87 protein-coding genes, 2 tRNA genes and 1 pseudogene (1 of these 90 only partly in view) are annotated in these 94,250 nt (G+C 60.1%); 48 read left to right on the top strand and 42 right to left on the bottom strand.

What is annotated here, in order from left to right; all coding sequences use genetic code 11:
- On the top strand, positions 1 to 132 hold the 3' portion of the coding sequence (locus FJV83_RS31410; RefSeq protein WP_095775246.1) for an ABC transporter permease. It extends 1,050 nt beyond the left edge of the window; 132 of the gene's 1,182 nt are visible here — the last part of the coding sequence; its start codon lies beyond the left edge, outside the window; the stop codon is at positions 130 to 132.
- A gap of 210 nt (positions 133 to 342) precedes the next feature.
- Positions 343 to 822, top strand: coding sequence for a class I SAM-dependent methyltransferase (locus FJV83_RS31415; RefSeq protein ID WP_095789774.1), 480 nt, complete (start codon positions 343 to 345; stop codon positions 820 to 822).
- Positions 823 to 868: 46 nt separating this feature from the next.
- Here FJV83_RS31415 and FJV83_RS31420 read toward each other — a convergent pair whose 3' ends face one another.
- Positions 869 to 2,284 (bottom strand): adenylate/guanylate cyclase domain-containing protein, encoded by a 1,416-nt coding sequence (locus tag FJV83_RS31420; protein WP_095775248.1) that lies wholly within the window; start codon positions 2,282 to 2,284, stop codon positions 869 to 871.
- Between the two features lie 204 nt (positions 2,285 to 2,488).
- Between FJV83_RS31420 and FJV83_RS31425 the strand changes: the two genes are divergently transcribed.
- The 3 genes from FJV83_RS31425 to FJV83_RS31435 all read left to right on the top strand — a co-directional run bounded on the left by FJV83_RS31425 (position 2,489) and on the right by FJV83_RS31435 (position 5,394).
- On the top strand, positions 2,489 to 3,313 hold the full coding sequence (locus tag FJV83_RS31425) for a hypothetical protein (protein ID WP_095789773.1): 825 nt from the start codon (positions 2,489 to 2,491) through the stop codon (positions 3,311 to 3,313).
- Positions 3,314 to 3,386: 73 nt separating this feature from the next.
- Positions 3,387 to 3,911: a GNAT family N-acetyltransferase gene (locus tag FJV83_RS31430; protein WP_095775249.1), complete on the top strand. Its 525-nt coding sequence runs from the start codon at positions 3,387 to 3,389 to the stop codon at positions 3,909 to 3,911.
- 97 nt (positions 3,912 to 4,008) lie between these two features.
- Positions 4,009 to 5,394: a hypothetical protein gene (locus FJV83_RS31435; RefSeq protein ID WP_142886982.1), complete on the top strand. Its 1,386-nt coding sequence runs from the start codon at positions 4,009 to 4,011 to the stop codon at positions 5,392 to 5,394.
- A 12-nt stretch (positions 5,395 to 5,406) separates the two neighbouring features.
- Here the strand turns inward: FJV83_RS31435 and FJV83_RS31440 are convergent, their stop codons facing one another.
- Positions 5,407 to 7,170, bottom strand: a complete 1,764-nt coding sequence (locus FJV83_RS31440) for an adenylate/guanylate cyclase domain-containing protein (protein WP_142886983.1) — start codon at positions 7,168 to 7,170, stop codon at positions 5,407 to 5,409.
- 233 nt (positions 7,171 to 7,403) lie between these two features.
- On the opposite strand from FJV83_RS31440, the gene FJV83_RS31445 reads away from it, so the two are divergent.
- Together FJV83_RS31445 and FJV83_RS31450 are read left to right on the top strand one after the other, a co-directional pair.
- Positions 7,404 to 10,700 (top strand): adenylate/guanylate cyclase domain-containing protein, encoded by a 3,297-nt coding sequence (locus FJV83_RS31445; protein ID WP_142886984.1) that lies wholly within the window; start codon positions 7,404 to 7,406, stop codon positions 10,698 to 10,700.
- 17 nt (positions 10,701 to 10,717) lie between these two features.
- A complete protein-coding gene (locus FJV83_RS31450) occupies positions 10,718 to 11,398 on the top strand; it encodes a redoxin domain-containing protein (RefSeq protein ID WP_095775253.1) in 681 nt (226 codons plus the stop codon).
- A 307-nt stretch (positions 11,399 to 11,705) separates the two neighbouring features.
- Here the strand turns inward: FJV83_RS31450 and FJV83_RS31455 are convergent, their stop codons facing one another.
- Entirely contained in the window at positions 11,706 to 13,931 is a 2,226-nt protein-coding gene (locus tag FJV83_RS31455) for an SAM-dependent methyltransferase (protein ID WP_246691943.1), read from the bottom strand.
- 408 nt (positions 13,932 to 14,339) lie between these two features.
- Between FJV83_RS31455 and FJV83_RS31460 the strand changes: the two genes are divergently transcribed.
- Positions 14,340 to 16,625, top strand: coding sequence for a mechanosensitive ion channel family protein (locus FJV83_RS31460; protein ID WP_246691944.1), 2,286 nt, complete (start codon positions 14,340 to 14,342; stop codon positions 16,623 to 16,625).
- 195 nt (positions 16,626 to 16,820) lie between these two features.
- Here FJV83_RS31460 and FJV83_RS31465 read toward each other — a convergent pair whose 3' ends face one another.
- Positions 16,821 to 17,231, bottom strand: coding sequence for a hypothetical protein (locus FJV83_RS31465; RefSeq protein ID WP_142886985.1), 411 nt, complete (start codon positions 17,229 to 17,231; stop codon positions 16,821 to 16,823).
- A gap of 33 nt (positions 17,232 to 17,264) precedes the next feature.
- Positions 17,265 to 17,633, bottom strand: coding sequence for a hypothetical protein (locus FJV83_RS31470; protein WP_142886986.1), 369 nt, complete (start codon positions 17,631 to 17,633; stop codon positions 17,265 to 17,267).
- Positions 17,634 to 17,942: 309 nt separating this feature from the next.
- Between FJV83_RS31470 and FJV83_RS31475 the strand changes: the two genes are divergently transcribed.
- The 4 genes from FJV83_RS31475 (at position 17,943) to FJV83_RS31490 (ending at position 21,395) form a co-directional block, all read left to right on the top strand.
- Complete coding sequence (locus tag FJV83_RS31475) at positions 17,943 to 19,136, top strand: site-specific integrase (protein WP_142886987.1); 1,194 nt, start codon at positions 17,943 to 17,945, stop codon at positions 19,134 to 19,136.
- Between the two features lie 420 nt (positions 19,137 to 19,556).
- Positions 19,557 to 19,838 carry a hypothetical protein gene (locus tag FJV83_RS31480; protein WP_142886988.1) on the top strand — a complete coding sequence of 94 codons (282 nt, stop codon included), beginning with the start codon at positions 19,557 to 19,559 and terminating at the stop codon, positions 19,836 to 19,838.
- A gap of 10 nt (positions 19,839 to 19,848) precedes the next feature.
- Entirely contained in the window at positions 19,849 to 20,247 is a 399-nt protein-coding gene (locus FJV83_RS31485; RefSeq protein WP_142886989.1) for a hypothetical protein, read from the top strand.
- Positions 20,248 to 20,354: 107 nt separating this feature from the next.
- Entirely contained in the window at positions 20,355 to 21,395 is a 1,041-nt protein-coding gene (locus FJV83_RS31490; protein WP_142886990.1) for a hypothetical protein, read from the top strand.
- Positions 21,396 to 22,046: 651 nt separating this feature from the next.
- Here FJV83_RS31490 and FJV83_RS31495 read toward each other — a convergent pair.
- The gene (locus tag FJV83_RS31495) at positions 22,047 to 22,730 is read right to left on the bottom strand and encodes a hypothetical protein (protein WP_142886991.1); all 684 of its coding nucleotides are present in this window, start codon (positions 22,728 to 22,730) and stop codon (positions 22,047 to 22,049) included.
- A gap of 546 nt (positions 22,731 to 23,276) precedes the next feature.
- The gene (locus tag FJV83_RS31500; RefSeq protein WP_142886992.1) at positions 23,277 to 25,274 is read right to left on the bottom strand and encodes an RES domain-containing protein; all 1,998 of its coding nucleotides are present in this window, start codon (positions 25,272 to 25,274) and stop codon (positions 23,277 to 23,279) included.
- Positions 25,275 to 25,563: 289 nt separating this feature from the next.
- Between FJV83_RS31500 and FJV83_RS31505 the strand changes: the two genes are divergently transcribed.
- The 3 genes from FJV83_RS31505 to FJV83_RS31525 all read left to right on the top strand — a co-directional run bounded on the left by FJV83_RS31505 (position 25,564) and on the right by FJV83_RS31525 (position 30,360).
- Entirely contained in the window at positions 25,564 to 25,758 is a 195-nt protein-coding gene (locus FJV83_RS31505; protein ID WP_142886993.1) for a hypothetical protein, read from the top strand.
- Positions 25,759 to 26,342: 584 nt separating this feature from the next.
- On the top strand, positions 26,343 to 27,146 hold the full coding sequence (locus tag FJV83_RS31510) for a competence protein CoiA family protein (RefSeq protein ID WP_281408859.1): 804 nt from the start codon (positions 26,343 to 26,345) through the stop codon (positions 27,144 to 27,146).
- Positions 27,147 to 28,626: 1,480 nt separating this feature from the next.
- Positions 28,627 to 30,360 (top strand): hypothetical protein, encoded by a 1,734-nt coding sequence (locus FJV83_RS31525; protein ID WP_142886997.1) that lies wholly within the window; start codon positions 28,627 to 28,629, stop codon positions 30,358 to 30,360.
- Positions 30,361 to 30,843: 483 nt separating this feature from the next.
- Here the strand turns inward: FJV83_RS31525 and FJV83_RS31530 are convergent, their stop codons facing one another.
- Positions 30,844 to 31,065 (bottom strand): helix-turn-helix transcriptional regulator, encoded by a 222-nt coding sequence (locus FJV83_RS31530; RefSeq protein ID WP_142887011.1) that lies wholly within the window; start codon positions 31,063 to 31,065, stop codon positions 30,844 to 30,846.
- An 87-nt stretch (positions 31,066 to 31,152) separates the two neighbouring features.
- Here FJV83_RS31530 and FJV83_RS31535 point away from each other — a divergent pair, with 87 nt between their 5' ends.
- The 3 genes from FJV83_RS31535 to FJV83_RS31545 all read left to right on the top strand — a co-directional run bounded on the left by FJV83_RS31535 (position 31,153) and on the right by FJV83_RS31545 (position 33,646).
- Positions 31,153 to 31,752, top strand: coding sequence for an SHOCT domain-containing protein (locus FJV83_RS31535; protein WP_142886998.1), 600 nt, complete (start codon positions 31,153 to 31,155; stop codon positions 31,750 to 31,752).
- A gap of 253 nt (positions 31,753 to 32,005) precedes the next feature.
- Complete coding sequence (locus FJV83_RS31540) at positions 32,006 to 32,866, top strand: ATP-dependent DNA ligase (RefSeq protein WP_142886999.1); 861 nt, start codon at positions 32,006 to 32,008, stop codon at positions 32,864 to 32,866.
- A gap of 84 nt (positions 32,867 to 32,950) precedes the next feature.
- Positions 32,951 to 33,646 (top strand): hypothetical protein, encoded by a 696-nt coding sequence (locus FJV83_RS31545; RefSeq protein WP_142887000.1) that lies wholly within the window; start codon positions 32,951 to 32,953, stop codon positions 33,644 to 33,646.
- Between the two features lie 29 nt (positions 33,647 to 33,675).
- On the opposite strand, the gene FJV83_RS31550 is transcribed toward FJV83_RS31545, so the two are convergent.
- The gene (locus FJV83_RS31550; RefSeq protein WP_142887001.1) at positions 33,676 to 33,969 is read right to left on the bottom strand and encodes a hypothetical protein; all 294 of its coding nucleotides are present in this window, start codon (positions 33,967 to 33,969) and stop codon (positions 33,676 to 33,678) included.
- A 322-nt stretch (positions 33,970 to 34,291) separates the two neighbouring features.
- Here FJV83_RS31550 and FJV83_RS31555 point away from each other — a divergent pair, with 322 nt between their 5' ends.
- From FJV83_RS31555 to FJV83_RS31565, 3 genes are all read left to right on the top strand, one after another.
- Positions 34,292 to 34,753: a hypothetical protein gene (locus tag FJV83_RS31555; protein ID WP_185973462.1), complete on the top strand. Its 462-nt coding sequence runs from the start codon at positions 34,292 to 34,294 to the stop codon at positions 34,751 to 34,753.
- 87 nt (positions 34,754 to 34,840) lie between these two features.
- Positions 34,841 to 36,004 (top strand): hypothetical protein, encoded by a 1,164-nt coding sequence (locus FJV83_RS31560; protein ID WP_142887002.1) that lies wholly within the window; start codon positions 34,841 to 34,843, stop codon positions 36,002 to 36,004.
- Positions 36,001 to 36,498, top strand: coding sequence for a hypothetical protein (locus FJV83_RS31565; protein ID WP_142887003.1), 498 nt, complete (start codon positions 36,001 to 36,003; stop codon positions 36,496 to 36,498). Before FJV83_RS31560 ends, FJV83_RS31565 begins: the two co-directional genes overlap by 4 nt.
- Before the next feature lie 298 nt (positions 36,499 to 36,796).
- On the opposite strand, the gene FJV83_RS31570 is transcribed toward FJV83_RS31565, so the two are convergent.
- Entirely contained in the window at positions 36,797 to 37,447 is a 651-nt protein-coding gene (locus FJV83_RS31570) for a hypothetical protein (protein WP_142887004.1), read from the bottom strand.
- A 92-nt stretch (positions 37,448 to 37,539) separates the two neighbouring features.
- Between FJV83_RS31570 and FJV83_RS31575 the strand changes: the two genes are divergently transcribed.
- The 3 genes from FJV83_RS31575 (at position 37,540) to FJV83_RS31585 (ending at position 39,895) form a co-directional block, all read left to right on the top strand.
- Entirely contained in the window at positions 37,540 to 37,917 is a 378-nt protein-coding gene (locus FJV83_RS31575) for a hypothetical protein (protein WP_142887005.1), read from the top strand.
- Positions 37,918 to 38,027: 110 nt separating this feature from the next.
- Positions 38,028 to 38,789: a thermonuclease family protein gene (locus FJV83_RS31580; protein WP_142887006.1), complete on the top strand. Its 762-nt coding sequence runs from the start codon at positions 38,028 to 38,030 to the stop codon at positions 38,787 to 38,789.
- Positions 38,768 to 39,895 (top strand): DUF3578 domain-containing protein, encoded by a 1,128-nt coding sequence (locus FJV83_RS31585; protein WP_185973463.1) that lies wholly within the window; start codon positions 38,768 to 38,770, stop codon positions 39,893 to 39,895. The genes FJV83_RS31580 and FJV83_RS31585 overlap by 22 nt, the downstream gene beginning before the upstream one ends.
- Positions 39,896 to 40,267: 372 nt before the next feature.
- Here the strand turns inward: FJV83_RS31585 and FJV83_RS31590 are convergent.
- Together FJV83_RS31590 and FJV83_RS31595 are read right to left on the bottom strand one after the other, a co-directional pair.
- Positions 40,268 to 40,343: transfer RNA gene (locus FJV83_RS31590), tRNA-Phe, on the bottom strand.
- A gap of 316 nt (positions 40,344 to 40,659) precedes the next feature.
- Complete coding sequence (locus tag FJV83_RS31595; protein ID WP_142887007.1) at positions 40,660 to 41,532, bottom strand: helix-turn-helix domain-containing protein; 873 nt, start codon at positions 41,530 to 41,532, stop codon at positions 40,660 to 40,662.
- 104 nt (positions 41,533 to 41,636) lie between these two features.
- Here FJV83_RS31595 and FJV83_RS31600 point away from each other — a divergent pair, with 104 nt between their 5' ends.
- From FJV83_RS31600 to FJV83_RS31620, 5 genes are all read left to right on the top strand, one after another.
- A complete protein-coding gene (locus FJV83_RS31600) occupies positions 41,637 to 42,908 on the top strand; it encodes an ABC transporter substrate-binding protein (RefSeq protein ID WP_095793813.1) in 1,272 nt (423 codons plus the stop codon).
- A gap of 94 nt (positions 42,909 to 43,002) precedes the next feature.
- Positions 43,003 to 43,863 (top strand): sugar ABC transporter permease, encoded by an 861-nt coding sequence (locus FJV83_RS31605; RefSeq protein WP_142887008.1) that lies wholly within the window; start codon positions 43,003 to 43,005, stop codon positions 43,861 to 43,863.
- A complete protein-coding gene (locus FJV83_RS31610; protein WP_019860421.1) occupies positions 43,860 to 44,696 on the top strand; it encodes a carbohydrate ABC transporter permease in 837 nt (278 codons plus the stop codon). The genes FJV83_RS31605 and FJV83_RS31610 overlap by 4 nt, the downstream gene beginning before the upstream one ends.
- An 8-nt stretch (positions 44,697 to 44,704) precedes the next feature.
- A complete protein-coding gene (gene ugpC, locus FJV83_RS31615) occupies positions 44,705 to 45,784 on the top strand; it encodes a sn-glycerol-3-phosphate ABC transporter ATP-binding protein UgpC (RefSeq protein WP_095775273.1) in 1,080 nt (359 codons plus the stop codon).
- A gap of 36 nt (positions 45,785 to 45,820) precedes the next feature.
- Positions 45,821 to 47,848 (top strand): aldo/keto reductase, encoded by a 2,028-nt coding sequence (locus FJV83_RS31620; protein ID WP_142887009.1) that lies wholly within the window; start codon positions 45,821 to 45,823, stop codon positions 47,846 to 47,848.
- Positions 47,849 to 47,870: 22 nt separating this feature from the next.
- Here FJV83_RS31620 and FJV83_RS31625 read toward each other — a convergent pair whose 3' ends face one another.
- Positions 47,871 to 48,779: an AraC family transcriptional regulator gene (locus FJV83_RS31625; protein WP_246691945.1), complete on the bottom strand. Its 909-nt coding sequence runs from the start codon at positions 48,777 to 48,779 to the stop codon at positions 47,871 to 47,873.
- A gap of 214 nt (positions 48,780 to 48,993) precedes the next feature.
- Here FJV83_RS31625 and FJV83_RS31630 point away from each other — a divergent pair, with 214 nt between their 5' ends.
- The 6 genes from FJV83_RS31630 (at position 48,994) to FJV83_RS31655 (ending at position 57,974) form a co-directional block, all read left to right on the top strand.
- On the top strand, positions 48,994 to 50,460 hold the full coding sequence (locus FJV83_RS31630) for an alpha-glucosidase/alpha-galactosidase (RefSeq protein ID WP_095793809.1): 1,467 nt from the start codon (positions 48,994 to 48,996) through the stop codon (positions 50,458 to 50,460).
- A 100-nt stretch (positions 50,461 to 50,560) separates the two neighbouring features.
- The gene (locus FJV83_RS31635) at positions 50,561 to 52,642 is read left to right on the top strand and encodes an ABC transporter substrate-binding protein (RefSeq protein ID WP_095775323.1); all 2,082 of its coding nucleotides are present in this window, start codon (positions 50,561 to 50,563) and stop codon (positions 52,640 to 52,642) included.
- Between the two features lie 116 nt (positions 52,643 to 52,758).
- The gene (locus FJV83_RS31640; protein ID WP_095775276.1) at positions 52,759 to 53,766 is read left to right on the top strand and encodes an ABC transporter permease; all 1,008 of its coding nucleotides are present in this window, start codon (positions 52,759 to 52,761) and stop codon (positions 53,764 to 53,766) included.
- Positions 53,767 to 54,906 (top strand): ABC transporter permease, encoded by a 1,140-nt coding sequence (locus FJV83_RS31645; RefSeq protein ID WP_095775277.1) that lies wholly within the window; start codon positions 53,767 to 53,769, stop codon positions 54,904 to 54,906.
- A 10-nt stretch (positions 54,907 to 54,916) separates the two neighbouring features.
- Positions 54,917 to 56,584, top strand: a complete 1,668-nt coding sequence (locus FJV83_RS31650; protein ID WP_142887315.1) for an ABC transporter ATP-binding protein — start codon at positions 54,917 to 54,919, stop codon at positions 56,582 to 56,584.
- A 19-nt stretch (positions 56,585 to 56,603) separates the two neighbouring features.
- Positions 56,604 to 57,974: an alpha-glucosidase/alpha-galactosidase gene (locus FJV83_RS31655; RefSeq protein ID WP_142887316.1), complete on the top strand. Its 1,371-nt coding sequence runs from the start codon at positions 56,604 to 56,606 to the stop codon at positions 57,972 to 57,974.
- Positions 57,975 to 57,989: 15 nt separating this feature from the next.
- Here FJV83_RS31655 and yacG read toward each other — a convergent pair whose 3' ends face one another.
- From yacG to FJV83_RS31700, 9 genes are all read right to left on the bottom strand, one after another.
- Positions 57,990 to 58,187 (bottom strand): DNA gyrase inhibitor YacG, encoded by a 198-nt coding sequence (yacG, locus tag FJV83_RS31660; protein WP_095775280.1) that lies wholly within the window; start codon positions 58,185 to 58,187, stop codon positions 57,990 to 57,992.
- On the bottom strand, positions 58,184 to 58,810 hold the full coding sequence (locus FJV83_RS31665) for a Maf-like protein (protein ID WP_095775281.1): 627 nt from the start codon (positions 58,808 to 58,810) through the stop codon (positions 58,184 to 58,186). The genes yacG and FJV83_RS31665 overlap by 4 nt, the downstream gene beginning before the upstream one ends.
- A gap of 23 nt (positions 58,811 to 58,833) precedes the next feature.
- Positions 58,834 to 59,052 (bottom strand): translation initiation factor IF-1, encoded by a 219-nt coding sequence (gene infA, locus FJV83_RS31670; protein ID WP_006200926.1) that lies wholly within the window; start codon positions 59,050 to 59,052, stop codon positions 58,834 to 58,836.
- A gap of 196 nt (positions 59,053 to 59,248) precedes the next feature.
- Entirely contained in the window at positions 59,249 to 59,719 is a 471-nt protein-coding gene (locus tag FJV83_RS31675; RefSeq protein ID WP_095793806.1) for a low molecular weight phosphatase family protein, read from the bottom strand.
- Positions 59,707 to 60,192 (bottom strand): UPF0262 family protein, encoded by a 486-nt coding sequence (locus tag FJV83_RS31680; RefSeq protein ID WP_023776484.1) that lies wholly within the window; start codon positions 60,190 to 60,192, stop codon positions 59,707 to 59,709. The genes FJV83_RS31675 and FJV83_RS31680 overlap by 13 nt, the downstream gene beginning before the upstream one ends.
- Positions 60,193 to 60,198: 6 nt before the next feature.
- Complete coding sequence (gene hisD, locus FJV83_RS31685) at positions 60,199 to 61,491, bottom strand: histidinol dehydrogenase (protein ID WP_142887317.1); 1,293 nt, start codon at positions 61,489 to 61,491, stop codon at positions 60,199 to 60,201.
- Between the two features lie 7 nt (positions 61,492 to 61,498).
- The gene (locus tag FJV83_RS31690; protein WP_095775284.1) at positions 61,499 to 61,930 is read right to left on the bottom strand and encodes a DUF2948 family protein; all 432 of its coding nucleotides are present in this window, start codon (positions 61,928 to 61,930) and stop codon (positions 61,499 to 61,501) included.
- A gap of 168 nt (positions 61,931 to 62,098) precedes the next feature.
- A complete protein-coding gene (murA, locus tag FJV83_RS31695; RefSeq protein WP_010914066.1) occupies positions 62,099 to 63,391 on the bottom strand; it encodes a UDP-N-acetylglucosamine 1-carboxyvinyltransferase in 1,293 nt (430 codons plus the stop codon).
- Between the two features lie 128 nt (positions 63,392 to 63,519).
- The gene (locus FJV83_RS31700) at positions 63,520 to 63,696 is read right to left on the bottom strand and encodes a hypothetical protein (RefSeq protein ID WP_095793804.1); all 177 of its coding nucleotides are present in this window, start codon (positions 63,694 to 63,696) and stop codon (positions 63,520 to 63,522) included.
- A 163-nt stretch (positions 63,697 to 63,859) separates the two neighbouring features.
- Between FJV83_RS31700 and FJV83_RS31705 the strand changes: the two genes are divergently transcribed.
- A tRNA-Thr gene (locus tag FJV83_RS31705) sits at positions 63,860 to 63,934 on the top strand.
- 90 nt (positions 63,935 to 64,024) lie between these two features.
- Here FJV83_RS31705 and FJV83_RS31710 read toward each other — a convergent pair.
- From FJV83_RS31710 to FJV83_RS31740, 7 genes and pseudogenes are all read right to left on the bottom strand, one after another.
- The gene (locus tag FJV83_RS31710; RefSeq protein ID WP_095775286.1) at positions 64,025 to 65,470 is read right to left on the bottom strand and encodes an adenylate/guanylate cyclase domain-containing protein; all 1,446 of its coding nucleotides are present in this window, start codon (positions 65,468 to 65,470) and stop codon (positions 64,025 to 64,027) included.
- Between the two features lie 148 nt (positions 65,471 to 65,618).
- Positions 65,619 to 65,918, bottom strand: a complete 300-nt coding sequence (locus FJV83_RS31715) for an antibiotic biosynthesis monooxygenase (RefSeq protein WP_095775287.1) — start codon at positions 65,916 to 65,918, stop codon at positions 65,619 to 65,621.
- A 44-nt stretch (positions 65,919 to 65,962) separates the two neighbouring features.
- Entirely contained in the window at positions 65,963 to 67,039 is a 1,077-nt protein-coding gene (locus FJV83_RS31720; protein WP_142887318.1) for a class I SAM-dependent methyltransferase, read from the bottom strand.
- A 260-nt stretch (positions 67,040 to 67,299) separates the two neighbouring features.
- On the bottom strand, positions 67,300 to 67,821 hold the full coding sequence (locus FJV83_RS31725) for a GNAT family N-acetyltransferase (RefSeq protein WP_142887319.1): 522 nt from the start codon (positions 67,819 to 67,821) through the stop codon (positions 67,300 to 67,302).
- 121 nt (positions 67,822 to 67,942) lie between these two features.
- On the bottom strand, positions 67,943 to 68,245 hold the full coding sequence (locus tag FJV83_RS31730; RefSeq protein ID WP_246691946.1) for a hypothetical protein: 303 nt from the start codon (positions 68,243 to 68,245) through the stop codon (positions 67,943 to 67,945).
- Positions 68,242 to 68,742: a DoxX family protein gene (locus tag FJV83_RS31735; protein WP_142887320.1), complete on the bottom strand. Its 501-nt coding sequence runs from the start codon at positions 68,740 to 68,742 to the stop codon at positions 68,242 to 68,244. Before FJV83_RS31735 ends, FJV83_RS31730 begins: the two co-directional genes overlap by 4 nt.
- 220 nt (positions 68,743 to 68,962) lie before the next feature.
- Positions 68,963 to 69,489 (bottom strand): annotated as a pseudogene (locus tag FJV83_RS31740) (carboxymuconolactone decarboxylase family protein).
- Between the two features lie 118 nt (positions 69,490 to 69,607).
- Here FJV83_RS31740 and FJV83_RS31745 point away from each other — a divergent pair.
- Complete coding sequence (locus tag FJV83_RS31745) at positions 69,608 to 70,522, top strand: LysR family transcriptional regulator (protein ID WP_095793843.1); 915 nt, start codon at positions 69,608 to 69,610, stop codon at positions 70,520 to 70,522.
- Between the two features lie 117 nt (positions 70,523 to 70,639).
- Here the strand turns inward: FJV83_RS31745 and FJV83_RS31750 are convergent, their stop codons facing one another.
- The 5 genes from FJV83_RS31750 to FJV83_RS31770 all read right to left on the bottom strand — a co-directional run bounded on the left by FJV83_RS31750 (position 70,640) and on the right by FJV83_RS31770 (position 74,312).
- Positions 70,640 to 71,116 carry a DoxX family protein gene (locus FJV83_RS31750; RefSeq protein ID WP_095775291.1) on the bottom strand — a complete coding sequence of 159 codons (477 nt, stop codon included), beginning with the start codon at positions 71,114 to 71,116 and terminating at the stop codon, positions 70,640 to 70,642.
- 11 nt (positions 71,117 to 71,127) lie between these two features.
- Positions 71,128 to 71,913, bottom strand: coding sequence for a DNA-binding domain-containing protein (locus tag FJV83_RS31755; protein ID WP_095793798.1), 786 nt, complete (start codon positions 71,911 to 71,913; stop codon positions 71,128 to 71,130).
- Entirely contained in the window at positions 71,900 to 72,928 is a 1,029-nt protein-coding gene (locus tag FJV83_RS31760) for a DUF692 domain-containing protein (RefSeq protein WP_095775293.1), read from the bottom strand. The genes FJV83_RS31755 and FJV83_RS31760 overlap by 14 nt, the downstream gene beginning before the upstream one ends.
- 42 nt (positions 72,929 to 72,970) lie before the next feature.
- Positions 72,971 to 73,240 carry a DUF2282 domain-containing protein gene (locus tag FJV83_RS31765; RefSeq protein WP_095775294.1) on the bottom strand — a complete coding sequence of 90 codons (270 nt, stop codon included), beginning with the start codon at positions 73,238 to 73,240 and terminating at the stop codon, positions 72,971 to 72,973.
- Between the two features lie 229 nt (positions 73,241 to 73,469).
- Positions 73,470 to 74,312: a hypothetical protein gene (locus FJV83_RS31770; protein WP_142887321.1), complete on the bottom strand. Its 843-nt coding sequence runs from the start codon at positions 74,310 to 74,312 to the stop codon at positions 73,470 to 73,472.
- Positions 74,313 to 74,691: 379 nt separating this feature from the next.
- Between FJV83_RS31770 and FJV83_RS31775 the strand changes: the two genes are divergently transcribed.
- The 4 genes from FJV83_RS31775 to FJV83_RS31790 all read left to right on the top strand — a co-directional run bounded on the left by FJV83_RS31775 (position 74,692) and on the right by FJV83_RS31790 (position 78,083).
- On the top strand, positions 74,692 to 75,606 hold the full coding sequence (locus FJV83_RS31775) for a LysR family transcriptional regulator (protein WP_095789754.1): 915 nt from the start codon (positions 74,692 to 74,694) through the stop codon (positions 75,604 to 75,606).
- A 195-nt stretch (positions 75,607 to 75,801) separates the two neighbouring features.
- Positions 75,802 to 76,284: a cupin gene (locus FJV83_RS31780; RefSeq protein ID WP_095775297.1), complete on the top strand. Its 483-nt coding sequence runs from the start codon at positions 75,802 to 75,804 to the stop codon at positions 76,282 to 76,284.
- Positions 76,285 to 76,377: 93 nt separating this feature from the next.
- On the top strand, positions 76,378 to 77,577 hold the full coding sequence (locus FJV83_RS31785) for an MFS transporter (protein WP_142887322.1): 1,200 nt from the start codon (positions 76,378 to 76,380) through the stop codon (positions 77,575 to 77,577).
- A 41-nt stretch (positions 77,578 to 77,618) separates the two neighbouring features.
- Positions 77,619 to 78,083 carry a DUF302 domain-containing protein gene (locus FJV83_RS31790; RefSeq protein ID WP_095793794.1) on the top strand — a complete coding sequence of 155 codons (465 nt, stop codon included), beginning with the start codon at positions 77,619 to 77,621 and terminating at the stop codon, positions 78,081 to 78,083.
- Between the two features lie 61 nt (positions 78,084 to 78,144).
- On the opposite strand, the gene FJV83_RS31795 is transcribed toward FJV83_RS31790, so the two are convergent.
- Entirely contained in the window at positions 78,145 to 79,056 is a 912-nt protein-coding gene (locus tag FJV83_RS31795; protein WP_095775300.1) for a LysR family transcriptional regulator, read from the bottom strand.
- A gap of 274 nt (positions 79,057 to 79,330) precedes the next feature.
- On the opposite strand from FJV83_RS31795, the gene FJV83_RS31800 reads away from it, so the two are divergent.
- The 5 genes from FJV83_RS31800 to FJV83_RS31820 are packed head-to-tail and all read left to right on the top strand — an operon-like array spanning position 79,331 to position 83,720.
- A complete protein-coding gene (locus tag FJV83_RS31800; protein WP_142887323.1) occupies positions 79,331 to 80,113 on the top strand; it encodes a 3-hydroxybutyrate dehydrogenase in 783 nt (260 codons plus the stop codon).
- A gap of 23 nt (positions 80,114 to 80,136) precedes the next feature.
- Positions 80,137 to 81,294 carry a patatin-like phospholipase family protein gene (locus FJV83_RS31805; protein WP_095789750.1) on the top strand — a complete coding sequence of 386 codons (1,158 nt, stop codon included), beginning with the start codon at positions 80,137 to 80,139 and terminating at the stop codon, positions 81,292 to 81,294.
- 42 nt (positions 81,295 to 81,336) lie between these two features.
- Complete coding sequence (locus FJV83_RS31810; RefSeq protein WP_142887324.1) at positions 81,337 to 82,731, top strand: NAD(P)/FAD-dependent oxidoreductase; 1,395 nt, start codon at positions 81,337 to 81,339, stop codon at positions 82,729 to 82,731.
- Positions 82,732 to 82,750: 19 nt separating this feature from the next.
- Entirely contained in the window at positions 82,751 to 82,987 is a 237-nt protein-coding gene (locus tag FJV83_RS31815) for a hypothetical protein (RefSeq protein ID WP_142877456.1), read from the top strand.
- 28 nt (positions 82,988 to 83,015) lie between these two features.
- Positions 83,016 to 83,720 carry a peroxiredoxin-like family protein gene (locus FJV83_RS31820; RefSeq protein ID WP_095775304.1) on the top strand — a complete coding sequence of 235 codons (705 nt, stop codon included), beginning with the start codon at positions 83,016 to 83,018 and terminating at the stop codon, positions 83,718 to 83,720.
- On the opposite strand, the gene FJV83_RS31825 is transcribed toward FJV83_RS31820, so the two are convergent.
- Together FJV83_RS31825 and FJV83_RS31830 are read right to left on the bottom strand one after the other, a co-directional pair.
- Positions 83,704 to 84,609 carry a LysR family transcriptional regulator gene (locus tag FJV83_RS31825; protein ID WP_095775305.1) on the bottom strand — a complete coding sequence of 302 codons (906 nt, stop codon included), beginning with the start codon at positions 84,607 to 84,609 and terminating at the stop codon, positions 83,704 to 83,706. The two genes, FJV83_RS31820 and FJV83_RS31825, sit on opposite strands and share 17 nt — an antisense overlap.
- Before the next feature lie 146 nt (positions 84,610 to 84,755).
- Positions 84,756 to 85,646 (bottom strand): LysR family transcriptional regulator, encoded by an 891-nt coding sequence (locus FJV83_RS31830; protein WP_095775306.1) that lies wholly within the window; start codon positions 85,644 to 85,646, stop codon positions 84,756 to 84,758.
- A gap of 110 nt (positions 85,647 to 85,756) precedes the next feature.
- On the opposite strand from FJV83_RS31830, the gene FJV83_RS31835 reads away from it, so the two are divergent.
- On the top strand, positions 85,757 to 86,422 hold the full coding sequence (locus FJV83_RS31835; RefSeq protein WP_095775307.1) for a peroxiredoxin-like family protein: 666 nt from the start codon (positions 85,757 to 85,759) through the stop codon (positions 86,420 to 86,422).
- A gap of 18 nt (positions 86,423 to 86,440) precedes the next feature.
- Positions 86,441 to 87,673 carry an MFS transporter gene (locus FJV83_RS31840; protein ID WP_095789803.1) on the top strand — a complete coding sequence of 411 codons (1,233 nt, stop codon included), beginning with the start codon at positions 86,441 to 86,443 and terminating at the stop codon, positions 87,671 to 87,673.
- A 184-nt stretch (positions 87,674 to 87,857) separates the two neighbouring features.
- On the opposite strand, the gene FJV83_RS31845 is transcribed toward FJV83_RS31840, so the two are convergent.
- From FJV83_RS31845 to FJV83_RS31865, 5 genes are all read right to left on the bottom strand, one after another.
- On the bottom strand, positions 87,858 to 88,610 hold the full coding sequence (locus FJV83_RS31845) for a GGDEF domain-containing protein (RefSeq protein WP_245318310.1): 753 nt from the start codon (positions 88,608 to 88,610) through the stop codon (positions 87,858 to 87,860).
- A gap of 161 nt (positions 88,611 to 88,771) precedes the next feature.
- Positions 88,772 to 89,494 (bottom strand): thermonuclease family protein, encoded by a 723-nt coding sequence (locus FJV83_RS31850; RefSeq protein WP_246691947.1) that lies wholly within the window; start codon positions 89,492 to 89,494, stop codon positions 88,772 to 88,774.
- A gap of 18 nt (positions 89,495 to 89,512) precedes the next feature.
- Entirely contained in the window at positions 89,513 to 90,712 is a 1,200-nt protein-coding gene (locus FJV83_RS31855; protein WP_142887325.1) for an ABC transporter substrate-binding protein, read from the bottom strand.
- A gap of 328 nt (positions 90,713 to 91,040) precedes the next feature.
- Positions 91,041 to 91,409 (bottom strand): hypothetical protein, encoded by a 369-nt coding sequence (locus tag FJV83_RS31860; RefSeq protein ID WP_245318312.1) that lies wholly within the window; start codon positions 91,407 to 91,409, stop codon positions 91,041 to 91,043.
- Between the two features lie 27 nt (positions 91,410 to 91,436).
- A partial coding sequence (locus tag FJV83_RS31865) for a type I secretion C-terminal target domain-containing protein (RefSeq protein WP_142887468.1) occupies positions 91,437 to 94,250 on the bottom strand: 2,814 nt, incomplete at its 5' end.

Raw genomic sequence — 94,250 nt, forward strand, 5'->3', positions numbered from 1 at the left:
GAGGCACGCAGCGTCAGCGTGATCGCATTCTATCCATGGCTGCTTTTGCCGATGCTCCCCGTCATTCTCGTCATCTTGGCGTTCAACTTCCTCGGCGACGGCTTGCGGGACGCCGCAGACCCCTACAAGTGACATCGCTACTCCGCCGCGCGCCGGCCGCCGGCTCCACCCGGTATGATCCTTGTCGGCTGCCTGCTCGGTTGTTGCGGTGTCCATCGTTCGCCTCTATATGCGGCGAGACTCGATCGGGGCTTGACACGTCGCCCCAGGGTTTCACCCGCGACCCGTTCTGGTCGCGGGCATCGCGGATCTCTTTAGCTGGTTGAGGACACACAAACGCACATGAGTCGCCTTGAGAATTTCATCAGCAGGATGACCGCACAGCGCGACATTCTCGACCAAGTCTGCGTCGAGGTGGCGAAGATGGAGGGGCTCGTGCTCGAGCTGGGCCTCGGCAATGGCCGGACGTTCCATCATCTGCGCGAGCGCCTACCCGGACGCCGGATCGTGGTGTTCGACCGCGAAGTGGGCGCACACGCCAGCTCAATTCCCGAAGCTGAAAACCTCGTGCTCGGTGAGATACGCGAGACAGCGAAGAGGTTCATCGGCATCGATGCCGCTCTTGTTCATGCCGACATCGGCACCGGCTATGACGATCGCGATGCAGTGACCAATACCTGGCTTCCCGATCTGATTGCGCGAATGCTTCGCGTCGGCGGCTTCGCGGTCAGCGGCACACCGCTCGATCACCCGCAGCTGCAACGCCTCCCGCCGCCAACCTCGGAGCCCGCTGATCGTTATTTTCTCTCCAGGCGCGTGTGAGGGCGGAGACGAGTCTTCAGGGACCAAGTCTTCAAGGACCAAGTCTTCAAGGAATCGTATATACTGCTATTTCCCGCTCAATGCCGCGCAGCGAGACTTCGTGAGGCACGGGCGTCAGCGCGTTCCTGCGCAACAGATCGGCGGTGAGATCGTCGTCGACCACAGCACGAGTGGCGAAGATCGCCTGTGCGTTGGCAAGGTTCTGGACCCGCGAAGCAATGTTGACCGTCTGGCCGAAATAGTCCTGTCGCTCGTTCATGGACACCGCGATGCAGGGGCCGGCATGGACCCCGATCTTGAGCAGCAGATCCTCGCGCCCGCTCTTGTCATTGAGCGCACGCATGGCATCGCGCATCCTGAGGGCCGCAGCTATCGCGCGATCAGGCGTCGCGAAGGTCGCCATCACCGCATCGCCGATCGTCTTCACCACCGCGCCTGCCTCCGCCGCGACGATCTCGTGCAGCACCTGGAAATGCGCGCGTACGAGATCGAAGGCCGAAAGGTCGCCCACCCGCTCGTAAAGCGCGGTCGATCCGCGCAGGTCGGTGAACAGGAAGGTCAGGCTGGTGATCTTCAGGCGCTGGTTGATGTCGAGCGTATCCGCGCGATAGAGATCGCGGAACGTCTGGTTGGTGAGCAGGCGCTTGGCGGTGAGGAAGGGCCGGCGTTTGCCGAGGAGATCATGCAATTGCTGGCCAGCGATGAAGACCGTCGGCAGCACGCGGGTGTCGGTCCTGTTTTCCAGCAAAATGCGCAACGGGCCGGGTTGCATCTCCAGCGTCTGGTTCTGGACATGGTCGCGGTCAAAGACCAAGGAGAGGCTTCGGCGCTCCTTTGTTGGTTCGCCCTTGACGTCGATGAACTGCGCTGAGTGGGTGACCGGCTCGAACACGATGATGAATTGGGACGGAAGCTGTATGGGCAGAACCGCCTTTTCACCGGGCGCAAGCTCGATATCCTCCAGCGAGAACGCTTCAATCTTTTTCGCGAAATCCTCATCCGGCAGATCGACGCCGGACGCCCAGTAGATCTGGCGGAAATATTCCACCAACGGCAGTTCGTGTGGATTGTGGGCGGCAATCCTGCGCATGCGGGGACTGACGGTGAATGTCACCTCGACCATCTCGTCGAGGGTCGGCGAATAGCCCTCGGCGCACAGCGCGCAGGTGTATTCTTCCTTCTGCATGGTTTTCAGCGTTGCATTGGTGTCGAGCACGCCGCCACAGCCGGGACACAGAACATTCCAGGAAATGTCAAAGATGCCCACCCGCGCCGCATGGAGAAACGCGCCTATGGTGCGTTCCTCGTCGAGGCCATGCTTGCTGGCGAAGGCTGGCGCGTTGATGCGGCAAAGTTCGCGGTCCTTGCCCTCCGCGATTGTTCGCTTGATCGCGTCGATTGCCTGTGGATCGACATCGGTCGATTGCCGCAGAAGCGAGAACAGGTCCTGAGCTTCGTTCATCGTGCAGGCTCCGGAAAATGCACCCCCGCGGCGTGTTGACCGGACCGCTCTTTGATCCGGGTGTTCTATTTTACTTCGAAACGGACCGTATGGCCATTCGAGTAGATAAGCCGGGTGACAATTCATTTCCATTCGGCCGATTTTCAACAGCCACAAGCGGCACTATGATGGGTCATGGGGCATTCATCTTTGGGACCGTCTCCCATGCCGACATCCGACAACCCGCCATTTCCCGCGGCTCTGCGCCTTTTCTCCGCAGGGGTTATCATCGTCCTGATCGTCGGCGCAGGCCTGTTTTTCGCGCCGGCCCTGGTCAAGCCGCGCTGGCCCTGGCCAGTCACGCCATTCAGTGCCCGCTTCCTCGGCGGCTTCTACACCGCCGAAATGGCGGTGATGGTGGCGCTCTTGTTCTGGAACCGCTGGTCGCCCGGCAGGCTGGTGCTCGTCATGGCCTTCATATTCACCGTCATCGTGTCGGCGGTTTCGTTGATCAATCTCGGCTATTTCAACTTCGATCGGAAAGCGACCTGGCTCTGGTTCCTGGTCTATCTTGCCTCGGCCACGGTATCCGGGCTGTTCCTGTGGCAGGCCAGGGCCCGTCCTTCAGCGAAAGGCGTGACTTTGAATCCCGCATGGCGCGGCTACATGTTGGCGGAAACGACGATCCTTGGACTCTATGGCGTCGGCATGCTGCTGTTTCCCCTGATGGTCAGCCGCACCTGGCCATGGTCGGTCGATCCCTTCCACGCCCAGGTCTACAGCGCCATCTTCCTCGCTGGCGCTGGCGGCGTATATCTCGTCTGGAAAAGCGCGCCGCGCGAAGAACTGCTGGTGCTCGGCCTGGCGCAGTTTCTGGTCGGCCTGCTTGCCATCCTTGGCCTCGTCATCACCGACGCCGCCGTGCACCGGATCGGCTGGACGGCGACCGGGACATTGTGCTGGCTCGCCCTTTTCGGTTGGATCGGCGTCAGCGGCGCCTTCAAACTCTACGGCGCCTTCCGGTATTTCAGCGCGCAATCGGCATCATAGGTTGTAGAGACGGCTGGATTTTCAGGTGCAGTCCGGTGCATCGTGCCGAGCCTCTTGCCTTCACCGGAACGCCATGACCAGCACCACCTCGCCATCCCCCGAGAAGATCCAGCCGCAAATCCGGTCCGTCCGGCCAAGCGATGCGGAGGCGCTTTGCGCCATCTTCAACATGCCGGGCTTCCGCGAGGGCACGCTCAGGATGCCCTTCGAGAGGGTGGAGCAGGTGGAACGGCGCATCGCCAAGTCCGGCCAGGAAACCACCTGGATCGTTGCGGAATTGGACGACAGGGTTGTCGGCCATGGCAGCCTGGTCGTGCAGGGTTCGCCGCGCCGTTCGCATATCGGCGAGATCAATATCGGCCTTGACGATGCCTTTGTCGGCAAGGGGATTGGCTCGGCCATTCTTGGCGCGTTGCTTGACGTGGCCGACAATTGGCGCGCCTTGAAGCGGGTCGAATTGACCGTCTATGCCGACAACGAACCGGCCATCCGTCTTTACGCAAGCCACGGCTTTGAGGTCGAAGGCCGGCATGTGAAGGCCGGTTTTACCAACGGGCGGTACCACGACCTCCTGAGCATGGCCCGGCTGCGGTTCTAAGATCCGCTGTCTGGCCTCAACCGTTCAGCCAGTCCAACAATTCGTGCCGAGTCTGGTCTCCCTTGGCGTTTGCACCGCAAGCGGCTAGACGGGACCAATGACTGCCGTCCTTGACCCTACCTCTGCGCCTCCGGCGGACATTCTGGCTGTGCTGTCGCTGCTTTGCCCGGAAGTTGTGCGTGACATTGAGCAGAACTGGAATGCACCGGTTTCCGAATACGCCCGCCATCTGTGGCGGCCCTTGCCAAGGCCTGCATCAAGCCCGGCGATCGCTGCCCGCTCAATCCTGCGCGACGTCCTGCAGCAGCGCCTCGGGGTGATCATGCAGCCTGAAGAGATCGGCAAGGCCCTCGAAGAGTTCGAGCACAGACCGGTGATTCAGTCAGGCCTGCACTGCCTGCTTCTGATGGACCGGATCACCTTCGACGCCCACCTGCTTGCCTGGCTCGGCGCGGTCGAAAACGGGCTGTCCGTCTTCTTCAGCTTCATGGGAACGACGATGACCATGGAGACAGTTGGCCGGGAGGGGCCGGGATGGCTCGATGTCGGCGAGGACAAGGTCAACCTGTTCGGCATGGGGCGCCACAAGCTGTGCCGCAAAAGCGCCTGCGCGGCCGGTCCCGTCACCCTCAACACGAGCGCGCTCGAAGCGGTGGGCAATGAGACGGACGCCAGTCGTTGGCTGGGCACACTGCTCGCCAGCCAGGACAAGGTGTTTGCAACCGCCGCCGATGCGCTCACAGAGCTCAACGAAGACCTAGTCGCCAGTTGGGATCGTTCCGGCATGGCCCTGCCGGTTTTCATCGATGATCGGCTCGCCGCGGCTGCCATGGCTCGGCATCTGGAATATGACGGCAGCCTCCTGTCCAGACTGCTCATTGAGCCCGCAAGGCGCCAGCGTCTCGACCGTGCCTTGCAAGAGGCCGCATCGACCCCATTTGGCAGATTCCTGCCCAATGCCACGGCTTATTTCTGGGGCATCCGCGAGGAGCGCGTGCGCAAGCTCGTCCTCGAGAACGGGCACCTGATCGAGCCTGACAGGCCGCATGGTCTTTCCATCCCGTTCGAGCGGCCGCATCTCAGGCAGGCGCTGCTGGACGGCGTTCTGCTGCCGAACTTGTTCCTGATGTTCCTCGTCCTCGCCATATTGCCGCGCGTGCGGGTTGTGGGTGGCCTGAGACAGATTGGTTATGTAGCGCTTTTCCACTCGATCCTACTGGCTGCGCTAGATGAAAACGCGCCGGAAGAGCGCGATCTGGCTGCGGAGCTGCAGGTTCGGGAAAATGCCTGGGGCATGCGGGTCATCGATGAAAAGATCTCGGTCCGCGAGCAGCTTGCCGGCCTGCCGGAAGGGGCGCTTTTCCCGGAACTGCTCCGGCAATACCGATTGCGGACATTTGCCGAGACGACCGACGACCTGAAACTGGTTCGCGAAAACGCTCGATGGCGCAAGATCGGCCAGGCTGGGATCAAGGCGACCTGACATGGCCTCCTGTCATTGCACGACACCGGCCTTGCGGAGCCCGTCCACCACGAGTTCGAAATCGGCAGGGTTCTTGTAGGGCAAGACCTTGCGACGGTATTCCAGCGAATAGTCGGGGTTGAGGCGAAGCACTTCCTGCCATGCCGCGCGGGCCTCGGCGAAACGGCTGAGATGGCCGTAGCAGGCGGCCAGAAGCGCGCGAGAGACGTCGGTGACAGCGTTGCGAGCCAGCCGTTGCAGCAAGAGGTCAACGGCCTCTTCGTACCTTCCCAGTTGGAACGCCGCCAAAGCCTGGAAATGCAGAAGCACATCTGGAAAGTATGGATTCAAGGTCTTCGCCCGGGCGAAACTCTCGACGGCCTCCTCGGGTCTGCCCGAATAGTACAGCGCCTCGCCGAGGATGACGTGCCCTTCCGCGAAGTTCGGATTGAGGACGATCGCGCGCTCGGCCTCGTCGATGGCCCCATCGTGCTGTCGTGTGTACAGCTTGGCTATAGCCAGCGCCCAGTGCGCCCAGGGATCGCTGCCATCCAGCGTTACCGCTCGCGTTGCGACCTCTTCCGCCTGCGCCATCGATTCCGGCGGCGAGGCACTCCACCTATTGAGGTAGTCGAGTCCGTGCGTGAGTGCGAGGAAAGCGTGGGCAGAGGCAAAGTTCGGGTCCAGGTCGATGGCACGTTGCAAGACGTCGCGGGCTGCGACGTTGGTCTCCTTCGTCAGCCGGTGCCACAGCTCCCGGCCCCGCAGGAAACAGTCATACGCCTCTGCGTTGCGCGGATGCTCGGGCGCCAGCCGCTGACGGTCACCCTCGGTCAGATTGAGCGCCAGCGCACCGACGATCTGCTGCGTCACGTCGTCCTGCACGGCGAATATGTCGGTCAGCTCGCGATCGAACCGCTCCGCCCAAAGATGGCCGCCCGAGGTTGCATCGATGAGCTGCGCGGTGATGCGCACCCTGTTCCCCGACTTGCGTACGCTGCCCTCAAGCACATGCCGCACGCCGAGTTTCGCGCCCACCTCCTGCACATGGACGTTCTGGCCCTTGAAGGTGAACGACGAATTGCGCGCGATGACAAAGAGCTGCGACAGTTTGGACAGCGCCGTGATGATGTCTTCGGAGATGCCGTCGGCGAAGTAGTCCTGTTCGGCGTCACCGCTCATGTTGGCGAACGGCAGGACAGCGATCGACAGCTTCGGCGGCGCTGCCGTCGCCGGCCGGCCCGTCGCGGTTTCCGGGGTCGCCTTAGTCCCGGCGCCGACTTGCAGCGAATAGACCCGGATGGGCTCGGCGATGTTCTTGAGCTGCGTGCTGCCGAGATCGCTGACCGAGAGGTCCAGCCTCGCCTTGACCTGGCGATAGGCATCCTCGGACAGGCAGATGGCGCCGGGCGCCGCGACGCCCTCCAAACGCGAGGCGATGTTGACGCCGTCGCCCATCAGGTCGCCGTCGCTCTCTTCGACCACATCCCCCAGATGGATGCCGATCCTGAACTCGATGCGGCGGTCCTGCGGCACGCCGGCATTGCGCTCGACCATACCGTTCTGAACCTCAACGGCGCAGCGCACGGCATCCACCACACTACGGAACTCAACCAGCGCCCCATCCCCGGTGCGCTTGATCACCCGCCCGTTGTGCACGGCGATGATCGGATCGATCAGGTCGCTGCGCAGGGCCCGCAACCTCGCCAAGGTACGATCCTCGTCCGCGCTCGCGAGCCGGCTGTAGCCGACGACGTCCGCGGCCAGGATTGCGGCCAGCTTGCGATTCTCGCTCATCGGTCCGTCTCCTCGTCCCCACAATAGCAGGAAGACAGAGGGGAAGAGGGAACTTTCGCAAAGGACGCAGCCGCCCGAATCGGCAGCGCCCTGCCACGGAGCCACACGGATCGCTCGATGCCGATTTGCGCTGCCGCTTGCCGGTCGACGGCTAACGGTTCATCCTTGTGAATACCTTGGCCGTGACGTGCGTAGCGCGATCACGCCGTCACGGTAGCTAGTGAGGTCTTTCGATGGACTGCTCGGGCTGCGGTTTCGAGGTTGAGAGCGGATACGCTTTCTGTCCGAGGTGCGGCAGGCGCCAACCCGTGCCATGCGCAAGTTGCGGCTACCTCTGCGCACCTGATTTCGAGTTCTGTCCGAAATGTGGGGCAAGCGTCGGTGTGCCCGCAAAAGCGGTCGAACGGCCTGCTCCCACACCAAGCCGGACCGTTGTGCCGCCTTCTCGAATTCCGTCGCTGCTTCCGAACATCGAAGGCGATGGGCTGCAACCCGTCTCAGAGGCCGATCGTCGGACGGTAACGGTCCTGTTCGCCGACCTTTGCGGCTTCACGACACTCAGCGAGCAGCTCGACCCCGAGGTGATGCAAGCGCTGCAGAACGAACTGTTCAAGGAATTGACGGCAGCCGTGCGAAACTTTGGTGGTTTCGTCGACAAATTCATCGGCGACGCACTGCTTGCCTTGTTCGGGGCGCCAGTCGCGCATGAGGACGATCCGGAGCGTGCGCTTCGCGCCGCTCTCGACATGATCGCCCGGACGGCGCGGCTCGGCGAAAGCGCGCCCAACTCCGGCTCGCCGCTGTTGCTCCACATCGGCATAAACACCGGTCCGGTCGTCACCGGCGGATTGGGCATCGGCACCGCCAAATCCTATTCGGTTACCGGTGACACCGTGAATACGGCGCAACGCCTGCAATCGCTGGCCGCACCGGGTGAGGTGCTGGTAGGCGAGCTCACTCACAAGCTGACCCGGCATGCCTTCTCCTACGAACCGCTGGGTGATGTCGTGCTTCGCGGCAAGGCCGGCAGTGTGCTCGTCCATCGGCTGGATGCACCGCTTGCGGCGCCGCGTGCGGCGCGTGGGCTCGAGGCGCTCGGCCTCAGCGCGCCGATGATAGGTCGTGACGCTGAGCTGCATAGAATGCTGGCGAGCCTTGACCAGGCGTGCAGCGGCTCGGCCCAACTTGTCCGCCTCGTTGGAGAAGCCGGTATCGGGAAATCGCGGCTGGTGAAGGAGTTCGTCGCCCGCGTCGGCGACGAGGATCGTTTTCGCAACGTCGCCGTGCGGCAGGCCACGTGCTCACCGCTGGGCGAACGATCATTTGGCGCCTTGGGCGCGGTGGTGCGCAGTGCCGCCGGGATGATGCAGAACGACAATGGGGACGAAATGCGGGGGAAGCTCGCAGGCTTGCTGGCCGATCTCGGCCTGCAGGGCGAGGAGGCGAAGCGGCTGATGCCCTTGCTCTACCATGTGCTTGGTCTTGGCGACCCCGATGCCACCTTGCAGCATGTCGAGCCCGAGCAGCTGCGGCGGCAAATTCTCTACGCAGTCCGCACAATCATCGAACGGCGGCTTGCGTTGTCGCCGCTGTTGATTGTCGTCGAAGACCTGCACTGGGCCGACGCCGTGTCGCTCGAGGCACTGCGTTTCGTGATGGACAGGTTGGAGCGCACGCGGTTGATGTTGCTGGTCACGCATCGTCCGGAGCCGGACCACGGCCAGCTCGACTCAAGTCGGGTCAGTCACACAGCACTCAGGCTTTCACCGCTTAGCCGCGATGACGGACGCAGCCTGTTAGCGGCGCTTTTCGGCGAGAGCTGGGTAAACTCCGCAGGAGGGCTTCTTGACCAGATCCTCGAGCGCGCGGGCGGCAACCCCCTTTTTATAGAGGAGATCGTTCGCGGCCTTATCGATCGCGGTGTACTGGTGCGCGAGGGCCAGCGATGGCGGACTGTGGCAGGCGAGGTCGCAACCGGCATCCCCGCCACGATCCAGGCAATGTTGCTCGCCCGCGTCGACCGGCTGCCCCAAGAGGTACGCCGGTTGGCCCAGGAAGCCGCGGTGATCGGCCCGCGCTTCGATGCCACACTTCTGAAAACCGTGACAGCCGATCCTGGCCGGCTGGAAGCCGGCTGCGAACTGCTTTGCGATGCCGAAATCATCGAGGAAGTTGCCGGATCAGGCTCGGTCTCGTCGCAAAGCTACCGCTTTACGCAAACATTGCTGCAGGACGTGATCTACCAGAATCTGCTCTTGCAGCGCCGGACCGACATCCACGGGCGGGTCGGTGCTGCCTTGGAGAAACTGTGCGGCGACAAGCCGGAACGGCTCGAGGATTTGACCGTGCTCGGTCATCATTTCGCACAGAGCGCCGAGCGGGAGAAGGGCGCGCACTACCTGCAGGCGGCGGGCGATCACGCTCGCATGATCTACGCCAACGACGACGCCCTTCGTTTCTACGAGCGGGCACTGACTGCGTTGGGCGCGACCGGGCAGACACCGCTCAAACTGGCAATTGCAGAGCGCATTGCCGATTTGAGCGGTCCGGCAGGCCGCCGCGAGATCGCGCACCGCCATTACGAGACGGTGTTGCAGGCATATCGCGAGTCAGCCGATCGTGTCGCTTCGGCGCGCGTTTTGCGCAAGATCGGTCGCCTGTTCTGGGACGTCGGCAAGCGCGACAACGCAGAATCCCGCTATGCTGAAGCGGCAGCGCTCCTCGATGGAGCGGATGCCCCGATCGAGCAGGCGCATCTCTGGCAAGAACGTGGCCGGCAGGCGTTCCGTAGCGGAGATCACGCTCTCGCGGCAAAATGGGCGGACGCGGCGCTGGATTGCGTCGGCGCTCTGACGACGGAGCGTGCCTCCGAGGCAGGGTGCGATGCCACCCTTGTGACCGCCGAGGCACTCAATACCAAGGCTGTCGCGCTGGCTCGCCTTGGACGAGACCGTGAAGCCGTGCGGCAGGTTGAGCGTAGCATTGAATTGGCCGAAGCCGCCGGTCTACTGGGCGCGGCCTGCCGCGGCTACACCAATCTCGGCGTGCTTTACACGACCATCGATCCGGCAAAGGCGATCGAGGTCTGTCGGCGCGGTCTTGAAGTGGCGCGCCATATTGGTGATCTGGGTTTCCAGGCGCGCCTCCTCGCCAATCTGGCGGTCGCTTGTTGTACTTTCACGGATCGCTGTCCGACGGAGGGCATCCCTGCCGCAGAGAAGGCCATCGAGATCGACCGGGCGCTCGACCAGCGCGAGCACCTGCCGGTGCCGTTGATCGTGCTTGGGCAGATCCACCAGTGCAATGGCCGTCCGGAACTGGCGGTTGGCTTGTTCGAGGAAGCACTGGACGTAGCCCGCGAAACGGGCGAGCCCCAGTTGCTGTTTCCGTGCTATGATGGTCTCGCAACGCTCAATCTCGACCTCGACAATCTGGCCGAGGCCGAACGTTACTTTTCCCTGGCGCAGGGAACATGCGCCCAGCACGGGCTGGATCCGGAAACGCTTGTGGTGCTGCCTTTTCTCGACTAGCCGGGTGGGAGGTTGAAATGTCCGCGCCTATTGACTTGTTACCGCTTCAACCGGGCGACCGCGCGCCGAACTTGGTACTCGACGCCATTACCCAGGAAGGCAAGATCGCGCTTGACGACTTTCGTGGACAAAAGCCGGTGCTGGTCGGGCTGTTTCGAGGTCTGCATTGTGCGTTTTGCAGGCGCCATATCGCCGCCCAGGCGCGGCTCGATCCGGAGTTGCGCGAAAGGGGCGTGGGGAGCCTGACGGTGGTCAACACGCCGATCGAACGGGCGCGTCTCTATTTCCGCTACCACCCGATGCCGAATCTGCTTGCGGCCTCGGACCCTGAACGCGCTTCACATCGTGCTTTTGGACTGCCCAATCTCGAATTCACCGAAAACGAGACGAACTGGCCGTACAAGGTCTCGATGGCAGCGGCAAAGGACATGCGGGTCGACATGCCAGGCGAGTTGCCCGGTCCTTTGGATCCCTTTGCCGCCAGCGAAATCCTCAACAACAAGGACCACTACGAACTGACCGAAGCCGACGAGCAGATGATGGCGACCGGACACGGACAACTGATAGGTCAGTTCCTGCTGGACCGGCAGGGGATCGTCCGCTGGAGCTTCACGGAGGTTCCAGAGGGTGGGCGATACATGTTTGGGGCGCCAAACCCGCAGGAGCTGATGTCAGCCGTGTCCCAAGTCGCCCAATAGACTAGCGAAGGCGGTACCGGCGGGACATTGAGCAAAAAGCGGAACCAATTTGTCACAAATCTAGACCGGCCTCGACGAGCCAGAATGTAAGGTTCTGGCAATGCTCTGCATCGCCTCTGACTGGCGATGTTCTTTGTGGATCATTGGGGCGCGCTGCGACAGCAGTCCTTCCAACCGCTAGAATGCCATCGTCAACGCAATAATCTCGTCGAGAGCACGATAGACTTGGCGCGCACGCTGCGGAGCGTCTCGTCGATTGTGTCTTGCCTATTGTGAGCGGGAGCAATGACACTGATACGTTCACCGTTTATTCGAGCACGGCCTCGACAGTGGCGACAAAGTCATCGAGCGAGCGATCCCCTCGAATCTCGATACGCGGAAGGTCGATGGGATCGCAATCGAGGTCCGCCGGCCCGTGTCTGGCGCCGAAGCCGATCCGATAACCGCACTCCCTGGCCAGCCGGCCAAGCCGTCCGTCGGTGACAGAGAAGGGTGCCGTGAACGCCGTGGTTGGACGACCGGTCCACCGTTCGATGAACATACGAGAGCGCAGGAGCTCGGCGGCCAGGTCAGAACTCGACAGACCATCGATCGCGCGATGCGTCGCCATGTGGCTTCCGAAGAACGCGCCTTCGGCGGCGAGGCGTCGCACCGTCCCCGCTCCCATAAGTTGCGTCGGCGGACCGTTGTGGGCGTCCCACTGTGCACTTTCCCCCACAAGGTCCGTCACCAGGAACACTTCCGCGGTCAGGTCGTTCGCGCGCAAGGTCGGCCAGGCATGGTCGGCAAAATTCTGGAAGCCGTCATCGAAGGTGATAAGAACTGGGCGGCCAACGAATGGTTGGCGCTTGGCGATGCACACTTCCAACTGATCTGAACTAATCGCGTGAAAGCCATTGGCGCGCAGCCATGCCATCTGGCTGGCGAATGCGGCGGGCGTGAGCCGGAAACGGGCGAGCGCGGCCGGACCATCATCGGAGACGCTATGATACATGAGGACAGGGATACGCTGCCGCCGTTCGTTGCGCGCGACGTCGCGGCGCAAGGCCCGCGCCCCACCCCAGATGATATTTCGCGCGACCCCGATTTCGATAGGCGCGCGGATTGGCACATGATCGATCATCGGTTTCGCTACCAAATCGCCCTGCGACAGGCGAAGGAAGCGGTCTATGCGGTAGAGCTCCGTCTGGATCGATTGCTCGAGCACGAGGCCTTCGGTCGCTGCCAGCGTCTCCGAGATCGCCTGGGCACCGAATGTGTTCCAGTCGAAGCCCGTCCTTTCAACATTGTCACGTAACACGAATGCGTGTGCGCTGATGAAACTGCCGCCAGGGGCCAATGCCTCAGCGAATTTTTTAGTGATACGCTGCAACTCGGCGAGATCATCCAGGTAGTAGAGCACTTCCGAACAGAAGATCAGATCCATCTCACCCGGCAGGGCGTCCGCAGCGAAGTCCAGCACACCGAACTCAATGTTAGGCTGATCACTGCATCGCGCACGGGCCCGCTCGATGGCTATGGCGGAGATGTCGGTTGCGGTCAAATGGCCAACACGCGGCGCCAGCTGCCGCGTGAAGTGGCCCTCCGCGCAGGCCAGCTCAAGCGCCCGTCCGATGGGGCCGGCAGGCAGGATTTCGAGCTGCCGCTGATATTTTTCCTGCTCATAGAGCGAGCCGTAGTTCCACGGATCCTCGGTCGCGAAATAGCTGTTCCAGAACGCCGCGCGATCATTCCTGTCCGCGGACCGTGCTCGGCGCGGCGCTGCAGGAGGTTGTGCTGGTTCGGCGCTCGACCGAACCAGCTCCCGCGCTGCAGCGGCCAATAGGGCGAGTTTGCCGAAGTGACTTTCCGGATCGGTCCGGCGTTCGGCTGTGGACAGCAACGCCTCGGGTGCAAGCGTGTTTGACGTGTCGGCACCGACGCCCTCTTGCGGCACAGTTGGTCGTACTGCAAGCCTTGCCGTACCGTCTGTAAGCCGCTCAGCGGGCACGACATTCTGAATCAACTGAATCCAATGATCTCTTGTCACTGTCCCGAGCACGCCAAACTGCACGACAGCCTCGATCTGGCCGTCCATCATCAGATAGGCATAAATTCGATCGATGCCTTCCGGGAGTTCGATCGCGGTCGGATTGCGAGCGTCGACGCGAATTCCGAGTGTCCGCGCCAGCCTGCGCCGCGCGGCAAGATCGTCGACGTCGAGAAGCATTTGCTCAAGCTGATACTGGGCGCGGCGACCCGCTGCGGGATCGCCCCAGACCTTGCCGAGTTCGACGATCAACTCGGTGACGGCGCCGCCGAACTTGTCCCATCTGGCAGCCAATTGCGCCGGCGCCGACAGGCTTCCGACCATAAGCCCATCGAAGACCACCCTGACGGCCTCGCGCATCCATTTCCGCCCTGCCGGCAGCGCGCGCAGGGACTGCAGGTTGATCGGGCGCGAGCCGCTGCCACAATCTGACGCGGCGTTCCACAACGCAGTCCACGCGAGAGCTTCAGTAGCAGTACCGCCGTTTGCGTTGTCCTGGACCATCGAGCTTTCGTCTTCTTCGGCAAGAGTCGGCGAATGTCAAAAACGGACGACGGCATCGGATGGCAGCGCTGCTCTGTCAAGGTCGGGGCGAATTAGAGGCAAGGCTAAAAGGTCTGGAGACAGGCTGAATGGCAAGCGATTATGCTCTCGTTGTATGGGCCTAGGATCCCGATGCCGGGCGTTCTGCGCCCAGAATCACCAATGCCCAGTTCATGGAACGGCCGGAGGCCGAGGTCGGAATGCCCTGCCCCTGCGGCTAGTAGACACCGCCAAGTACCCGGCGCAAGGGTCTAGCTCAGACCGATGATGTCTTGCACCACAACATCGGCTTGTTCAAGGTAGAAGCAACGGCGGACATAGATGTCGTTGCTTGCCGATTGACCGGAAGGGTACAGCACGATGCCACGCATGATTCGACGATTGGAAGCCAGGAACCTGGCGCGCCCGGCACCACGTCTCGAAGATCTGGCGGCGATGTTTGTCCTGATTGCCAGGCCGCTGGTCTTCGGGATCGCCCTCCTATTGGCTGGCCCGACACAGGCGCAGTCACCGCCAACCGTCCCGCCTGAAAGGGTCAAACAGTTATTCGAGCTTCTCGACGATCCGTCAGTGAAGGCCTGGGTGGCCGAACAGCGAAATCAGGCCCCCGGGTCAACGGCAGCGCCCGCCGCGGCAGGAGCTTCGCCGGCCGATACATCGTCCGACGCGGTGGCCGCGCCGGGCCAGATGAATACGATGGCATCCTCTACGCTCGATCGGATCAAGCATCATATCGAGCGGATCGTGCGAACTCTACCCTCGCTGCCAGGCCAGTTCGCACGCGTTCGGGAAGCGACCATGGAGGATATGTCCAGCAGGGGGCCAGCCGGCGTATTTTTGCTGATTGCGATTTTCATCGCCGCCGGCCTGGCGCTGACCTGGGCCACGTACAAACTCACCCGCCCATTTCGTCTTTGGATTATCGCCCAATCGAAGGATACGCCCATCGGGCGGGCCAAGAAGATTGGTGGTCGCACGCTTTATTCCAGCCTGCTGATCGTCTCGTTCGCGGTGGGCAGCGCCGGCGCGTTCATATTGTTCGACTGGCCAATGCTTATCCGCCAGATTGTGCTGACATTTCTGATGGCTGCCGTCGTTACATGGGGTGTGCGCACGTACGTGATAGCCCTGCTTGTCCCTTCCTTCATGCATGTCGAGAACGCCGTCGAGGTTCGTGCCTTGCCGATCGCCAACGAGACCGCCGACCATTGGTCCTATTGGCTATCGCGGATCGTCGGCGTCTTCGCCTTCTTCGCCGCCGCCTTTAACCTCTTGCCGGGTCTCGGCATCGATCAGGACGGAATGATGGTCCTGTCTCTGGGCGCCGATTTCATCCTGCTGCTGCTCTTTCTGCGCGCCGTCTGGCGTCGGCCAAGAACACGGCGGGACGGCGGGCACGGTCACACGGCAGCGACATGGCTGTTGACTGCTTATTTCATCGTTCTGTTCCTGGAGCGCATAGCCGGCCTTTATATACTCTTCTGGTTTACCTTCACCGCATTCGTCTTGCCGTTGGCAATCGTGCTGACGCAGCGCGGGGTCAATTTCGTCCTGCGGCCAGGATCCGAAGATGCCGGCCGGCCGACGATTCCGGCGGTGACGATCGCTGTCATCGATCGCGGGATCCGGATGATTTTGATCCTGGCGGCGGCTTACCTTCTCGCGCGTGTCTGGGGTCTGGACATGCAGTCCATGCAGGACAGCGATCCGACGACCACGCTGATATTGCGCGGCCTGATCAACGTCGTGGTCATTGCGCTTGCCGCCGATTTCGGGTGGTCGATCATCAAAGCCTTGATCGAGCGAAAGCTGGGCATTGAAACACCGCATGCGGTGATCGGCGACGAGGACGTCCCGACCCTCGATCCGCAGCAGGCACGGCTGCGCACGCTGTTGCCGATCATCCAAAACATTCTGCTTGCAGTGATCGTCGTGATGGCCGTGCTGATGATGCTCGCCTCAATCGGTATCCAGATCGGCCCGCTGATCGCCGGCGCCGGCGTCGTTGGCGTCGCTGTCGGATTTGGGGCACAAACCATCGTCAAGGACGTGATCTCAGGGGTGTTTTATCTGCTCGACGATGCGTTTCGTGTCGGCGAGTACATTTCATCGGGCAGCTACAGGGGTACGGTGGAGAGCTTTTCGCTGCGCTCGGTGAAGCTGCGCCACCATCGTGGCCCGCTGTTCACAATACCTTTCGGTGAACTCGGGGCGGTGCAGAACCAGAGCCGCGACTGGGTCACCGACAAGTTCAACATCACCGTTGGCTATGATACCGATGTCGAGTTCGCCCGCAAGCTGATCAAGCGGATAGGCCTCGAACTGGCGGAAGATCCAGAATTCAAACACTGGGTGATCGAACCGATCAAGATGCAGGGCGTACAGGAGTTCGGCGAGTACGGCATCGTATTAAGGGTCAAGGTCACAACCAGACCGGGAGGCGCCTTCAGTATGAAAGGCAGATTCTTTTTACGCCTCCGCCAAGCCTTCAAGGAGCAGGGCATCGAACTCCCATTCCCCACCGTCCACGTCCAAGGGCTGCAGAACCCACACGAGGCAGAGAATGCGCCATTGGAGATGACACCCGAGCTGCGAATGGCCGTCGCGCAATCGCACATCAATCGGCGCAGAAAGAAAGGCAGTACAACGGAGTAGGAAGGCTGTGACACCTGCCGGTCACGACGCGGCTTTTCGCGCATCGGCCGTAAGGGGATACTCTCTTTATGTTCAATCGATTGAGACGAAGAAAGTGCCGTCACCGACCTCACTGGAGGACAGCCATGGAGCAGTATATCGGTCCCGACGCATCCACGAACGGCGATCTGCCGGCCTATCGGTCACACCACGCTGTTATTGCTGTGGCGGAGAGATAGGGTTGCCCGTGTTCGGGTCTATTCTGTTCTTTACGAATCGGAGCACGATTATATACAGTACGGTGTTTCCGATAAGGAGGCTGGCGCGTATATAAAACCCTGCGGCTATGGCGCGGAGCAGCGCGTCTTCCGGCGTAACAATCTGCGCAACCGCCGTTTCCTGGGTATTAAGGATCCAAAGAAGAGCTAGAAGAAGTAAATTGCTAATGAGCGTAAGTCGTATGAGGCGAAAATTATACTTTGAGACGAGGCGAAGGACCTCTTTGTACTGAGTTAAGGTATAGTATACAGCAAATGCCAAGCCAAACATCAGTATTACCACCTGATTCCCGGCATCCCAGTAATTTTTCGCGTAGGCAAGCGCCATGTCGCTAGACGCTGCTGTCATCTCCAACTCCCTTCGACATTCCCCACTGAAACGCTACCGCCATGTCCCAGTGCTGGCGGTGTTACCGCTGCCGTCAACAAAAATATATCTATTGACGTCAATCTTTGAGATTGTGAAGCATTTTCTAAATACAAGTAAAGTTCGACAATACTTGTCGCCCTCTATGCCCCATGATCTCCCTACAGTTCCGGTAAGTTTCAGATAAGTTCCAGAGAGGATGACGACTCCATACTTTTCCCAATAGGCTTCGCCTTTGTAGTTGGATGATTGAAACGTCATCCTATGGCCGACCAGAAGCTGCCTAATCTCCGCGCCAGTTAGGTTCTTTGCCCCAGCCGATGATGCGTTGGGCGATGCTAAGGCAATGACCAGCAATACAAAGAAGAATTTTGTTCTGAACATTCACCATTCCCCTTGCTCATTATGAGAGCTGAGGCGCGAATAATGTTACTAATTCGATGCAAATCATAGCGATTTTTTTAAAACCGCTAAGTGCCTTATCTTAGGTAGGAAAAAATGGTGCCCAGAGGCGGCATTTTCTTACGACCTCAGCGTGTATCATGGAGTATCAATATCCCCTCTAATGCAGACACTTAGCCGATTCCATGTCTCACACCGTCGCAAATGAATGCAACCTATCATAGATAGAAAGGTGGATCTTGCGGTGGTTTGTGATAGGTGACATTTGGGAATTTTGGAGAGGTGGATGCGATGCGTGCCCTCAACAGACTAAGCGCCATTGCCGTCAAAAAGCTGGCGCCAGGGAAATACGCCGACGGAGGTGGTTTGTGGCTGCTTAGACGCGATGACGGCGGAGGCCAATGGTTCCTGCGCTACACCATACACAGCAGGCGGCGGGAAATGGGCCTTGGCTCAATCGCGGAAGTCAGCCTCAAGGAAGCCCGCGATGGTGCCGAGAAATGGCGGGCGGTGGCGCGATCTGGAAAAGATCCCATCAAGGTACGCGACCGAGAGAAGCGGGAAGCCGCACGCAACCTGCACCTTTTGGCCGACATCGCCAAGGATGCCTTTGAGTCGCGCAAGGCGGAACTGAAAGGGGATGGCAAGGCTGGCCGGTGGTTCACTCCTCTGGAACTGCATGTGCTGCCCAAACTTGGAAAGGTGCCGGTCGGGGAAATAGATCAGCGAGATATTCGCGACACCCTAGCACCCATTTGGCATGCCAAGGCCGATACCGCTCGCAAGGCCATCAACAGGTTGAACATATGCCTTAAGCATGCAGCCGCCCTTGGTCTGGAGGTGGACCTACAGGCCACAGACAAGGCAAGGGCCTTGTTGGGAAAGCAGCGGCATAAGGCAGAGAATATCCCCGCCATGCCTTGGTCGCACCTACCGGCGTTTTACGCCACGCTTAAAGATGACAACCTTACGCATTTGGCCCTGCGCTTGCTAATCCTCACGGGCGTGAGGTCAGCGCCTATCCGGTATATTCACGAGGATCAGATTGAAGGTGACGTGTGGACGATACCGGCTGAGGCAATGAAAGGGCGGCGGGACGCCACTACGGAATTCAGGGTGCCTTTGTCGGCGGAAGCGCTTGCCGTGATTGAGATGGCGCAAGCATTTGAGCGTGACGGCTACCTTTTTGCCAACCCGAAGAAGGGCGTCATTAGTGATATGGCCATGAGTCAACACATGAAACGTGCCAGGCTGGAATACAGGCCGCACGGGTTCAGATCAACATTGCGGGATTGGCTGGCGGAAACGACCGACGCACGGCATGAGGTAGCCGAAACCATGCTTGGCCATACAATCGGCTCAAGCGTTGAAAGGTCCTACCGGCGCACCGACTACCTGGATCAACGGCGTGATTTGCTGGAGCGCTGGGCTGTCCATGTCACAAGCCATGTTGGGAAAAACTACCGTGTTAGGGTGAGACTTTAGCTGCCCGACTCACGCCGGAAGGCGTTCTTCTCCACAGACCGTTCTTTCGCGGCTCCTCGGACGGCAAACTCCCTGGAAGTGCCTTGCCGCAGCTTTCAAAGCTTGTCCGCGCCCAAACGAGGGCCTTTGTGTCGGTCTGCAACAATCTGTTACAAAGACCCACTATCGCGCTAACCCTCTGAAAAGGCTCTGGCTTTTCCTCAGCTACAAAAACGTTAGTCTGCGTAGCTCTCTACAGCGCCAATTCGATCACAACTATAAAACCATACTTCTCACGTCGCGACTCGTACGTTATATAAGGTACATAGACAATAACTTTGTCGATCGTGAAGATCCAATGGTAATTAACAGATTTTCTTAGAATACAACGAGTAAACACCATACACATGGTGGTTTGAGAAACCGAATGAGGTTGCGTTGATGACGGCCCATGTCACGAAATTTCTCAGTGTGAAAGAAGTAGCAGCTGTGATGCACGTGTCGGTCGCCACCATCTGGCGTTATGCGCAGCGCGGCACGTTGCCCGATCCAATCAGGATAGATGGCTGCACGTGGTGGATCGAGGCGGAAGTACTGGCCGTGATCGACAAGAGAATGGCCAGCCGTCAGAAGCACGTAAACGCGTCGGTGGCGCCCGAACCGGCATCAAACACCAAGAAGAAGCGCTTTCGTGTGCAGCTTGAAAGAACCAGTTTGAGGTAAGGCACCAACCATGAGGGAAAACAAGAGACGCGGCTTCCCGCTTCGGAATTTCTATCCGGTCGAGGAGGCTTGGGAAAATCTCAGGAAGATATGTCACGCGGTAAACGCGAGAGACAAGGTTGTTGGGATAACAGGCTTTGAGGGCTTTCCATATGTATTTCTTGAAAGCACCAATGGGTTTCTTGAATTTACCGCCAACGCGACAGTTCCCGACGACGGCGTGATCGTGAGCATGGAACAAGCGGAGGATTTCTGGTTTGGGATGGTCGCATCAGTTATTTGCAACGACAAGCGGTTTGTAATCCACGGAAGGCGAGGCCCGCTGGTAATCTTGTCTCGCTCAAGAATGCGTACATCCTACTACATGGCATTCGACGAGTGGACTCGGGAACAAAGCGCCGCAGCATGATCGCCATGAACCGTAAGATAGTGTCGACGGACCAGACTTGGTGCATTGGCAGCTTGTCCCCGGGGGAGCGGCATGCAGCTTGAAAGAAGCGGTTTGAGCGAAGCGCCATGGCGGTCTTGACCATACCTGGAATTGGGACTTGCCAGCCCACATTCGACGCAATCAGCATTTGCACCGACATACCCAAGGCTCAGCTGCGGCAACTCTTACCGATTGAGGAACTGGAGCGGTGTAGCCACGCGTTCAAACTTGAGAAGCGGCGCGGGAAACGAGGCAGCCGGCTTAAGATCGTTTGCCTGTCCGACAAGGAGGCGCTGAAACTCCTGCAAAAATACGAAGATGCCCTTGGGTCCTATCGGGCGACCAAGGTCGAAGCGGCCTTTGACATAGACACTAGTTCGGAGAAATCCGCCCTTGTCGGACGAGACTCCCTACTCTGTCGGCTTGGCAAGGTAAATCATGAGCGCGGGTACATCACCTTCGTCAGCGAGAGGAAAAAGGGGCGGCCGCTAACGGACAAAGAACTAGAGAAACGGGGGCTTTTCAGGCACCCCACGATCTACTTTGAGCACGATAAATCGGCCCACAACCTGAAAATCTACATTCGTCGAAGGAAGCTGGCACAGGGGCAGTTTGGACCGCCCATTGTTCGCCTAGAATGGACATCGAAGCGCAGCCGTGCTGTCAGGGCTCATTTTGGTGGCGACCAACTTTCCGATCTGATCAACGCCAACTTGGAAAGCTACCTTCACCGATTCCTGGTTCTGGAGCAGATCGACAACGTCAAACTCGGCAAGCTGCTTGCACCGAAGACAGTCGTGCGGCCATCGAAGCGTACTTCGACCAACGCCCGCGCGAACACCCCTCCTGTAGCCGCGCTTTTCCGCGAAATGGACTACCGAGCAGGCCGAGTGGCCCACCTTGCAATCAAGGTGCTGGAACAGCGTGGGGGGCGACAGATAAAAGCACGTCGTGATGTACCCGAAGAAATTTGGCGGTCATCGCCGGCTCAGATAAAAGGCAGGTTTCGCGATGCCATTCGGGCAATGAAGGCAAAGCGCCCCTCAAAAAACACCACGAAGCGACGCCGCAGGCGACACGCGCTCAGCACGAAGAAGCTGGCAGAATGCTTCACGAGATTCCTTTGAGAAAGGACCGCCTGCGTCTGGTGGGGAAGAACCGCATACGGCTGTGAAAATGGCCTCAAAACGTACCCTAATGTATGGCATAGACACCGCCAGAACCAAATTCGTACGAGTTATCAGTAAGATAAGACAACTACGACGCCCATAGAAACGGCCATCACTGGGACACCGACCAAACCTGCTAAACGTCACCACGACCACGGCGTTTTCTTGATCTCATGGCGCATAGATTTCCCCTCCAGGAAAAGAAAAGAACCATCTCAGTGAAAATGATGATGCCGGCAACGAAAAAGGTCTGCTTGAAACCCACCGTTGTATGCTTGTCGCCTCGCTCTTGACGGAACAGTGCTCTTTTCGTGTGATATCCGAGTTTGGCTGACAGAGAGCGCGACGGCCGACAACGGGTACGCAGCCCTGGAAACCGCTCGAAGCCATCACACCCTTGGCAAAGGGCCTGTACACCCACTACGCGCCGTTTTCCCGGCCGCAAATTGCGGCATTGTCGGACTCTTCGCTTAAATGGCTAGACCAGTCGGGCTCCACGTCGGTTTAGACCATTGGGGCGAACCGGCTGCGGCGCTGCTGGGCGCATCTGAGAGGCGCGCTACCTGGCGGAACAATCACTTGGCCGAAGCACTAAAGGTCCGTATAGGCTCAATTCCCGGTGAAAAACCATCCTATGCTGGAGCCGGCTGGGTTAGTCTTATTCAGCATATAAACGCGCCGCTTTGAAAGAGTTACTTCCAATCCTATTGCATCATAACGAAAAGACTTTGAAGCTCCCGAGAGTTTTTCGGCATTCGGCATGCCAAGCTTCGCTAAGACTTCGTCTTCGTAGGTATTGCTATCAATGCCGAAAAGCGAGGGGCAGCGTTGGCCGTTGACCGAGCTATCCGAATAGCAGCCAATCCCCGAAATCCGCTTTGATGTGGGATCGAACGAAAGGTCGATTCGGTGATCACGTTCTACGTACTGCCAATCCGAGAAGTCCTCTACCTTCTTCCCGTTAGGCATAGCGTTCTTCGGATCATTGCCGTCGGTTTGATACATGAGGAGAAAATGAAAATCCGGCTCTGGCTTGTCGGATGTTCCAGCTTCTGGTGGCGCAAGCACAAAAGGCGGATATCCCAGCGCATATTTTATTTCGTCCATTGAATCGCCCAGCTTGACGCCTTGATAGGCATTTAGGTCGCGAACGAAGTCGCGATATTCGCTGACTTCGAAACCCAGCCATGAGAACAGGCCTATTGCTGCTGCAATAGCGAGAACCTTCACTAGCGGCCGATTACCGAAACCGAGCTTCTCTTCCTTTGTGCGCGCCAGTGACATTTCTGCCATCCCTCCGTCCATGCAGATCAACGGTGAAGTTACCATGGTGCATTCGGCCACACACCCTCAAGCCTAATGAGTTGGCCTAGGCAACCCGAGAAAAGGCCGTGCGGTGGCATTTCTGGCTCGGCCGGCGGTCCCTAACCGGGTGACGTACCTTATACTCGCCTTGCCGTTTGCGGGCCGCAATTGGTTCAAGGGGGCCGGTCCGGATTTGCGGCTGGGGAGGGGGACCCTTCTGGAGTGTCCTTGCTTCGAAATCGCACCAGATTTTTCTGACTTCCTCACGAGCTAAATCGCGGGAGATTTGGCCGCTGAGCGTAATATGCGCTTTCCAGCACCTTCCCACGCAGCAATTGCTGGTGAGGCGCTGTCCGGCTTTCTCGGCAACGACAGGCACCTTGCGCGACGAAGCCAGCATTGAATAATGCTCGTTTCGCCGAGACTTCCCTGCGGCTTCAGAAAGGACTGGCGTTGCACTGGTGGGCTTGGCCGGCTTTTTCAGCGTTGTCTTGGGCCAACAAAAGCCTGGACAGGGCCGCGCCACGCCTGGACTTAGAAGGGAAAGCGATCGACTTTCACTTCAGCACGCCTAGCCTCTTCACGCTTCTCGTCCGGATCTGCCACCGCGTCGACGCCGAGGATAAAATCTTTGATGTACGCGTCTGGAAATTCATGCTCCTCAGCTCCCAGGCGGACAAAGTCCCGGTACCAAGTGTAGGGCTTGCAATCAGGGTCAATAGCGGCCTCGGCTGCGATGTATGTAGTCGCCTCCACGGTGGTTCCGTCACTCCTAACCAAGGCGACGGTGACCTCGTCGTACCCGTGACCGACGCCCTCGGCTTTATCGAGAGCGGCCTTCTGCGATTTCGGGATTTCATAAACAACACCCACGACCGTGTCAGTAGGAACGCCGGTGTAGTACGCGTCGCACTTGGTGGAGTCGTCTCGGCTCTTCTTGTGGAAGCGCAACTGATGCCCGACCAACGTGGCCGTACCAAGTACTTGGCATCCCGGCACTCGGAAACGCAATCGAGGTGGGTACATGTTCGAACCGTACGCGAAGTACCGAACCTTTGGACCCATGAATAGCGCCCCCCCATCGCTCTCCGTCGTTCGGTGGCGCATTGCGAACCGAGGTTGTCGATCATAATTGACCCCTTTTATCCGGAACACGGCAATTTCCGAAACCAGGAGGCGAAGAGCTGGATGATCCGATATCCATTCGGCTCTGCTATCTTCGGTGACCAAAGGAAAAAGAGGAAAGCTAGGTGCGTTGGCAGGTTTTGGCGGAGCCAGCGGTGGCGATCGAGGCGGAACTGGCGCCGGCGGCATCGGGGTCTCCTCCCAAACAAATATTTGGTCGTCATAGTCATCCCGACTAGCCCATCCCAGGTTGACCTCAACCTTTGTGCCTGGGGGAAGCACGTATGGCTCAACCACGCTTGAATGGTGGAACAGGACTATATTGCGGCCTTTTTTAGCCGTCTGAGCCGAGTTGTATAGAATGCCGTCGATCCGCGGTTCGACGTTCGAGGCCAGGTACTCCGATACCGCTTGCGTGACGAGGTATTCCGCTTCTTCGTCTCGTGGCAAAATCGGTCGACTGATCTCTTCTACCAATTGTTCGAGGAATGCCGCCCTCCCCGACATGCTGGAAAATGCAGGGTCGAACATGCTGACGCGGGTATAGACCGTCGTCAGCTTATTAAGATCAAGTAAGCGAAGTTCACGCACCACCTCGAAACGACCCAAAACGACGTGGCTCCCGACTGGCGCACGCAACTCGGCAATGCATGTGTCCTCTTCAAAGGCACCGTAGAAGACTGAAATGCCGCTTGCGTTCATCCGTCCGGGTCGTGCAAAGCGAGAGGGCGGCGGCCCCAATTCAGGTACCGGTTCGGTCAGAATTTTTGTGATTTCGTCCTCGGCTAGGGCTATGCGCGCCCTGTACACAAATCGATGCTCGCTTGTGGGTGTGATCGTAGCTATGACCGATTCACCCTCCCAAGTTTTCATGTCGAGCAAGCCGCCAAATATGTCGGCTAACGCCGTTCGGGCATACTCGCTGAAAAAACGGGACCGTGTCCGAATCTCTCTGCGAAAGAGCGACCATGTTTCTTGATAGTCGAACGTGTCAGGCGATTTCTCTAAGTAGCAGGCTTCCCAACCAAAGGGGTCGCTGTCGCCACTGTCATAGGCCTCATATGCCGTATCCTCGGAAATCCGCCCACGCACGTCCTCCGCGATGGTTTCGTCCGCTTCTAAAAGATCGGCGATCAGCCATTTGATCGGCTCCCCCGAGTCCGCCCCGTACTCGTCCTGGTGATGCCGGTAGTGCTCTTCAACGACGGACCTAACGCGGTCAGATAGCTCATCGATTGTAAATGATTTGCGCAGTTTCTCGCAGTAAGCGCACTTTGCCCGCTTACCGTCAGTCCGGATTTCCTCTCTGAGATAGGAATCACCAATGCATTTGTAGCAGACGTTCATAGTTGATGCCGAGCCGGAAAAGGCTCCCCAATATGCTGCGTTTATCGCAATGGCAATCACGGTGAAGCTGCTTCACCTGCCAGCCCTGGGGCATGACGGGAGGGGGTACACTGTCCTGTCGACAGAGTTGGCGGACAGACAAGGGTGCGCAAGCGAGAACGGCCACTCAGCCACAACGGCAGGTCGGGCGGTAAAACCCAGAGGTATTGACTTCTTGCGTCGTTACGGCTGTTCCGCTGGTCACTGAGTTCCCGGCGGTCAACCGCTACCAACCGACTGTCGCGCCACGCGCCAATCGTCTATATGTTTATCGCAAAGCAAAGGAGGGTGACGGGTGATAGTTGGTTGGATGTTTGAGCGCGGCGACGATATGGCATGGGTCTTTCTTGAAGATGAAGGCGCCGCAAGGGCAAAGGCTACAGAAGCGCTAGCCGGTGATCCAACAGCAGACGCAGTGATGCTGCCTGAAGGGGTTCGCCAGTTTTTTAAAGCTGGAAGCGGCCAAGTAGTTCTGGGCAGGGTCTTCGATCGGTTTAGCAAGTGATACCGCCGTTTTGATGCTTTTGATTGCCCTGGGGACGAACGACGAGGACCCGACTACGCAGAAATTGACTCTGTCGGCCAAGAAACAGCCGTACAGTGGCGTTGCCGGCCTTGCCGGCGGTCCGACCGACGACGTGCCCTATGCTTGCCAGCGGCCACTTACGGCCTGGGGCGGCCGGCGCCCAGACTTGCAGCCAACGTTTTTTTAGACGCCGATTTTCCTCATCCCGATGCCGGCCAGAAACGAACTCCAAGGTCCGGTCCTAATTCGCGGTTGGGAAGGGGCGCCTAGTTCCATATTGCCTGGGTTCTAGACCGCAGCAGACTTTTCTGACTTCCCGCGCGGATTGAAGCCACAACTTGACTGAACCAATGGCTCAGATACGTTCTGGTTCGTGCTTTGAGAAAAAGCGGCGCCGCGCATCTTCGTCAGCCGCACGATAACCGACGACGGTCACCCCTCACGTCGAAGATAAAAAGAAACAGCACCAGCTTAGGCTGGCCGCGCTGCTGACAAACGCTCCTGGACAAGAAACTGGCTGCCGCCTGCGACGGCGACGGTTCTGAACGCTTATGGAGAAGGCAATGCGGTTTGCATTGGTGAATGACGTGAAGTCTGAGACCTTGCCTGGATTGATCGGTCGCTGTCCGGGCTGCGAACAGCCGATGATTGCGAAGTGCGGAACCCAGAGGGTCTGGCATTGGGCGCATCGCGGCGACAGGAACTGCGACCCATGGTGGGAACCAGAAACTACGTGGCATCGCGGCTGGAAGGACCAGTTTCCCGTGGGATGGCAGGAGATAGTCCAGCGTGACGACTCGGGCGAGAAACACATTGCAGATGTGAAGACCGAATATGGCTTGGTCATCGAGTTCCAGCATTCGCATTTGCCGGCCCAGGAGATGGCAGCACGCGAGGCGTTTCATAGAAATATGGTCTGGATCGTGGACGGAGCGAGGCTGAAGAGAGATAGGTCCCGTTTTCTTCAAGGTCGAAGGCTTTTCAAGCCCATACCGCGAACAGGCATCTTCATCACACCTAGCCCAGAAGCGAGCTTCCCCGTCGCGTGGGTTAACTGCACTGCGCCGGTGTTCTTCGATTTTGAAGGTGTCGCGGCAACAAGTGAGCCGTCAGGACCAAATCGCACGCTATGGTGTTTGTTGCCGGAACGCGTCGAAGGGCATGCCATTGTTGCTGCAGTGCCTCCAGGTGCGTTCATAAATGCGGCGCGGAAGCGTGCGCAAATCTTTCCAAGTCAAACGATATTGGGAATGGTCGCCAGCAGACTCAGGAATGAGCGGGTGCTGGAGGCCAGCCGTTGGACTTATGCTCCTCCTCCGCGCAGGGGGCGACCGTTCCGCCGGCGTCGCAGGATGAGGGACACTTGAGGCTGGAAAAGGGGTGGAAGGGGCGAATGGTCCAGACTTGCCTGCCTACCCGGCCATGTGGGCGTAGCTAATGACCTTCTTTGTGTTCTTGCACATTGAGCAGACATCTTCTCGCCGGTTGAATCCGAACGCGGTGGCAAGCTCCCGTGTCTTGTGATTAGCGTGCTGGCGAACTGACAGTTTGAGACTATCCGCAATGCAGTCGTCGCAAACGGCGCTGGACGCTTTTCCCTGGATGAACTCCCGTACGTCGTCCAAGACCGTCATGTGCTACCCTTTGCTTGAGGGGGCTACAGCTGCAGTTTGAGTTTCAAAGGCTTCCGGAGCGGCTGGGCTGCCGAGCCTGTCCCATGCTTCTTGATACTGAGGAAGCGCATAGGACTTTGGCTGTAGCCAATACGATACCGTGCCAGTTGCACTCATTCCCCGATGCGCTGCGGCTTTCACTTCGTCCTTCGTCAGGACATAGCAGGTTGGTACTGCGGTGTTTGCATTGATCGTCACAACCCACCAATCTGAGCGAAGGGTGTCCAGCGAACCACCCAGCGGCACTGGGTCTTTCTTGGATAGAGCTTTTGACTGAATTGGTAAGACACGGCTCTCATCGTCGCTTGCGGCATAGAGGTCTGCGCCCCGTGCGTTTCGCACGGTGGGCATGACATGCCAACCGCGTCGCGATAGTTCCCGCGCCACGTGGTACAAACCGGCATTGCCAGTCAGCTGATGTCGCATTTTCAACCCCCTTTATTAGACTGTCGCTTTCGGTACGGTCCGTGCTCGCCCGGCCTGCGGCGCGACGCCTATAGACATTCATATTTCCAACGACGGTAATAGTCACAATCAGTCTCAGGGAGGGGCCGGTCCCGTTTTGCGGCACGGCAGGGGTCCCGATTCTCATCTACCTTGCTTCGAAATCGCACCAGAATTTTTCTGACTTCCTGCGGATGAACCACGGGCGTCAAGCCGACAGGGGGCTTATGTAAACGAGCGGCCTTGTCTTGGCGACAGATGACCCGACACCGGCGATTGCTACGCGGCTTGTCTCCTTCAAGGGTGCCGCCCGTCAAGCCGCCCAACGGGCTTATATGAGGCGCACGGCAATTTCTCAATTTGGCTGGCCAGGGTCTTCTTAAGACCAGTACCCCTTTGCACCGCGCTGCATAGTTGTCCTGCCAAGCGGTCCGGAGACGTTTGGCACGGGTGGCATGGCCAAGACCAGCCGATAAGGGGAAATGCCACTACGCCGCGCATACCACGACGCAGTTTTGCTGAATTGCATTTAGACCTAAATTAGCAGATACTAACATAACGAGCCTTGGACACCCGTCTTTTTCGGTGGCGCGTATTTATGGCCTACAAGGCTGATGACGATATCTAGTGAATTTGGGGGCGCCTCCGACGTATCCGGCTGCATTCTTAGCATGAGGGCTGCTGTGTGCAGCGTGGCAATATCCCACTGAATAAGTTATGGGAGGCTGAAATGTTTGATACAACCATTGTACAAGACGATTTTAGCATAACTTCTGGCGTAACTTATAGTTTTTCTGATCTTTTCCATTATGTTTTGACAGACGATCCGAAAGCATATGATTCGGGGATTGGATTTATAACATATGCGCCTAATTACAGTTTAAATGGAGTTCCGTATGACGTTGGAGGAGGTAGGATAGACTACTATTACAATATATTTGGCATCCCTAATCCTCCCAATACGAATTATACGGATTGGGGCGTTGGAACTGTCACTGCATTGGCCACGAGTGGGTCCATAACGCTGTCTGGTTATGTCTTTACCGGTCACGGGACGGACACATTTCCAGGCGGTTACCACAATAATATTGCGTTTACGATGACCTTTAACATTGATGCTGACGCTACCGTAACCTCGGTGTCTGTTGGTGATGTCGAAGTTGTCGAAGGCAACACGGTGCAAATTCCAATTACAATTGACAACGCCCTAACAGATGGGAGCCTGACTATTTCGCTCGCTGAGCTTAACCCTGCGAGTGACGCGCTTAAATATATGACTGCAAGTCAGGGTACGTCGGACGTTGGTTCTCCGACGGTGGCATCGGTCACATTCACGCCAACTTCTGGTACCACTCTGTACTTATCAGTCCCAACAAGTAACGATGGCTTTATTGAGCCAACCGAGAAATTTTCGGTCAAAATTTCTGCCCCGAGTCAGACCACCACGGGCGGATCGGTAGTTATTGCCGATGATATCGGCATTGTGACTATTACTAACAATGATGTCGGCTCCAACGCTCCAATCGTCCAAGTAACCTCTTGGGGAGGTATAGATTCAGATTTACAACCGCTACTGCTTGCTGACCTAACAGCTGCCTCTGGCCGAATTGCGCAGTTTTTTCACTTGCCCAACATAGAGATCGCGGTTGGGACAGCGACGCTCCTGGGCACCAATTTAGCTGAAACCAGACCGTTATGGGCCGAAGTCGTAACCGCCGACAAGCAACACCAACACATCAACGTTCCCGGTCTTCTGTACGAGCACTGGACGGGGAGCGATCTCAACGGCGCGGGTCCGGATCTTCGGATAACGCTCGATCCATCAAAAGTCGGCACCTGGTATTCTGGACACAGCAACGTGGACGTGACAAGCCTTCTTACTCACGAGCTACTTCATGGGCTAGGTTTTGGAATAGGCCAGGATGGCAACCCGCCCGGATCACTCGACTTCCCTTCTGTCTGGGATTTGCATGTCGATCAAAAGCAACCCAAGAAAGGTGGAGATTGGTACTTTGATAATAAATACCTGCTCACAGGGAATGGCGACGGAACAGGAGCGGCCTTTCATCTTGCTAAAAGCGACGATTTGATGGCCAAATTCGACAACGGACGAGCAAATATTGCGCTAAGCACAGCTGACATTGCGATACTGAATGCGCTTGGCTATTCCGGAGCACCGCCGAAGTGGTTCGTCGGTTCTACGGTAGCAAGTAACGCGATCGACGACGGCTCAGTTGCTGCTCTCGCGAGTTCTGACAGTTTCATATTCCCTTCACCAGTGGGGAATCATCATTCACATACCCTGGAACATGAAGACTATGTTTTCCATAGAGAGATGCAAGGCGCAGTTGATCATTTGCCTGTAAGCAATCCAACTTTCGAGAACTTTCTTGACTCTGCAGATACATTTTCTCTTAACCATTTTATGTCTGGAGATCATTCGGCCTCAGGTTGGTGGCTATGACGTTACCCACCCACACACCGAAGTCGGCATTGGAACATGCTCTTTTCGTGCCGTGCGTTTATAAGAACAGGGAGTGACTATGGGCCTGGCGGGCTGTTGGGGTTGTCTTAGGCCGACAAATGCCCCGACAGCGGTGCCTCAAGCCTGACGGGTGCGGCCTATACCCACAACACACGCCAACCATCCGGTAGCGTTATTTCCGGGTGCACCTGGCTGTATGGCCGGCGCGATGGTCTTCGTACTTGGCGGCATTTCTCGTTTGGCTGGATAGCTCAGATACAGCAGGCGCCTTGCACGCGTGGCAGCGACGAAGGCATTGCGACTCTCCTCGGCGCGTTCGCGCGAGATTTGGCCGCTGAGCGGCGTAGGCGGTTCCCTGGCATATAGCCGACTAGATTGCTTGCCGGGCCGTTGTCGGGCTTTCTCGGCCGCGACAGGGGTAATTTGAACCGAACCGTCGCCGCCTTAGTGCGGTTGGCGCTTTCAGTTCGTGCGATCGTCCGGTTTCACAAGTTCAACGTGGCTCACCCCAAGGGCCTGAGCCAGTTCGTAGAGCGTAATGACCGTAGGGTTGCGCTGGCCGCGCTCTAAGCCGCTGAGATACTGCTGACTAAAGCCGGAACGCGCCTCAACCTCTTCCTGAGTCAGGCCCATTTCCTGACGCAGGCGGGCGAAGTTCCTGCCAACCAGCCGACGCATATCCATGCGCAACCAGTTCGCAATTCGCATCCTCCGAGTTTATCAACTATAGTATGTACGCAATGCTCGGAAGGGTAATGGGGGGATCAGACCGTGCCAAACGCGCTAAAAGAAGCCGTGGCAGAATTAGCTGCCATGAAAGCTCGGGGCGAGATAGATCAGAACGAATTCGACAGAGCGCGCCGCATCCTAGCTGAGAAGCATGTGATCAGCCAGCAACAGAACCCCAGGACGACGCGCCCAATACCTCCCAAGAACGTCCCTGGATCCACCGGCAGTATGCTCGGCGGTTTGATCACCCTCGGTGCTGTTATCAGCTTCGCGATTGCCTTCGGTGTTTACCTTCAAATTGGCGAGGGTAAGAACAATGGCTACCAACGACCTGAAGCGATGGATGGCGTACAAACCCTCCTTAAGGTCGGCGGGGCTACTTTCTTCTTGTCCGTAACAAAAGAGCTTTCTGATCCTATGATGTACGAGCGCATAGCCAAACGTATTTGCAAAGAACGCAGCCCATATGGGGTCGATGGCTGCACTGTGGCAATTTGGAACGATGATAGAAAAATGGGAAAAGACCTTCCTATGAGCGTTGAGCAGGCAAGATCTCAGTTATACTCATGGTCTCTTGGCCGGTCCCTTTGGAACTGCAACAGATTTCCCGAGGTGGGAAGAGACAAATGCTTCTCTGACTAGAAGTTAGGCTTACCCCCCAGAAGCGAGCGGTTGCGCTGAGCGGCCACTCCCTCCGCCAAGTCAACCCCTAGAAAGCCTGAAAACCATAGGGTTTGACGATTTTCGGTTGGTGGCGAACTAACCAATCCACTAACCACATCGTCGCGATGCCATACCATTTGGTACTGCTAACCATTCGAATATCGAATTCACCTAAAATGCGCTGGAACTAAATTAGCAATTGCGCTTTGAATCGCGCGGTTGGGGTTAGTGCATGCGTTTGAAATTCATTCCTCCGTTGATGCCGGCTCTGGTTGAGAAGCCTCCGGAGGGCGCGAATTGGATTCACGAAGTCAAATTCGACGGCTACCGCTCGCAGATCGTCATCGACAGCGAAGGCGTTCGCATATTCACTCGTCGCGGTCTCGATTGGACTGCGAAATACCGCGATCTTTCGAAAGCAGCTGCTTCCCTCAACGTTGAAAACGCAATCATCGACGGCGAGATTGTCGTTCTGAATGACGATGGCATTTCGGACTTTGGGGAATTGCGAAAAGCGATCACACGTCGGCAGCATGACTTGTATTTCGTCGCCTTCGATCTGCTGCACCTAAACGACCACGATCTTCGCGACATGGAGCTAGAGGATCGCCGTGAAATCCTTGCAGCGCTGATCCCTGCTGGCGAGCACATCCAATTCAGCCAAGCCCTGCCCGGCGATGCGAAAGCTATCTTCCATCTGATCGACCAAGCAGGGCTAGAGGGAATGGTATCTAAGCGCAAAGACAGCGTCTACCGCAGCGGCGATTCAACGGCATGGCTTAAGACCAAGGCGTACAGTATCGATGAATACGAGCTGCTAGGCGTCGAGCGCGAGGCAGGCAAGCCGGCCTTTGCGTTGATGGCGGAACGTGGCACCGGGCGCTATGTCGGCTCGGCATTCATCACCTTGAACCGCGAGATGCGCGAACGGCTCTGGCGGCGCGTCCAAGAGCATGCAGGACCGGCACCGAAGGGGATGAAGCGACCGGCAACGCAATGGGTCAAGCCGGGGCTAATTGGGCGCGTGAAGCACCTACGCGGCGAGGAGGATTTGCGTCACGCTTCGTTGCAGGATTTTCGGGAAGAGAGCTAGCCAAATACCGCTAGCGAAACGCAATTCATCTAAGATACTTTTGTTGGGCGCGGTGTGGCTAACAATTCTAACGGCGGATCGCCAATGTTCGAGCGGGATCGCAAAGCTGGTGCTAGGACGCTGGAAGCTTGGAGCAGGAGACTTCTAGGGCGGAATCTCGTGAGAACGCTTGCAGTAATTGTTCCGTCGCTTGGTGTAGTTGGCGGAGGCGTAGCTTACGTTTACAATTTCGCTGTAAACTATAGAATTAATAAGCTCGAAACGCATACGTCCGAACTTAAGGAATACCTGAGCACGACGGTTCAAGGCACTTTTTTGGCAGAGGGAACTACCCCGGTTTATTGGCGGGCGGACCAAGCGTATGATCGTGGAGATACACGGTGCAAAGGAGCGGTCTCGTTCCATCAAGAACTTAGGAGTCAGCTTAACAATCAAGATTTGATAGACGATCGCCATAAATTGCAATTTGACTTTGTTAATGCGGCCGAGATAGTTGTTTCATCTGATATATTTCCAGAGTTCACGGCATTTCACCTTCAGGCAGTGTCTGTGCCATCGGACGGATACAGAGTGTCACTTATTATGAAAGGCATGGACGTAGACGACATGCTTGAGGAAAAAAGGGATGATAAAGTCACCAAGTTGTTTTCAAAGGACTATCGCTATCATTTTCTCGTTATTTCGAAGAAGCGAGCGTTGGCAGTTGCAGCAGATTTAAAGGCGGTTGCCGAGATATGCGGGGCGGATGCTGTTAGAAGCACGGATATGACAGCGAGTTAATCAAGCGGTCCGGAATCGGGCGCATTTCATCAGGCGTTACCCTCAACTGCGCTGTCGTCGTCAAGCGGATGCGGCACCGATAGGTACGCATTTGCGGTCAACCAATCTGCCAAGATCGTGTCGATAAGGTCAGGCTTGGCCGTTCCCGTCTCTGCGGCCAAGCCATCTAGGATTTCGTCCGTTCGCGGCTCAATTGCGATGCCGTGCACGTTTCTAAGCAAGAGTGCGGCGCGACGTAGCATCACTTGCAAATCGGCTCGTGAAGCGTCTGCGATGTGATCTGCAGTGCTCTCCAGGTCATGCACAAGCTGATGACGTGACATTGCGCGTTCTCCTATAGAAATCGCTCGCCTTCTTCGCGGTGTTCAAAGCAGAACCAGTGAGGCGCTTGCTTTGGTTTTGCAAAACCCCAACCGGCGTCCTTTGCGCAGCCCGAATGCTCGCAAAGATGATGTTGGATGCCGTGGGCGGTAACGTGGTCCGGTTGCGGCAGTCTGATTTCGTCGCTCATGGCGCTAGTGAACAAAATAGGAACAAAATAGTCAAGCTCCCCTTGACCGGGTAGGAAAATGTTCTCTATCTCTGCCTGATCGGGCGAGTTAAGGACGGGACGGCGATGCGCCAAAAGCGCTGGCCAGCGATGCTATGGGCAAAACGGCAGATGACAATTTCAGGATTGAGGTCTGGGATCGCGAGGAAAAGACGCTGATCGAGACGATTTGCCGGTCGCCGGATTCGAGCGTCAGCCAAGCGGCATGGCAAGCGGCCATCCGCAGACGTCCGGGAATGGTGCTAATCCACTACAACAGCCGGCATGTGATGGAGAAGCTTGTCACTCCGGGCGAGCCATCAATAGCGCCGCAAACCATCGTTGAGGGCAGCGTGCATGCCGGCCTGGACGTAGCACTAGGCGATCTGCGCGAGTGGCACTGGCTGCGTGCGTGGTGCAAAAACTGCTCGCACCATGCGCAGGTCAAGCCGGCTGCTCTCATAAAGCGCTATGGCAAGGATGCACTTTTCAGCACTGTCGAGCGCGCATTGTTCTGCACAAGCTGCGACCGTGGTGGGCCGGTAAGGTTGGAAATCCACAAGTTGCCGAGAGGTTGAGGGCCACAGCGGGCGCTGTGTATAGCCTTCGTTTCCTCGGTCTCTACCCTATGCTATAGAGCCAATAGCTTGGGGGAGAATCCACAGATGGCCAAAATAATTGCGGTCGATATCCGCACTAGATTTCTGCGCGACGATCAGCGCTGCTACATCGTTTTCCCTGGAGATGGATATCGATACTATTCCACGATGAAGCGGGACGGTGTGGTGTTTCTCGATACCCCGGGTTTCCCTTTTGACCCTAAAGAAGACCTGCGACGGGCAAAGGATTTGGCCGAAAGAGTTGTGGTTTCGGATAGAATCTCGCAATGGCATAGGAATGGTTCCCCTGTTGATAAGCAGCCACCACGGCGTGTTGCAGACCTCCGCAATTATAAAATAACAAAAAGCAGGCAACAATTTGCTGGGGTTGTGCGGGGCTTCTTCCATCAAATCCAAGCGGGAGACATTATTATTGTTCCGCCGCAGGGGTACGATGACGATGTCCTTTTCGGTGAAGTCACGGCGGACAACCCTACACTGATTTCGGTGCCTCAGTATCAGGATGAGTTGATCCCCGCGAGAAAAGTCCGGTGGATGGCAACGGTGCCTCGCGGAGAAATACCGTCGTGGCTTGAGCGCAAGATTCCTAGCCCGAATCCCGTCAGGCAGATAGAAAAGAACTATTTTACAGATATTTTTGATATCATGTACGAGAGATACTATTATGATGGAAATTTTGTTTGCAAATTCAATGTACGGTCGGAAGAATTCTCTTCTTTAGACAATTTCCTCTTCCAGCAAATCGTCCTATATGCTGCTGCACTTCACGAGAACAATCAAGAGGGTAATATTGGTGATATATCTACAACGGCAATATCAATTGTAGTTTCGCAGTTAGGGTTTTCTGAGGATATCCCCGATCAACGTATTTCAATAAATTCACCTGGACACATCGTTGTATACTCAAAAAACATTATCCCCCTTGTTGCTGGTGTCTTCATGGCTCTGTCCGCTCTTTCGTCGTCAGCAGCCGACATCCACAAAATTCCGATTGTTATTGAAAATAGCGCCGACAGTAGCCAAATTTCATCAGAATGCGTCAGCGACATTCAGGAGGAGGTCATGGAAGACATGGTCGCTATGGGCTACCAGCGCTGGCAAGAACTCTGTACAATCGAAGCGCAGGCACGGAAGCGAACCCAAATAAGTTCCGGGGTCGAAGCGAAGCCGGCCGAGCAAGCCCCAAAGGGGGACAGGCTGACAAAATGAGCGCGAAATTCATTCCCATCATATCTCTAGGATGGTGGCAGGAAACTGAGACGCCGCGCTGGATTCTGGCCATAACAGGCGCGGCAGCTTTGATCCTGACATTAGTTGGCACACACCTTTTTGAAGAGCGCCTTCGGGTGAACGATCAGCGCGCCCAGCAAATTCAACGCATGATCGACTCAATGGTTGACTTTCAGATGTTCGCTGGGGCGTTCACGACTGAGATGTTCGCAGATAAGGCCGTGAGCACAGATACAAGAAGCAAGCTGATCGAAAACCTAAATCAGCAGTACGCGAGGGCACGGTCTCTTGAGCCGCTTCTTGATGCCACCGCCAAGCGAGAGTTGGAAGATTATAAACAGAGCCTTTTGGCTATGAACGCGGTGGCACAGCAGGCCACTGATGTAATGGCTTTGAAGGATTTCTATTCGGCCGCCGCCAAGCTTACTGTTGCCAAAAATCGGCTAAACCCGAAGCTCCAAGCGCAGCTTTAGAACGCTCATTGCCGCATCATCTGGCGCGTCTACCCATTGGTGAGTGCGATTTGGTGAGTGAGTTTTCAGAAATCCAGCATCTGTCAGGCTTGCCGGTCTTGACGGGCGGACAACCCATCCGCCGCAATCGTTGAATTATAGGCGCTTTCGAAGCGACCAACCGAATCCACCAACCGTTCGCCGCGAATACGTCGTTTCGCATCTGTTTGAATGTTTGCTGCTCATCGTTGAGCGGGCCTTGCTTCTTCGCCGGTTGCCAGCATGAAGGGCCGGTGAGGATTTCCTAGAAGGTAACGAGTTAGGAATAACCGCGAAGGTGGATCTCATCGTGGCGTTTTATCTTCTCCGGCAACACCATCTCAACGCCGTCAGGATTTATCCACGCGCCGAACAACACCAACTCCGTTCCGGTAGGCGCGCAAAGCCCCCTGCTGTCTGTACCGTTTTGGCCTGCAGCAGCTTCCCGTCGGGCTATCGCCAAGTCTCGACTATTGCAATGCACCGACAGTTCATTAATCCACACCTTGGAAGATAGACCATCAATTGAGCCGGACGCCGACCATTGCCCCGGGCCATCCGTTCGCAGCGTATGCTCACTTTCCAAAGCACGGAGCACCTTTGGACGAAGCATCATCACCATATGTGAATTCGCGCAGCGACCTAACTCGGCATCATTGAGAAATTGAGCTCGAATGCCGCAAGGACCATTGAAGAACCTGTCAAAAGTAACAGGAGGCACCGAGAACACAAACTTGATACGCCAGCAATCTTTTAGCCGCTCATCGTTTGCAGGCTCTTTGCTCGGTTTGGCGGTAGGCAGAATATTACGACAAATTGCGTCGGCTATATCGGGGAATCCTGGCGACCCTTCGAGGGCGACCCGCCGCTGTTCATCGAATGCCGTACAAAAATGCCATTCTCCCGATCTTTCGAAAGGAAGCGAAACCATGTTGTCTACCCTCTCCCAATCCTTCCAATAGCGGATTCGACAATAACATGCAGAGCGCTCATTATCGTGCTCGGGGTTTTGGGGGTAGCTGCATGCATTTGCGTTTGCATTTTACCGCAGCGGCTTTGGCTAGTGTGGTTGGCACCATAATGAATGGTACGGCTACGGCCGAAGGCAATTCGATGCAGCGGTTATTCGAAATGGCCGATAAGCTTTGTTTGCACAGGTATCAAAACACGGAAAGTGAAGCATACAAGCAATGTCGGGCGAAGCAGTCGATTGCCGTTGCACGGCTTGTCCAGGGCATGGCGGCCCTGCCCGATCAATCCGCTTTTGAAGCTCTCTATAAGAGATGCCTGATGAACGGTCCGGACATGGCCGCTGGCTTCGCCGATTTTGACGACGGGTTGAATTGTGTCGTTGCACAAGACCCAGCCACGCGAAAGGTGTTCTTTGGCGAAGAGCAATAGCGAAATCGAGTTTGGGCACGGAATTGGATAGATCCCGTTACGACAACAGCTCTGACCAATGGCGGCGGCGTACCGGCGCGAAGCACTCCCGCGCCAGAAGATGGGCAAGCGTGCCGATTCGCCTCGTGCTGGTGACGGTAGCCGCAACTTCTGCCTTGGTAACTCAATTCGTCATGCACAACAGTGGATCGCTGCCAGAAATCAACCTACAGAACATCATCAAGCTAAAGCCAGTAGCGATTGCCGGCGTGGCGTCTGTCATCGACGGCGACACGATCGAAATCCACGGGCAGCGTATCCGCTTCAACGGAATCGACGCACCGGAGAGCCGCCAATACTGTGACGACGCAAAGGGCTTCGAATATCCCTGTGGACGACGCTCCGCAGAAGCCCTGGACGGCTTCCTAGCTACCTCTAAGCCCGTCCAATGCGCGTTCATCACATGGGATCGCTACGGGAGGTTTGTCGGCGACTGCACGCGAGCGGATGGCGCGAGCGTGGCCGCATGGATGGTTGAACACGGCCAGGCGCTAGATTGGCCCAAGTACAGCAACGGCGCATATGCAGCGCCACAGGCGAAAGCCAAGGCGGCAAAGGTTGGTTTGTGGGTAGGATCGTTTCAAGCGCCATGGGACTGGCGAGCGCAGCGTAGCGACGACGCACAAACGCCAACTGCACCGCTTTTTGCAACCGGCGACGGCAACTCCGGCTGCACTATCAAAGGCAACATTTCAGCAGACGGCGAACGCATCTATCACGTGCTGGGACAGAAGTATTATAGCGTGACGAAAATCACTGAAGCCAAGGGCGAAAGATGGTTCTGCACCGAAGCGGAAGCCGCTGCCGCCGGTTGGCGACGATCGAAGAGATAAATGGCGGCGGGGAAAACGGTGTGCGAGAAACACTGCAAGAGATTGTTGGGCTCCAAGCAAAGTACTCCGCGAACCAGACGCCCGAAATGGAGCAGCGTGGTATCCTAATTCGGAGGACACTGCCGGCAGAAATGGAGGCTCGTAGGACCGCGCTACAAGCTGCACTCGGCAAGTTCGGCCTGGACGCCAAAGCTGAGGGAAAGGACAATCAGGGCCAAATGTCTCGCATCCCGTGGGTGCGCTGGTTCTCGACCTCTCGTTCGCCCTCTGCGACAAGTGGCTGGTACGTGGTCTACCTCTTCCATCCCGATGGATCTGGCGTATCGCTTTGCCTTAGTCACGGTTCCACACAGATCGTTGGCACTGGCTTCGTCAATCGCAGTGATGCCGAAGTTGCCGAACTCATGAGATGGGCGGCGAGCGTCCTTGGCGCCGAGTTTGGGGCCGATCCTGGTGTTCGCCTTGGCGTAGAACTCGGGACTTTCGATCTTGCTCGCGGCTACGAGCGCACAACAGTAGCTTCAAAGTTCTATCCGAGAGGGCGCATCCCGACCGATGATGTGCTGTTTGCGGACCTAGTGCGCTTCATGGGCCCGTTGGCCAAGCTGTACGCGGCACAGGAGGCCGGTATCGCCCCCGGCAGCATCAGCGCGGAGATGCAGGGACTTCATGATGACCTGGAGAAATTGGCCTCGCCCACTAAGGATCGCTCTAAGGGCCAGGGGCGCCTAAGCGCGCCAATGCGAAAGCTAGTCGAACTTCACGCCATGACGATCGCGGAGCGATGGCTAAGAGACGAAGGTTTCGAATACAAGAACGTCTCGACCACCGACAGTTGTGACTTCCGCGCCCGGCGCGGCGGTGAAGATTGGGTTATTGAGGTCAAGGGGACGACGGGGGGATTAACCAGCGTGCTCCTCACGCGAAATGAGGTCGCACTCCATCGTGCCAGCCATCCCCGGAACGCCCTATTGGTGGTGCATGGGATAAGGTTGTTGGATGGAGAGACCAGCCCGAAAGGTGGTGATCTGGCTGTATTCTCACCCTGGAGACTCGAGGACGACCGTCTAAGCGCGCTCGCTTTCGAGTACCGTCTCCCGACTTGAAGCTGGCAGCCCCCAGCCACAACTACTGAAAAGCGGGCGCCATCACTCATTTCGAGCATGCGCTTATTCGGCTCGTGCAGCCTCTGTATTAGGCTACTCGACTTGGTACGCCAAGTTCATTTCATTTCCGAATTTTACCGAAAACGAATCTATCTGCGATGATGGCGCGTTGAGACCAAGGGCAAACAGTTAGATTGATAGGGCAAGTGGGATTGGCTCAATCTGATGACCCGCCTAGACCGTCATGGTACAGGCTGGGACGCGATCCTCACAGGGTTGCCCAACGAAGCATTCTAAGGTGGACACTCGGGTGGATGGAAATCCGTCAAGGTCCAATATCCTACTGGAAATAAAGCATTTTCACCAGGGGAATGGTGCCCAGAGGCGGATTCGAACCACCGACACGCGGATTTTCAGTCCGCTGCTCTACCAACTGAGCTATCTGGGCCTGTTCCGGCAAACGAAAACGCGTGAACCGGATTTCATGAAGGCACCGTGGGGCGCCCCTTGAAAGCGCGTGGGTTATAGCACGGGAATTTAGCCTGTCCAGCGCCTAGGTGGCGATTTCCGGCTGGAAAAGCGAGGCTGTGGAAAGGCTGGCTTCCTCAGGCGCTTTCATTGCCGTTATGGCGCGAGGGCTGGGCCCTTCCGGCCTTTTTTGCCTCCGTCCCGGGGCCGTAGCAACTGCGGGATCCGTCGTTAGGCAATGATCGAGATGCCGCAATGCATTCGTATCGATGGGAAGGCGGCAACGAGCCCTCACTCTACCTTGCGCCGGCCACACCCTTGCGGAAGTCGGAGGGCGTCATGCCGGCCAGCTTGCGGAAGGATTTGTTGAAGGCGCTGAGCGAGCCGAAGCCGGAGTCCATGGCGACGCGCAGCACGTTGGCATCCTGATGCATCAGCAATGCCTGCGCGTAGCTCAGCCGCAGAAGGTTGACATATTCGTTGAGCGTCATGCCGGTCGATTTCTTGAACAGGCTCATGGCGTATTTGGGATGGATGTCGGCGGCCGCCGCTATGTTCATGCAATCGATGTCGTAGAGGAAATTCTCGGCGATGAAGTCGCACATGCGTCCGACATTGCGGGAGGATTGCTGGTCGAAGGCACTGCCGGCTTCCTGCCCGGCCGCCGTCTCGGGCACCAGCCGGTAGGGCTCGAACCGCACCCGCTCCAGCCGCAGCAGAAGCTCGTTGACGGCATGCTCGGCCTTGGCCGGATCGCCCGAGCGGGCATAGCTGTTCCAACGGGCGAAATTGTCGTTGTCGGATTGGTCGGTGGCGCTGGTCACTAGCGTCGCACCCGTCATCAGCCGGTGGCGCACGTCCGCCGGCAGATGCAGGCGGAAAAAATGCACCAGCGGCAGATGCGCGCCGGCATAGATGGCGTCGTCGCTGAGATCGTCCATCTGGTGCGGCAGGCCACCCCAGAAGAAGCACATCTCGCCGGCCGAAAGCGAGATTTCGTGCTCGTTCATGCGGTAGTGCACGCTGCCGCGGACGATGAAATTCACCTCGACCTGGGCATGCCAGTGCGGCTTGAGCATCACCAGCGGAGCGGTGTGAAACATCTGCAGGAGCAGCGGCAGGCCTTCCACGCTGCTGGCCCCTGGCTGGTAAAACGGCCGCTCCCGCATCTTACTTTCCGCCAATTCCGTATTCCCTTTGTCGGCGACAAGCCTTCCGCGCCGAATAGTGTAGCCACGCTCGCAGAGAGAGCAAATGAAATGGGAGGATTTCAATGCGCATCACACTGACCTGCGCCGCGCTCGCGCTTGCCCTGGGCTCAGCCCCGGCCTTTGCGCAGTCCGGCGAAATCACCATCTGGAGCTGGAATGTCGCCGCTTCGTCGCTGAAGGCGACGGTTGCCGGCTTCAACAAGCTGCATCCCGACATCAAGGTCACGGTTCAGGATCTCGGCAACCAGCCGACCTACGACAAGTCGATCGCCGGCTGTGCGGCCGGCGGCGTCGGCCTGCCCGACATCGTCACCATCGAGAATGGCGAAGCCGAGAATTACTGGAGCCAGTTCCCCGACTGCTTCGTGGACCTGCATACGCTGGGCTACAGTGCCGAGGACCAGAAGAAATTCCCCGATTTCAAGCGCACCGAGCTCGAGGTCGGCGACAAGGCCTATGCCATGCCGTGGGATTCCGGCCCGGTCGCCGCCTTCTATCGCCGCGACTTCTACGAGAAGGCTGGGGTGGATCCGGCATCGATCAAGACCTGGGACGATTTCATCGCCGCCGGCAAGAAGATCCAGGCCGCCAATCCGGGCGTCTCGATGACCAATGCCGATTTCAACGGCGACACTGAATTCTTCCGCATGATCTCCAACGAGCAGGGCTGCGCCTATTTCGCCGAGGATGGCCAGTCGATCACGGTCAGCGAACCCAAATGCGTCGACGCCCTGACCAAGGTCAAGGAGATGAAGGACGCCGGCATCGTGTCGTCCGCCGACTGGGGCACCAAGATCACCAATAACACGGCGGGCACTGTCGCCACCCAAGTGTATGGCGGCTGGTATGAAGGCACCATCCGCACCGAATCAGCCGGCGAGAACGGCAAATGGGGCGTCTATCTGATGCCGAGCCTGACGGCCGACGGTCCCCGCGCCGCCAATCTCGGCGGCTCGTCGCTGGCAATCACCTCGGCCTCGAAGAACAAGGAAGCGGCTTACGAATACCTGAAATACACCCTCGGAACCAATGAAGGCCAGATCACCATGCTGAAGGAGTTCGGCCTGGTCCCTTCGCTGGTCTCGGCGCTGGATGACCCCTACGTCAGCCAAGGCCTGCCCTATTGGGGTGGCCAGGCGGTATGGAAGGATATTCTGGGCACCTTGCCCAAGGTCGTCCCCAGCCGCGGCACGCAGTTCCAGAGCGATGCCGAAATCATCGTCCGCGCGGTGCAGACCAAATATCTGGCCGGAGGCTATCCCGACGCCAAGGCGGCACTCGACGACGCCGCAAAACAGATCGCGGCGGCGACCGGATTGCCGGTCAAATCATAACCTCCCAGGGACGGGGTCCGGGACGACTCTTGCCGCCCGGACTCTGCGCCTGCGAGCTTGTCTGAAACACCGGATATGAGGGAGGAGCAGCAGGATGCGAAACCGCAACGCCACGGCCTATCGTTTCCTGGCGCCTTATCTGCTGATCTTCTCCGTCTTCTGGGTATGGCCGATCATCTCGTCGTTCATGATCTCCTTCCAGGCGACACGCACCGTGCCCTGGCGTTTCGCGCCGGGCTTCAACTGGGGCCGGCTGATCGGCGATCCGGCCTTCTTCAACGCGCTGAAGAACACGCTGCTCATCCTCGTCATCCAGGTGCCGGTGATGATCGCGCTGGCCATGGTGATGGCCGTGCTTTTGAATTCGCCGCTCTTGAAGGCGAGGGGTCTCTACCGCTTTGCATTCTTCGCTCCGGTCGTCGTCGGCGAGGTCGCCTATTCGGCGGTGTTCCGGCTGATGTTCAGTCTCGACTTCGGCATCGTCAACAAGCTCCTGAACAGCGTCGGGCTGCCCAAGATCGACTGGTTCTCCAATGTCACGCCGGCCATGGCGCTGATCATGATCGCGGTCACCTGGCGCTGGGCCGGCTACAACGCCATCATCCTTCTGGCCGGCATGCAATCCATCTCCGAGGATGTCTACGAGGCGGCGACGCTCGACCGCGTCAGCAAGCTCAAGCAGTTCTTCTACATCACCTTGCCGCTCTTGAAACCGGTCATCGTGTTCTGCCTGGTGCTGTCGATCATCGGCACCATGCAATTGTTCACCGAGCCCTTCCTGATCACCGAGCGCGGCGGGCCGGGCGGCGGCACCGAGACGCTCGGCCTGCTGCTCTACCGCCAGGGGTTCCGCTCGCTCAATTTCGGCTATGCCTCGGCTGTCGCCTACACCATGGCGGCGCTGGCGATCGCGATCACGCTGGTGCAACTATGGCTGACGAGGGAAAAGCAATGAGTTCGCTCTCCTCCGCCCGCCTGAGGCGCAGCATCGCGCTGCATCTTTTCCTCACCCCGCTGGCGCTGATCTGGCTGTTCCCGCTGTGGATGATGGTGGTGTTCTCGACCATGCCCGACAACGGCATCTTCAGCCCTGGCATCGAGCTTTTGCCGCACGGCAATTTCGTCGACAATTTCAACAATCTGCAGCGCGACACCAATTTCGTCGGCGCCATCGGCATCTCCGTCTCGGTGGCGGTGACCTACACCTTCCTGTCGGTGCTGTTGACGTCGATGGCCGGCTGGGCGCTGGCCCGCTACCAGTTCTTCGGCAAAGGTGTGGTTGTCGGCATCATCTTCGGCACCATCACGCTTCCCTATGCGGTGGTGCTGATCCCGCAATTCATCATGGTGGCGCGCGACTTCCAACTCGCCAACACCTGGGTGGCGCTGATCGTGCCGCCGCTCTTCAATTCGCTCGGCGTGCTGTTCATGCGGCAAAGTTTTTCGATGATGCCGGACGATCTGTTCGACGCCGCCCGTGTCGAAGGCGTGAAGGAGTGGCGTATCTTCCTCTTCGTCGCGCTGCCGCTGGCGCGGCCGATGCTGGCCGCGCTCGCCATCATCCTGTTCCTTGCCTCCTGGAACAATTATCTCTGGCCGCTTTTGATCAACAGCCAGCCGGGTTCGATGACGGCGCCGGTGGCGCTCGGCACGCTGATCGGCCTCACCAAAGTGTCGTGGGGCGGCATCATGGCAGGGGCCGTGATGCTCACCGTGCCGATGCTGATCGTCTTCGTGCTCCTGCAGCGCCATTTCATCGCCGGCATCGCCGCCGGCGCAGTCAAGTAAGAGGCAGCATGGCAACCGTTACGCTGAGCAATGTGGTCAAGCGCTTCGGCGTCTTCGAAGTCGTCCATGGCGCCAACATCGACATCAAGCACGGCGAGTTCGTCGTCTTCGTCGGTCCGTCCGGCTGCGGCAAGTCGACCCTGCTCAGGATGATCGCCGGGCTCGAGGACATCAGCGGCGGCGAGATTGCCATCGGCGGCAAACTGGTCAACGATGTCGAGCCGGCCGATCGAGGCATCGCCATGGTGTTCCAGTCCTATGCGCTCTATCCGCATATGAGCGTCGAGCAAAACCTCTCCTTCGGGCTGCGCATGACCGGCAATCCCAAGGCCGACACCGACCGGCGGGTGAAGCGCGCGGCCGAGATCCTGCGCATCAGCGAATTGATGGACCGGCGCCCGAAGAAACTCTCCGGCGGCCAACGCCAGCGCGTTGCCATCGGCCGCGCCATCGTGCGCGAGCCGCAAGTGTTCCTGTTCGACGAGCCGCTGTCCAATCTCGACGCCGAACTGCGCGTCCAGATGCGCGTCGAGATCTCGCGCCTGCACAAGGAACTCGGCGCCACGATGATCTACGTCACGCACGACCAGACCGAGGCGATGACGCTCGCCGACCGGATCGTCGTGCTGCGCGCCGGGCATATCGAGCAGATCGGCCGGCCGCTCGATCTCTATGACGATCCCGACAATCTGTTCGTGGCCGGCTTTGTCGGCTCGCCGAAAATGAACTTCATCAAGGCGCAAATCGTCGGGCACGATGCGCGTGGGGTCGTGGTCGAGCTTGCGGGCCAGGAGAAAACCCGTATCACCCAGCCGCTGGCCGGCGCCGCGCCGGAAGCGGGCAGCAAGGTTATCGTAGGTGTGCGGCCCGAGCATTTCGGCAGTGCCGGGGAAGGTGGCACCGACCTTGTCGTCGCCATCGACGTGGTCGAGCATCTCGGTGGCACGAGCTTTCTCTACGCCCGAACGGCCCATGGCGAAGACGTGGTGATCCAACGCGACGCGGCGAAGGTTCCCACGACGTCCGAGGTCACCGTTTCCATCCGCAAATCCTACCTGTTCGACGAAAAAGGGCTGCGGCTGCGCTGACCGGCTGCCCCCTTCCAGCCTTCAAGGAGAATGACAATGACCGCAACCACGCCCATTCGCTGGGGCATTCTCGGCCCGGGCAGCATCGCCCAGGCGTTCGCCGGCGGCCTGGCCGCTTCGCGCACCGGAAAACTGGTAGCCATCGGCGCGCGCAATCCCGACAAGCCGGGCCTTGCCGGGAAATTTCCCGGCGCCCGCATCGTCCACGGTTATGAAGCGCTGCTTGCGGATCCCGACATCGATGCCGTCTACATTGCGATCCCGCATCCCGGCCACGCGCAATGGGCGATCCGGGCTGCGGAAGCGGGCAAGCACGTGCTGTGCGAAAAGCCGCTGGCACTGACCGCCTTCGAGGCCGACGCCATGTTCCATGCCGCGCGCAAGGCCGGCACTTTTCTCGGCGAAGCCTTCATGTACCGGCTGCACCCGCAGACTCTGAAGCTGGTGGAACTGATCAGGTCGGGCGTCATCGGCGAGGTCAGGATGATCAAGTCGAGCTTCGGCTTCGCCATGCCGGGCTTCATGCCGGAACACCGTCTCTATGCCAATGATTCCGCCGGCGGCGGCATACTGGACGTCGGCGGCTATACCGTCTCGATGGCGCGGCTGATTGCCGGGGCGGCATCGGGACAACCTTTCGCCGAGCCCGACAAGGTGGTTGGTACCGCTCATCTTGGCCAGTCCGGCGTCGACGAATGGGCCTCGGCGCTGCTGCATTTTCCCGGAGGCATCGTCGCCGAGGTTTCCTGCAGCATCTCGCTGAACCAGGACAATGTGCTGCGCATCCTCGGCACCAAGGGCCGCATCGAAGTGCCGGACTTCTGGTTCGCCGGCGGAAATCGCGATGTCGGCCTCGGCCGGATCGACGTGATCGGCGCCGACGGTTCGCGCGAGACGATCAGCGTCGATGAAAAGCGCCATGTCTATTCCTTCGAGGTCGACGGCGCCGGCGAGGCCATACTTGCCGGCCGGCAGGAGTTCGCCTGGCCGGGCATGGATAGGGCCGACAGTCTCGGCACCTTGCGCGTGCTCGACAGATGGCGCGCTGCCGTCGGGCTGGAGTACGAGATCGAAAAGGCCCCGCTGCGCACCAGCACCATCTCCGGCCGGCCTCTGCGGTCGGGCGGCACGGCGATCGGCAAGCGCGCCATTCCGGGCCTGGCGAAGCCGGCATCGGTGGTGGCGCTCGGCTTCGAGGATTTCCGCACGTTCTCCTCGGGCTCGATCCTGCTCGATGCCTTCTTCGAGGCCGGTGGCAATCTCTTCGACACCGGCTATGTCTACGGTGGCGGCTACACCGAGACACTGCTTGGCCAGTGGTTGCAGAGCCGCGGCGTGCGCGAGCAGTCGGTGATCATCGCCAAGGGCGCGCATTCTCCGCTCTGCTATCCCGACGTGATCGGCAAGCAGCTTGCCCAGTCGCTCGATCGCCTGCAGACCGACCATGTCGACATCTATTTCATGCACCGCGACAATCCGGATGTGCCGGTCGGCGAGTTCGTCGATGCCATGGACCGTGAGGTGAAGGCCGGTCGCATCCGTGGCCCGTTCGGCGGCTCGAACTGGACGATGCAGCGCATGGACGAGGCGATTGCCTATGCCGAGCGCACCGGCAAGCAGAAGCCCGGCGCGCTTTCCAACAATTTTTCGCTGGCCGAAATGCTGGAGCCGATCTGGGCGGGTTGTGTCGCCTCTTCCACCGACGACTGGAAGGCCTGGCTGACATCCAGGCAGATGCCGAATTTCGCCTGGTCGAGCCAGGGCCGTGGCTTCTTCACCGAGCGCGCCGGGCGCGACAGGCACGACAGCGAGGAACTGGTGCGGGTCTGGTATTCGGAGCGCAATTTCGGCCGCCGCGACCGCGCCATCGAGCTCGCCGCGCGGCTGCGCAAGAGCCCGATCCACGTTGCGCTGGCCTATGTGCTCAACCAGCCTTTCCCGTCGGTTCCGCTGATCGGGCCGCGCACGCTGGGCGAGCTGGAGGACAGCCTGCGGGCGCTGGATATCGCGCTTTCGCCTGCCGATCTCGAGTGGCTGGACGGCGGCAACCTGCACGCGGCCTGATGGAACAGGCCTCAAAGCGGCATCATATCTCGTCGTCCGATACCCTGACGCCGCGTCTGGCCGGCGTTCGCAGACTGGCATACATGCCGGTGGTGCGGAACTGGCTGGGCGTGGTGCCGTAGAGGCGGCGGAAGACCTTCGAAAAATAGTTCGCATCCTCGAAGCCGCACAGGATGGCGACTTCCTTCACCGGCAGGAAGTCCGCCTTGGTCAACAGCTTCGCCGCCCGCTGCAGGCGCTGCTGCAGCACGAATTCAGCGGGCGGCAGGCCTTCGCTCTCTGCGAAGCAGCGCGAGAAATGAGCCCGGCTGAGGCCGCTGATCTGGACGAGCTCCGCCACCGGCAGCGGCTTGTCGAGATTGGCGTTGATATGGTCGATGACCGGTTGCATGGCGCTCTGTTTTTCGGCAAAGGCATGTGAGCCGAAGACATCGTCATAGAGCGCCATCGCCGCCTCGTAAGCGATAGCGGACGCGGCACCCGCTGAGGCCGCCCCCTTGATGAGGCGCAGGCTGCAATCGGCAAGGTGGTCGATCGTAGCCGGCTTAAGCCGGAACACCGGACCGGAGATGCTGAGGATCGACTTGTGGATGCGCAGCGCCTCCTCGCCGTTCATCGAGATCCAGAAATATTCCCAGCGCTCGTCGCTCGCCAGCCAATAGCGGTGGTTGTGCGGCACCAGCACCAGCAGCGTGTCGTTCTCCTGCAGGCGGTAGTTGCGGTTCTCGTAGCGCAGCCGGCCGGTGCCGCTGATCGTGTGCTGGAGCACGGTGAACGGCGTCTGGCCGCGTTTGCGTCCGTCCCAGTCATAGATCTCGTCCTCGCGCACCTCATAGCCGGTGCTTGTCGGCATGGCATGCAGGCGCTGCCGGCCGCGCGGCAGCGAGATCGTGCGCATCGACTGTCCGTTGGCGATCAAATCTCGTAGCACAAAATTACCCTTGAAAGCATAATCCTTCTCTGGTCGCGCTCGTGAATAAGGGCATAATCCCCCTCGAAAAGCGAGAGAGATCCGCAGGCGAGGAGCGGACAGGGAGGTCGACAGGCCAGAATCCGGCTTGTCTCGCACACATGCAATGGCATGTGGCTGCGACCGCCCCCCTGTCACTCCCGGCCTGTCACTGGAATAGGATGAGGTGCGGGAGATGAGTTTCAAAATCGCTATCATCGGTGCCGGCAGTGTCGGATTCACCAAGAAACTGTTCACGGACATCCTGTGCGTGCCCGAATTCAGGGATGTCGAATTCGCGCTGACCGACCTCAGCGAACACAATCTCGGGATGATCAAGGCGATCCTCGACAAGGTCGTCGAGGCGAACGGATTGCCAACGAGGGTGACGGCGACAACCGATCGCCGCAGGGCGCTCGAAGGCGCGCGCTATATCATCAGCTGTGTGCGGGTCGGCGGTCTGGGGGCCTATGCCGACGACATCCGCATTCCGTTGAAATATGGCATCGACCAGTGCGTCGGCGACACAATCTGCGCCGGTGGCATCCTCTATGGTCAGCGCAACATCCCGGTGATCCTCGACTTCTGCAAGGACATACGTGAGGTCGCCGCGACGGGCGCCAAATTCCTCAACTACGCCAACCCGATGGCCATGAACACCTGGGCGGCGATCGAATACGGCAAGGTAGACACGGTCGGCCTCTGCCACGGCGTCCAGCATGGCGCCGAGCAGATCGCCGAGGTGCTGGGTGCGAAGTCCAGGCACGAGCTCGACTATGTCTGTTCCGGCATCAATCACCAGACCTGGTTCATCGATTTGCGGCTGAATGGCCGCAGGATCGGCAAGGATGAGCTGATCGCCGCCTTCGAGGCGCATCCGGTCTATTCGCAGCAGGAAAAGCTGCGCATCGATGTCTTGAAGCGCTTCGGCGTCTATTCGACCGAGAGCAACGGCCATCTCTCCGAATATCTGCCCTGGTACCGCAAGCGCCCCGACGAGATCACGCGCTGGATCGACATGTCGGACTGGATCCATGGCGAGACCGGCGGCTATCTCCGCTACTCCACCGAAACCCGCAACTGGTTCGAGACGGAGTATCCGCAATTCCTCGAAGCGGCGTCGAAGCCGATCGATCCGGAAAAGCGCTCCAACGAGCATGCCAGCCACATATTGGAGGCGCTGGAGACCAACCGCGTCTATCGCGGCCACTTCAACGTCAGGAACAATGGGGTGATTATCAATTTGCCGCAGGACGCCATCATCGAGTCGCCCGGCTTCGTCGACCGTTTCGGCATCAACATGGCCGCCGGCATCACGCTGCCGGAAGCCTGTGCGGCCACCTGCATGTCCTCGATCAACGTCCAGCGCATGTCGGTCCATGCCGCGATATCAGGCGACATCGATCTCCTGAAGCTCGCCGTGCTGCACGACCCTCTGGTCGGTGCGGTGTCGACGCCGGAGGAAGTCTGGCAGATGGTGGACGAGATGGTCGTCGCCCAGGCTCAATGGCTGCCGCAATATGCGCATGCGGTTCCGGCCGCCAAGGAGCGGCTGTCGAAATCCGCGGTCAAGACCCGTGAATGGGCCGGTGCTGCGCGGCGAAACGTGCGCTCGATCGAGGAATTGCGTGCCGAAAAAGCCGCGCTCAAACAGGCCGGCTGAAAAATCCGGGCGCGGCGGACACACGGGAGGCAGGTCCACCGCAGCCAGTTTCGGGCAGAAGACGAGCAGCAGAAAACGTCTGAACATGAGGGAGGAGATTATGAGAAACCTACGCAGCATTGGCATTGCCGCCGGACTGGCGCTGAGCGTCTCGGTTCCGGCACTCAACGCTTTCGCTTCAGAGCCGACAGTCCCGCCGGTGCCGGCGACCTTTCCGGCCGAGGGCAAGATCAAATACGTCGCGCGCGACTCCATCCTGGAGTTCAAGGCCCTGCCGGAATATCACGAGCCGGATTGGGTGACCGAAAAATACGTGAAGACCGGCAAGCTGCCGCCGGTGAAGGACAGGCTGCCGAAGGAGCCGCTGGTCTTCAAGACGGCCAACATGCCTGACGGCGTCGGCGTCTATGGCGACACCATGCGCCATGTCATCGGCGGCCGGCCGGAAGGCTGGAACTATGGCGCCGGCCAGACGCAAGGCTGGGGCGGCATCGATATCGGCCTCTCCGAATGCCTGACGCGCACGGCGCCGCTGTTCCAGGTCGAAGCCAAGGACACCGAGCCGCTGCCGAACCTCGCCAAAAGCTGGGAGTGGTCGAAGGACGGCCACAAGCTGACCATGCATCTGATCGAGGGGGCCAAATGGTCCGATGGCGTGGCCTTCAACGCTGACGACGTCATGTTCTATTGGGATGACGAGGTGGTCGACCCGAACGTCTCGCCGCTCAATGGCGCGACGCCGGAAACCTTCGGCGTCGGCACGACGCTGAAGAAGATCGACGACTACACTGTCGAGTGGACGTTCAAGGAAGCCTTCCCGAAACAATACCTCTACGCCATGGCCTACGGCACCTTCTGCCCAGGCCCCGCGCACATACTGAAGCCGCAGCATCCGAAATATTCGAAGAACACCTACGACCAGTTCAAGAACGCCTTCCCGCCGGAATATATGAACATGCCGGTGATGGGCGCCTGGGTTCCGGTCGAATACCGGCCGGACGACATCATCGTCATGCGCCGCAACCCCTACTATTGGAAGGTCGACGAGAAGGGCAACCAGCTGCCTTATCTCAACGAACTGCAATACAAGCTGTCGACCTGGGCCGACCGCGACGTCCAGGCGGTCGCCGGCTCGGGCGACTTCTCCAACCTCGAGCAGCCGGAAAACTTTGTCGCCTCGCTGAAGCGCGCCGCTGAAGCGAACGCGCCGGCACGGCTCGCCTTCGGTCCACGCCTCATCGGCTACAATCTGCGCATGAACTATTCCGCCAATGGCTGGGGCAACCCGGACGAGCGAAGCCAGGCAGTTCGTGAGCTGAACCGCAATGAGGACTTCCGCAAGGCCGTCACCATGGCGCTCGACCGCAAGGCGCTGGGCGCCTCCTTGGTCAAGGGGCCGTTCACCGCCATCTATCCCGGCGGCTTCTCCTCGGGCACCAGCTTCTATGACCGCAAGTCGACCGTCTACTATCCGTTCGACCTCGCGGGCGCCAAGGCCGAACTTGCCAAGGCCGGCCTCAAGGACACCGACGGCGACGGTTTCGTGAACTTCCCGGCCGGCACCGCCGGCGGCAAGAACGTCGAGATCGTGATGCTGGTCAACAACGACTACGGCACCGACAAAAGCCTTGCCGAAGGTGTCGTCGCGCAAATGGAAAAGCTGGGCTTGAGGGTCGTGCTGAACGGCCTCAACGGAACCCAGCGCGACGCCTCGCAATATTCCGGCCGTTTCGACTGGCTGATCCGGCGCAACGACCAGGAACTGACCTCGGTCGTGCAGAACACTGAACAGCTTGCGCCCGTCGGCCCGAAAACCAGCTGGAATCACCGTGCGCCGGAAAGCGGCGAGGTCGACCTGATGCCTTTCGAAAAAGACCTCGTCGACATCGTCAACAAGTTCGTCGCGTCAGAGGACAACGACAAACGCGCCAGTCTGATGAAAGAGTTCCAGAAGATCTCGACCGAACACGTCTACAATGTCGGGCTGACGGAATATCCCGGCGCGCTGATCGTCAACAAGCGCTTCTCGAACATTCCGCAGGGCACGCCGATCTTCATGTTCAACTGGGCCGAGGATTCGATTGTCCGCGAACGCGTCTTCGTCGCGGCCGGCAAGCAGGCGAAATACGAATTGTTCCCGCAGGAGCTTCCCGGCAAGCCCGGGGACAAGGGCCCGATGTAAGTTTACCTCCCCTGACCAAGAGAGACCCGGTCGCGCCGCGGGCGCGGCCGGGACAGACCAACCCTCCGAACGACCCTCAATGGGAGCGTCCGGCGAAATGAGGAAGCCGACCGTCCATGCTGCGATTCTTGGCTATGCGCATAGCGTCGGCAATTCCGGTCCTCGCAATCCTGAGCCTCGTCACCTTCGCCATCATCCAGGCGCCGCCCGGCGACTATGCCGACTACATCCGTTCGCAGCTGATCAACCAGGGTGGCGCGTCCTTCGCCGAGGCCGATGCACAGGCGCAGGCCTACCGCGTCGAACACGGCCTCGATAAGCCGCTGCCCGTCCAGTATCTCAATTGGATCGGCGGCATCATCACCCGCGGCGATTTCGGTTACAGCCTCTACTACAACAAGCCGGTGGCCGATGTCGTCGGCGAGCGCCTGCCGCGCACGCTGCTCCTGGCGCTGGTCTGTCATCTGCTGGCCTCGGTGCTGGGCATCACCTTCGGCATATGGGCGGCGACAAGGCAATACACCTGGATCGACTCGACGCTCTCGGCCATCTCCTTCCTCGGCATGACCGTGCCGCGCTTCCTGATGGCGCTGATCATCGTCTATCTCCTCGTCTTCCAGTTCAACGTGTCGGAAATCGGCTCATTCTTCTCGCCGCAATTTGGCGGCGCGCCGTGGTCGTGGGCGAAGTTCGTCGACCTGGTCAAGCATGTCTGGCCGGTCGTGGCGATCGCCACTTTCGGCGGCCTCGCCTACAACATGCGCGTCATGCGCGGCAATCTGCTGGATACGCTCAACGCGCAATATGTCGAGACGGCGAGAGCCAAGGGTCTGACCGGCAGCGCTGTCGTCATGCGCCATGCCGTGCCCAATGCACTGCATCCCCTCGTCATGTATCAGGGCGTGGTGTTGCCCTACATGCTCACCGGCGAGATCGAGACGGCGATCATCTTCGCGTTGCCGACCGTCGGCCCGGCGATCGTCGGTTCGATGGCGGTCGGCGACGTCTATGTCACCGCTACCTTCATGATGGTGCTGTCGGCGACGCTGATCGTCGGCAACATCATCGCCGACATGCTGCTCGTCCTGCTCGACCCGCGCATCCGCCAATACGGAGAGAGCTAGATGCTTGCCCGCGATCCATCACCCCCGCCGCTGCCGGCCGAAGGACCCATCGTCGCCAAACCGGCGCGCGGCAATGAGAGCTATGTCGCGCTCGTCTGGCGCCGGCTGAAGCGCTCCTGGACCGGCATGGCAGGGCTTTGGCTCGTCGTGCTGCTGCTGGTGATGGCTGTGTTCGCCGAATTCCTGGCACCGATGGATCCGAAGGCTACCGATGTCGGCTTCGCCCCGCCGCAACTGCCTTCCTTCCACGACAAGGACGGCAATTTCGTCGCGCGGCCACGGGTCTATGCGCTGGCCGATTCGGCCGACCTCGATCCGGTCACCTTCCAGCCCGTCGTCGGCCCCGACTACGACCATCCGAGGCTGCTTGGCTTCTTCGTCGAGGGCGCGCCCTACAAGCTCTTCGGGCTGATCCCGGCGGACCGGCATTTCTTTGCTTCGACGGACGGCCAGCCTGTACATTTCCTCGGCACCGACAAGTTCGGCCGCGATGTGCTGTCGCGCGCCATCCACGGCTCGCGGGTCTCGCTGATGATCGCGCTGACCGTCGTCTTCATCATCACCGTCATCGGCACCACCGTCGGCATGGTTTCCGGCTATTTCGGTGGCCGGTTCGACGTCTGGATGCAGCGCTTCGTCGAACTGGTGCTGGCCTTCCCGCAACTGCCGCTCTATCTGGCGCTGACGACGCTGATCCCCGTCACCGCGCCGACCAACGTCTTCCTCGCCTTCGTCATCATCGTCATGTCGGCGCTGGGCTGGGCGCAGATGTCGCGCGAGGTGCGCGGCAAGACGCTGGCGCTGGCGCGCATCGAATATGTGCGCGCCGCCATGGCGGTCGGCGCCACTGACCGGCGCATCGTCCTGCAGCACATCTTGCCCAACGTGATGAGCCACGTGATCGTCGCCGTCACCTTGGCGATCCCGACGGTGGTGCTGCTCGAATCCTTCCTCGGGTTCCTCGGCTTCGCGGTCAAGCCGCCGCTGATCTCGTGGGGCCTGATGCTGCAGGACACCGCGACCTATTCCGTCATCGGCACCTATCCCTGGATCCTGTCGCCGGTCGGTTTCGTGCTTGCCACCGTTTTTGCCTTCAACGCGCTGGGCGACGGCCTGCGTGACGCCGTCGATCCGTATTGAGGTGGCTGGGATGACCGTCGTACTCGCCGATTCCTTCGCCCCGACCGTTCGTCATGACCATGACGGTCGCCAGGACCAGCCCATCATCGATGCCCGCAATATCGAGGTCGCCTTCAAGGTCGAGCACGGTGTTGTCGAAGCGGTCAAGGACATCTCGTTCCAGCTCTATCGCGGCGAGACGATTGCCATCGTCGGCGAATCCGGTTCCGGCAAGTCGGTGACGGCGCGCGCCGTCATGGGGCTGCTGTCGCGGCGGGCCACCGTTTCGCCCCGGTCGAGCATTTGTTACGACGGCCAGAACATCCTGAAATTCCCCGAGAGCGAGCGGCGCAAGCTGCGCGGCAACCGCATCTCGATGATCTTCCAGGAGCCGATGAGCTCGCTCAACCCGATCTATACGGTCGGCAGCCAGATCGTCGAGGCGATCCGGGTGCACCGTAAGGTGAGCCGCCGGCAGGCCTGGGCACGGGCGCTCGAACTGCTGCGGCATGTCCAGATCCCCGAGCCGGAGGCGCGGCTCAAGCAATATCCGCACCAGCTTTCGGGCGGTCAGCGGCAGCGCGTGATGATCGCCATGGCGCTGGCCAACGATCCTGACGTGTTGATTGCCGATGAGCCGACCACCGCGCTCGACGTCACCGTCCAGGCGCAGATCCTGAACCTGATCCGCAATCTGCAGAAAGAGCTGCGGATGGCGGTGATCCTGATCACCCACGATCTCACCGTGGTGCGCAAATTCTCCGACTATGTTTATGTCATGCAGCATGGCGCGATGTGCGAGCACAACGTCACCGAACGGCTGTTTGCGGACCCACAGCACCCCTACACGCAGCGGCTGCTCGCCTCGGAGCCGCGCGGACGTCCGCAACCGCTTCCTGAGGGCAGCGGCGCCATCCTCGAGGCGAATGACGTGCGCGTCTGCTTCATGCTGCGCCACGGCGGTTTCCTGAAGCCGGACTGGCGCGAGCTGGTCGCCGTCGACGATCTCGGCCTCAGGCTTTGCCGCCACGAGACGCTGGGGCTGGTCGGCGAATCCGGTTCCGGCAAGACCACCTTCGGCCAGGCGCTGCTGAGATTGATCGACGCCAGGCGCGGCGAGATCCGTTTCGACGGCCAACCGATCCAGGGCCTGTCGCGCAACGAGATGCGGCCGTTGCGCTCGCGCATGCAGATCGTCTTCCAGGATCCGTTCTCCTCGCTCAATCCGCGCATGACGATCGGCCAGATCATCGAGGAAGGGCTCATCGTCAACAGCATCGGCGCGACGCGAGCCGAGCGGGTCGACCGGGTGCGCGAGGCGCTGGTCAGCGCCGGCATGCCGGGCGATATCCTGTCGCGGTTCCCGCACGAATTCTCCGGCGGCCAGCGCCAGCGCGTCGCGATCGCCCGCGCCATCGCGCTTGAGCCCGAATTCATCCTGCTCGACGAGCCGACATCGGCGCTGGACCTCTCCGTCCAGGCGCAGATCATCGACCTCTTGCGCAAGCTGCAGGACGAGCGCGGCCTTAGCTACCTCTTCATCTCGCACGATCTCAAGGTGGTGCGCGCGCTGTGCCACCGCGTTATCGTCATGCAGCACGGCAAGATCGTCGAGCAGGGACCTGTCGACGAGGTCCTCACCAAACCCAAGACCGCCTACACCGAACGGCTCGTCCGAGCCGCTTTCGATGTGGCTTGAACATATGCCGGAGGTTAGCATGGCAAGACATCCCAGGATCACTTTCATCGGCGCCGGCTCGACCGTGTTCATGAAGAACATTGTCGGCGACGTGCTGCAGCGGCCAGCCCTCTCGGGCGCGACGATCGCGCTGATGGACATTAATCCGCAGCGGCTGGAAGAGAGCGCCATTGTCGTCAACAAGCTGATCGCAACGCTCGGCGTGAAGGCGAAGGCCGAGACCTATTCCGACCAGTGCAAGGCACTTGCCGGGGCCGATTTCGTCGTCGTCGCCTTCCAGATCGGCGGCTACGAGCCCTGCACGGTCACCGATTTCGAAGTGCCGAAGAAATACGGCCTGCGCCAGACGATCGCCGACACGCTCGGCGTCGGCGGCATCATGCGCGGCCTGAGGACCGTGCCGCATCTGTGGAAGATCTGCGAGGACATGCTCGCCGTCTGCCCCGAAGCGATCATGCTGCAATATGTCAACCCGATGGCGATCAACACCTGGGCGATTTCGGAGAAATACCCCACTATCAAGCAGGTCGGGCTCTGCCATTCGGTGCAGGGCACGGCGATGGAACTGGCGCATGATCTCGGCCTTCCCTACGAGGACATCCGCTACCGCTCGGCCGGCATCAACCACATGGCCTTCTACCTGAAATTCGAGCACCGCCAGCCCGACGGCTCCTACCGCGACCTCTATCCGGATCTCGTGCGCGCCTATCGCGAAGGCCGCGCGCCCAAACCCGGCTGGAATCCGCGCTGCCCCAACAAGGTGCGCTACGAGATGCTGACCAGGCTCGGCTATTTCGTCACCGAAAGCTCGGAGCATTTCGCCGAATACACGCCCTATTTCATCAAGGAGGGTCGCCCCGATCTGATCGAGAAATACGGCATTCCGCTCGACGAATACCCCAAGCGCTGCATCGAGCAGATCGAGCGCTGGAAAGACCAGGCGCAGGCCTACCGCTCGGCCCAGCGCATCGAGGTCGAGGAGTCCAGGGAGTATGCCTCCTCGATCATGAACTCGGTCTGGACCGGCGAACCGTCGGTGATCTACGGCAATGTCCGCAACAATGGCTGCATCACCTCGCTGCCCCGCGACTGCGCCGCCGAAGTGCCATGCCTGGTCGATGCCTCCGGCATCCAGCCGACCTATATAGGCGACCTGCCGCCGCAATTGACGGCGCTGATCCGCACCAACATCAACGTCCAGGAACTGACGGTGCGGGCGCTGATGAGCGAGAACCGCGAGCACATCTACCATGCGGCGATGATGGATCCGCACACGGCGGCCGAACTCGACCTCGACCAGATCTGGTCACTGGTCGATGATCTCCTGGCTGCTCACGGCGACTGGCTGCCGGCTTGGGCACGCGTCAGCCGCAAGACCGAGGCCGCCTGACGGGCGATCCCGGTCTTACTTGGGCTCGTCGGTGTCGGGTTCTTCCTCGTCGTCGCGGGCCTTGATGACATAGGCGCCCTTCAGCCAGCGATTGAGGTCGATGTCCTTGCAGCGGGCCGAGCAGAACGGAAAGGTGTCGCGCGCCGACGGCTTGCCGCATTCGGGGCAGGGGCGCTTCGGCCGCAGCGGCGTGATTTTGGAGTCGGAATTCATGGCCGTGCGGTCAGCCAGCTCTGATGGATCTTGAAGCCTTCGCCCGATAGCAACGCCACCGTCTCATAGAGCGGCAGGCCAACGATGTTGGTGTAGGAGCCGACGAGCTTGACGACGAACGAGCCGGCGAGACCCTGGACGGCATAGCCGCCGGCCTTGCCGCGCCATTCGCCCGAGGCGACATAGGCTTCGATCTCCTCGCGCGGCAGCCGCTTGAAACGCACCCGCGTCTCGACCAGTCGCTGGCGCAGCTTGCCGCCCGGTGTGATCAGGCAGATGCCGGAATAGACCCGGTGCGAGCGGCCGGACAACAAGCCGAGGCAGTTGGCGGCATCGTCCAGCGTCTCGGCCTTGGGCAGGATGCGCCGCCCGACCGCAACCACGGTGTCGGCGGCCAGCACGAAGCTCGGCGCATGATCCGTCTCGGTGTTCAGCGACGCGAACGCCTTCTCGGCCTTTTCCTTCGACAGCCGCTTGGCCAGCGAGCGCGGATGCTCGGCACGCAGCGGCGTTTCGTCGATATCGGCTGGCAGGATACGGTCCGGCTCGATGCCGGCCTGCTGCAACAGTTCAATGCGGCGCGGCGAACCCGAGGCAAGCACCAGCTTCTGCAAAATGCTCATCGCGTTCCGGCCAAGCCTCGATCTTACTTGAAGCGGTAGGTGATGCGGCCCTTGGTCAGGTCGTATGGCGTCATCTCGACCAGAACCTTGTCGCCGGTCAGCACGCGGATGCGGTTCTTGCGCATGCGGCCGGCCGTATGGGCGATGATCTCGTGTTCGTTTTCGAGCTTCACCCGGAACATCGCGTTGGGCAACAATTCCGTCACGACACCCGGAAACTCGAGGACTTCTTCCTTCGGCATTCGATACCTTTGCTTGGATTGCAGTTCCAGCGCTTAGAGCATGATGCCGAAAAGTGTGAAGCGGTTTTCGGACGACATCATGCTCTACTTCTTGGTTTAGAGTCGGATGATTTCGGGTCGAACAGACCTGAAATCATCCGACTCTAGCCGGAATTTCGGCGGAACCTATATGATAATCGTCCGCTTGTGAACACGCTTAATCTGTCGCGTTTTTTGCCTCTGAAGCCAAGAAACGTCGGCTTATGCGCAACTTTAGCCGCTCGCGCACGTCGCGGTAGGCCGCCAAGATCTGCTCGCGCGTGCCGCCGGCATTGGTCGGGTCCTGTGTCGGCCAGTATTCGACCTCGACGGCGAGCGAGCGGGTGAGCTCCAGCGCGGCATGGTGCGCCTCCGGCGCCAGCGTCACGATCAGGTCGAAATAGTCGTCCTCGAGATCGTCCAGCGTCCTGGGATGGCGCTCGCCCAGCGACAGGCCCTCCTCCGCCAGCACCGCATCGACGAACGGGTCGCGCTCGCCGGCGCGTACGCCGGCCGAGGCGACGAAGATGGTGGCGGGCAGCATCCGGCGCGCCAGTTGTTCGGCCATTGGCGAGCGCACGGCATTCATGCCGCACACGAACAGGATCGAGCGGGGCAGGGCGCCGGTTACCAGGGCTAGCCCCGCCAGTGCAGCACGCAGACCAGCGTGAACAGCCGGCGCGCCGTATCGAAGTCGATGTCGATCTTGCCGGAGAGCCGGTCCATCAGCGTCTGCGAACCTTCATTGTGCAAGCCGCGCCGGCCCATGTCGATCGCCTCGATATGGCTGGGGGTCGAGGAGCGGATGGCGTCGTAATAGCTTTCGCAGATCATGTAGTAATCCTTGACGATGCGCCTAAGCGGCGTCAGCGACAGGATGTGGGTGACCACAGCGGTGCCGTCCTCGCGTGCTACGGCAAAGACCAGGCGCTGCTCGGCCAGCGACAGTTTCAGCCGGTAGGGGCCGGCCCCGCTGTCGTTGACGGGCTGAAAGCTGTTCTCTTCGATCAGGTCGAAGATCGCCACCGCCCGCTCATGTTCGACATCGGGTGTCGAACGGCCGATCGATTCATCGAGTTCGACATCGATCAGTTTTGCGCGGGTTTGATCGGAGCCCGTCATCTCGGCCTACATGTTCAGCCGGATAGCGACGGACCGGCCATGCGCGTCGAGCCCTTCCGCCTTGGCGAGCGCGATCGCCGCTGGCGCCAACACGCGCAATTGCTCCGGCCCGAGCTTCAGGATCGAGGTCCGCTTGACGAAATCGAGCACCGACAGGCCCGACGAGAAGCGCGCCGAGCGCGCGGTCGGCAGCACGTGGTTGGAGCCGCCGACATAGTCGCCGATGGCTTCCGGCGTGTGGCGCCCGAGAAAGACGGCGCCGGCATTGCGCATCCGCGACAGGAACCCTTCGGCATCGTCAATGGCCAGTTCGACATGTTCGGCGGCGATGCGGTCGACCAGCGGCAGCGCGGCCTCGATGGTCGCGACCTCGATCACCGCGCCAAAATCGCGCCAGCTCGCCGCTGCGGTTTCACCGCGCGGCAGGGTCTGCAACTGGCGTTCGACCGCCTGTTCGACCGCCTTGCCGAGGGCCGGATCGTCGGTGATCAGGATCGATTGCGCCGACACGTCGTGTTCGGCCTGGGCGAGCAGATCGGCGGCGATCCAGTCGGGATTGTTGTTGCCGTCGGCCACCACGAGCACTTCCGACGGACCGGCGATCATGTCGATGCCGACCGTTCCGAACACCTGGCGTTTGGCCGCCGCGACATAGGCATTGCCCGGTCCGACGATCTTGGCGACCGGCCTTATGGTCTCTGTGCCATAGGCAAGGGCGGCGATCGCTTGCGCGCCGCCGACGCGGTAGATTTCGGTCACGCCTGATATGTCGGCCGCCACCAGCACCAGCGGATTGATGATGCCACCCGGGGCCGGCACAACCATGACGACGCGCTCGATGCCGGCCACGCGGGCCGGCACGGCGTTCATCAGCACCGAGCTTGGATAGCTCGCCGTGCCGCCCGGTACATAGAGCCCGACGGCCTCGATCGCTGTCCAGCGCCAGCCGAGCTCGACGCCGGCGGCATCCGTGTAGCGATCGTCTTTCGGCCGCTGCCGTTCGTGGTGGGAGCGAATGCGATCGCGCGCGAATTCGAGCGCTTCGATCGCCTTTGGATCAGCCATCTCGTAAGCGGCTGCAATGTCTTGCTTCGACACGGCAATGCCGAGGCTCGTCAAATCGGCCCGATCGAACCGTTGGGTGTAGTCGATCAGGGCCGCGTCACCCTCGGCGCGCACGCGCGCGATGATGTGGCGAACCGCTGCGTCGACATCCTCGGACGCTTCCCGCTTGGTTGTCAGGAAAGCGGCGAAGCGCTGCTCGAAATCGGCGTCGGACTGGCGAAGCGTGATGGCCATGGCCCGGTCAAGCCTTGTGAATGGGGCGCGACGTGGCTTCCCACGCGCCGCTTATATCGGCAAGGCGGGCCTCGATGCATTCGACATCGAGCATGATGGTGCCGCCGCCCGAAAAGATGATTTCGACGATGCCGGCCGGCTTGCTGATCTCGATGAAGCTGATTGCCAGCAGGGACAGCACCTCGGCCGGCTTGTCGCGGGCAATGCCGTTGGTCTTGGCGCCCAGCACCCGGTCGAAATGCAGCACGGCCTGCCGCCGCTCATTGTGTTGGCGGAACAGGCCCGACTTCGCCTCCCAGACGAAACGGTTCATGGTCAGCACGAAACGCTTGGCCGCAGGCAGGAATTCGAGGTCCGACACCTTCATCACGGCGTCCTGGACATGGGCCGAGACGATGCTCAGATCCTGGTCGTCGAGCGCGATAAGCTTGAGGGCCATGCGGAATTTGCACCTAAGGTTGGTTTCAGCCTTCTGTTAGGCGGTCTTTCCGGCCGGTGCAACCGCGACACGACTTCCACCCGAGGCAATTGCCTCGGGTTTGCGGTGCCGGCAGGGGATGAAGGCCTATGGGGCTGTCTCTATGCGAAAGCTGGCGGCTTTCAATCGTCAGGCGGAAATGCGCTCGATCACCGCGCCGCAGTTGGACAGTTTTTCCTCCAGCCGCTCGAAGCCGCGGTCGAGATGGTAGACGCGGTTGACCGTGGTCTCGCCTTCGGCGGCGAGGCCGGCGATGACCAGAGAGACGGACGCGCGAAGGTCGGTGGCCATGACCGGCGCGCCTTTCAGCTTCGCCACGCCGTCGACGATCGCCGTCTGGCCAGAAAGCGTGATGTGGGCGCCGAGTCGGGCCAGTTCCTGGACGTGCATGAAGCGATTCTCGAAGATCGTCTCGGTGATACGCGACTTGCCCTTGGCCATCGTCATCAGGCCCATGAACTGCGCCTGCAGATCGGTCGGGAAGGCCGGGAAGGGCGCGGTCGTCACGTCGACCGGCGAAATGCCGGCGCCGTTGCGCTTCACGCGGATGCCGGAATTGGTCTGGGTGATCTCGGCGCCCGTCTGCGAAATCACGTCCAGCGCGGTCTGCAGCAGCTCCGGCCGCGCGCCTTCGAGCACGACGTCGCCGCCTGTCATGGCGACGGCCATGGCATAGGTGCCGGTCTCGATGCGGTCGGGAATGACGCGCACGCGCGCGCCCGACAGCGATTCGACACCGTCAATGGTGATGGTCGGCGTGCCGGCGCCGGAAATCCTGGCGCCCATGGCGTTGAGGCATTCGGCGAGGTTGACGATTTCAGGCTCGCAGGCGGCGTTTTCCAGCACTGTCTCGCCCTTGGCCAGCGAAGCCGCCATCATCAGCACATGGGTGGCGCCGACCGAGACCTTGGGGAAGACGTAGCGATTGCCGACCAGGCGGCCATTCTTGGTCTTGGCTATGACATAGCCGGTGTCGACGTCGAGATCGGCGCCAAGCGCCTGCAGGCCTTCGAGGAACAGGTCGACCGGGCGCGTGCCGATGGCGCAGCCTCCGGGCAGCGACACCTTGGCCTCGCCCATGCGGGCCAGCAGCGGCCCGATCACCCAGAATGACGCCCGCATCTTCGACACCAGTTCGTAGGGCGCCGTCGTGTCGACGATGTTGCGGGCGGAGAAGTTGATGGTGCGCGAATAGCCTTCATTCTGCTTCTCGCGGCGGCCATTGACCGAGTAATCGACGCCGTGATTGCCGAGGATCCGTATCAACTGCTCGACATCGGCCAGATGCGGCACGTTTTCCAGCGTCAGCGTGTCGTCGGTCAAGAGCGAGGCGATCATCAGCGGCAAAGCGGCGTTTTTCGCGCCCGAGATCGGAATGCTTCCGGCAAGTTTGTTGCCGCCGACAATTCTGATGCGATCCATTGGAGAATGTCCCTCTCGGCCAAAAAGGCCGGTTCAATCGTTTGAGTATCGGCCCGTCTAGACCATTGGCCGGTGTGGTTCAAGAAATAGGATTTCCACGCATCCGGGCCAAGAGTGGCCGATTTGAGTTAATCTTTCTGTATTTCCTTGGCGGCACCGAGCCCGTCCGGCCTCTGGTCGGCTTCACCCGTGCGGCGCGAGCGCGATTGCGCCTTGCGCTTCTGCAGATTGGCGCGCAACTGCTCGGCGAGCCGGTCCTTGCGATTCGTGCCGCCCTTTTTCGGTGATATCGTCTTGTCGCTCATCGTCCCGTCCCGGCCGGCGACCCGGCCAAACCTGCCGTTCAGGGATAGCCAACATTGTGGCACCGCCATGTCATTGAAAGCTATCCGGCAAAGGCATTCACAGAAGCGTTGTTCTTGGCCTTGCGCTTGCCGGTTCGATATGGCAGAAGCCCCGCCATCAGCGGCTGCGGTAGCTCAGTGGTAGAGCACTCCCTTGGTAAGGGAGAGGTCGAGAGTTCAATCCTCTCTCGCAGCACCAGTCTATCCCCTTGAATTGCTCAAGACCTTGGCGGACGACCTGAGGTCCAACTCCTAGGCTGTGCGAAATGGCGTTGGCACGCAATGGTGTCTATTCGCGCATGATGCGATAGACGGTTGCATCACCCTCCACACCTCGAAGAGGGGCGTCAAAAGCCACGACACGATGGCCGGCAAGCATTTCGCGAACCCCGGGCGCGCAATAGAGCGCCTCGGAAATGCAGATCTGTCCGGCTTCCGCCAAGGACTGCACGCGCGCGGCGACATTCACGGTCTGGCCGAAATAGTCGAGGTTGTCGTTGAGCGTCACGGCGATCGACGGTCCACAGTGGGCCCCGATCTTGAGGATGATCCCCGGCCCGTCATGGTCGCCGTTGAAGCGATCGATTTCTTCAAAGATGTGGAGTGCAGCCGAAATCGCATCCGAAGGCTGCGAGAATACAGCCATCACCGCATCCCCAATCGTCTTGACCACCGCTCCGGAGTGTTGCTGAACCGCCGCGTTGACCAGAGCAAAATGCTCGCGGACCAAGGCATAGGCGTTGAGGTCACCCAGGCGCTCATACATGGCGGTCGAACCCTTGAGGTCCGTGAACAGGAAGGTGATCTGCCGGATGCCGAGCCCCTCCTTCTCGTCGACACGTTCGGACCGGAAGAGCTGGCGGAAGGTTTGCCGCGCAAGCAGCGCTCCACCGGAAACATAAGGGTCGAAATCGAGCGCCGGCTTGGTGGTCAGCGCGACAAGCTCGGGCGGCCAGTTGATGACAAGCAACGAACCTCGCACTGTCCCCGTATTCGCTACCTCAATGACAATCGGACCAGGTGGCACAGCGGGCAACGCCGGCAAGAAGCGTTTGCCGTCATAATCGATCTTCAGAAGTGTCGGCGCCAACACCGGATCGCCTGATATTGGCACAGCGAATGCGGCCTGCGTCTGCACGTTGACGCCCGAAAGGCCGCCCGGGCCCAAGTCGGCGCGGAGAACTGTGGTGGTGCCGGGCGGCAGAAACGTCATGCCCCGAACGAAGCCGCGCAGAACGTCAAGAAAGCGAACGTCTTGCCCCGGTAGCCGCCCGTCATGTCCGAAGTGGAGCTTCCAGTGAAAATCCTCGACAGGGAGTGTCTCGGGATCGTGGTAAGGCAGGCGCCGCAACTTCGGCGATACCGAGAAGGTGACCTCGATGAAGTCGTCGAGGTTGGTGTCGCCCGATACGTCGCACAGGCCACAGACGTAGTGGGTCTTCAGCGTGCGCAGGGCGCCGAAACTGTCGAGCACCATCCCGGACTGGGGACACAGCACATCCCAGCTCATGTCGAACAAGCCACAACGGGCGGCATGCAGGAAGAGGTCGATTGCTTCAGGCTCGGCGATCGCGCGGTCGCGAGCAAAGGTCAGCGGATTAACGCGATAGAGTGAGTGGTCGTCGGCGCTCTTGATCAGCGTCTCGAATTTCGAGATGACGCGTGGGCTCCAGGCTCGCGCCTGCTCCACCTTGGTCATCTTGCTTTCAAGAAGACGATCGTCGACTATCGTCACGCCGGATCCTCAACCTTGCCTCACGACAGCCTATACGTCGAAGGCTCAGCGCACTCCAGTAATTCGTGCGTCGCTCACTGATTTTGATGGACCGGCCCCCACATAAGCGGTCGAGGGGGGTGCACACCAAGCCCGCAGCCAGGCCCCTTCAGGCCCTGATATCGGCGACGACCGTTCCGGAGACAGGATCGGTCATGCCAAGGTCGCCGCCGAGATCCTCCAGCATGTCTCGCATGGTGTCCAAAAGGCCGATCATCTGGGGCCGTGCCGCCGCGAGGCTGTCCAAGTCGTTCCATTCACCGACGACGCAGAAGGTTCGGTCGCCGGTCTTGATCAGAGCGGCCTTTCGGAAGCCCGTGGCGTCGAGGCTCGCTTTCTTGTGTGCATCGATGAATGCCTGTTCCTTGCCCGGCTTGGTGCGGAACCGAACGACGTTGTAAGCAGTCATGCCTTCCTCCAATCGATTGCGAAGACTCTCTTGCTTGGCCAGCCTTATGGGCGTGCCTCGAGAACCATGTTGAACGGGGTTTCGGTGGCGCGGCGGAACCGCTTGAACCCGCCGCCCGACACCACCTTGCGCAGCTTGGCCTCGCCCGCCTGGGCGCCGAGGCCGAGACCAACCTCCTGCGAAAGCGAGGCAGGCGTGCAGATGAAGGTCGAGGCGGCGTAATAGATGCGGCCGACCGGGTTGAGGTTCGCCGAGAGCTGGTCGTGGGCGAAGGGCTCGACGATCATCCAGGTGCCATCCGCTTTGAGCGCGTTGTGCACATGCTTGGCAGCACCCTCCGGATCGCCCATGTCGTGCAGGCAGTCGAAGAATGCGACGAGATCGTAGGTGCCCGGGAAATCCTTGGCTGCCGCAACTTCGAAGTGGGTGTTGCCGGCGACGCCCGCCTCTTTCGCGGCGGCGCGGGCGCGCTCGATCGACGGGGTGTGATAGTCGAAGCCGGTAAAGCGCGAGTTCGGGAAGGCCTTGGCCATCAGCACGGTAGAGGCGCCATGGCCGCAGCCGACATCGGCGACGTCTATGCCTCGCTCCAGCTTCTCGACCACGCCATCGAGCGCTGGCAACCAGGAGCCGATCAGATTGGCGTTGTAGCCGGGCCGGAAGAACCGTTCCGTGCCGCGAAACAGGCAGGCGCTGTGATCGTGCCAGCCGAGGCCGTTGCCGGAGCGAAACGCCTGTCTGACCTTCTCCTCGTCGAGCCACAGCGCCGAGACGACCTCGAAGGCGCCGGCCATGAAGGCGGGGCTGTCCTCGTTGACGAAGACCTGCTCCTGCTCGGGGCCGAGGTAGAAGCTGTCGCCCACCTCGTCATATTCGACATAGCCTGCCGCCGCCTGCGCCGAGAGCCATTCGCGGACCAGCCGCTCCTGCGTGTCGGTCCTTTTGGCGAGCTGTGCGGCGGTCATCTTGCCGCCCGCGCTCATTGCCGCGAAAAGGCCGAGCCTGTCTCCCAGCAGGACCGCCGCCCCGGTGGTGATGGCACCGAGATCGCCGACCATCCTTCCTAGCAGGGCCTCCAGCTTTTCCAGGTCGGGCAGTTTTTCCTGATTGCGCTTTAGCATCGGCTTTCTCCTCCGGCTCGATCCCAAACACTTGCCATGGGCGACAAGCCATATCCCGTCGCCGGGGAAGGCCTCGCCATAACAGTCCACTATTCGCCCCGTAGCGATTGACTGTTACAGCTTCACAGGAACGTGACGGATGCCTTGGAATTCTCAGCGAGAGCGGGCCTATACGTCGGCAGAGCATCGGAGCGAATGTGCTAGCTCAGGGGCGCCTCCCTCATCGCGTCAAAGGGATGTGAATCCTCATGCTAAGGCGCTCAAGTTTCAGAAAGAACAAGGCGCATGGCGCAACGTCGGCTTGCCGGCATTCCGTGTTCGACCTCTCGGCGCAGCACCTGGCGAAGCCGCTCTCCGGCCTGCGCATCATCCATCACCCGAAAACCCAGCTTCTGGTAGAATGGCGCGTTCCAGATCAAGTCTCGGAATGTCGTCAGGGTAAGAGCGACAAGGCAGCGACGCCTCGCATCCGCAATGGCCTTTTCTAGCAAGGCGCGTCCGATACCCAAGCGTTGTCGATCAAGGCGCACGGCAAGTTCCCAGATGTGCAGCGTGTCATCCTGGATCTCCGCGCTCAGGAATGCGACCGGCGGGTCGTCGAGCTCCGCCGCGACCCAGCACGTGCCCTTGGCGATGAGTTCACGGTGGCGCTCGACTGTCTGGTTATCGCCATCGGCAATCCAGGCAAGCTCCTCGATCCCACGGTAAGCTTCACCCGCCGACTGTTCGATATCGGGTAGTGCTTCCGCGTCAGGGTCTTGCGCAATTCGGATGGGGGTCATTGGGTTGCAGTCGGCTCTTCAAGTATTTTGCAGAGAATGACGTTTGAGTGTCCCTCGGGCCAATCCGCAAATTCAGCTACGCGCACGAAGCCGGATTTTTCATACACTCCTGGCTTGGAAATCATGGCTCTGCACCCAAATCCGCCGAACGCCTCGAGCCTCGGCCGCGAAGGCGTTCAACAACGCTCGCGCATAGCCACGTATGCGCCTCGTCGATCCACATCTGTTTGAGTTCGGAAGTGCCTGCCCAGGAAAATCCCGTTGCAACGCCGACGATACGTCCAACCGCGTCGCGGATCACAAAACCAAGGCCCTGATCGTCATCACGCCCCACAGCTACCCGGTTGTAGGCGTAGATCCTGTCTTCGAAGGCGTCGATCTCAATTGCAGAAAGATCGTGCTGGGGTTGGGCAAGGGTGGTCATTTCGAGCGCTCATTTCCCTTGGTTCGAGACAAGACCGTCTCAAGCGACAAAGGGCCAGGACCGCCTACTGCAAGCGTTGCAAGGCCGGCTAGGTAAAGCAGGATGATTTCGTAGCCGACAGGCCCAAACCGGATCCCCTCGGCCGTCACCTCAGCAAATTTCACCGAGAAGAATCCATACTGGGAATGGACCGTGAACAATGCAGTCAAAAGCACAATAGCCATCGGCACGCTAACGAGCCGAATGAATGCGCCCGCTAGGACAGCACCGCCGCCGACAAGTTCAACCAGCGTTGTCAACCATGCTAGCGCTTGAGGCTCTGGGACACCGAGTGTTTGAAGTACGACGCCAAAGCTTCCCGGCCCTCTGCTGAGTTTGGCATAGCCATGGGCAAGGAAGCCAAAGCCCACGATCAACCTTATCGGCAACGGCGCCCATCCGGCTGCCGCGGTGGACGAGGAGAGTTTAGTTGTCGTGATAATTCCACGGAGATGCATTACCGGTATACCTTTCTGTGGGCGGCGTGCCTGAGTTCGGCGCTATCCGAAAAAAGCCCGCCATGGCGGGCTAGGGAGACGACCTCTTATTCGCCCCATGGGACCGACCGTTACAGCCTCACGGCATCGTTACCGCCGCTGCGGGAGCCTCGACGAGACCACCGAAATCGCCCTGCCCACCTTAGCCGGCGGACCGGGCGTAATGTGGGAGCGGGGTCGGTCAGGCGGCTTCGGCGGCGAGAACGACGGGAAAGTCGATATCGGTCTCGGCGACATTGTTGATGAGATTGGTCAGGAAGTTCTCGGCTACGATGGCGACGATCTCGATGACTTGAGCCTCGGTAAAACCTGCCGATTTCACGGCCGCAATGTCGGCGTCCGTTACCTTGCCGCGGGTCTCCGCCACCCTGGCAGCGAAACGCACCGCGGCGTCAGCCGTCGAATCGCTCGATTTGCCCTTGCGGTTAAGATCCTTGCCAGGTTAAGGCCGAGATAGGTATGAGCGGACAGGCAGTAGTCGCAGCCGTTCACCTGGGCAACGGCCAATGCAATGCGCTCGCGGGTTTTCACGTCCAGTGCTCTGGCGAGCGCGCCGGACAGGCTGGTCATGCCCGCCAGAGCGACAGGGCTTATGGATACGAGGCGGAAAAGGCCGGGAACGACGCCAAGCTGCTTGTTCACGGCGTCTAGAATGGGTTGCGAGGCGGTCGGGGTTGCTTCACGGGTCGGGATGGCAATGCGCGACATTTCATAGCTCTCCTGTTCGATGATGTCGGTGCGACAGGTGCTACCTATTATCTTCCAGAAGACGAGAGTATTGGATAACTTGGAGATATGGCCTCTCAATATGTGGAAGGGCTTGCGCATGGACCGCCTCGAAGCCATGTCAATTCTGATCGCCGCGGCCGAAACCGGCAGTCTCTCCGCTGCAGGGCGCAAACTTGGAACACCCCTTCCAACGATCAGTCGCAAAGTTGCGGAGTTGGAGGCCTATTTGCACACCCGATTGCTCGTCCGATCGACACGCCGGCTCATCTTGACCGACAGCGGAGCCGCCTATGTCGCCGCCTGCAAGAGAATTCTGGAGCAGGTGAGCGAGGCGGAGAGAACCGCATCTGGTGAATACAACGCGCCAAAGGGCGATCTGATCATTACGGCTCCGGTCGTATTCGGACGACTGCATGTGCTGCCGGCGATAAATGATTTCTTGTCGCACTTTCCGGACATCAATGTCCGGTTGTTGTTGTCAGACCGCAATGTGAATCTCGTCGACGATCATGTCGACATGGCTGTGCGGATTGGCCCTTTGCCAGACAGCAGCATGGTGGCTACGCGGGTAGGATCCGTGCGTCGCGTTGTCTGCGGCAGTCCGGCCTATTTGGGTGACCATGGCGTGCCAAAGGCGCCGGCCGATCTTGCTGGAGTTTCTTGCGTCACCTTCGATGTTCTGGCGTCCGCCACATCCTGGAGTTTTGCCACGCCAGGCTCGAATGTCGAGCAGACCGTAGCTATTCGCTCACGCCTTTCAGTGAATACGGCTGAAGCCGCAGTCGACGCGGCCGTGGCAGGTGTAGGCGTCACCAGGGTGCTCTCCTATCAGGCGGCAAAGGCGATCGCGCAAGGAAAGTTGGTGGCCGTTCTTGAACAGTTCGAACCGGAACCCATGGCGGTCAGCCTCGTCCATGCAGGCCAGGGGCTTTTGCCACTCAAGATGCGATTCTTTCTTGATTTCGTAGCCCCGCGTTTGCGAAAAGCCCTCGCGCCGCCAAAGCATGAGTGATGGCCACCCGCCATTGATGGTCGAGGTTGTCTTCTGCACGGGCCCTAATTCACATGGATTTCAGGACATAGGTGTCTGGAAGTCGGCGAGCCTCGGATGCGCACCGTGCTTTCTCAGTCATTTTCTAGACGCTGAAAAGGTCCGCTCTGCGACGTAGTCGAGCGAAAGGACGCCGGCGCCCCGTGTTAGAACGAGCAGCAAAAGCGAGGCCCACAGCAGATGCTCGGCCCAGTTCTCCGGGAACACGAAGATCTCGATCACTGAAACAACGCCGAGCAGCATCAGCGCGCCGAGACGCGAGAACAGCCCCAGGAAAAGCAGCACCGCCCCGGTGATCTCTGCCGTTGTCGCCAGCGGCGCCGCGATCGACGGATCGATGAGGGGTAGATTGTATTCGCTGGCGAACAGCTGCAGCGTCACCGGCCAGGACGCCAGCTTCGATTGTGCAGACTGCCAGAAGACATGCGCAATCGCGACTCGAGCTGCGAGCTGGACCAGTGAAAATGGGACATGCTCCGGCAACTTGATCACTCGTCGGTAAAGACCAACAAGGCCGGCAGGGCGAGGGGTGGAATATTCCGGTATCGCAGTCATGATCGTGTCCTTCAGTTTGAGAGGGGGAGCACCGGGACGCGCACGTCGGTGACGAGCCTGTCGCGGAAAAGACGCACAAGCGCTGAAACCAGGTCGAAGGCCGGGTCGAGCGCCAAGGCGCGACCAGCGGCATGCTCAAGGCCGAAGCCGTGCTTCAGCGAATGCCAGAAGGCGAAGCTCGCGCGGTCGAGCAGAAAAAGCCGCACGTAGTTCCCCGATCGCCACAGCGCCACGCGTTCGGGGCGCCTTGTCCAGGTGATTTTTTCATCGGCCGCCGTCTCCTTTTGATGCTCCATCCATACCGATAGGATCGACCAGTGCGAGACGATCAGTCGCAGTGAGGGCTGGAGCAGGATATCCGGCGACAGGCCAAGGTCGGTGCTGTCGTATTCTGAGAGACTGCGGGCCGACAGCGAAGCTGTATCGAGCGCTTCGGCAATGGCCCATTCGAGCCGCGCCGTTTCGGCGACGATCGGCATGTCGGACAGGGTGTCGATGGTCTTCAGGAAGCGAGGGAAGCCCGCGCCATATCGCGCCAGGCGTGACTCCACCGGCGGATGCCGTCGAATGAACTCGCTCGCCATGAAGCGGAAGAAACGTTCGTCGACGAGGCGGGCCGTAACGGGGAACACCGCCATCAGCACGGCAGTCAAAGAACTGCGTGTGTTGTTCTGGTAGATGCGCAGGCGAGCCATTGGGTCGGCCTTGCCGGCGGTGAGCATTTTTGCGTCGATCAGAGGCTCCATGGCCAGCACCGAGCGCGCCACGATGGTCTGCAGATGTTCAAGCGGCAGCATGATATCCTCCCCCGATTGTCGGCAAGGCGACGGGCATCGCCGGTCTTGTTCTGGCGGCGGCAAATGCCGCAAGCACAGGCATGCTGGTTCGCGTGCTTTCGAAAGTTGGCAGGCTGGACACTGGCAGGACCATGGTCGGGACGGCCTGCCTTGCGGCCTGCTTGCGGTTGAACATGATCGAAGCGGAAAGCATGTCGGCCCACATCGCTTCGCCGAGCAGCACATCGAGAACAGGAACATCAGTGTCCCATTCGATCAGGGTAGGGCGCGGTCCAAGCCGACTTATGGCATGCTGGTAGAGCGTCCAGACAACCGGTGGCACGCGCGAGCCATGATCGTCGATGAGGACGGTGTCGGCCCCGACGTGATTGGTCGCATGTCCGGCAAGATGGATCTCACGGATAGCCTCTACTGGCAGCGCATCGATGAAGGCTTTTGCATCATATTGGAGGTTGTGCGCCGAAACCTGGACATTGTTGACATCCAGCAGCAGGCCGCAGCCCGTTTGCGCCACCAGTTCGGCCAGAAATTCAGCTTCATTCATGGAGGAGTCTGCAAACGCGACATAGGCGGACAGGTTTTCGATCAGCACCTGCCGCCCCAGAGCGCCCTGGACAGTCTCGACATTGCGCGCCACGATCGCCAGCGCCTCTTCGTCATAGCGCAGCGGCAACAGGTCGTTCAGGTAGGCGCCGTCGGCCACGCTCCAGGCCAGATGTTCCGAGACGAGATCGGGCTGGAAGCGCTCGCAGACCTTGCGCAGCCTTTCCAGATGATCGCGGTCCACCCCTCGCGCGCTGCCCAGCGAGAGGCCAACGCCATGAACCGATAGCGGATAGATCTGGCGCAGTCGGTCCAACGCCTCGACGCCGGCGCCGTGGCCCATGTAGTTCTCGGCATGCACTTCGAGCCAGCCAGCGGAGGGTCTGCGGATCAGCATCTCGCTGATGTGGGGTGAGCGAAGACCGATGCCCGCTGATGGGGGGATCGAGAGGCGCTGAAATGCACGGGACATCGGTCTGCTCCTTCCAAGGGGGTTGGCTCGAAGTCTGATCGGTCAGGCCTTTGGCTTGTCGCTGCCGCCAGCGATCTTCGCGCAGCTGCCGGCCGGCACGTAGAGCCACGAATCCGGCTGGTTGTCGGCGGTCGAGGTGCCGGCGCAGGAATGCGTCGCGGTCTGGCAGTCGTTCTGGCCAGCCTTGACGACGCCGTAGCACTTTTCGAAGGCGAAGGCGGGCTTGGCAGCCGGGCCGCTATAGGCTGCAGTTGTAGCAAGCGAAGTGGCTGCCGCGAGGGCCGATCCGATGAGGGTCTTGGTGTTGATCACAGACGTGTCTCCTGGTTGCGTTTCGAGGGAAAGACCGACCTTGCGGCCTGTCTGCAAGCAGTGTCCCTGATCCGGCAGCCGAGCTGAAATGCTGTCTCGGCATGGAATTGATACGCGGTCACTATGTTGAAGCCCCTGCCAAGCAAAAGCCCTCCGGCGGGGAACCGGAGGGCTTGGCGCCTGCGTTCGTGAGCGGGCGAAGCAGGCACGGCCAGGCGGAGGGAGGCGCCTAGACGTATCGATTTTTGCTGTCGACGACCGAGCTTTCACTTGAGGTCGAGTGGTCGGCGAGAAGCCAGTCCTCGGCTCGCTGCCGTCCGCGGTCACGCATGTCGGTCAATTCGCCCCAGTCGGTCCAAGGCCTGGTAAACAGGGCAGCGCTTGTTCTGTGATGACTGTCGAAGAGGACAGATGCTGGGTTCACGGCATTCGCGGCGGGGCGGTAAGCCGCACAAGGTGTCATGCAACCGGAGGGTTTGCCGCTGACGATGAGCCAATGCCCAGCCTCGATCGGCTGCATCGGCGGCAATGCCGAAAAATCGCCTTCGCCCCAATACGTATCGCCGTTGATTTCCACGGCCGGAAAGAGGAATGGGACTGTCGCTCCCGCCAGGATCGCGTCGATCGACAACTGGTCGCCGGAGAAAAGCGTCACGGTGTCGGTGCTGGCATTCGAAGCCAGGATGTTGAGCTTCAACTGGCAGCTATTTTTGTGCAATTCGGCAATGTCGATCGACTGCTCCAGGATCGATTTCAATGGATTGGCTATCGCGGCCACAGACATCGATGCGTGGCTGACGCGCCGCCAGAAATTGGTAAGCGCCGTCTTTGCCCCACGCCTGCCGCCCAAAGCAAGTCCGTAGGCAAGAACCGCTGCTTCCATGCCTCCGAAACCGGACGCGGTGATGCTGCGGAAGGAAAGGCGAGGTTCATCCAGCAAGCGATCGAGAACGCCCCAGACAAATGCGCCGTGCGCCTCGCTTGCCAGGGTAATGTCGATAAGCTGGCGGTCTTCCATCGCGGGTCTTGCACCGGCAATGAAGGCTTCGTCGGTTGTGGCCTGAATTTGCATCTTGGGTCTCCTCCCGAAACGCCAGGCAGGGCGTTCGATGGAGACACTGCCGCATGATCCTCCATTAGCGAAATGCCAAGGTGGCATGAACTCCATAGGGAGATTGCATTGGCTGCAATCCTTTGCGCACTGCAAGGTTTTGCCAGGCTGGCGAGAATCCCGCGATCTCGCTTCGGAACGGAGGCCAAGACGGTCGCCGGCGGGCCTTCAGCACAAAGAGGAGCGTGTCAGCAACACAAGCTGTCCGCCGCGCGCACCGTCACGGGCGCCATGACGGACCGCTATCGACTTTATAGCCGCAGTGCATTGGCGCCAAAGCGAGCCTTGCTGCAGTCTCCGACGCACGAACAGCCTCGTATGCAACTCGGGACAAATCGGCATGGACATTCACCACATCCGCTACTTCCTGGCCGTGTGCGAGACACGAAACTTCACGCGGGCAGGCGAAAAGTGCAACGTCACTCAGCCGGCGCTGTCTCGCGCCATCCAGCAGCTCGAGGAGGAGGTCGGAGGGTTGCTGTTTCGTCGTGAACGAAGCTTGACCCACCTGACCGATCTGGGTGTGCTTCTTCGCCCCCGTTTTCAGCAGATACTCGACGAACTGACAGGAGTGCGGCAGGAGGCATCGAGGTTCCTGTGCCTGGAAAACGCCAACCTCAAGGTCGGTGTCATGTGCACCATCGGCCCGCGTCGCTTCACCGGCTTGCTGACCGATTTCAACAGACGCCAGCAGGGCATCCAGCTGCAGCTGGTCGAAGGCGTGCCGGCATCGCTCTCCCAACTTCTGGAGTCGGGCGAGATCGACGTCGCCATCATGGCGTCAAGCGACAGCTTCCCGGACCGCTTCGACGTCACACCGCTTTATCGCGAGCGCTTTGTCCTCGCCTTTCCAAACGGCCATCGGCTGGCTCGCAATGACAACGTGGCCATCTCCGAACTCGATGGCGAAAATTATCTCAGACGTCTCAATTGCGAGTATCGCGATCACCTCGCCGGCCTGTGCACGGATCGGGGTGTGAAGCTCAGGATCTCCTACGCCAGCGAACGCGAGGACTGGATCCAGAATATGGTGTCCGGAGGACTGGGCATCTGCTTCATCCCCGAATTCAGCGCGGTGATTCCAGGGTTGCAGGTCCGTCCCGTCATTGATCCTGAGGTCTGGCGGGAAGTATCCCTGGTTGTCGTTGCGGGCCGCAGGTTCTCGCCTGCGGCATCGGCTTTCGTAAACAGCGTCAAGGCGCATGGCTGGCCTGAGAGCGCGATTGTCCAGGCGGTCCAAAAGACCGCTGCCTGAAGCAAAATCGAAGAATTAGAGGATCGCGCGAGGCGGTTTGCCGCGTGTGCCTCACATGCAGGTGTGATGGTCCACGATAGTTTTCAGGTATCGAATCGAAAGCCAGTCAGCATTTCTCTTTCTTCGCGGCTCCGATCACTCTCCCTGTCATGCCCCGCCTCCCGCGTTTGGGCACCGACAAAGGAGAAATACAAGATGGCCATCAAGAAACTCAACCTCGCGTTTGCGGTCGGGCTGCTTTCAGCAACTGCTGCCTTTTCCGCTGCTCCGGCCTTCGCCGGCGACTGCCCAGCCGGCCAGGCCGCCACGACCGACATCCAGGAACATCCAAGCAAGCCGGTCGGCGTCGTCGACACGGTTCTCTCCGCGATCGATCTGAGCAGCAAGGGCGAGGCCTGGAAAGGCAATATGCTGCGCCTGCGCAAGCTCGTCGTGCAGCCGGGCGGCGTCGTGCCGTGGCATGAGCACAATGTCCGCCCAGCCAACATTATCGTCGTCGAAGGCTCGATCACCGAATATCGCAGCACCTGCAAGGTCGGCATCGAGCATCCGGCAGGCGACGTGACCGCCGAGTTCGGCCAGCTCGCTCACTGGTGGAAGAACAACGGCAAGGTGCCGGCGGTGCTGTATTCAGCCGACGTCCTGCCGCCGGCAATGCACGAAGACCACATGATGTGAGCCGCTCGGCGCGGCGAACAGATTCCAACATCAGCAACCGAAAGCGCGTCCTCGGGGTGATCTCCTGGGGACGTCCGGCCACGGAGCCCCGTCATGACAACTAGTGAACAGACAGAGACGGCGCGGCACACGGTGGCCGCCGACAGTTGGCGTTTTGGCCTTGTTGCGTTGATCGCATTTCTTACGCTTGTCGATCTGTTCGCCACCCAAGCAATACTGCCCTCACTGGTGATAAAATTCGGCGTCAGCCGCGCGACCATGGGCTTCGCCGTCAATGCCAGCACGTTCGGCATGGCGGTAGCCGGGATCGCCATCGCTCTGTTCGGGCGCGGCATAGATCGCCGCAATGGCATCTGGATCAGCCTCGCCATCCTTGCCATCCCAACGACGCTGCTTTCGCAAACAGACAGCATCGTCGTCTTCGCCTTTTTGCGCGTGGCGCAAGGCCTGTGCATGTCGACCGCGTTCACGCTGACGATGGCCTACCTGGCCGAGCATTTCTCCGCGCGGCAGACGACGAGTGCGCTTGCCGCCTATGTGACGGGCAACGTCGCCAGCAACTTTTTCGGACGCCTGATGTCGGCCGCCGTCGCCGACACGTTCGGCATCTCCACCAACTTCCTGACCTTCGCGGCCCTCAATCTATTTGGCGCGGCGCTCGTCTGGCACACGCTGCAAAAGACTTCCGCAACGACGCGCGCCGATACGATCGGTCAAACTGTCCGTGCGTCCTGGAAGGGCCCGCTGGAAAATGCCGAACTGCGCGCTTGTTTCGCGATCGGCTTCCTGATCCTCTTCGTCTTCATAGGAACCTTCACTTATGTGAATTTCCAGCTTGTTGCCCCGCCGCTGTCGCTGTCGCCGATGGCACTGGGACTGATCTATTTCGTTTTCCTGCCATCGATGTTGACCACGCCACTCGCCGGGCGTGTCACGGCCGGTCTCGGCCCGAGGATCGGCATCGGTGCAACGCTTGCGATGGCAATCGCCGGGCTGCTGCTGTTGCTCACGACCAGCCTGCCGATCGTCCTTGCAGGGATGGCGTTGGTCGCAATGGGAACCTTCCTGGCGCAAGCGATAGCTACCGGACATGTCAGCCGGACCGCCTCGCGTGATCGCACCGCCGCGAGCGGCATCTACCTGGCCTCCTACTACACGGGTGGGCTCGCTGGCAGCTTCGTCATCGGACAGATTTACGACCGAGTCGGGTGGACCGCATGCGTGGCCGTGCTCGCCGCCTTCCTTGCGGGTGCGATCGCAGTGGCGCGCGTGCTGCAACCCTCAAAAACGTGACACCCAGAACCGAAAATGGCTATCCAACAAAGGAGACTGACATGACCAACTCCCTGAAAACCATGATTGCCGGAGCCGCCATCCTGATAGCTGCCGTCATCCCGGCCGCCGCTTCTGATGGCGTTGTGACGGTGAAGAGTGACTATTCCGTCGGCGAGACGGTCGCGCGCATCAAGAGGGATGTTCTCAAGAAGGGCATCAAGTTCTTTGGCGTCATCGACCAAGCAAGACTTGGCAAGAATGCCGGCAACGATGTCAGGCCGTCGCGGCTGGTGATGTTTGGCAATCCGGCGCTTGGGACGACCTTCATCACGTCAAATCCGGAAGCCGGCCTCGACTGGCCGGTGCGCGTGCTGGTCTACCAGACAGCGGATGGTGCGGTTTACGCCGCCTATAGCGACTTCGACTGGATCGCCAAGCGCCATGGTATCACCGACCGCTCGCCGCAGTTCAAGATGGCGACCGAGGTCATCCAGTCCGTGACCTCGACGATCAGGAAGAACTGAGCCTGGACACGTGCCGGAGACCCCGCGCTCCGGCATGCGAAAGAACGTTTGCGCGCAGAGGCTATTCCGCGGCGGATAACGCCTTTGCACGCTCGCCGAACCACTTCTTCTGCGTGGCCTCGCGCACGAGCGCGCCAACCGCCGGCGAATGCCTGCGGCCGCGCACCGTGACGAGATTGACCTCGCGCCAGAATTCCGGATCGGTGATCGGCAACGGCACCACTCCGGGGTGCTTGGCGGTATGCTCAGGCATGAACCCGAAACCAAGCCCGGCGGCGATCATCGCGAGCGTCCAATCGTCACGATCGCTCCAGTAAACAGGACTGACCGTGACGCCCTGCTCGGAAAGAATGGCGTCGGCATAACCGGCAAATTCACAATTGTTGCGGTGGATGTAGGTCTCATTGCTCATATCCGTCACCCGAACGCTGGGCTGGTTGGCCAAGCGATGGTTGAGATGAACAGCCATTACCATCTGTTCCTGAAACAACGGCAAGGAGTGAACTTCCTCATCGGGCACATTTGACGGCAGCGCGTAAATAGCCGCCTCAAGGTCGCCTCCGAGCAGCCGTCGTCGCAAGCTCGGTGCATCGGCATCGCATAGATGAAGCTCAACGCCGGGATGGTGTGTGCGCACGGACGAGATGAGTTCGATGATTTCATCCGGAGCTATCGTGCTCATGATGCCGACCCGGAGAGGCGTTTTCTTAAGGTGCACATATTGCTCGGCGATCTCCTTTGCCTGCCGGGAGTTCTCGAAAACGCCTTCGAGATAGGTCTCGACCATGCGACCAAGTTCCGTCAGATGTGTAAAGCGTCGCTCGCGGTGAAAAAGCGCGCCGCCGAACTCGTATTCGAGCAGCTTGATCGCGCGTGACAGTGCCGGCTGCGTAACGTTGCACAGCTCTGCTGCCCTGGTGAAATTCAGTTCCTTGGCGACGGCCAAGAAATATCTTACCTGGCTGATCTCCACTGCGAGCTCCCCAGCGGCTGGCATGCGGGACGACCCACGTTGCCGCGTGATCTTACTAGTTGCCCCGACGTCAAACAACCCGATCTGGTGATGATGTCCCAGGCGACAGGTTGACGATCTGACCGTCGGCTATCGAATCCATGTCTCAACGGCATTTCCGCTGTCTCCAGCTGCCCGCCATACTTGGTCCAGAACTCGAGACCCGGGCCCAGGGCCCGTGCTCGCAGCGTTTTGCGGGCCATTTTGGCTGCGGTTCCAATCGAAGGAAACAACGATGCTCAGAGGAAAGACGGCACTGATCACAGGCTCGACCAGCGGCATCGGGCAAGGCATTGCCGAAGCCTTCGCCGCGAAGGGCTGCAATATCGTCTTAAACGGTTTCGGCGATCCCGGCGAGATTGAGTTGCTGCGGGCAAGACTTGCCGCGGACCATGGGGTGCCTGTTCGCTACGACGGTGCGGATATGAGCAAGGGCAGCGCAATCACCGCGATGATGGACAAGGCAATCGCCGAGTTCGGCGCGGTCGACATCCTCGTGAACAATGCCGGCATCCAGCATGTCGCGCCTATCGACGACTTTCCGATCGAGAAATTCGAAGCAGTCGTGGCGATCGATCTGATGTCGTCCTTCTACACGATCCGGCGTGCGCTGCAGGCTATGAAAGAACGCAAATGGGGCCGCATCATCAACGTTGCGTCGGCCCACGCCCTTGTGGCCTCGCCCTACAAATCCGCCTATGTCGCCGCCAAGCATGGCATCGCCGGGCTGACCAAGACGGTTGCGCTGGAGGTCGCCGAACAGGGCATCACCGTCAATGCGGTTTGCCCGGGATACGTGCTCACACCGCTGGTCGAAAAGCAGATACCGGATACGGCCAAGGCCCGCGGTATCACCGAGGAGCAGGTGATCAAGGATGTGCTCCTGGCGGCCCAGCCGACCAAGCAGTTCGTCACCGTGGCCGAGGTCGCGGCGCTCTGCCTGTTCCTCGCCTCGACCGATGCGGCCTCGATCACCGGCGCCATCATCCCGATCGAAGGCGGCTGGACGGCCCATTGAACCGGCAACGAGGAGCAAGAACCATGAACAGGATCACCCGAAATCCTCCGATCGCCGAACCTTTGCCGGAGGTCACCCATCCGGCCGATGCTTCCGTTCAGCGGCAAACGGTGTTGGTGCTGCAAGGCGGTGGCGCCCTGGGTGCCTATCAGGCCGGTGTCTACCAGGCGCTCGTCGAAGGCGGGATCGAGCCGGATTGGGTCATCGGCACCTCGATCGGCGCTATCAACGCGGCCTTGATTGCCGGGAACGATCCAACGGTTCGGCTGGCGAGGCTTCAGGAGTTCTGGGAAGGCGTCAGCCGTATCAGCCCTCTCGATGAGTTTTTTCGAATGATGGTGCCAAGCAATGTCTTCGCCAATATGGGCACCGTCATGCGGGGGATACCGGGATTCTTCGAACCGAATCCAGGCGCCATGTTCGGAGTGAACCGCGAAGTGGGCGTCGAGAACGCCTCCTATTACACGACCGATCCGCTCAAGAGGACGCTGAATGACCTGATCGACTTCGATTATCTCAACGGGCGCCATACCCGCCTGACGGTCGGCGCAGTCAACGTCAACACCAGTGAACTCAAATACTTCGACACCCGAGAGATGACCTTGTCGGCAGCGCACATCATGGCGTCGGGCGCCTTGCCGCCGGCCTTTCCGGCGGTCCGTATCGACGGCGAGCCTTACTGGGACGGCGGCATCTATTCGAACACGCCCATCGAGGTCGTGCTCGACGCCCGTCCGCGGCGCGACTCGCTGATCTTTGCCGTCAACATGTGGCAGCCTCGCGCCACCGAGCCCAAATCGATCTGGCAGGTCATGGGCCGGCAAAAGGACCTTCAATACGCCAGCCGCGGCCGGAGCCATGTTGCCCGTCAGGAGCAACTGCATCGTCTGCGGCACGTCGTGCGCGAAATAGGAAAGCTGGTTCCAGAGGAACGGCGCGAGGATCCGATGTTCAAGGAACTTGCTTCCTACGGTTGTCCTTCGGTTATGCACCTTGTTCGGCTGCTTTCGCCACGCCTGGACGGCGAGGATCACACCAAGGACATCGACTTCACGCGCGCCGGCATCCGCACGCGCTGGCAGGCGGGATACGAACATGGCCGGCGCGTCCTCTCGGAGAAGCCGTGGGAATGCGACGTCGACATGCTGCAGGGCATCGTCATCCACGAATCGCAAGAATGATCGGTTCGATCGCGGCGCCGAGAAGAAAGACGGAGAATATTGATGCAGATCGTCACTCCAGGGATGCGGCTGGTTCCGGAAGCTGTGCTTGCCAACAATGCCGCGCTTTTCCGCACGCTACCGGAGACGCCATCTCACGCCGACAGTTCACGGCATCGCGTAGTCATCGTCGGCGGTGGTGCCGGCGGACTCGAATTGGCAACGCGGCTTGGCAGCAAATTCGGCAAGCGGCGGCTTTCCGTAACACTTGTCGATCGCAACCGCACACATGTCTGGAAGCCACTTCTGCACGAGGTGGCGTCGGGCACGTTGAACCCGTCGAACGATGCGGTGGAATACATCGCACATGCCAGCACCCACCACTATCGCTTCCGGATCGGCGAAGTCGTCGGCATCGACCGCGCCAAGCGCCAAGTTTTTGTGGCGCCGAGCTTCGACGACGATGGCAGACAGATCATCCCGCCACGCGTGCTAGGCTACGACACGCTGGTGCTGGCCGTGGGCAGCGTCAGCAACGATTTCGGCACGCCAGGAGCGGCGCGTCATGCTATCGCGCTCGATACCGCAGGCCAGGCCACCCGCTTTAACAGGCGCATGGTCGACGCCTGTCTGCGTGCCAATGCGCAATACGAGCAGCTCTCACCGGGCCAGCTCCATTGCATCATCGTTGGCGCCGGAGCCACCGGCGTTGAACTGGCCGCCGAGTTGCACAAGTCGATGCGGGAAATCGCCTCGCACAATCTCGACAACATCGATTTCGAGAGGCTGATCCGCATCACCATCGTCGAGGCGGGACCGCGCATCCTGCCGGCTTTGCCGGAACACCTTGCGCGCTCTTCTGCGCACCGGCTTGTAGATCTCGGCGTTCAGATCCGATGCGGCATCAAGGTCACCGAAGTGACAGAAGACGGTATCAGGCTTGGAGAGAAGCTGTTCGTGCCGGCCGAACTCGTCGTGTGGTCCGCCGGGATCAAGGCGCCAGATTTTCTGAAAAGGCTCGATGGCCTCGATACCGATCGCATCAACCGCTTGGTCGTGGATGAGACGCTGCGGGCAAAGGCAGACGAAAATGTGTTTGCGATCGGCGACTGCGCGAGTTGTGTATTGCCAGGCAGCGAGGGCCCCTTGCCGCCGCGCGCCCAGACGGCCCATCAGCAGGCCGATCATATAGTCAAGGTGATCGCGGCACGCCTCGAAGGGCAGGCGGCGCCGGCGTTCCGTTTCCGCGACTACGGTTCTCTCGTTTCACTGGCCGACTACGGCACCTTTGGCAGCCTGGTGGGCGGACTGAAGGTCGAGGGTTTGCTTGCCCGGCTGATGTATCATTCGCTCTACAAGATGCATCTCAAGGCGGTGCACGGGACCTTCAAGACCATGCGGGATACGATCGTGGGTATCCTGTCGCACCGCACCAAACCGCGGGTCAAATTGCATTGAATCTCGGTAGGCCGGGACGGTGAAAAAATATGATGTCGCGATCCTCGGTGGCGGTGGTGCTGGGATGGCTGTGACAGTAGCCACACGCGATGCCTGGCTGCCGCTTTCAGACTTCCGCTTCGGAAGTCAGGAAATCTGCTGTAACGATTCGAGCCGCAATACCGAACGGAAGATGAATCCGGATAGCTTCGATGCACGCAGGGCATCGACTCCATGCAAGAAAAACATGGCCGTCTCCGTGGGGCTTCAATGTTAGGCTGCATGGAAATTGCGAAAGTGCAGAAATGGCCGCCGACGACCAGCCAATGACATTTGAACAGTCCGTCCAGGCTGCCATCGAACTCGATGCACCTCTCAACGAGAGGCTGGCGGTGATCGCGAGCGCAGTGCGCAGACTGAACTCGGAGTTCGCTGACGCGGTTGACCGGCTCGTGGCGCGCCTCAGGGAACAGGGAGCTGGTGCAAGTGCTCCCGCCCCCGGCGATGTCATGCCCGCATTCCTGCTGCCTGATGACGAGGGCAGGCTCGTGAGCCTATCTGAAATCCTTAGCCACGGGCCGGCCGTCATTACGTTTCAGCGCGGACATTGGTGTCCCTATTGCCGCCTGAATGCGATCGGCATCGTCGAAGCCCAACAGGAGATTACGACGCTGCGCGGCCAGGTCGTGGTGATCATGCCGGAGCGGCGCAAATTCGCAAAGGCAATGAAGGCCTCGGTTGGTGCTCAGTTTCCTTTCCTGACGGACATGGACAATGGCTACGCTTTATCCCTCAACCTCGCGATCTGGGTGGGAGCCGAGATGGAGCGGTTGATGGGCCTCGGCCTCGATCTGCCGAACTATCAGGGCAACAGCAGCTGGTTCCTGCCGATCCCTGCTACTTTCGTCGTTGGAACTGATGGCACCATCACAGATCGGTTCGTCGATCCCGACTACCGTCGGCGGATGGACATCGACGACTTGATCGCGGCGCTCAGGCGGGCTCGCTGACGCCAAACGTTGACCAGTCGGTCGATCGCAGGAGGTTGAGGAGCGTCATGGCCACCTGTGAGCGATGTCGACCGGCGACAGCGTAGACGGCGACGATCCGCGAAACATCCAGATCACGCAGCTTGAGTCGGCGGACGTTGGGCGAGCGGGGTGCAGTTGTGGAGACAAAGCCAACGCCTGCATTGGCTTCCAGCAGCGCCAACAGGTCCTGATCGGTTTCAACCTCATGTGCGGTGCGAGGCGAAATTCCTCTGGCTGAGAGACCGCGCGACAGATCTTCGCTCGTTTCCCAGTCGATCCGACTGAGCACGGGCTCTGCGGCCAACTGGCTCAGCGCGACGTCCGCCTCGTTTCGGCGGGCAAGAGGGTGATCGGAGTTCACGACGAGTTCGATCCCTTCCTGGAAAAGCGGCCATGCGTCGAGCCGATCCCACGCCTGTCCCAGCGGACCGGCAACCGCCAGTTCGACCTCGCCGTTCTTGAGGGCGTCGATAACAGCGGTCGGCGAGCCGCGACTAATCTTGAGATGCACTCCGGGGTAGGCCCGGAAAAGCTCGGTGAACGGTGAAACCAGCAGTGCTATGTTGACGCTATTGGAAATGGTGACGTTGAGAGAAGCTACGTCGCTGCTTTGCACGGCCTTGGCGAGGGATTTTGCGGAGGTGGCAGCATCGTAACATTGTTGTAGCAGGGGCAGCATGCGCCGGCCAAGCTCGGTCAGGTGGGAATGCTGGCGCTCGCGCCGAAGCAGCTCCCCGCCCAACTCGTCTTCCAGGGTCTTGATGGCACGCGTCAGGGCCGGCTGCGTGACATTGCACTCTTCCGCTGCTCGGGTGAAATTAAGCGTGTTGGACAGGGCCAGAAAATAGCGGACCTGCTGCATCTCCATGAATTTTCGCCCCCTCAGCGAAATGGCCTATCAGCGATGGTGCATATTCGAAGATTAACGCAATAAGTCGTTTTCAGCAAAGTAGCCTGCACCATGGTGCGAATGGCCGCCGACGGCAAGACAATCAAGACTCTGACAATCTAGAGTCATGACGAACCGAGCGATCTGCTTAGCCAATCGGCAAACCCTCTTGCCCGTTTGCTCGGCTGGCGCCCGGCCGGGAACAGGACATGGATGGGGATGGTCGGCAGCGGAAACTCCGGCAGCAGCCGGCGAAGGCGGCCGTCCGAGAGTTCGGCATTGAACATCCAGCCGGAACCGAAGGCCACGCCAAGTCCGGCCAGCACGCAGGCGGTGACGCCGGCTGAACTCGATACCCGGATGCGCGGGCTTTCCGGCAGAGTAAAGTTGGCCTCCGGGCCGATCAGTTCTTGAAAAGTAGCGCCGGTGCTGTCGGAGGGGCCGAAGATGACCTCGTGCTGAACCAGATCGCCAGGGCTTTGCGGCAAACCGCGCCGTGCAATGTAGTCCGGTGAGGCCACGAGCAGTCGCGGCGTCTGCCCGACCTTGCGCACCATCAGGCTGGAGCTGTCGAGTAGACCGAGCCTGACCGCGACATCGGCGCCTTCTTCGACAAGGCTTCGCCTGCGATCGTCCATCATAAGTTCAATGGAGAGGTTGGGATGCTCGGCAAGAAGGCCGGGCAGCCGCGGAATGAGCGCGCGCACGGCGAAAGTGACGGACAGCTCGACGCGCAGCAGCCCGCGCAACTCCTCATTCCCGGCCGCGGTATCGGCCGCCGCCCCAAGCTCGGCAAGCAGCGGCCGGACCTGTCCAAGATAACCATGCCCCGCCTCGGTCAGCCCGACCTTCCGGCTGGTGCGGACGAGGAGGCGGGCGCCGATGCGCCCCTCCAGATCGTTCAGAATCCGCGACACTGAGGGCTGCGACAGCCCGATTTCGCGGGCGACCTGTGAAAGGTTGCCACGCTCCGCCACCCGAACAAACACTTCAAGTTCCTGGAGCCGGTCAGCCATCCATTTTCCGAATGATTGCTATCCTTTCCGGCAGGCTACCCCTGTTTTGGGAAATAGGCGAGGACGTTTCCGCCGCTGTGAGAGCGGTGAGAAATCTTCGGAGTAATTCCATGTCGCTTCAAGACAAGCTTGATGCCTTCAAGGCCGACTTTGAGAGCAAGAAGGCGCCCAGACAGGCGGTCGAGATCATGCATCGCGCCACCGCCGAGCTTCTCGCTTCCGGTCAGGCCGCCCGCGCCTTGGGGGTCGGTGCTGTCGCGCCGACCTTCACATTGATGGAGGCTGACGGCGGCCTCGTTTCGTCGGCCGACCTGCTGGCGCTCGGTCCGCTGGTGCTCAGCTTCTACCGCGGTGTCTGGTGCCCCTATTGCAACATCGAACTTGGCGCACTGGAGGAAACCTGGCCGGCAATCAACGCCACCGGCGCGCAACTGGTCTCCATCTCCCCACAATCACCGGCGAACGGTCGCAAGGCCAAGCGCGACAAGCAGGTAACGTTCCCGATGCTGAGCGATCCGAACGGCGAGGTCGCCAGCGCCTTTGGCCTGCGCTTCCGCCTGCCCGACGATCTGATCGCGCTCTACAAGAGCTTCGGCGTCGATCTGCCTGCCATCAACGAAGACCCGTCATGGACCTTGCCGATGCCGGCGCGGTTCGTGATCAGGCGCGATGGCATCATCGTCTACGCGGAGGTGAGCCCGGACTACACAATCCGACCCGACCCGGCCGGTCTGCTTCCGCTGCTGAAGCGGTTGCAAAACGTCGTCACCGTCTGAGACCGCCAGATGGAACCCATGGCAGCCACGAACCCGGTCGGCATTGGCGCCGGCCGGCGCTGGTCGATGCTGGCGGTGATCTGCGCCGGCGCCTTCCTGCCCATGACTGCCTGGTTCTCGGCTACCGCGATCGCGCCGCAGCTGACGCAAGTCTGGGGGTTGTCGCCGGCGCAAGGCGCCTGGATCACAGGCGCCGTGCAGGTCGGCTTCGCGGTTGGCGCGCTCGCCTCCAGCATTGCTGGCCTGCTGGACATCGTCTCGCTTCGCAAGGTGATCGGCATCAGTGCCCTGATCACCGCGATTGCCAATCTCTGCCTGCTGGTCACCCCGTCCGTCGGCTTGCTGCTGCTTGCCCGCTTCGCCACCGGCGTGGCCCTGGCAGGTGTCTATCCACCGGCGCTCAAACTGGTTTCGACCTGGTTCCGCCGCGGGCGCGGCGTGGCACTGGGTGCCTTGCTCGCGGCGCTGACGCTAGGATCGGCGTTTCCGCATCTGCTGTCCGCATTTGCGACCGATGTCTCCTGGCAGGATGTCATCATCGCGACCTCGCTCGCTGCATTGGCGGGCGCAATCCTGATCCTGTGTCTTGGCAGTGAAGGCCCTTATCCCTTCGCCAAATCTACCTTCGACCGCCGCCATATCCGGGCGGTCCTGCAGAACCGCCCGCTGGCTCTCGCCAATCTCGGCTATCTCGGACACATGTGGGAGCTCTACGCCATGTGGGGCTGGATGCTGGCCTATATCAGGGCGGGAAGCCCCGGCCTAGGCACCGATGGCCCAAGGATGGCGTCCCTGCTTGCCTTCCTTGTCGTCGCGTCTGGCGGGATCGGCTCGATCCTGGGCGGGATTGTCGCCGATCGCATCGGCCGCACGGCAACAGCAGCAATGATGATGACGCTTTCGGGATTTTGCGCGCTGACGATCGGCCTCGCCTTCGACGGGCCGCTTTGGCTGTTCATCGCCATCGCCATTCTCTGGGGGATGACCGTCATCGGCGATTCCGCGCAGTTTTCCGCAATGACCACCGAATTGAGCGACCCGCGCTATGTCGGCACGGCACTCTCGTTGCAGTTGAGCGTCGGCATCGCGCTCACCTTTGTCTCGATCCACCTGACTTCATCGGTGGCGGAGGTTTTCGGCTGGCGCTGGAGCTTCCTGATCCTCGCGCCTGGCCCGCTGCTTGGCGTTGTCGCAATGGTAGCGCTGCGGCGGATGCCGGCTGCGCGACTAATAGCGCATGGACTGATGTAAAGGTTTCAGCGGGTGCTGACCTTAATACGGCACCGGAGGTGTCTTTTGGGGTCATCTTGTCGGTCGTCACAATGTTACAAACTATTGACGTAAGATATTGATTTATATAGAGGTATTCAGAGTTCAATCCTCTCTCGCAGCACCAGTTCCCCTGAATTGACCCGCTTTGCCGCCCCGGCTGTCGTCAGCTGTGGAGATGCGTCAGTTCGAACCCGGCTTCATCCTGCGCGTCGGACAGGTGTTGTTCGGCCGACCGGAACATGTCCGAGAACTCCATTTCCTTCTCCAGCATCACGCCGCCGACCTTGATGGTGAGGACATCCTCGGTGCCTTTTGGCGCGAAATAGACTTGCGCGATACGGGTGCGGATGCGCTCGCCGATCTCCTTGGCCTCCGCTTCGGTCGCGCCAGCGAGGAAAACCCCGAACATCGAGGCCCCGATGCGTCCGATCAGATCCTCCTCGCGCACCGACGACTGGATGGTCGAGACGATGAGCCGCAAGGCCTCGTCGCCCCATTCAAGGCCGAAGCGCATGTTGATGGATCGAAGGTGTTCGGGGTGGATGATCAGGAAGGCGCCCGAGCGCGGTCCTGGCCCCGATCGCCTGGCTGCACGTCGCTCGACCATCGACGTGAAAACCGGCCCGTTCAGGCAGCCCGTCAGCCTGTCATACGTCCCGGACCTGTTGAGTTCCTGCCGGTAGCGGTGGATCTCGACCCGGTTCCAGCCGATCAGCGCGAAAAGCGGCAGGCCGATGATAACCGGCAGCAGTCCCGCGGTGATCATGCTGCGGGCGAATGGCGTCAGCGCGTCGCTGAACAGGAGGAGGTAGTTGAGGCCAAGGGAAAGGCCGAGGCTTCCGGCGGTCCCCAGCAATGTCAGCCACGCGACCTGCTTCCAGGGCTGGGCAGTGGTGGTCGCCATCGGTCTCGTCATTGGCCAATCTCCTGTCAGGTCGGCTGGTATAAGGCCTGCCTGCCGTAATTTCGGTTTCGCCGAACTGTACAATTTGATGGAAAAAGGCCGAATGGTGTTTTTCCATACCGGGGACGAAGCCGGTCTGCGAAAAACCCTGCATTTTGACGATCAAACTCTGCCTATTGCGGCGGTCCGAAGATACCCATTCCGGCATTCCTGGCAACTGTTTCCGCCTTGCCATAGATACCGCCGGGCAGCGCCATCGCCCAGCCGTTGGACACCAGCCAGGCGCCGACATCCTGCTTGCCCAGACGGCACGGCGCGGCGATGGCGAAACGCTCGGTTTCCGGCGGCAAGAAACAGTTCAGCGCGCGCCCCCGCAGCCAGGCATTGAAGGCCGAGCGGGCCCGCTGGCCGCAGGGCCAGACCTCGTCGCGAACCGAACAGGTCTGGTCCACGCCGATGTCCTGAGCCCCGCTGATGACCACCTTCCACCCCATCGATTCGAAAACCGCCGACGACGTTGCAATCGGACGGTAGAGCAGGGTTTCATGCCAGTCCTGCGGCATGGGTGCTGGGGGGCGTACGGCGAGGCCGAGTTCTCCGAGCGACGGCCGGGCTTCGACCCGCTCGATTTCCGACACGTCGACCGGCGGGGGAGCGATAAGGCCCTCGGCAATACGCCGCGCCGGTTCCCGCAACTGTCCGTCGGGAATGGCCGCGGCCGTCGGGGTTGCTTGCTTGCCGGCAATTTCCAGGGAAGGCGCACGGGCAGGCCGGCCGAGAGAAAGCAAGGCTCCGGCCTGCATGATCAGGACAATTCCGAGCATGAGCTCGAGGCCCCCGATCGCGATCACCAGGCGGGCATGCCGGCCCATCAGGCCGGCGCGGCGTTCACGCAAGGTCCCGCCGGCGGCCGGTCAGAAGCCCGACGTCGATTTGGCAACCAGTTTGAGCGCACCCTTTTCTATCCGATAGAATGGCATCGATCTTTGACTGGAACCGTCAGCTCGAAAACGGAACAAACCCGTCGATCCGCGAAACCCGTTCGGGTTTTCGAGGGTCTGTTTGCTGAAGCCGTCGGGTCCGACCGCGCTGGCAATTCCTGCGGTCAGGGCAACCATATCATAGGCATAGGCCACATTGACGTCGGCCGGGTAGTTGTATGTCGTCCTGAAGCGGTCGGCGATCGGTCCGGTTTCGCCTGGATCGAGCGTGGCGATGTATGCCCCCTCGAACAGTGGATCCATCGGGCGCTCCAGCCAACGGTCGGTTCCGACGATTGAAACCGCTTTCCCCGGAATGCCCTTTGATTTCAGGGCGGCAAGGACGGGCGCGGGGCTGGCATCGCCGCTGGCAATAATGACAGCGTCGGGAGCGTCGACGAGTGAGCCCATCTGGTCGACAGCCTTGCTGCTCCCGTCGCCGGCCGGATAGGGCAGGGTGACCGCGAGCGTCGCGCCATAGATGCTGAGGCCGTTCGCCACCCGCTTCTCCACGGCGCTGGCGTTCGAGCCTTCCGCGACAAGCAACACGAACTTCTTGCGGCCTTTCGCGGCGAGCCCCGCGGCACCCGCCGCGGCGCTGTCGGCTTCGCTGAGGCGCACGGCATAAACCCCGGCGCTGCCGGCGAAATTGTCGGCAAGCGCCAGAACCGGGGGGCGCGTCGAGCCGGACAGCGTGGCAATATGCTGGGCCGCCGGCAGTTCGGTCGGGCCGATGACGACCTTGGATCCCGTCGTGATGGCTTGCACGGCCAATTTGCCGGCCTGCGCGCTGTCGCCTTTCGTGTCTTCTATCGTCAGCGTCAGCAACCCATTGCCGATATCCGTCATCGCCAGCTTGGCGCCGTCGAGCATCTTGCGCCCGGTTTCCCCTGACGGGCCGGGAGCGGACAAGGGCAGCAGCATCGTGACTTTGGCCGAACCGGTGCCGAGCGACTGGCTCGCCCGGGCCGGAGCGGCGCCGGCGGCGCCATTCTGTCCCGCGGGCGCGGCGACGGGGGCCGGATCGAGCACTTCGGAAACGCCGCCTTTCGACTGGCAGCCCGACAACGGCATGGTGAGCGCCAGGGCGATTGCCCAGATCCGCGGACTGCGGCCCTGCCGGACAGCTTCCATGATTGCTCCACTCGTCTGCCGCCGGATATTGCCCGGTCTGGTCCTCAATTCATGTTACGGCGGACTTGCCGCGCCGTCTTGCTGTTCTTTAATCGGCGAAAGCCGGAAGTCGGCGCCTTGAGGCGCCCGGCGGCGCGATGGTCGGCAGCATTTCATCTGTCGTGGCCTGGGTACGAGCACGCCCAGCACGCAATCGGCACCGGCCCAGCCGGTTGGCGCCGGCCTGCGCGGCAGACAGGTCAAGGCTGGACAGGGCGATCGTTGCGGCGATCGCCCATGAAATTGATCCGTCCGATGTCATGATGGCCAACAGGCGCGGCCCATCCGGTCAGTGCATGTACTCGACCATGCGATCGTGGAAACACTCGCATTTGTTGAGCGTGTCTTCGTCCTTGTAGTTCGTCTTCAGATAGCCATAGGCCATGCCGCAGGCGACCTTGGCTTCCGAAGCCCAGACGAAGGCAGGCCGGGATGAGTTGATCCATTCCGGGCTCTTGGCGACCGCAACCGATTCGTCCATCAGCTTCACCACCTGCTGCTTTAGGTCGACGATATTGTCGTTCAACACCAGGTTGGACGTGCCGACGGTGCGGCAATAGTCGCCTACAGGTCCCTCGATGATGTCCGCGGCTTCAAGCCCGGTCGCAACAATCGACAGCAGCCCGGCCCCGAAAGCCACACGCAAAATTCTGTTCATGCTCATCCACCTCGTCCCTTTCGCCCCTTAGGCCACGTCCGTCTTGGTGCCGTGGCTGTCATCGTAGAGTATTTTCACCGCTTCCGCAGCACTGTGGAACGTATAGTTCTCCAGGACGGCGACCGTATGGTAGTTGTCGCCACCCCCATTCGTGTCGACCTTGACTTCGGCATTCGCCGCATTGGCCAAGGACTGCGAGATCTCCACAAAGCCGCCGGCTTCGAGATCGGTGACGCCGGCCAGACCTTTCAGCAGCGAGGAGAGATCGATCTTGTCGCCGTTGGCGCCGTCGTGGAAGTCGGCGATCAGATCGGCGACTTCGAGCGAGCCGATAGCGAATGTCCGGGTACCATCGGAGGCCACCGATGGCTGCGCCGGGGCAACCAGCGATGTATCGAGTTCCACCTCGATATAATTGCCGCTCGTGCCGTCGGTCATCTGGAACGTGCCGTTGCCGGTCACGGCCTGCCCGTCGATTTCGCCGACAGCCGGATGCGCTGCGGTGCTGATGGAGGCAACACCATTGTCGGCGAGGCTTGACAGTTCTCCGGCGTCGCTGGTGCCGTTGGCGTTGGCGTCCTTCCAGATCAGCAGGCTGCTGAACGCCGCGTCGTTGTGATCGATGACGCCGTCATGGTTGCTGTCGAGCGAAGTCAGTGCGGCAGCCCCGCTGGCGAAATGGCCGCCGCCGAAGTTCGGCGTGAACAGCTCGGTGCCGTCATTGATCTTGCCGTCGTGGTTGAGGTCGACCGCCAGCATGCCGTCCTTCGACGTGTTCCAGGCCAGTTGTTCCTTGGTGCCGTCGCCGTTCATGTCGAACTGAACACCGTGGCTGACATCGGAGAAGGTAAAGCCATTGTGGTTCAGGTCGAGGATAACGGGATCGACCGATCCACCGATCAACGTGTTCAGGTTCGCCACGGTGACGCTCTGGAGATCGACCAGCGCTCCGACGCCGGCGCTGGCGGTCGTCTGGGTATAGACGTAGGTGTGATTCACCCCGGAGATCGTTGCCGTGAATGCGAGCGTCGCCCCTGCATTGCCGATGTCCGTGCCCATGAGATACTGGACCGCCGCGGCCACGCCAGATGTTGTGGTGATCGCCAAGGGCGAGGCGCCGGCATCGGTGCCGAAGAAACTGGCGATGCCATTCGTGACCGAATGGGACTCAACCGTATCTCCGCCGATCGTCAGGACGGAATCTCCTGCCCCGTCGACGAGGCCGGCAGTGGCCGCCACCAGCGTACCGGGCAGGGTCAATTTGTCGGTCCCGGCGACGAAGTCCGTTATGATGTCATAGCCCGAGATCGTGCCGGCATTGCCGGATCCGCCGATGACGGGCGTCGATTCGCCGGTCCCGATGATGAAGGTGTCGGCGCCGGCTCCGCCGGTCATCGTGTCCCCGCCCGCGAGGCCGTTGATGGTGTCGCTACCGGACGTCCCTGTTATGGCATCGTCGCCTGCCGTCCCATTGATCGGAGTGCCTGCCGGGTGTTCGCCCAGAGCGGTGATCGACAGCGTTTGACTGGCGGAATGATCGCCGTCCCCGTCCACGCCTGACACGGAGAAATTGAACGTCTGGTCTGAAGGCAGGATAAGCTTCGAATAGCCGAAATTGTCGAATTTGGCTTTGCCTTCCGTGACAGTGAACGTGATGGAAGTGAAATCGCCTGTCGGATCGATGGTGAGCAAGCCGTCCACGCTGGTCGTGGCGGTACCCGACTGCCCGGTATTCGTTGTCCAGGTCATCGTGAAAGCACCGGCGGCCTCATGCTCCACGAAGAAGTTTAGCTTGTCGATTGCTGTTGCGAAGTTGACCTGAAATTGCTCTCCCACATCCAGGTTTCCATTTTGGACGCCAAAGCCATTGCTTGTCGGCTTCAGTTCTTCGGTGCTGCCGATGCTGCCGTTGTTGTTGGTATCAACCGCCTTGAAGGTAGCATCTCCCAGTGTGAACTGTATGGTACTAGCACCGCCAGACACGCCGCTGAAATCGAATGTCTGATTGGCAACGGGGCGAGATTCGATCAAAGTAAACTTATAGGTTCCATCAGCATTGATCTTCAGATCGAAGAAATTCGATCCTCCTGCCTGCGCGATGAGATCCGCAGAGCCATCAGCATTGTGGACGACAGGCAGATATGTCAGTCCGCTGATGTTGGTTAGCGGCGTGATCTCGATCGACTGCTCGCCATCGGCACCGAAGGCAAGGTTGTGCGTGCCAACCACAACGTTGTTGTCTTGATTGGCGACGATACCATTCGTGATGTGCGTGAAGGTCGGTGTGTCGTCGTTCACCTGCACTGTAAGCGAGCCGGTTGCCGCATCGGAGTCACCATCCGTGACCGTGAAGCCGATCGTCACATTCATGGTCTCTTCCGTCGTGCCGACGGTGGGGTGCACCAGCGGTTCCGACAGAGTGAAGGCGTAGGAACCGTCTGGCGCAACGTCGAGCACGAACACTGTGCTGCCTGAGATCACACCGGTCGCGGTGAGAATCGTGTGCCCGGCATTCGTCGTCGTAGCGTATTGCACTCCCTCCTGTGCGGCGAGCCCGCTTGGGGTCTTGTAGATCGCCATTACATTGGGGCCGGCAAAGCTGAGTGCTTTCAGGCCGTCCGCGCCCACCGTAAACAGCGACCCCGCGCCGCCCGACAAGACTTTCGCGTCGGCGACATCGCTCGTCCCTCCCGGATTGCCGGTAAACAGCGTCTGTGCATCGTCGTCCAGTACGGGGGTTGCCGTCACGACTTTCGCAACCGGTATGTCGTCGTCGACTGTCACGGTCAGCGTGCCGGTCGCGGCCGTTGCAGCCGTGTCGTCGGCGTCATAGACCTTGTA

This window comes from Mesorhizobium sp. WSM4307 (assembly GCF_007003945.1).
Classification (GTDB): Bacteria; Pseudomonadota; Alphaproteobacteria; order Rhizobiales; family Rhizobiaceae; genus Mesorhizobium.

Coding starts and splice junctions, on each gene's coding strand:
- FJV83_RS31415 (WP_095789774.1), top strand. CDS start 343: ATGAGTCGCCTTGAGAATTTCATCAGCAGGATGACCGCACAGCGCGAC.
- FJV83_RS31420 (WP_095775248.1), bottom strand. CDS start 2,284: ATGAACGAAGCTCAGGACCTGTTCTCGCTTCTGCGGCAATCGACCGAT.
- FJV83_RS31425 (WP_095789773.1), top strand. CDS start 2,489: ATGCCGACATCCGACAACCCGCCATTTCCCGCGGCTCTGCGCCTTTTC.
- FJV83_RS31430 (WP_095775249.1), top strand. CDS start 3,387: ATGACCAGCACCACCTCGCCATCCCCCGAGAAGATCCAGCCGCAAATC.
- FJV83_RS31435 (WP_142886982.1), top strand. CDS start 4,009: ATGACTGCCGTCCTTGACCCTACCTCTGCGCCTCCGGCGGACATTCTG.
- FJV83_RS31440 (WP_142886983.1), bottom strand. CDS start 7,170: ATGAGCGAGAATCGCAAGCTGGCCGCAATCCTGGCCGCGGACGTCGTC.
- FJV83_RS31445 (WP_142886984.1), top strand. CDS start 7,404: ATGGACTGCTCGGGCTGCGGTTTCGAGGTTGAGAGCGGATACGCTTTC.
- FJV83_RS31450 (WP_095775253.1), top strand. CDS start 10,718: ATGTCCGCGCCTATTGACTTGTTACCGCTTCAACCGGGCGACCGCGCG.
- FJV83_RS31455 (WP_246691943.1), bottom strand. CDS start 13,931: ATGGTCCAGGACAACGCAAACGGCGGTACTGCTACTGAAGCTCTCGCG.
- FJV83_RS31460 (WP_246691944.1), top strand. CDS start 14,340: ATGATTCGACGATTGGAAGCCAGGAACCTGGCGCGCCCGGCACCACGT.
- FJV83_RS31465 (WP_142886985.1), bottom strand. CDS start 17,231: ATGACAGCAGCGTCTAGCGACATGGCGCTTGCCTACGCGAAAAATTAC.
- FJV83_RS31470 (WP_142886986.1), bottom strand. CDS start 17,633: ATGTTCAGAACAAAATTCTTCTTTGTATTGCTGGTCATTGCCTTAGCA.
- FJV83_RS31475 (WP_142886987.1), top strand. CDS start 17,943: ATGCGTGCCCTCAACAGACTAAGCGCCATTGCCGTCAAAAAGCTGGCG.
- FJV83_RS31480 (WP_142886988.1), top strand. CDS start 19,557: ATGACGGCCCATGTCACGAAATTTCTCAGTGTGAAAGAAGTAGCAGCT.
- FJV83_RS31485 (WP_142886989.1), top strand. CDS start 19,849: ATGAGGGAAAACAAGAGACGCGGCTTCCCGCTTCGGAATTTCTATCCG.
- FJV83_RS31490 (WP_142886990.1), top strand. CDS start 20,355: ATGGCGGTCTTGACCATACCTGGAATTGGGACTTGCCAGCCCACATTC.
- FJV83_RS31495 (WP_142886991.1), bottom strand. CDS start 22,730: ATGGCAGAAATGTCACTGGCGCGCACAAAGGAAGAGAAGCTCGGTTTC.
- FJV83_RS31505 (WP_142886993.1), top strand. CDS start 25,564: ATGTTTGAGCGCGGCGACGATATGGCATGGGTCTTTCTTGAAGATGAA.
- FJV83_RS31510 (WP_281408859.1), top strand. CDS start 26,343: ATGCGGTTTGCATTGGTGAATGACGTGAAGTCTGAGACCTTGCCTGGA.
- FJV83_RS31525 (WP_142886997.1), top strand. CDS start 28,627: ATGTTTGATACAACCATTGTACAAGACGATTTTAGCATAACTTCTGGC.
- FJV83_RS31530 (WP_142887011.1), bottom strand. CDS start 31,065: ATGGATATGCGTCGGCTGGTTGGCAGGAACTTCGCCCGCCTGCGTCAG.
- FJV83_RS31540 (WP_142886999.1), top strand. CDS start 32,006: ATGCGTTTGAAATTCATTCCTCCGTTGATGCCGGCTCTGGTTGAGAAG.
- FJV83_RS31545 (WP_142887000.1), top strand. CDS start 32,951: ATGTTCGAGCGGGATCGCAAAGCTGGTGCTAGGACGCTGGAAGCTTGG.
- FJV83_RS31550 (WP_142887001.1), bottom strand. CDS start 33,969: ATGTCACGTCATCAGCTTGTGCATGACCTGGAGAGCACTGCAGATCAC.
- FJV83_RS31555 (WP_185973462.1), top strand. CDS start 34,292: ATGGGCAAAACGGCAGATGACAATTTCAGGATTGAGGTCTGGGATCGC.
- FJV83_RS31560 (WP_142887002.1), top strand. CDS start 34,841: ATGGCCAAAATAATTGCGGTCGATATCCGCACTAGATTTCTGCGCGAC.
- FJV83_RS31565 (WP_142887003.1), top strand. CDS start 36,001: ATGAGCGCGAAATTCATTCCCATCATATCTCTAGGATGGTGGCAGGAA.
- FJV83_RS31570 (WP_142887004.1), bottom strand. CDS start 37,447: ATGGTTTCGCTTCCTTTCGAAAGATCGGGAGAATGGCATTTTTGTACG.
- FJV83_RS31575 (WP_142887005.1), top strand. CDS start 37,540: ATGCATTTGCGTTTGCATTTTACCGCAGCGGCTTTGGCTAGTGTGGTT.
- FJV83_RS31595 (WP_142887007.1), bottom strand. CDS start 41,532: ATGCGGGAGCGGCCGTTTTACCAGCCAGGGGCCAGCAGCGTGGAAGGC.
- FJV83_RS31600 (WP_095793813.1), top strand. CDS start 41,637: ATGCGCATCACACTGACCTGCGCCGCGCTCGCGCTTGCCCTGGGCTCA.
- FJV83_RS31605 (WP_142887008.1), top strand. CDS start 43,003: ATGCGAAACCGCAACGCCACGGCCTATCGTTTCCTGGCGCCTTATCTG.
- FJV83_RS31610 (WP_019860421.1), top strand. CDS start 43,860: ATGAGTTCGCTCTCCTCCGCCCGCCTGAGGCGCAGCATCGCGCTGCAT.
- ugpC (WP_095775273.1), top strand. CDS start 44,705: ATGGCAACCGTTACGCTGAGCAATGTGGTCAAGCGCTTCGGCGTCTTC.
- FJV83_RS31620 (WP_142887009.1), top strand. CDS start 45,821: ATGACCGCAACCACGCCCATTCGCTGGGGCATTCTCGGCCCGGGCAGC.
- FJV83_RS31630 (WP_095793809.1), top strand. CDS start 48,994: ATGAGTTTCAAAATCGCTATCATCGGTGCCGGCAGTGTCGGATTCACC.
- FJV83_RS31635 (WP_095775323.1), top strand. CDS start 50,561: ATGAGAAACCTACGCAGCATTGGCATTGCCGCCGGACTGGCGCTGAGC.
- FJV83_RS31640 (WP_095775276.1), top strand. CDS start 52,759: ATGCTGCGATTCTTGGCTATGCGCATAGCGTCGGCAATTCCGGTCCTC.
- FJV83_RS31645 (WP_095775277.1), top strand. CDS start 53,767: ATGCTTGCCCGCGATCCATCACCCCCGCCGCTGCCGGCCGAAGGACCC.
- FJV83_RS31650 (WP_142887315.1), top strand. CDS start 54,917: ATGACCGTCGTACTCGCCGATTCCTTCGCCCCGACCGTTCGTCATGAC.
- FJV83_RS31655 (WP_142887316.1), top strand. CDS start 56,604: ATGGCAAGACATCCCAGGATCACTTTCATCGGCGCCGGCTCGACCGTG.
- yacG (WP_095775280.1), bottom strand. CDS start 58,187: ATGAATTCCGACTCCAAAATCACGCCGCTGCGGCCGAAGCGCCCCTGC.
- FJV83_RS31665 (WP_095775281.1), bottom strand. CDS start 58,810: ATGAGCATTTTGCAGAAGCTGGTGCTTGCCTCGGGTTCGCCGCGCCGC.
- infA (WP_006200926.1), bottom strand. CDS start 59,052: ATGCCGAAGGAAGAAGTCCTCGAGTTTCCGGGTGTCGTGACGGAATTG.
- FJV83_RS31680 (WP_023776484.1), bottom strand. CDS start 60,192: ATGACGGGCTCCGATCAAACCCGCGCAAAACTGATCGATGTCGAACTC.
- hisD (WP_142887317.1), bottom strand. CDS start 61,491: ATGGCCATCACGCTTCGCCAGTCCGACGCCGATTTCGAGCAGCGCTTC.
- FJV83_RS31690 (WP_095775284.1), bottom strand. CDS start 61,930: ATGGCCCTCAAGCTTATCGCGCTCGACGACCAGGATCTGAGCATCGTC.
- murA (WP_010914066.1), bottom strand. CDS start 63,391: ATGGATCGCATCAGAATTGTCGGCGGCAACAAACTTGCCGGAAGCATT.
- FJV83_RS31700 (WP_095793804.1), bottom strand. CDS start 63,696: ATGAGCGACAAGACGATATCACCGAAAAAGGGCGGCACGAATCGCAAG.
- FJV83_RS31715 (WP_095775287.1), bottom strand. CDS start 65,918: ATGACTGCTTACAACGTCGTTCGGTTCCGCACCAAGCCGGGCAAGGAA.
- FJV83_RS31720 (WP_142887318.1), bottom strand. CDS start 67,039: ATGCTAAAGCGCAATCAGGAAAAACTGCCCGACCTGGAAAAGCTGGAG.
- FJV83_RS31725 (WP_142887319.1), bottom strand. CDS start 67,821: ATGACCCCCATCCGAATTGCGCAAGACCCTGACGCGGAAGCACTACCC.
- FJV83_RS31730 (WP_246691946.1), bottom strand. CDS start 68,245: ATGACCACCCTTGCCCAACCCCAGCACGATCTTTCTGCAATTGAGATC.
- FJV83_RS31735 (WP_142887320.1), bottom strand. CDS start 68,742: ATGCATCTCCGTGGAATTATCACGACAACTAAACTCTCCTCGTCCACC.
- FJV83_RS31745 (WP_095793843.1), top strand. CDS start 69,608: ATGGACCGCCTCGAAGCCATGTCAATTCTGATCGCCGCGGCCGAAACC.
- FJV83_RS31750 (WP_095775291.1), bottom strand. CDS start 71,116: ATGACTGCGATACCGGAATATTCCACCCCTCGCCCTGCCGGCCTTGTT.
- FJV83_RS31755 (WP_095793798.1), bottom strand. CDS start 71,913: ATGCTGCCGCTTGAACATCTGCAGACCATCGTGGCGCGCTCGGTGCTG.
- FJV83_RS31760 (WP_095775293.1), bottom strand. CDS start 72,928: ATGTCCCGTGCATTTCAGCGCCTCTCGATCCCCCCATCAGCGGGCATC.
- FJV83_RS31770 (WP_142887321.1), bottom strand. CDS start 74,312: ATGCAAATTCAGGCCACAACCGACGAAGCCTTCATTGCCGGTGCAAGA.
- FJV83_RS31775 (WP_095789754.1), top strand. CDS start 74,692: ATGGACATTCACCACATCCGCTACTTCCTGGCCGTGTGCGAGACACGA.
- FJV83_RS31780 (WP_095775297.1), top strand. CDS start 75,802: ATGGCCATCAAGAAACTCAACCTCGCGTTTGCGGTCGGGCTGCTTTCA.
- FJV83_RS31785 (WP_142887322.1), top strand. CDS start 76,378: ATGACAACTAGTGAACAGACAGAGACGGCGCGGCACACGGTGGCCGCC.
- FJV83_RS31790 (WP_095793794.1), top strand. CDS start 77,619: ATGACCAACTCCCTGAAAACCATGATTGCCGGAGCCGCCATCCTGATA.
- FJV83_RS31800 (WP_142887323.1), top strand. CDS start 79,331: ATGCTCAGAGGAAAGACGGCACTGATCACAGGCTCGACCAGCGGCATC.
- FJV83_RS31805 (WP_095789750.1), top strand. CDS start 80,137: ATGAACAGGATCACCCGAAATCCTCCGATCGCCGAACCTTTGCCGGAG.
- FJV83_RS31810 (WP_142887324.1), top strand. CDS start 81,337: ATGCAGATCGTCACTCCAGGGATGCGGCTGGTTCCGGAAGCTGTGCTT.
- FJV83_RS31820 (WP_095775304.1), top strand. CDS start 83,016: ATGGCCGCCGACGACCAGCCAATGACATTTGAACAGTCCGTCCAGGCT.
- FJV83_RS31825 (WP_095775305.1), bottom strand. CDS start 84,609: ATGGAGATGCAGCAGGTCCGCTATTTTCTGGCCCTGTCCAACACGCTT.
- FJV83_RS31830 (WP_095775306.1), bottom strand. CDS start 85,646: ATGGCTGACCGGCTCCAGGAACTTGAAGTGTTTGTTCGGGTGGCGGAG.
- FJV83_RS31835 (WP_095775307.1), top strand. CDS start 85,757: ATGTCGCTTCAAGACAAGCTTGATGCCTTCAAGGCCGACTTTGAGAGC.
- FJV83_RS31840 (WP_095789803.1), top strand. CDS start 86,441: ATGGCAGCCACGAACCCGGTCGGCATTGGCGCCGGCCGGCGCTGGTCG.
- FJV83_RS31845 (WP_245318310.1), bottom strand. CDS start 88,610: ATGACGAGACCGATGGCGACCACCACTGCCCAGCCCTGGAAGCAGGTC.
- FJV83_RS31855 (WP_142887325.1), bottom strand. CDS start 90,712: ATGGAAGCTGTCCGGCAGGGCCGCAGTCCGCGGATCTGGGCAATCGCC.
- FJV83_RS31860 (WP_245318312.1), bottom strand. CDS start 91,409: ATGAACAGAATTTTGCGTGTGGCTTTCGGGGCCGGGCTGCTGTCGATT.